This is a genomic window from Piscinibacter sp. HJYY11, assembly GCF_016735515.1.
Taxonomy (GTDB): domain Bacteria; phylum Pseudomonadota; class Gammaproteobacteria; order Burkholderiales; family Burkholderiaceae_C; genus Rhizobacter.
This window is the reverse complement of the sequence record NZ_JAERQZ010000001.1, coordinates 3728059-3838706: the sequence shown is the minus strand read 5'-3', so window position 1 is coordinate 3838706 and position 110648 is coordinate 3728059. Positions and strand designations below refer to the sequence as shown.

Below are 110648 nucleotides of genomic sequence, written 5' to 3'. Positions count from 1 at the left end.
ATGCTCGTGTCGAAGAATCGAGGCCGATGGAGCTCCAAGGGTGAAAAGCCGCGTTGATGAATTCATTGCTGCTGGGCTGGCTCCATGAGATCTATGCGGCAGCATCTCGGAACGTAGACGTGCGAACGCGTGTCAAGCGCAGCTTGTGTCGACCAGATGAACGTTGCAAGAGACGGCTAACGACCTATGCGGGGGCTCAGCGGTTTCCGAAGGTCTTTGCACTCGAACTCTCACTTATCCGCTGGCTCTGCCTCAAGCCATCTGTCAGTAGACAGCTGGGGTCGATCCGGTTTGTGAAACGACTACATATAGGCCCGCACCCCCATTAGGGGGCGTGGGTGGGCCAACCGGGGGGCGGGTTAGTGGCCGATACGTCGCATGCGAAGTTGGAGCGCACCCAGCGTGCCGGACGGAGGCAGCATTGCACGGCCTCTCTCTCAACTCAGCGCGCTTGGCAGACAAGGACGCGCTGCCATCGTTGACAGCAAGTACGTTCTCCTGTGTCATGGGACGCAAGACGGTCTGTTTGCCAACAGTGACCTGGCAGGCCGATGAGCAACCAGCGTCCAGAGCCTGGTGCAAGCAAACAAGCGGCACAAGCACGGACTCCCTTACGGGCCAGCGGACTCCGAGGCATAAATGCGCGTGCTCCAGCAACGCACCACCGTCACGCACTCAGCCCAGCAACGCTGCACTACCTGCGGCATCGTGTCGACGTCGGCGTGCTGCGCTCGTCCATGAGCGCCGCATTGAGCTTGCGCTTGGAGCCGTCTATACCTATCCACCACTCGTTCATTGCACGGTCCATCGCGGTTTGTCGGCGAGGCAACCGGCGTGCTCCCAAAGTGAACGTTCGGTCTTGTCAAACGAAGAAGCGCGCTGAAGCACCTATCTAACACAAGGGCTTCTCAACGTTCGCACCGTGATCGCACGTGGTCTCGTCTATGTCATCAAGCCCAGCCTGTTCAGCTTCGCTTCGAGAGCTTTCGTGAGTCAGCGGGGGAAGGTTCGAGCTCTCGGTGTACTAGGGGCGGGCAATTTTTCATGTCGCCTGACATCGTGGCTTCCCGAAGTGAACTCACGCTCCCGAGGGATTACTCAAATGCGGCCGAGCGCTCATGATTGGCGTACGAACGGGAGACTGAGATGACAGGCTTAGAAGGGCAAGAGAGCTTTCAAGAAGACATGCGGACCACTGCATTGGCGCACGAGAAGGTGCGGCAGCACTTCGCAGCCGCCCTCGAGTATTTCGACGAAGAGTTTGGCCCGGCGTGGGTTGTAGGAAAGCCGCAACTTCTCGCAGCATTCGTCAACGCTGCAGCCGTGGAAGCTCTGGCCACTGCGATGGCCGGTAATCCATTCGGGCGCTTGGCCGAACAGATCACCCAGAAGAGGGACGCATAACGTCGTAGCCGTAGTGAACGGCGCTAGCGACCGTGCTGCTTGACCTGCGGTGGCGACGCTCTTCGCGTGAACTGCCCGTAGGGTCGACGGGCAGCGGGTTATCGCGGGCGCGTCTCTCCGTTGCCCGCCTGTACTTTGGAGAACGCAGAAGCCATTGCGCCTAGCAGGTCGCGTCGGCTGCCACCCGGTCTCCCGGAACCGTTGCTGCACTAAGTCTTTTCGCGATCCACGTCGGGCGGAATGTCGTATCGAGTTGAAGCGAAGCGACCTTCCCATGACGGTCGAAGCGACGAGTCCTGCGCGTGACCGCCACCATGCCTTCGTAGCCCAGCATGATGTTGTCTCCCAAGGTCGCCCCACATTCGTTCATCGCACGTCGGAGATCTGGGGACCAAATGGACGCTATGCCCACCGGTGTCTTTAGTCTCACGAAATAGTTGTTGGGCTCTGTATGCGCTTCTTCGAAACAACCCAGCCCATGTTCGATCAAACGCCCAACATAAAGGCGCTTGCCGCTAAAGGATGTCTCTTTCGCACCGTGTGACTCAAGAAATTGCTGCAGAGGGTTTGAAGCGGCACAGTTATCCGGATCGAACGCATCAAGGCGTACCTCCATGATTGAAACGACGTAGTCGGTGCGCTTCCATGCTCGATCGTCTCGACTCGATTGGTCCGGTCGCTGAAAGGTCGTGTCGCACACTGCAGCTGAGCTTTGGGCAAGCACCGGAGGAAATTGCAGCAACATGGCATTGGTTCAGAGTCGGACCAAGCAAGTGGAAACTGGTTTGGCAGTTGGGGAACTCCGTAGCGGTACGCAGATCGCCGAAAACTTATTGCCAAATGTAAGCACGCCCCGGAGGGGCTGCATCAGCACAGCGCTCACGCGCTCCAACGTAGTGCACGACGCCGCCGGAATCTACCTTGCCCTTATGGGTGCTCGATCAAGACCACGGGATCGGTGTTCGCCTGCCGCAGTCGGTGTAGCAACTCCAGAGGCGATCGCGCGCCCAGCTTCGCGAACGCCGCGGCTCGGTGAGTTTCAACGGTGCGAATGTTGATGCGCAAAGACTCCGCGATCTCACCGTTCGTTTGACCAAGTACTGCTTGGTAAGCCACTTCCCGTTCGCGTCGTGTCAAAACACTAATGCTCTGCCGGAGAAGAGCCTGCTCCTTCACCTTGCGAAGATGTTCACGACTGCTGGCGAGAGCAGCGTCGATTCTCGATACCAACTGGGCGGCCGCGGCAGGCTTCTCGATGAAGTCGAAGGCTCCGCGTTGAAGTGCGGCCACCGCCATAGCAACATCACCATGACCCGTCAGAAAAATGACCGGCATGCGTTCAATCATGCCGCGGTTCCTGAGTCTTTCAAAAAGAACAAGCCCGCTTGTGCCGGGCATTCCGACGTCCAGCAGCACACAACTAGCGCAACCTGGCCACGCCTCGGCACCACCCATTTGTAGCGGATAGGCATCGATGGCGGCTTCGAACGCATCTGCGCTTGCATAGCCTTCCCAAAGGATTCGACGGGATCGAAGCACCCAGCCCATGGATTCGCGCGCCTCTACTTCGTCATCGACGACATAGACCGTTGGAACGGGGCTCGACATCGCGTTAGACCTGTTTCGGGCGTACGTGGTGCTTCAAGTGCTTGAACCTTGCTTGCACAGAGTCATGTGCGCGATCCAAGTCGAGCCGTCGTCCCGCGCAATTGCCACGAATCGACGTCCCTGGCTCATTTCGAGGCGAGCACCGACGTCGGTTAGACCGCCAAGGACAAGGGAGCTCCCTTCCCCAGAGGCAGACTGAACATGCGCATCCGCGTCGACGGAAAAGCTTGCCCATGTGTCGATCTTCACCGAATCGGACGCGTGCAACACGAGGTCGTTCCCGCTCAGCTCTTTCATTCCGCGCTCGCGAACAACGTCCGCGATCATTGTCGCCATCGAGGCAGGCGCTTGTGCGGAATCGGCCAGAAGAGAAATCCAATCGAGCCGAAATGCTTGTTCGCCGCGGATGCGATCCTCAACGATCATGGCCCATCCAAGCGAGCTGGGGGAGCCGCCGGCTGGCAAGCCTCGACCGTATATGCTGGCGTAGGCCTCTGGTGACATACCTGAGTTGCTGTCGGCACAGGCGATCACGACGCTTCGCGCCTCTTCCACTCGCAGCCGCATCCACGCGTGTTTCAGCGCCGAAAACCCGCACGATGAACCGTTGAAGAAGATCGTCTCGCGAGGCGCTCTTTCTACGCGGGCTCGGACCTCTTCGGCAAACTCTGGATCGCTGGGAAGCGTGGTAGCGACTACCAGCAGGTCGCATCTTCTCGAAGCTCCAAGTAGCTGAACCGCTTGTGCCGCGAGAACCGACGCGCTAGGGGCTTCAGAGCTCCCCTGCGGACCTACCAAGGCGCCGAGGAATGAAATGAACGCCGCATCGCGCTGCCAATTGAAAGCTGCAACTCGGTTAATGAACGCGTCCGTCATCCTGGTGTCTCGCCCTGTCATCGACCTGCTCGGGACTAGTCTACGGGAAGCAGGAAGTCGCGGTCGACACGGCGCCTGAGTCGCTCCGGTGGGTCGCCAACGCACCCAAGCGCGCGATCCTCAACCCCAAAGCCAGCAACCGAAAGGCCAAGCTCTATGGGCTCGTCGCTTGGACAGCAACGGAGTTGCGCACAGATCAGTGCCCATTTGGATGCGGGGCCGCTTCAGATGCCGCCATCCCTTCCCGACAGCGACTTTCGTCACGCCAGACTGCCTTCTCCCCTGGTTTCGGTAAGCCAGCGGCCACTAATTGCGAAACAATTACGGCATGTCTAAAGCTGTCTACGTCACCGGCATCTCCCGTTTTCTCCCAAACGCACCAGTCGAAAATGAGGCGATGGAAGCCTACCTGGGGATGATCAACGGCAAGCCATCTCGGGCCCGCCGGGTGGTACTCAGGAACAATGGCATTCAGACGCGTCACTACGCGCTGGAGAAGGGCGGCACCCCGACACACAGCAATGCCCAACTGGCCGCAGCATCGATTCGCTTGCTGTTCGATGCACGTTTCACGCAACAGAAGTTGCAATTGCTCGCTTGTGGGACTGCCTCACCGGATCAACTGGTCCCGTCGCATGCCGCGATGGTGCACGCGGCGCTTGGCGGCGACGATATGGAGATCGCTTCGTTCGCAGGTTCATGCGCCGCAAGCATCCAAGCGCTGCAAATGGCCTATCTCTCCATTGCCAGTGGCCATACCGAAAACGCGATTTGCTCCGGCTCTGAGATGCTGTCGCATTGGATGCTGGCGAAATACTTCCAGAATGAAGCTGACAACGAATTGGCTTTGCGCGACAACCCCTTGCTTTCCTTTGACAAGGAATTCTTGCGATGGATGCTTTCAGATGGTTCGGGAGCCATCCGGCTAGAGAACAAGGCGCATGGTGACAGGCCGCTCAAGATCGAATGGATAGACATTCGCTCATATGCGAACAAGATGCCGACGTGCATGTATGTCGCGGGTGAACGTGACGAGGCAGGCGAACTACAAGGCTACTGCAGGTTTGAACCGAATGAATGGCTCAGCAAGTCGATCATGTCGGTCAAACAAGATACTCGTCTGCTCGGAAGTCACATCGTTCAACTTGCAGTGAAGTCGCTCAAAGACGCCGCCGCCAAACACGATTTTGATGTGGCGACCGTGGATCACTACTTGCCGCACATTTCGTCGGAAGTGTTCCGCAATCCTCTTTGCACAGAGCTGAAGGAGCAAGGCATTGGCATTCCACTTTCGAAGTGGTTCACCAACCTGGCGCATGTGGGCAATGTGGCAACCGCATCAATGATCCTGATGCTGGAGGAGCTGGCTCGGACCAAAGAGTTGCGATCCGGCCAAAAAATTCTGATCACTGTCCCGGAGAGCGCCCGCTTTTCATATGGACATGCTCTGCTGACTGTTTGCTGACCGAAGCGTTAGCACCACACTTCGCCCTTGTCGTCAGCTGCTAGTGCAGCGATATCTGGATAGCCGGTCAAGTTGCCCGTGCTGACAATCCTCTTGGCGTTCTCTTCAAATCTCAGGGTCACAATGGGGGTCGGATCGCCCCCAACCAAGACCGCAAAGTTCCTTCCGTCTTCCGTTGGGGCATAGACATAGCTCCACACATCGGGGCGGGGGACAAACGGTGCCGGGACAACCATTTCCAACTCCTGGGCTGCCGCGGCGCGCGCCTTGGCTAGGCGGGAAGTTTCTCATGTATGCGTCTCACGGGCTTGGACGCCTATGCGGAGACGGTGCTTTGCAGCGCCTGCGGTGTATCGGTCAGTGGGTGCGTAGCGCTCTTCTACTGGCACTACTGGCCGTCACTCTGCATGCATTGGCGTCCGTCGAACCCAACGGCATACCGGCGTTTGTGCCAAGCGGCGACCAACCTGTCAGCGTCTCGCGCTTCATGACCTTTGCGGAAGACCCATCGGGCAGCCTGACGGTCTCGGAGGTGGCTTCAGGTCGAGCGGTGGTTTTCCTTCCTTCCTTGCGAACTCCGCCTTTTAGAGACGCAGTTTATTGGGCGCGGATCCGAATCGATTTTCGCGACTATCGCCCTGCCGTCTCACACTTGCTGATGGAACCGCATCTCATCGGGCGCATAGAGGTCTTCACACCAACGGGTCCCGACCAATGGTTCTCCCATGCGCTGGACAGTGCCAGCGCTTCGACGCCATCGACGTCGAATGGCCTGTTGCTCTTCAAGATCCCGACGCCGTCGGTATCAGGGGATGGCACAACGGTATACGTCCGTTTTCAGCAGCGTCAACATCCGTTACAGACCAACATGTCGTGGGTGTCCGACACGGGAGCGCAGCAGCAAACTGCCAAGAGCAATTTTTGGAAAGGCATTTTTTTAGGAGCACTGATAACGCTCGTGCTCTACAACGTCTTTTTGCTAGCGACGACGGGTGACCGCGCATATTTTCTATACGTCTACTACCTCGTTTGTTTCACGGTGCTGATGGGCATCATGACCGGCGTCCTCGGTCATCTGGGAAGCCCGCTCGTCTTCACCCTGTTGAACGTGGGTGTCATCCACGGCGGGATGTGGTTCTTCCGAAAGTTCCTCCAACTAGACACGCATGCTCCCCTCACGGATCGATGTCTGTTATGGGTTCAATTGATATCCCTCGCTCTCGGCGCATTGGCGTTGGCGGGCGGCACCCGAATCGCCTATCCCGCGTCGATGCTTTTGATTCCTCCAGCGCTGGTCGCTATCACCATTGCGAGCGTCATTCGTTGGCGTCAGGGTTTCGCGCCGGCACGGTTCAGCGTATTCGGCCTTGCCGTCCATCTGAGCGTTAGTTCTGCATACGTGATGCAGAAGTTTCTCTATGGGCTGCCTGGCGAATTCGTCACGATCTATTGGGTCATTGCCGCGGCTACCTGGGAGGCGCTCTGCTTTTCGTTCGCCCTTGCTTATCGGATCAGGATGGCAGAGGCGTCGACCCGCAAGCTGCTCGGAGAGCAAAGACAACTGCTAGCCACTCAAGAAGAGGCTACCAAGGCGCTGCAGACCGAAGCAGCGAGACGCGCCGAAGCCGATGCCGTAATACGGCATCAGGAAGAACGGCTACAAGCCGCGGCCAAACTCGCGTCGGTAGGCGAGCTCGCGTCGTTGATAAGTCATGAGATCAACCAGCCGCTTCATTCGATTTCGATGTACGCGGACGCGGCGGCGCATTTCGCAGCTGAACATCGTGACACGCCGCCCGAGCTTCGTGAATTGCTCGGACATATCGCGGAGCAGGCGGCTCGCGGAGGGCGAGTCGTGAAAAGCGTCAGAAACTTCGTAAGTCGGGGCCAGGTCGTTCGGGAGGCTGTGGTCGTCGACGCTCTCTTGGAAGGCCTGCTGCCATTGATACAGCTTCAAGCGAAGAACTGTGGTGCAACGGTTGATGTGAGCCAGGAAGTGCCTGGCTTGGTGGTCAGTTGCGATCGCCTGATGGTTGAACTGGTGCTGTTGAACATTGCAAGGAACGGGTTGCAAGCGATGAGGGCCAACCCGGTCGGAGCAATGAGGAAGCTGCGCATTGAAGTTGCACCCGCATCTGAAACCAGAGCCGTTTTCACGATTCGCGACAGCGGTCCCGGGTTGCCCGCCGAAGTGCTCGAACGCCTCGGACACCCGCTCTACAACCCGTTCAACAGCAACCGCGGCAAAGGAATGGGACTTGGTCTTAGTTTGTGTCGATCCGTCGCTGAAGAGCATGGGGGTGAGCTGCATTTCAGAAACGTGCTTGATCAAGACTTCAAAGCGCGGGGAGCGGAGTTTTCATTTGAGCTGCCCGTCGCGTCCGTGTCACAGCAACCCAAACAGCTTACGGTGGAAAGTGCTGCACTTACCGTTGCTTCTTCAATTCGGCTTGGAGGACGCAGCGAGGCCTAGAAGCGCATATGCCCAGTGGCGAAGGATCTACGCCTTGTGGGCCAACCAAAAGAATCGGATCGTGGCTGAGGCATTGGAGCTGTTGGACCGGGTACCAGTCGAGGAAGATGCTGGGCACCTGGACACCGAGGCGCGAAGGCGAATGCGCGACGAACGGTCGCGGCCCTACGCCAGGCCGCGCGCTTGGCTGCAGGCCATCGCCTGAAGGTACCGGACCGCAACTCTCGCCACGTTTTGCTTTCGTCGGTGGCCTACTTCCCAGGTGGCCACGGGTAGGCGTAGCATCCAGCAGCCGGTCGGTTGCTGCTAGTCGGCTTGCGTACCCCCGAACTATCCAAGCCAAGAAGCCCGGAAAGGCCGACAGTACGCTTATCGCGGCCCCGGGTGACTCAATAGCGCCTGACTCGGCGTCGATTGAGGAAGTCTTGCACTGCAGCGGCTGCGACATTCTTCTGGTCGTGCATCACCGCTTCCTTGATCGCGTCGCTGACGGCCCTGGCGACTTCGGCATGGCTGAGCCCGGTGGCCACCTCGGCGAGCTCAGCAAGCGCCTTGGGCGACTTGAGGTAGTTGGCCAGACGCATGCGAAGCAAGGCCTTGACCTCGTCCGCCGACGGCACGTGGTACTGCACCACATCGTCGAAGCGCCGGAAGAGCGCCTCGTCCAGGATGTCGGGATGGTTGGTGGCGGCGACGATCACGCTGCTCGACTCGTCCTGCTCGATCATCAGCAGGAAGCTGTTCAGGATGCGGCGGATCTCGCCAACGTCATTGGCCATGCCACGTTGGCTGCCGATGGCATCGAATTCGTCGAACAGATAAACGCCGCGCGTCGACGCGACGGCGTCGAACACCTGGCGCAGCTTGGCCGCGGTCTCGCCCATGAACTTGGTGATCAGCGAGTCCAGGCGCACCACGAACAACGGGATGCCCAGCTCGCCGGCGAGCGCGGCCGCCGTCATCGTCTTGCCGGTGCCGGAGGGACCGACCAGTAGCAACTTGCGGCGGGGGTGGAGGCCGTGGCTGCGCAGCTTGCTCAAGTGCCGCTGTTCCTTCAGGACCTGCTGCAGGCTCTCGAGCACCGGCAGCGCCAGCACCATGTCGGACAAGCGTCGCGACGGGTACGAGACGCTCAGAAGGGAGGCGAGTTCGCCCTTGGGCCGGGTGATGGGGATCGCAGCGCCTTCGAGCGGCGCACCGTGCCGGCGAGACTTGGCAGCATCGATTAGCTCGCGCAGCTCTTCGGCGAGCTTGCCGTGGCCTTGCTTGGCCTCGTGGGCGGCCATCTGCATGGCGACCGAGTAGAAGTGGCGATCGTCGCCCTCTGCGTGGGAGCGCAGCAGTGCCTTGAGGTGATCACCGTTTGCCATGCCGGCGCCCTTGTGGTCGAACGACACTACCAAGCTTCACTATGGGCGCGTTCGCGCTCCAAAGCGCTCAGAACAGCGTCTACCCGCCTCGTGAGTGGGAGAGACAGCAGCCACGACGCGAGGCTATTCAGCTTGAGACTCTCGCGTGGACGCCCTGACAAGACCTCTCTGACGCTCAGACCCGCTAAGTCAGGGTCGCGCTGAGTAAAGAAGCAGTGGACCTGCACGGTGTTGGGTTCGAGTGCCGCTTTTGCTCGCTGCAGAAGGTCAGGAAAGCTGTTGGCCAGCGCAACCTGATAAGTGGGGTAGAGCCGCTGCTGTCCTCTGCTCTGCTTGCAATACGAAAACAGATCACCCGCGTGTTCTCTTTGCACCACCTGTTCGCAACTTAAGCCGAGGTGCGCGGCCATCTCTTCAACCAAGAAATCATCAGTCGACAAGAGTTCGAATGGCATAGGTCATTCGCCTCGCGAGACCCGCCGCGTGCCGCGTGACTTCCAACTCTCGTATGAGAAAGGCCGCACCTGATCGAAGCGCTCACCGGCGGCCAGCTTCTCGGCGGGCGCAACGCGGAGCATCTCTTCATCTAACGCGCCACTGTCGAAGATGCGGACCGCCTCCTCAGGCCGTAGTCGGGCTAGGAGTTCCACCGAGGGGAGAATCTTGATCCAGGCGAAACGCATGTCGACTCCTCACTTTGAGCGAATGGCCCGAAAACTCTCACGCGTCATTCGGCCCACCGTCTTGGTTCCGTTCGCTGATACGCGGACGATCCTCGTCGCGTCGCAGGGGTCGAGCCAATAGGCGACCACGTTGGTCTTCGGTTCTCTGCCGAACACCGCCTCACGGGAGATGCCGGTTCGCGAAGTGCCTTGCCGATCCTATGGATCGTTTCACTGGCTGTTTGATATTGCCATGGCGTCGCTTCATGTGCACCTCGCAAAGCTACTTCGGCCGGCTCACCGCTCGGGCTGAACCAACTGCTCCAGCTGAAACCACAGCGTTTCAGTTTTCGGGTCGGGGTTCAGAATGCTCGGCGTGGACCTGAACTGAACCTGCGCCAAGCCGGGCTTCACATCGATGACCAGGCCAATGGCTGACACGGATCGGAACTGAGGATGCAAGATGCCGACTCGATCGCCCGATTTGAGTCGCGCCCTGAACGATGGAAGCTCTGCTTTTCGCTGTTCGGCTGCGGCTCGTTCCCTCTCGGCTAGCGCTACTCTTTCGGCCTGTCGTTCCCGCTCCCGCTGAGCTGCTTCTTCCTCCCATCGTTTCTCGGCAGCTGCCCTCGCTTCTGCTCGCTGTCGCTTGCTCTCTTCATCCTGCGGAAGCGGAGGAGGGTTGAGCGATTCACCCGCCACGAACTTGGTGTGGAGGATGAGCTGGATGCGATCGCGGTTCTGGATGTCTTGGTAAAAGCGGTGATCGTTGTAGTCGATCTTGGCCATCCAAAGGTACAGGTCACCCTGCTTGCAATGGATCTCAGTCGTGACGCTGCGAACGAATTCAGGCTTGTGGTTACGCATCACGGACGGGCCGGCAAAGCGCAATGACTGCCGTATCGGCGTCATGACCCCTTGCTGTTGACGGCACTTCTCGTAGATCGGTTCGAGCTGACGCTCGATCGCGGGGAAGCCGAAAAGCTCGTTTTCGCTTTCGGGGCCGAGCCAGGTGATGCGCAGATCACTGTTCTTGGCGACACCGGCGACAACCTCGGCCGGAGTGCGCGAAGCGACATTTGCGCACCCAACGAGCGCTGCGACCGTCAAGCCAACGAACACACCCAGGAGAGCTTGACCATGCGAACTCTCTCTCATCTTCTCCATGTCTGCTCCCTTGTACGACGCGGCCGCCCCTCTCTTCAAATCTGTCGCGCATTAGCCAGCTTCGACGTTGACGCTCTGCGCCTCGAAGAGCAACGACCAACCTTCAGCGTTCCAAACGCTCTTGTTCAACGCGCCGTCCCAAGAATCGACGCCATGTTCGTCCTCGGTGACCAAAGCGACATCGCCGGAGACATCCCGGGCTTGCCAAACACGCATCACCGTTGAGGCGACCCAGCCATAGTCGCTGGGAGCAGGTGTCAAGCGCTGGATGCTCGCCACCACCCTGCCTTGCTGGGTCTTCAGCAGCTCGATCAAATCAAAGTCCCGTGAACAACAGAACGAGCGCAACAGCTTGAGCCCATCGTCGTCTACCTTGCAGGTGACGATGTACCAAGGCAGTCGAACGGAGAGCTCCATCCCACGGTAGTGGAGCGATCCAAGGTCGAGCGCTGACAGCATTGGGTCCTCAGACCCCTCGTACGCAACAAACATCGGGTAAGGTGGCTTGCGTTTTATAAAGGCGAAAGTGTCTGTAAACCGAAGTCACACAGCAACGGCAACGCGAATGAGCGAGCTGCTGGCTCGGAGTTAGATGCTCATTCGGCATATGCGCGAGATGAAGGTAGGCTGGCAAGGAAAAGGGTGCCATGTCGAAATCTCTCTACGGCCGACACAACGATGTCTTCCTCACACTCCTGCGGCAATCCCGGGAGTCAGTCCAGTTGAGGCAGGCTGACCTCGCGAGGCTTCTTGGCCGCGACCAGACGACAGTGAGCCGCGTGGAGACTGGCGAGCGACGTCTTGACGTGCTTCAGCTTCGCCTCTGGTTGCGTGCGTTGGGCGTCGATTTCCTTGCCTTCATGCGCGAGCTAGATCAACGACTCGGCGACGCACCTGTGCTTGAGACCATTCACCCTGGCACGCCATCCAAGCCACTGATCGGGGTCGTCGGACCTGCACGCCGAAGTCGAAATTAGCCGCGGCGGCTCCGCCTTTATATAGTGTGGACCGTTCATTTCATATGCCGGACCCTCCGGCGTATGTCAGGGCGCCCCCTAAAACCAAAAACAGGAAGGCCTCGTGGCGCCGGCAGCTTCGACCCGGAGGTCGCGCAGGCTGTTGGGGAAGTCATCCGCAAACTCCGGCTGGCCGCCGGCATGTCTCAAGAAGCGTTGGCTGACTATTCACGAGTCGGCCGCTCGTATTGCGGAAGCGTCGAGCGCGGGGAGAGTCAACCAACTCTGTTCGTGATCATGAAGATGGCTGCAGCGCTCAACACAGAAGCCCATGCTGTCGTTCGCCAAGTCGAGCATGCATTGGCGCGAAGGCGCTTTAGTGCGGCGGGCACCAAGCCGAGCAGTTCGAGCCGGGCCAAAGACTAGGCCCGTTGCCAATCGGCGCGAAAAACATTCCGTCGGGAACAGTTAAGACGCGCCGACCGCGAGCGAGCCGCGCATTCTGTGCGCGACCGCTGGCCAGCAACAGGCGTTCGCTCTCAGGGGAGATTCACATGGGAGCGCCGAGTGGCAAGGGTGTCTTCTGAAGACAGGCTCTCCGCGAGTAACCGAACGCTTGTCTCACCAAGACAGACGGGACAACCAACACGCCGCGAGCCGATCTTCATAGCGACACTTCTCAGCCTGTTGTCGTCATTTTTGTCTTGTAGCGACGTTTTGTGCGCAACCAAGACATCACACAAGTGTTTGATTTTTAAGAACTTTTCTTGAAATCAATGCGTCGCTCACCTAAGTTGGACTCTCAGCTTTGGAGTCCAATGTGAGCCACCGCGACTTGCCAGCCAATGTCACCTTTGATCCGACCTCGGTCCGCACAGCGGCCGACGCGATCAGTCAGTTTCGTGAACGTGGGCTGGTCATCAAGGACTGGGCTGCCTCCCACGGCTTTCACCACGAAGTGGTGTACGCCGTTCTGGCAGGGCGCAGCAAATGTCTGCGCGGTCAATCGCACCGCGTGGCGGTCGCACTCGGGCTCAAACCCTCTCTTGACCAAGGAGGACCTATGAGCACACCACCAGGTTGACGCTGCTACAGGTTGGCGAGACGCAAGCGGGGACAAGCCGCTTGCGTCTCTGACGTCGACCGCTTATCCCAGAGGACAACGACATGAACAGCATAGTCGTCGCGGACGCACTTTTGCAAAGTTTTTTCTAGGACTTCATACACCGGTCTTTGACCGGCTCACCGGCAACAGCGCTCAAGCGAGCCGTGTCGGGCGACTCACTGCCGTCCTAGTCGTCGTGGCCCTCGCGTTGGGAAACGCGGTCATCCAGCACCTTACCCGCGAAGAGCGCTGCGGCGCATCCACGCCGCAGCGACGACACCCTCGTCAGGCTCGGAGCAGGTCGACCGGAGACCCACGATGGAACGATTTGAAGGCTCCCTCTTCGGGAGCGCAGCCCCGCGTGAACGCGTCCCTTCACTAGGGAGCAAATGGGACGTGGTTGCATTTGGCATCGAGAACTTTCTCGCCCCACAAGCCCCAAGGTTCAACACCCTCAGCGTCATGACCCCCCATAAGCTGCTCGCGATGATCCGCGCCGGCTATGGGCAGGGCCATTTTCATCGCTACAAGCCCTGGACGCCTGTGACGAAACAAGTGTCCACGCCGGTCTCCAACGTCGGCCATGCCCCCGACCCGACAACGGCAGGCCTGCACCACCTGCTCTCACGATCACAGCGCGGTTCGCTCTTCGGGCTGAAATGGCTTGGCGCGGTCGACGTACGCCTTTCATACCCGGTGTGGCCATGGAGCCATCCCCATCCGGCCATCGGTCTTCAGGGGTGCGACGACCTGCCCTCTCAGCCAGGCTTGACGGCCGCAGCAAAAAGCCTGGGGGTCCGCCTGCCCTGTTATTCGCAATTGAAGATTCCCTGCGTGCAAACCGTTGACGTCATGACGACTTGGCCCTGCCATGTCGGCTATCAACTTGTCGCGGTGGATCTCGGTGCGAAGAGTGCTTGGCCCGATCCCACCCTGCCACGCAACATCAAGCGCCGGGTGCTTCGGCGGTATTTCCAAGAGGCGAGGATCCGATTCATCCACATGCCGCCAGGCACAGTCCCAGAAGGTCTCGCCATCAACCTGGCAGCCATCGAGCCGAAGCTCAACGGGGCCGAACGTGAGCGTCTCGCAAAGAGCAGCGTCTACGCCGATACGGTCGCTGTGCTGCGGGAGGACGGGTTCCGCTATCCCGTCAGCACGCTCCTTGCCGAAGTCCGCCGGCGCCATGACGTCCCGGCCGAGCGGCTGCAGCAAGCGTACGAGCTGTGCCTGTGGAACCAGGAGACCGACCACAACCTTGCGGTCCCCCTGCAACCGTGGCTGCCGCTGGTCCATGGTGGCTACAGCCTTCGCGCACGCCTTCGCGACCTTGTCTTCGAAGAAGGTGAAGCATGAACCCGCCGTTCAAGCGAGGCGACGTGCTCGTGGCAACGCCCCCGACGTTTCCGCTTGGCCGGAAGCGGCGGGTCATCGACTGGGATGAAGAGCGCAACGTGTTGCTGTGGGTTGACTTGCCAAAGATGAGCGAGAGCAAGGGCAAGACGAACCAAGTGCAGCACTATCAAAAACGAGCAGTGCAAACCACCTTTGACTGTGTCGTGGACGCAGTGCTCGAGTCAGCCATGATGGTCATGCGAGAGGACGATCCGAAGGACATGTCCGACGCTGATCGACTGGCGGTGGCCCATACCCTGGCAGAAAAAGAAAGACTGACCAAGGCACTCGCTGCGCGGGACGACCACCACGCTGCGGTCCAGGCGTTGCTGGCCACAGAGATGCCCGAGCCAGGACGACGCTGGGAAGCCTCTGCGCGCCGCAACTCCTCGCCCGAGCAAAGGCTGACCAGGCGCCCGCTGGAGGTGCTGCAAGACACCGAATTCCGGGCTCGACTTGAGATCGTTGCCGCCAACCACGGTGTGACGTGCGACACCGTGTCAGGCTGGCTGAATCGCTTCTACGCAGGGAACGGCCGCCTCAACAGCCTCATCCCCGGTTTTGAGCGTTGCGGCAACCGCGGTGTTCCCAAACCGCAGAAAAACGGCCTGGGCCGACGCAACGACTGGCGCGACATGGGACCGATAAGCCTAGAGCCCTACCCGCTCACGGAGACGGACAAGCGCAACATCGGTTGGGGCTACATGTTGATCGACAAGAACACCAAGCCCCGAAGCGCCTACGTGATCATGCTCTCCGTGCTGTACGCGTTCCACCACACGGATCCGCTCACGGGCAAGACAAGCTTCAAGCTCTATCCCAAGCACAAGCGGCCTTCCTTTGGGCAGTTCATGCGCTGGGGCCGTCGATTCACCGGGAACGGCGTCGCTGATCTGCTGTTCATGCCGCATGAACGTGCGCAGCGAGAAACGCGCGGCCGAGATGAACAGGCCCGCGTCGCCACGCTTGGTGCGCTCGCCTACTTCGATGCCACCTCGACAGACGTCTACCTCACCCGCATGGGGCATCGGTACAAGGCGCTGCCAGCGATGACCAGGAGCGTCCTGCTGGAAGGGAAATCGCAGGTCGTCTATGGCGTGTACCTGGGATGGGATGGCCCGTCTCCCGCCACCGCGCTCCAGTGCCTGCTGAACGGAGCAGACCCCGACAAGGTTGAGCGGTGGAACCGGGAACTGGGCCTCGAGCTTCCGGAAGGTTGGATGCCGTTCATGTTGTGCCGGTTGCACCTCACCGACTGCGGCGAAATGAAAGCCAACGAGGTGACCGAGGCAGAGGGGCAGTTTGGGTTCGGCATGGAATATGCGCCACCGCGCCACGGCGAACGCAAGGGGCCTGTCGAATCGCTCCACCATGCCGCACAAGCTGGCCATGACCACGAGCAGCCGGGAAACACACACGGGCGCATTACCCGTCCAGGGCAGGCATCACCAGCCAGCGAAGCCCTGTTGAATCGCGTTGAATACATGCGAGGGTTCCTCAAGTGGGCGTATCGCTGGAATTGCATTGACGAGGTGCCCGACCTCGCACCGGACGCCATGTTGATGAAAGGGATCGTTCCCACGCGCATCAACATCTTCAACTGGTATCGCGAACACGGTGGGGACGTGTCGCTGAGCTACAACTTCGAGTCCCTCAGGGCCTTCTGTCTGCCCAAGTACGAAGCGGTGATTCGAAAGCGGGGCGTGCACCTGGTCGTGAAGATCGGTAAGCGCCGGGTAATCCTGCCACGCTTCCGCTACTGGAGCGAAGAGCTGGCAAAGACGGGGGTCTTCGCCCAACTCAACAAAAGCGGGAAGTCCATCCGAGTGTTCGTTCGGATGGACCCCGAGCGCCCCTCGGAATGCTGGCTTCCCACCCGAGCCGGAATGTTCAAGCTCGCCAATCGACGCAGCGACACGCTCTTCAACCGAGACTTCACCCTCACAGACTACCTTGACCTCCAGATGGACCTTCGTGCTTCCCGTCTTCGCAGAGAAGACGACGACGTTCAGGCGCAAGCCGAAGAGGCGGCTGACCGCAAGGACACCGAGCTCGCTGCAAGGACGGAGAAGGCCCAGCAGGTTGAAGCCGCAGGCCGGTCTGCAGGCGGCAACACGCAGCGAAGCTCCCTGAAGAACAACCTCAAGGACGAGCTCGAGGTGATGCGTGACTCCGCGTCCCCTGCCGACTCGCTGGATGACCTGTTGGGGAAGCTTTCAGAGGCCGCCGGGCAAGCCGCTGCCGGTGGCGCCGAACCCAAGCCGAAACCCACGGCCGTCGAAATCGCCATGGCGGCATTCCTTCAAGGAGAAGTGACATGACACAGAAGCCATCGATCGGCGGACAACGCCCTCGCTCGGAGGGCAACGACCTAGCCTCAGGCTCGAACCCCTTAATCGACTACCTACAAACGAGCACCACGCGCGAGCTTCTTGGATTGGTGCCTGGGTTATTTCTGCTGCAGCTCGCAGATTCCGGTTGCCTGAACCGACACCGATCAGAGTCAATTTCTCGGTCAGGCTGGCTCACGCCGGCTCAGTTCGATGAGCAGTGCAAAAAGATAATCATCGAATACAACGCGGGGAAAGTGTCATGTGAGTGGCCAAGTGCTGCCGGGCCAGTGAAGGGTCCAGCTGGCGGGGCAGCCAGCGAGCAGTCATGAACGATTGCCTGGAACACCCTGAGACGCTGCTCACCGGGCCCAACCCGTTATTTGGGGTTCTCCGGCCCTTCGTGACACTGGGGGAAGTGCCAGCCCTTCTCAACTACAACCCCCTGTCGACGCTAGATCTAAAGACTATCCCGCTGCAGAAGCGCGAGTCCCTTCTGCCGTTCGCGGAGCAACTTTTCATTCCCAGCGGGCCCAACCTCGAAGTCTTCATGGGCGTGCAGGAGTTGCTGCGCCGATCTTTGAGCCTGATGAACCCGTTGCAACGAGCAGCGCGTCTTCATGCCAATCGCATCGGTGCGGCACGGTCAACTCTTCAGTTGAGGCAGTTGATCTGCTTGGATGGTGCGGGGATGCTGGTGTCGGGCATCACGGGGCGCGGGAAAACACGCCTGATCAAGCGCTGCCTTCAAGTCTTGGTCAAGCATCTGGTGTTGGACCACCCGGCCAGCGAAGAGTACGGCTGGTACGGCATGCGGCAGGTCGCCTACCTCTATGTCGACTTTCCTTCGAATGGAACAAGAGGCGCCCTGTTGCACCGCATCCTGGAAGAACTGGACAGCGTTGCCGGGACCAACTACTCGGGAGAACACAAGAGGACCGTCAACATCGACATCCTGATGGTCGCCGTATGCAAAGCGCTGATCAATCATCGGGTTGCACTGCTGGTCGTCGACGAGAAGCAGTCGATGACATTCAACGACAGCCAGTGGGCCCTGCAATTTGTCCTGTTCTACCTCAGCCTGATGAACCTCGGGGTCTCAGTCGCGTTGTGTGGAAATCCGCTGGCTTTTGATCACATGATGAACCTGAGCCAAGTCATGCGGCGGTTCAGCATTGCTGGTGTACATGAGCTCACGCCCGGCCAACAAACGGACCCCTGGTGGACCAAAGAGTTCGTGCCTCGTGTTGATGAGTTCATGCTGGTGGACGGGTTTGCGGTTGACCTCGCATGGCGCAGCGAAGTTGAAACCAACTTCTCTGCGGGCATCCCAGGCTTCCTCTTGCCACTTCGGTGTGAGGTGATGCGCTCCGCGATACGCAGAGGTGGCAGTCCTTGCTTGATATCGGAGGATGACTATGACGAAGCGCTCAATTCCCCACGCCTGAAAAAGATTGCCAGCATCAGTCAGGCGATACAAGGAATCCCGAATTCGGACCACTATTTCGATCTGCCGTCGACAGAATGCCTGCGCAATCCGAGTCTTCGCGCCAAGCACGATGTCGCTCAGCTCGACGCCGCAAGCGGCTCAGCCGTCCTGGAACTGCTCAGGAAGCTGCAGCAGCGGGTGTCTGCCGAACTCACTCGCACGCGCAACAAGCTGAAGGAAATTCAAGGACTCTCCAAAGAAGACGCTGAAGCGCTGGGCCTCACGCTTCATCACGTCAATGAGCTTCAGGACAGCATCGCGAAGATCGAGCAGCACAAGAAGGACCTCGCGCAACGCGGTCGCAACGCAAAGGCCGCAACGTAAGGCACCAGATGGCCACCAGCCCATCCATCGCGGCTTCATGCATCCTTCCTGGCGAGACGGTATACAGCTGGTGCGCGGCTGTTTTTCGCTCGTCTGTGTCGCAGCACTCCATGCGGACGGCCGAAGAGCTGCTGGGGAGAGCGCATGCGGCAAGGCAGCCGGACTTTCCTCCAGCGCTGGCCCGGCTGCCGTTTGTCAACAAGAGCGACCTGGCGACGGTCATCAACGCAATCCGCCAACACACGGTGGGGGGCTACTACTGGCCCTTCCACTCTCTCGAGGCCCAGCGGCGACTGGCGGAGCTAGCCGCGCGTGACAGCGACCGATGGCGGCTCGCCCTGTGCCTCAAACCTAGAAACAGCGTTCTTCCTCATCCCCTGAAGCTGTGCATGGACTGCGTCGCGCGGGACCAAGCAAGCGAGGGTCGTGCCTTCTGGCACGTTGAACACCAATGTCCGACCACGTTTATCTGCTCGCTCCACGGCGTCGCCCTTCGCATGCTTCCGCGCAGAACGAAGACGTGGCAGCTGCCAGCGGAGGTGGGCGCTGAAGCAACGGCAAGCGTTGTCGTGAACACCGTCGCAGTCAGGCTGGCGGCCATTGGACGCGGCATCTTGTCCTCACCCAGCATCGACATCGCAGCGCTACGGCGCGAGTCCCTCTCCAGGTTGCGCGAGCAGGGCACCATTCACACCACCTCGCGCACGCGTCACGATGCATTGATGGCCTGGTTCGCCGGCTCTCCGGTGGCCGAGCTCTGCAGGTCCGTAGGCCGGGGACTGGAGGCGCTAGCCGATGGCAAATGGCTGCCGTCGCTACTTTGGCGCAGACAGACCAACTACCCGGCTTGCTGGGCTCTGCTTTGGGCGGCAATGGAGTGGCGGTCGACGGAGGACTGTGTTGCTGCCTTCTGCGACGCTGCGAACGGGCGACTCGTCCTCGCGGGTCAACTGGAAATGTTCGATGGGCCGCGCCAGGTGAGCGAGGCGCCAGCCAGCGTCCATCATGCAATGGATGAGTGCAACACCTACGGAGAAGCCATTGCTCAGCTTGCGCTTCCTCGCTCAGCGCTCTTCAGGTGGCTCGACAATGTGCCTGAACTGCGCTCTAGACGACAAGAACGGGCGACAAACGATCGCCTCGAGCATTGCGTAGCGCAACTCTCCGCGGTAGTCGCAGCGAGCCCCAATATTCGGCGCCATCAGATTGAGCTCGCATGCAACTCAGATCTTCGGTGGATGAGAAAGCACGTGCCCCAATTGCTGGAGCAGATGCTCAGATCCGTACCGGGAAGAGCCGCAGCGCAACGGTCAATCTTCGCCCTGCAGGACGTCGTCGCCGGCGACGACGACGGTTCGACCCGAGACATGGCCTAGTGTGACGTCGACTTGTGCTCATTGAGCCACACCGTGTCGTGCGCCTTTAGCCAATCAGTCGCGAACTTCAACTGAGGACTGTCGGAACCGAATTCAATCAGTGGGCATTCATCGGTCTGCCCCATGAAGATCGAGCGAAACGACGCCCTGATTTCTGAGCGGCGTAGCACGACGGGCCTCAGCCTGGGGAAGCGAGTGTCAAACCAGGCTGCATCGTGGTTGCGAAGCCAACTCACAAGCGATGCAGCACGAGTACTCAACTCTTTTCGGGTCGAGCAGCGGAACACTGCAGCGATCGCCACCAGACGCTTGCGCGCGAACGCAATGTTGTCAGGGCTGACTTCAGCATTCTTCCAATGGCCGGCGGCATGGCGAACCCGGGGCGGAAGTAACTGATCCAGCAACGCCCGGTCGTGCTTCTTCAACCACTCTATCGCCGCCGGCATCATGTCCCACATCTGTCCGCGAGAAGCAGTGGGATGTTCAGCGACTTGCTCTTTAAGTCGGCGCACATACACCTCACGGCGCTGCTCATCGTCGACGTACCGGACACAGTTTGGATAACGAATGCGTCTTGGGCGAGCCTTTGCCACGCCATTTTTTCGAAGCTCAAGCAGCGTCTTGCGCATGTGCACCGACGGCAGGCCAGACTCAGCGCGAACAGCCTCTACCGGAAGTCCTTGCCGTAATAGATCGATGGTGTGCATGGACGTACCACGGTCTTCCGCGATCCGCCGAAGATGTTCTGGGGCATCGTCGAACCCCACCTTCGGCGCGAGAGGTTCAACGGCGGGAAAAAGCAAAAATTGCGACAACAACGGCGTCCCGCAAAGGTTTGCCGTCACAGCACACCGGATGTGCATTGGTGTCAGCTTCGTGTGCAGCGCATCGCTAATGTCTTCAATCTTCTCGACATTCCATCTCTCGATGAGCCACCGCATCGCGCCATCGACTGCTTGCTCAACGCCACCCGCTTGCTCCCACGCTGCTTGTAGCTTCGCTTCCCAGGCAAGCGGACGAAAGATTTGACATTGCTCCACGCAGCATCGATGAACGTCCCGCAGCAATTGGACGCAGGGCTCGCTGATGGCGTCGGAGAACCTGCTCACTTGGCGAGAACCGCATAACCTGCAAGGTTCTCCCGGCAAGTAAAACCTTCGACTGTCCCCCAGCGCATAGCCACACGATGCACAAGCGTACGCCAGTGGCTCGAAGTGGATAAGGCAGTGAGTCATGAACGGGAATTGGTGCCACCAATACCAGCATGCAAAACCCCGTTCATCCTCGTCAGCGACGGCACAGATGGGACACCAAGCCAAGCCGCGGCGATAGCGTTTGGAATGCTCGCTGAACCCTCGCGACTTCGTTCGGGCCGTTGTGTCATGGACGTCGAACTCGCCCTTGCTGAGTTGGCCTAACCAAGACTCACGATCGCGGTTGCTGAGGCCCAGTGAGTAGTAGCCAAAGGGCGAATGTCGAACGAGTACCTCCTCCGCGCTCAATGCGCCCCGAAAGTACCGCTCGCTGACAAAAGCCGCCCCGTTCGCGTAGCTGTTTAGCGTTCCAGTAGGTCGCCCATAAAAAACATTCGCAGTGGGGAGTGGACTTGCGCAGTTCCCTCGGGCGGCCAGTATGGACGCTGTATAGAGATTCGCCCCCACGGGTAGGCAGGGTGTATGAGCCCAGTATGGGTCGACCGAGGGTGTCTTGAGCACTTTGGAGCATGGATTGCTTCAAAGTCACATTAGGTGCAAGCCACGGCGAATTCAAATCGCCTCGTTCTACGCTCTAAGCGAGTCGCACAGCACTGCTTGGTCTAGTTATAACGGCCGAGCTTGGGGCAGGCAACCCAACCTCACTGCGCAGCGCTCTGAGACAAATGCCCAGGGAGGCCCCTAATCGGCTCAACAGCGCATTTTTTCGGTTTTGGTCACCAATGCCTCAGCCTAAAAAGCGGCGCTACCGATCTTGGGATCTCTATTGACGTACCTGCAGGCCGCGCGCGCACGTCGAGGCACACGACCGACAACTATCATGCCCCTTTGGGGAGCGTGTGTTACGTCGCTGTCGTGGGAGCACGGCTGGACACTCTATTGGTCTACACCACTCCCCTCGCACGGCGAGTACGCCGTGCGATTCCCCGAGGGGATCGGGCCTTGCTTGCGGCGGCCCGGCGCGGCGGCCCGTCATGCCGCGGAGAGCTGCGTGCGCATCGCGTCGATCACGCCTTTGTAGTCTGTCTTGCCGAAGATCGCGCTGCCCGCAACGAAGGTGTCGGCACCCGCATCGGCCACCTGGCGGATGTTGTCGACCTTGATGCCGCCATCGACTTCCAGCCGGATGTCGCGGCCGCTCTTCTCGATGAGCTTGCGCGCCTGCTCGATCTTCTTGAGCGCACTCGGGATGAAGCTCTGCCCGCCGAAGCCGGGGTTCACGCTCATGATGAGGATGAGGTCGACCTTGTCGATCACCCACTCCAGCACGTCGAGCGGCTGGGCCGGGTTGAAGACCAGCCCCGCCTGCTTGCCTTCGGCCTTGATCAGCTGCAACGTGCGGTCCACGTGCGTGCTGGCGTCGGGGTGAAAGCTCACGAGATCGGCGCCAGCCTTGCAGACAGCCTGCGCGAGCGCGTCGACCGGCTGCACCATCAGGTGCACGTCGATCGGCACCGGGGTTCCATCGGCACGCGCGGAGTGCTTGCGCAGTGCCTCGCAGATCATCGGCCCGAAGGTCAGGTTGGGCACGTAGTGGTTGTCCATCACATCGAAGTGGATCCAATCCGCACCCGCTGCGATGACGTTGCGCACTTCCTCACCCAGGCGGGCGAAGTCGGCGGAGAGGATGCTGGGGGCGATGCGGTAGGAGGGCGTGCTCATGCGAAGGATTCTAGGAGCCTCCCTAGAATCGAACGATGGCCAAGCCCGAATTCACCTGCAGCGTCAGCGTGCGCCCCCTGCCCGAACAGGCAGACCCCGAGCAAGGCGTGCATGCCTATGCGTACACCATCCAGATCGTCAACACCGGCGACATCACCGCGCAGCTCGTGGCACGCCACTGGGTGATCACCGATGCGCGCGGCCACGTCGAGGAAGTGCGCGGCCTAGCGGTCGTCGGCCAGCAGCCGCTTTTGAAGCCCGGCGAGCGCTTCGAGTACACCAGCTGGACGCGCATCCACACGCCGCAGGGCAGCATGCGCGGCACCTTCTTCTGCATGACCGAGGACGCGCGGCCCTTTGACGCAGTGGTGCCCGAGTTCTCGCTGTCCGTCCCGTCCGCCCTGCACTGAGACATGGGCGCGCCGGCCGACACCCTCTGGCACGCGCTGCGCGACGATGCATCGCAGCTCGCCACCGCCGAGCCGGTGCTCGCGGCCGTGCTGCGCACTTTCATCCTCGACCATCCCTCGCTCGACGCCGCGCTGGCGGAGCTGCTGGCCCGCAAGCTGGCCTCGGCCGAGCTCCCGGCGGACACGCTGCGCAGCGTCGCGCAGGAGGCGCTGCGGGCCGAGCCACAGATCGGGCAACTGACGCGCGCCGACCTGGCGGCCATCGCTGCCCGCGACCCCGCGGCCGGCTCGAGCGTCAACCCCTTCCTCAACCACAAGGGCTTCCATGCGCTGCAGGCGCACCGCATCGCGCACTGGTACTGGGGGCGCCAACGCAAGGCGCTCGCGCAGTGCCTGCAGGGGCGCGCCTCCGAAGTGTTCGCGGTCGACATCCACCCCGCAGCCGCGGTCGGCGGCGGCGTCTTCATCGACCACGGCACCGGCGTCGTGATCGGCGAGACCGCGGTCGTCGGCGACAACGTCTCCATCCTTCAAGGCGTGACGCTCGGCGGCACCGGCAAGGAGACGGGCGACCGCCACCCCAAGATCGGCCGCGGCGTGCTGCTGAGCGCCGGTGCCAAGGTGCTGGGCAACATCCGCATTGGCGACGGCGCCAAGGTCGGCGCCGGCAGTGTGGTGCTCGACGACGTGCCGCCGCACAAGACGGTGGTCGGCGTGCCGGCGCGCGTGGTGGGCACGCCGCGCGTCGATCAGCCCGCGCTCGACATGGACCAGCACATCGATCTCGACGAGGGTGGTTGAACCCTCGCGGCGCGGCTAGCTCTCAGCGTCGTCGCCGCCGTCACCCCGGTCGGACGGGCGCTCGCCGCCCTTGCGGCCCGAGAACATGGTCCACCACACGATCAACACCAGAACCACCAGCGCCGCCAGCGCTTCGAGCAACAACAAACCCATGATGACGATCCCGTTCGGTTTCCGGTCCCTGCGGCCTTTTGCGGCGGCGGCGATTCTAGGAGTGCTCGTCGCCTGCACGAGCCGGCCGACCCCGCCTCCGGCATCGGAGCCCCCACCTCCCACCGTTGACAAGCCCGCACCCTCCACCCCGCCCGTGGTGATGCAGCGGGCCCGCTCGCGCTGGGTCAAGGCCGACTGGTCGGAGCTGCCCGGCTGGGAGGGCGATGCGCAGCTGGAGTGGTGGCCGGCGCTGCAACGCGGCTGCGACAAGCCGCCGCTCGAATGGGCCCGCATCTGCGTCGATGCGCGAGGCGTCATGCCCACGTCCGACGCTTCGGCGCGAGCCTGGATTCGCCAGCGCATGCAGCCCTGGCGCGTCGAGTCGACCGATGGCGCTGCCGACGGGATGATCACCGGCTACTTCGAGCCGCTGGTCGAGGCGCGTCGCACCGCAGGGGGCGCGTTCCGCATTCCGCTGCACGGCGCACCGGCCGACCTCGCCAGCCGCAAACCCTACTGGACGCGCCAGCAGATCGCCACCCTGCCGGCGGCGCAGAAAGCCCTGCAGGGCACCGCCATCGCCTACGTTGCCGACCCGCTCGATGCACTCGTGCTGCAGATCCAGGGCTCAGGTCGGCTGCAGCTGACCGAAGCCAACGGCCAACGCAAGCTGGTGCGCATGGCCTACGCCGGCCACAACGACCACCCGTATCGTTCCGTCGGCAAGTGGCTGATCGACCAGGGCGCCCTGCGCAGCGGCGAAGCCTCGTGGCCGGCGATCAAGGCCTGGGCACGTGCCAACCCGAAGCGGGTGGACGAGATGCTGTGGAGCAATCCGCGCTATGTCTTCTTCCGTGAAGAAGCCCTGCCGGACCCGGCGCTCGGCCCCAAGGGCGCGCAGAACCTGCCGCTGACCCCTGGCCGCTCGATCGCCGTCGACGCCGACAGCGTGCCCTACGGCACCCCCGTCTGGCTCGACACCACCGAGCCGCTGGGCAGCACGCCGCTGCGCCGCCTCGTCATGGCGCAGGACACCGGCAGCGCGATCGTGGGCGCCGTGCGGGCCGACTACTTCTGGGGCTGGGGCGACACGGCCGAGCAGCAGGCAGGCCGCATGAAGCAGCCGCTGCGCATGTGGGTGCTGCAACCGAAATAAGCGCGTTTCAAGCGGGACGCGCGCCGCCTCTTTCATCGTGTGCGCCATCACGCCGTACACGTCGATCCAGGCCTCGCGCACCTCGGGCGTGAACGCCACGCCGATGCCCTGCTGCAGCGTCGACAGGAGCGCCGTGCCCACGGTGTCGTAGTGCTCGTCGCGCACGCCGTAGTCGGCATGGCGCCGGCCCAGCGTCTGCAAGGCCGGCAGCAGCAGCTGCGGCTGCCCGAGCAGGCCCACCGCCACGCCGATCATCTTCATCAGCTTCTCGCCCTGCACCACCATGTCGCCGCTCGTGAAGAGCGGCTTGAGCGACGGGTCGAGCTGGAACAGGTTGGCGTAGAAGAGTTCGGCCGCCCTCGGTGCGATGGGCTCGACCAGGTCCCAGCTTTCCTTGACCAGTTGGGTGGTGTACTCGTCCATGACCATCCTCCAAACAGTGCGTGGCGACACGTGCCGGCATCTTCAATGCAAGCCGCTTGCCGCCCCGGGCCGGTGCGCCCGTGGAGGAGGACGAGGGATGAGTCGCTCAGATCAGCGTGCGGGCCAGGGTCGCCACGAGGATGGCGCCGGCCGCAAACATCACCAGCACCCAGTTCGGCAGGAAGCCATGGGGAGCGTGCTGGTGGCGATGACGTGGTTTGTCAGACATGTGAGTTCCCGCAGCAAAACCGACGTACCTGGTCGGTTAGCGAGCGCTTCAAACGCTCTGAAGCGCTCGTGCGGCCTGAAAAGCGAGCTTCGTGCCAGCGGTCGCTTCAGTGGCGGGCGCGGCCGGCCGGGCGGCCGTAGAGCTCGATGTAGTGCGCGACGGCATCACCGTTGTTGCCCACCAGGCGCACGGCGTGGTGGATCTGCTGGTCGGGCACGTCGAGCAGCCAGGACCAGCGGGCGACCTCGAGCGGGTCGGTCAGGTCGACATGGGGTTGCGTCGGGCCTTCGAGAGACGGGCTGTGATCGGCTTGCATGGCAGGGTGGAGATGGCGTTCAGGGATGCTTGATGTATCGGCCGCTGGGCCGCGTTTCTTGAGACTGCTCGACCGAAGATGTGGGCATGTGCTCGCGCGCAGCGAGCAGATTTCCCGCCTGGGCCGCGCTTCAGGCCACCACGGTGCGGTTGCGGCCCGCGGTCTTGGCGCGGTACATGGCGCGGTCGGCACGCTCGATGATGGCGTCGGTGCGGTCGTCGACCGTGCAGACGCCGATGCCTGCGGAAAAGGTCACGGTCAGCTTCGGCGCGATGTGCTCGAAGCTGCGCGCTGCCAGTTGCCCGCGCATGCGCTCCACGCAGATCAGGGCGTCTTCGGCCGTGGTGTTGGGCAGCATCAGCAAGAACTCCTCGCCGCCCCAGCGTGCCAGCGCATCGCCGGCGCGCAGGCCATGGGTGATGACGTCGGCGAAGATCTGCAGCACCTGGTCGCCGGCCTGGTGGCCGCAACCGTCGTTGATGCGCTTGAAGTGGTCGATGTCCATCAGCACCATGCTGATCGGCAGCCGGTTGCGCTGCTGGCGCCCGCGCTCGGCCACGAGCAGGGTGGTCATGTGGCGGCGGTTCGAGAGCCCGGTGAGCTCGTCCTGCGTCGCCAGCAATCGGTTTTGCTGCAGTGCGTTTTCAAGTTGCACCTTCTGGTGGCGCAGCTTGTTGCGGATGGCGGAAAGCGTGCCGGTGAGCCAGCCGATGATGGGCAGCATCAACACGACCAGCAGGAAGTTGAGCAGCTCCACGCGGGGCGGAAAGCGCAGCGGGTCGAAGAACGCGCCGGCCGCCATCGTGATGCCGAGCCCCGAGACGCCCAGCGTCGCCATCCGGCGCGCCTGGACGGGCGTGAGCGCGAAGATGCCGAACACCTGGCCGATCATCACCGTCATCAAGATCGCACCGCGGAACGGCCCGGCCACCACGTAGCACGCGCAGGCCGCAAGGACGCAGAAGAAGCCCTGCACCTGCGTCAATGCCGGGTCCGACGGGAAGCGAAGGTTGGCACCGCTGCGGATCAGCCCGTAGAAGAGCGCCGACACCGTGAGCACCACCACCGCGAGCACGGCCACCGGCAGCGGCTCGACCAGGCCCATCAACACGCCCAGGCCCATGATCACGCACAGCGCGGCGTAGATGCCGCCAGCGATCAGCGCCTGCTTGACCCGCACGCGCTGGTTCCGGTCGGTGCCCAGCAGGGCGTCGACCCAGGAGGTGAAGACGGCTCGATTCATGTCGGGATCGTTATCGGCAGCACCGGGAGATTGTTCAACGGTACGCCTGTCGCTCTCCGTGTGAAAGCACACGTTGTGGGAAGGGTCCCCCCTGAACCGGGGTCGCGCTTTTGTTACTCGTCGCCAGGCGGCGCGGCCGGGGTCGTGGGCAGGCTCCAGAGCCACAGCGCCACGCAGGTGCAGACGATGGCGGGCGCCCACCGCCACGGGGAGTGCACGACGAACCAGGCGCCGATCGCGCTGGCCGCCATCATCGCGGTGGCAAGCTGCTTCGCGCGCAAGGGCACGGCGCGGTTGCGCCGCCAGGCCGCGACCATCGGCCCGAAGCGGGGGTGGGTCACGATCCAGGCTTCCAGGCGCTCGCTGCCCCGCGAGAAGCAGAAGGCCGCGAGCAGCACGAAGGGCGTGGTCGGCAGCAGCGGCAAAAAGATGCCGACGATGCCGACCAGCAGGCTCACCAGCCCGGCCAGCAACCACAGCAGGCGCTGACTTCTTGTTCTCAGGTCGTGCAGGTGCAGGCGCGGCATGGCCCCGCATCGTAGGCCAGCGCCATGAAACCTGCTCTGGCCCGCTAGAGGCCCAACTCGCTCAGGCTGGCGTGGTCGTCCGGCCGGCGCCCGAGCGGCCAGTGGAAGAGGCGTTGCTCCGCCCGGATCGGCAGGTCGTTGATGCTGGCGTAGCGCCAGGCCATCAACCCTTGCGGGGTGAACTCCCAGTTCTCGTTGCCGTAACTGCGGAACCATTGCCCCGAGTCGTCGTGCCATTCGTAGGCAAAGCGCACCGCGATGCGCGCGCCGTCGAAGGCCCACAGCTCCTTGATCAGCCGGTAGTCGAGCTCACGCGCCCACTTGCGCTGCAGGAAGGCGCGCACCTCGTCGCGGCCCACCGGGAACTCGGCCCGGTTGCGCCAGCGGGTGTCGGGTGTGTAGACCCCGACCACACGGTCGGGATCGCGCGAGTTCCAGGCGTCTTCGGCGAGCCGGACCTTCTGCCGGGCGGACTCCGCCGTGAACGGCGGAAGGGGCGGCCGGGTCTCCATGTCAGTAGGTCTTGTAGGGCAGGAACTTGCCCGACATGTTGATGCTGACGCGGTCGCCCTTGGGGTCGGCTTCGCGGGTCAGGTCCATCTTGAAGTCGATTGCGCTCATGATGCCGTCGCCGAACTCTTCATGGATGAGTTCCTTGAAGGTCGTGCCGTACACGCTCACCAGTTCATAGAAACGGTAGATCAGCGGATCGGTCGGCACGCTGGTGGGCAGCGAGCCCTTGTAGGGCACGACCTGCAGCCACTTCTGCTCGGCGTCGGTGAGGCTGAAGATCTCGCCGATGATGCCGGCCTGCTTGGCATCCAGCGTCATCTGGCCGAGGCAGGCGGCGGTGACCCACTCCTTGCTCAGGCCCACCTTCGCGGCCACGTCGGACCACTTGAGGCCCTTGGCGACCTTGGTGGCGACGATTTTTTCGGTGACGTCGAGACGGCTCATTCTGTGCTCCTTCGTTGAGAGAAAAAGAAAATCACGCGACACGCTGCAAGGGCAGGCGCGTCGGCGGTTCGGGGGTGGGCTCCTGCAGGCCCGGGCTCACCTCGGGTGGCTGCATCGGCGCCTTGCCGTGCGACAGCTCCTTCGAGCGCGCGACGAGAAAGTCGACCAGGTGGTTGCGGATGCGGTAGTACTGCGGATCGTGGTGCAGCGTGGCGCGCGCGCGGTCGCGCGGCATCGTGTTCTTCACGATCTCCGCCACGCGCGCCTGCGGGCCGTTGCTCATCAGCAGGATGCGGTCGGCGAGCAGGATGGCTTCGTCGACGTCGTGCGTGATCATGAAGACGGTCTGGTGCGTCTCGGCGCAGATGCGCAGCAACTCGTCCTGGATGGTGCCGCGCGTCAGCGCATCGAGTGCACCGAAGGGCTCGTCGAGCAGCAGCATGCGCGGCTGGATCGCAAACGCGCGCGCGATGCCCACGCGCTGCTTCATGCCGCCCGACAGCGCCGAGGGCTTCTTGTCGATGGCGGCCGAGAGGCCCACCATCGCCACGTATTTCTCCACATGCTCGTTCACCTGCGCCCGTGTCCACAGCGGCCACTTGCTGCGCACGGCGAAGGCGATGTTGGCGCGCACGGTCAGCCAAGGCATCAGCGCATGGCCCTGGAACACCACCCCGCGCTCCAGGCTCGGGCCCGCGACCTCGCGGTTGTCCATGAAGACGTGGCCTTCGCTTGCGTGCTCCAAGCCGGCCAGCACGTTGAGGATGGTCGTCTTGCCGCAGCCGCTGTGGCCGATGATGCAGACGAACTCGCCCTGGCGGATGTCGAAGTTGACGCTGTCGAAGACGGTGCTGTCGCCGTAGCGCTTGGCCAGGCCTTCGACCTTGAGAAACGCCTCAGTCGACATACGTCACCGCCTTCTGGAGCCGCGCAAACATCAGGTCGAGCAACATGCCGACGATGCCGATCATCAGGATCGCGAAGATCACATTCGGCAGCGAGAGGTTGTTCCACTCGTTCCACACGAAGTAGCCGATGCCCGTGCCGCCCACCAGCATCTCGGCCGCCACGATCACGAGCCACGCAATGCCCATGCTGATGCGCATGCCGGTCAGGATGGTCGGCGCGGCCGCCGGCAGGATCACCTCGAAGGCACGGCGCAGCGGGGTCACCTCCAGCGTGCGCGCCACGTTGAGCCATTCGCGCCGCACGCTCGCCACGCCGAAGGCGGTGTTGATCAGCATTGGCCACACCGAGCAGATAAAGATCACGAAGATCCCGCTGATCGATGAGTCCTTGATCGTGTAGAGCGCAAGCGGCATCCACGCCAGTGGCGAGATGGGCTTGAGCACCTGGATGAACGGGTCGAGCGCGCGATACACCAGCGGGCTCATGCCGATGACGAAGCCGAGCGGGATCGCGACCAGCGCCGCCAGCAGGTAGCCGAGCCCCACGCGCGCCAGCGAGTAGCCGAGCTGCACCGCGATGCCCTTGTCGTTGGGCCCGTTGTCATAGAAGGGCTGCGACAGGTGCTTGGCGATGGTCTGGCCCATCTGCGCGAGCGTCGGGAAGCCCGACTTCTCGGCGGGCGCGCCACCGGCCGCCGGGTCCTTGCCCATCAGCTTGGCGTACTCGATCTGCTCCGGCGTCAGCGCCGGCGCGGCGGCGGCGACCGGCGTGCTGCTGAGCGTGGCCACGTGCCAGACCGCCAGCACCAGCAGCAGGATCAACGCCGAGAGCAGCCCGGCCCGAAGGCTGAGGGAGCGCGAGGCGTTCATGCGGTCGGGCTGCGCTTGATGGCGAAGCCGTTCACGTAGGCCTCGGCCTTCTCGGGGTCGAACACCTTCCCCATCACGGTGATCTTCGGGTAGGCCCCGTCAGGCACCTTCATGTCGAGCGCCTTCATCTGCTTCTTCGCATCGGTGAGCAGGAAGACCTTCTCGGCGATCTGCTTGTAGTTCACCTCGCCCTTCACGTAGCCCCAGCGCTTCATCTGCGTGAGCATCCACACCGCCATGCTCTGCCACGGGATGGGGTCGAAGTCGGCACGGTCGGGCACGGTCTTCACGTTGCCCAGGCCGTCGGCGAACTTGCCGGTGAGCACCTGGGTGAGCACCGTCTCAGGCTGGTTCAGGTAGGCCTGCGGTGCGATCACCTTGGCGATCAGCTCGCGGTTGCGTGCCTCGCGCGCCATCGCGGCCGAGGTCAGCACCGCGCGGTACAGCGCCGCGAAGGTGTTGGGGTTCTTCTGGATGAACTCGGTGCTGGTGCCGAAGGCGCAGCAGGGGTGGCCGTTCCACAACTCCTTGGTGAGCAAGTGGATGAAGCCCACCTCCTCGAACACCGCCCGCTGGTTGAAGGGGTCGGGGCCGAGGTAACCGTCGATGTTGCCGGCGCGCAGGTTGGCCACCATCTCGGGCGGCGGCACCACGCGGATCTGGATGTCGCGGTCGGGGTCCAGCCCCGCTTCGGCCACGTAGTAGCGCAGCAGGAAGTTGTGCATCGAGTACTCGAAGGGCACGGCGAACTTGAAGCCCTTCCAGTCCTTCGGATCGCGCTTGTCCTTGTGCTTGACGTGCAGGGTGATCGCCTGGCCGTTGGTGTTCTGGATCGTCGCCACGTTCATCGGCGTAGCAGTGGCGCCCAGGCCCAGCGAGATCGCGAGCGGCATCGGCGACAGGAAGTGCGTCGCGTCGTACTCCTTGTTGAGCATCTTGTCGCGGATGAGCGCCCAGCCGGCGGTCTTGACCACCTGCACGTCGAGCCCCTGCTTCGAATAGAAGCCCAGCGGGTGCGCCATGATCAGCGGCGTGGCGCAGGTGATGGGGATGAAGCCGATCTTCAGCTCGCGTTTCTCGAGTGCGCCTTTCTCCTGCGCCATGGCCTGCAGCGAGGCGATCGGCAACACGCTGCCGATCGCCGCCATCGCCGTGCCCTTGCCCACCGCGCGCAGGAAGCGCCGGCGCAGCGCGTCCTGCGGGAACAGCGCCTTGACCAGCGAGGCCTCGATGAAGTCATTGGAGTAGGCCTCGAACTCGGCCGTCTCGCTGCGCCGCTTCAGCTCGGTGAGCGCGGCTTCGGCGCTCAGGTGCTCCTCGGCCGAGGCGTGCTGGCCGCAGGCGCAGCGCATCTGCAGCGGGCGATCGGGGTTGTACGGGTCGAAGCGGTTGTCGTGGCGCATGGCAGCCCTCGATGAACGATGGCGTCATGCTAGGAACCGGCCCCTGTCCGAGAAATCGCGACAACCGGCTTTGTGGTGTAGGGCTGGCACTACAAGCCGGGCGCCCGCTGTAGGAGCGCGACTACTGCAGCTCGCTCCCCCCGCCTGTGCACAAGCGCTGCCCGGGCGGCCATGATGTCGCCGCCATGCACACACCCCACCCCCACCGCCTCAACCTGAAGCTGCTCGGCTGGGGCGCGGCCGCAGCGGCGCTGCTGCTGTCGGCCGGCTGCACCGTGACGCGCCTGCACGAAACGGTTCAGCTGGCGCGCCAGAGCGAGCCGCTCCAGCGGCAGCTCGAGCAGCCACGCGCCCGCCTGCTCATCGTGGGCGACAGCACCGCGGTCGGCACCGGCGCAAGCGCCCCCGAGCGCAGCCTCGCGGGGCTGCTGGCCCAGGCCTACCCCAGCCTCCTGATCGAGAACCGCGGGCGCGACGGCGCCACCTTCGCCGAAGTGGCGCACCAGCTGGAAGGCGCCGGCCGCTTCGACGCCGTGCTGGTGCTGGCCGGCGGCAACGACGTCATCCGCCTGCGCGATTTCGACACCCTGCCCGACCACCTGGCCCGCATCTCCACGCTCGCCCGTGCACGCGCCGACACGGTGGTGCTGATGCCGGCCGGCAACGTGGGCAACGCGCCCTTCTTCTTTCCCCCGGTGTCGTGGTGGATGAGCTCGCGCGCTCGCCAGATGCACACCCTCGTCCGCGAAGCCGCCACCCGGCAGGGCGTGGCCTATGTGAACCTTTTCAAGGACAAGGCCAACGACCCGTTCGCGCAGCAGAAGGCGCTCAACGCACGCGACGGGCTGCACCCGAGCGACGCGGGCTACCAGCTGTGGCTCAGGGAGCTGCTGTCGCAGTCGCCGCTCGCCCAGGCGCTGGAGCCGGCCCGCGCGCCGGCGTCGTGACCGCCCGCGTGGGCGTCAGTCCACCCGCACGAAGGTCTGCCGCACGTGGCTGCGGTCGAGCATGTCGAAGTGCCACCACTCGTTGTCGACGCCGTTGAAGCCGCCCACCGTCATCACGCGGCGCAGCAGCTCACGGTTGGCCACCTGCGTGGGCGTGAGCGCACCGCTCGCCAGGTGCTCGGCCTCGAGCTTGGGGTGCGAGAGTTCGTCCATCTCGTCGAAGCCGCTGCCCATGTCGAGCTCGTCGCCGTCGGCATTCACGATGGTCACGTCGAGCGCCATGCCGAAGGAGTGGATCGAGCCGCGTGCCGGGTCGGCCACGTACTGGCGCAGGCCGGTGCCGTCGAGGAACTCCCACAGCTCGATTTGCACGCGGTGCGGGCGCAGGGCGTCGAGCACCAGCAGGCGGTGCCCCGGCGCGAGGGCCGTCAGTTCGGCGGCCGCCCGGGCCAGGCCCTCGGCGGCGAGGCGGTGCAGCCAGGCGCAATCGAGCTCGCCGTAGAGGTCGCGGCCGACGAAGTTGCGCGGGCCCACGTAGCGCAGGTCCACCCGCACGCCGTCGATGGACGACAGGCGGCGGAAATCGGGGTGGGTGGCGATCTCTTCGCAGCGCATCGTGAACGAGGATATCGCGCTCCTCAACGGGACAAGCGCCTGTACTCGTGCAAATGTCGCAAGGCCCGGTGCGGCCGGCCGGCCCGCTCGTGCAGGCGCGCGAGGTTGAAGTGCGCGTCGGCGAGGTCGTGCCGCAAGGCCAGCGCGCGCTCGTAGGCGCCGATGGCCTCGTCAAAGCGCTGCTGGTCTTCGAGGGCGATGCCGCGGTTGAAATGCAGGTCTGCATCGTCGGGCAGGTGGACGATCGCTTCATCGAGCGTCTGCACTGCATCGTCGCAATGGCCCTGCTCGCACAGGAGGGCGCTGAGGTTGACCCACGCGGCGGCATGCGAGGGGTCGGCGGCAAGCACTGCGCGGTAGGCCTGGATGGCGGCTGCCGGGTCGGTGGCCTCGAGTTCGACGGCTTCGGCAAACCAGTCGACCTCTGTGGCGCCCAGAGGCTGGACCACCGGCGCCGCGGCGGTGTCGAAATCCATCAGCAGCTGGCCGCTCTCGGCCTCCCACTGCAGCGGGCCGTCGCGCACCACCACCTGGCGGTCGATGGCGGTCAGGCGCACGCCGCTCAGCGGCAGCGGCCCGAGCCCACCCTTCACGCGCGCGAGCGCCCGCAGCAGCTTGCGCGACGGCACCTGCGCCGTGCGCAGGCGGTGGGCGGTGCGCAGCAGCACCACGTCCTGGAAGGTGAAGCGCCAGGCGTGTCGCGGCCCGCGCGTGGGTGTGACGACGCCGGCATCGATCAGCCCCGTGACCACGTGGAGGGGCAGGCCCAGCAGGGCCTGGACCTTGCGCAGGCTCAGCGTGGCCTGCCGGTCGTCGGCGCTGGCGTCGATCACTTCCTCGCGCGGGCGCGGGCCGGGGCGGCTGCGGGCGCGGGGCTGGCGGCGGCGCGCCGGGGCGGCTTGCGCTCTTTCAGCGTGGTGTCGGCCGCGGGTGCTGCCTTGGCCGCGCTCGGCTTCGCTCCGCCTTTCTTGGCGAGGCTCGCGCGCAGCGCATCCATGATGTCGATCACCTGGCCGCCGCCGGTGCCCGGCGCTTCATCCGGCCGGTGCGCCGCGACGATCTTCTTGCCCGCGATCTTCTTGTCGATGGCGGCGAGGATGCGGTCCTTCTCCTCGTCCTTGAACTGCGCAGGGTCGTAGTTGTCGACCGAGATCTGCTCGATGAGCTGGGTGGCGAGCTGCACCTCGGCGTCGGACACGTTCACCGTCTCGATGTCGAGGTCGCGCATCGAGCGCACCTCGTCGGCGTAAAGCAGCTGCTGCAGCACCAGCCCCTCTTCGGCGGGGCGCACCTGCACCACGTACTGCTTGCCCTTCCACGCCATGCGGGCGAGCGCCACGCGCCTGGTCTTGCGCATGGCCTGCATCAGGAGCGAATACGGCTTGGCGCCGCGCTTGTCGGGGCCGAGGTAATAGGCGCGGTCGTAGTAGATCGGGTCGATGGCCTTGTCGGGCACGAAGGCCACGATGTCCACCACGTGGCTCGCCTCGGCCTCCAGCGCCTTCAGTTCCTCGGGCTCGAAGATCACGAAATGGTCTTTCTCGAACTCGTAGCCCTTCACCATTTCGGCGCGCTCGACCACCTGGCCGCTCTTCACCGAGATGTACTGCTGCTTCACCCGCGAGCCGTCTTTCGTCAGCAGGTTGAAGCCGACGCTGGCCGAGCTCTCGGTGGCCGAGAAAAGCTTCACCGGGATCGAGACGAGCCCGAAGCCGAGGGTGAGCGATGCAAGGGAGCGTGCAGCCATGGTGGAGCGCAGGCTACGCCGGCGCCCGGGCCCGCGCCGTCGGGCGCCGGATCGACTGGCTGTAGGACGACGCCGATGGCGGCGATGTAAGGTCACGCACCACTGCGACGACCTTGCCGCCATGAAGAAAGCCCTCCTCCTGATCGCAACGCACCTGGCGATGCTCGCCGCAGGCTTTGCCGCCGGCATCTACTGGCTGCCCATCCTCACCGCCGCGCCGCCGGCGCCTGCGGCCGCCGCCATGCCGGCGGGTGAAGCGCTTTTCCAGGGCCAGTTCCGGCGCGACCTGAAGGACAGCGATTTCCTCCACTGGGGCGAAGGCCGGGTGACGCTGGCCGCCAGCCGCATCGCCTTCGACGGCAAGCTCGCCCCGGGGCCCGACTACAAGCTGTACCTGTCGCCGCAGTTCGTGGAGACCGAGGCCGAGTTCAAGCGGCTCAAGCCCTCGATGCTGCGGGTGGGCGACGTGCGCAACTTCGAGCGCTTCGAGCTGCCATTGCCGCCCGGCACCGACCTGCAGCGCTACAACACCGTCGTCATCTGGTGCGAGACCTTCAGCCAGTTCATCACTGCGGCCACGTATCGCTGACGGCGCATGCTGAAAAGAAACGAAACACAACGATGCGGGCGCGAAAGGACACGCCCGAGCCGAGTGCCGACCATGAGCTCATGTTCAACACGTCTGGAAAGGACACGACATGACATCCTGGCTGAAACGCACCTTCATCGGCATCTTCGGCGTGTCGCTCCTGGCTGGCGGCCTTGCGGCGTGCTCGCATCAGCGCCACCACGGCTACTTCGGAGACCGGATCACCGAGAGTGAGCGGGCCGAGAAACGCGCCCGCATGGTCGAGAAGGCAAGCCGCAAGCTCGACCTCGATGCCGCGCAGAAGGCCAAGCTCACCGTGCTGGCCGACACCCTCGAAGCCCAGCGCAAGACCATGAAGGCGAGCGGCGGCGAGCCGCACGCCGAACTGAAGGCCGTGCTGGCCGGTGCGCAGTTCGACCGCGCCAAGGCGCAGTCGCTGGTCGACGCCAAGACGAGCGCGATGCGCAACGCCTCGCCGGCCGTCATCGGCGCCGCGGCCGACTTCTACGACAGCCTGAGACCCGAGCAGCAGCAGAAGGTGCGCGAGGCGCTCGACCGCTGGGGGCATCACCGTGGCTGGCGCGGCTGAGCCCGGCGTGCCGGCGGGCGGGCTGAGCGCCCCCGCCTGGGTAGAGCGGCGGCAGGCGCAGCTGTCGCGCTGGAGCGTCGCCCGACTGGCGATCGGCATCGCGGCCGCGGCGTCGGGCCTGCACCTGCTGCTCTGGGGCACCGGCGCCCCGCTCGGCAGCGCACCGGTGCCGGGCGCGGTGCTCGCCGCGGCGGGGCTCGCGTGGGCCCTGTGGGCATGGGCGAGCTTTCGCCAGGCCGGCATGCCGCTCGAAGCCGACACCCCGATGCAGCTGATCGACGAAGGCCCCTACCGCTACAGCCGCCACCCCATGTACCTCGGCATCACCGCGGCCCTCGTCGGCACCGCCATGGCGCTGGGCGTGCCCTTGCTGTTGCTGGGCGCACTGCTCTTCATGGCGGTCGTGCACACCGTGCACATCCCGCGCGAGGAGGCGCAGCTGGCACGCCGCTTCGGTGGCTGGTGGCGCGACTACGCGGGCGACGTGCGCCGCTGGCTCTGAGCAGGGAGGTTTGTGTCAGCATCGCGCCCCATGCACCGCATCCTGTTGATCGATGACGACGAGGACCTGGCCGCCCCGCTCGCGGCCTACCTCAAGCGCTTCGACCTCGCGCTCGACCACGCGGCGCGCCCCACGCTCGGCCTCGCGCGCCTGGCGGAGACGGGCTACGACGCGGTGATCCTCGACGTGATGCTGCCCGAGATGGACGGCTTCGAGGTCTGCCGCCGCATCCGCCACGGCAGCGACATCCCGGTGCTGATGCTCACCGCGCGCGGCGACGTGACCGATCGCGTGGTCGGCCTCGAGCTCGGCGCCGACGACTACCTGCCCAAGCCCTTCGAGCCGCGCGAGCTGGCGGCGCGGCTGCAGACCATCCTGCGCCGCTCGCGCCATGGCGGCGGCAACGGAGACGCCGCCAAGGCGCAGAAGCTCGACTTCGAAGGCCTCACGATCGACCTGCAGCGCCGCGAGGTGGAGCGCCAGGGTGAGCTGCTGGAGCTCACGGGCACAGAGTTCGAGCTGCTGGTGCTGCTGGCGCGCGAGCCGGGCCGCGTGTTCACCCGCGACGAGATCCTCAACAAGCTGCGCGGCCGCGAGGCCGATCTCTTCACCCGCGCGGTCGACATCCTCATCAGCCGCCTGCGCAAGAAGCTCGAGCCGCTGCCGCTCATCAAGACGCTGCGCAACGCGGGCTACACCTTCGCCGGGGTGCCACGCCGATGAGGTGGCGCCGCCACGTGCAGGCGCACAAGCGCTGGCACCAGCGCTTCCGCCATTCGCTGAAGTGGCGGCTGGTGGCGCTCTTCCTCGTGCTCGCGGCGTGCTCGGTCATGGTGTTCATGGGCGGCACGCGCATGGCACTCTCGGGCGGCTTCGAATACTTCGTCAAGCCGCTGCTGGCGGACTACGTCGACCGGCTTGCCGCCGACATCGGCTCGCCCCCCGACCCGCAGCGCGCGCAGGCGCTGGTGGCGCGGCTGCCCATCTCGGTGCGCATCGAGGGGCCCGAGATCCGCTGGGACTCCCACCCCGAGAAGGCCAAGGAGTGGAAGCACAAGTTCAAGGACAAGGAAGACGAGTGGGGCCCGCGCCTCTTCACCCGCAGCACGGCCGACGGCCACCGCATCAGCTTCGGCATGGCCACCAACGTCTGGCACGAGCGGCACCCGGTGCGCGCGCTGGTGCCGCTCTTTGGCCTGCTGCTGCTCACGCTCGCCGCCTACGCCACGGTGCGCCGGCTCTTCCGCCCGCTCGACGACATCCGCCAGGGCACGCAGCGTTATGGCGAAGGCGACTTCAGCAACCCGATCCCCATCCGCCGGCGCGACGAGCTGGGCGACCTCGCCCAGCAGGTCAACGACATGGCCACCGGCCTGCAGGGCATGCTGCACAGCCAGCGCGCGCTGCTGCTGGCCATCAGCCACGAACTGCGCTCGCCGCTCACGCGTGCGCGGCTCAACGCCGAGCTGTCGGGCGACACCCCCGAGCGCGCCGCGCTGCTGCGCGACCTCACGCTGATGGGCACGCTGATCACCGACCTGCTGGAAGGTGAGCGCCTGGCCGCCGGCCCCTCGGCCCTGAAGCGCGAAGCCACCGACCTCAACACGCTGGTGCAGGAGATCGCCGCGGGCTTCGAGGGCCAGCCGCTGCAGCTTTCACTGGCCGATGAGCTGCCGCCGCTCGCGCTCGACCGCCCGCGCGCCACGATGCTCGTGCGCAACCTGATCGACAACGCACTGCGACATGGTGCGGCGGAGGGCCAGCCGGTGCTTGTCAGCACCCATGCCGATGGGGCCCAGGTGGTGCTCACCGTGCGCGACCATGGGCCCGGCGTGCCCGAGGACCAGCTGGCGCGCCTCACCGAGCCGTTCTACCGCCCCGATGTGGCCCGCACGCGCGCCAGCGGCGGCGTGGGCCTGGGCCTGTACCTGTGTCGGCTCGTCGCACAGTCGCACGGCGGCTCGCTGACGCTGCGCAATGCACGGCCAGGCCTCGAAGCGGTGGTGCGCTGGCCCGTTTGAAGCTTGAGCCGAATCAATAGCCTTGCAAAAGCCCTGCTATTCGTCACATCGCCGAAACATGAATCGCCTACACTGAAGCTCTTCTCTGTTGCGAAACCGACCGCACGATTGGGCGGAACCCCGGGAACCCGTCACCCCGCACAGAGCGAAACCGTCATGGCCGCAGCCACTCCGAGTGGTGAGCCCCCATGCCCGGAAGACGAGCCCGCCACCAGGAATGGTCGCGGGCTTTTTCTTTTGTGCCTGTCAGCGGAACACACCCACCGCTTCGGCTAGGCGTCCGGCCTGCCCCTTGGGGCTCTCGGAGACTGCCGCGCGCTGCTCCGATCCTGCACGTCAGTGTTGTTCGAGCGCGCCCAGTGCCTGCTGAATGGCAGTCGTGTCATTCGGCCGCACCAATCGAGACACCTCCTGACCATCGCGCAGGAACACCAGCGTGGGCCAGAGCTTCACCTTGAACGACCGGCCGAGCGGGCGGCCCGGGCCGTCTTCCACCTTGAGGTGCTTCACCTGCGGATGCTTTGCCAGTGCGGCCTCGACCGCCGGCTCCGCTGCACGGCAGAAGCCGCACCAGTTGGTGCCGAAATCGACCACGGCCAGGCCCCGCCATGCATCGATCTCGGAACGATCGGGTTGGGCTTCCTGGTAGGGCTGGGTCATGGGCCGTTCTCCTGAAAGGCAACAAGTCTAGGGGCGCGTAAGAAGGTGTGATGCCGCCTTCGAATGCGGCATTTTTCATACCCGTAGAACGCGGCAAATTCCTACAGTCGCGCGGTGCAGTCCTCGACCCGCTTTCTCCGCCAGGCCCTGGCCACCGTCACCCTCGCGTGGGCCGCGGCGGGCGCCGTGGCTGCGCTGCCGGCCGCAGCCGACCCCCTGACCGCCGACGCCCGCGACGTGCGCCAGTGGGCGCTCGACAGCGGCGACACCCGCCAGCAGCCGTTTGCGGTGGTCGACAAGAAGGCGGCCCGCCTCTTCGTCTTTGCCGCCGACGGCCAGCTGCTCGGCGCGACGCCGGTGCTGCTGGGCCAGGCCCCGGGCGATCATTCGGTGCCCGGCGTGGCCGATGGCGACGTGAACCGCATTCCGCTTGCCGACCGCACCACGCCGGCAGGCCGCTTCGACTCCCGGCCGGGCCGCAACCTGACCGGCGAGGCCATCGTGTGGTTCGACTACCAGGCGGCGCTCGCCATCCACCGCGTGCGCCCCGGTGCCTCGCAGGGCGAGCGCATGGCACGGCTCGCGAATGGCGGGGCCGAGGACAAACGCGCGTCGCTCGGCTGCGTGGTGGTGCCGCCGGCGTTCTACGACGCGGTGGTCGCCCCCTCTCTGGGCCGCACGCGCGGCGTGGTCTACGTGCTTCCCGAGCGGCAGTCGGTGCAGGCCTTCTTCGGCTTGCCGGTGACCACGGTGGCCGGCGGGCACTGAGCCGCCCGCGCTCAGACTTCGCGGCCGGCCTGGCGCAGCTGCTTACGGCGGAAGTCGCCCTGCCGCTCGAACATCCAGCCCGGGTATTCCGGCGGCAGACGGCTCACCTCGTCGATCGCCCGCAGCTCGTCGGCACTCAATCGCAGCTTCACCGCCGCCAGGTTGTCGGCCAGCTGGTCCGGGCGCTTGGCGCCCACGATCACGCTCGTCACCTGCGGCTGGTGCAGCAGCCACGCGATCGCCACCTGCGCCACCGACACGTCGTGCTCCTCGGCGATCGGCCGCATGGCCTCGATGCAGGCCTCGGCCCGCGGCCGCAGCACCGGCGGGAAATCGAAGCCCGCACGCCGGCTGCCCGCCTCGGCCTGCCCAGTGGCGAACTTGCCGCTCAGCAAACCGCCCGCAAGCGGGCTCCACACCATCAGGCCCACGCCTTCGCTCTTGAGCATGGGCACGATCTCACGTTCCAGGTCACGCCCGGCCACGGTGTAGTAGGCCTGCAGCGACTCGAAGCGCGCGAGCCCCAGCCGCTCGCTGATGCCCAGCGCCTTGGCGATCTGCCACGCGGCCCAGTTCGACACGCCGACGTAGCGCACGCGCCCGTCGCGCACCAGCGTGTCGAGCGCCCGCACCGTTTCCTCGATCGGCGTGGCGGGGTCGAAGCCGTGGATCTGGTAGAGGTCGATGTGCTCCAGCTGCAGGCGCCTCAGGCTCGCCTTCACGCCATCGAGGATGTGGCCGCGTGAGTTGCCGCGGGCGTTCGGCGACGCCCCCGTCTCACCGAAGACCTTGGTCGCGACCACCACGCTCTCGCGGGGCACCTTCAGGTTCTTCAGCGCCTGGCCGGTGATCTGCTCCGACGCGCCGCCCGCGTACACGTCGGCGGTGTCGATGAAGTTGACGCCCGCATCGAGCGCCTGGCCGACAAGGCGCTCGGCGTCCGACTGCTGCAGGGTGCCGATCTTGGCCCACATGTCGGCACTGCCGCCGAAGGTCATGGTGCCGAGGCACAGCTCTGAGACGAAGAGGCCAGTACGGCCGAGGGGCAGGTGGCGCATGGGGAGGCTCCGCAACGACAGAACCCCGCAGCATAGGCAGAGCGCACACGCCCCTGCGCGCAGCGAGGGTTCTGCGCGGTGCTCGCGCTCCGCCCCGCCTCAGCCGATGGGCGCGGGCTTCGAGACCGGGTGCGACAGCACGAGCGAGGTGCTCACGCTGCCGTGCGCCGCCAGCGCATCGACCACCCGCTCCAGGTCCTGCGGGCCGGCAAAGGCACAACGCACGATGAAGCAGTCTTCGCCGGTGACGCGCACCGCGTCGAGCACCTCGGGCATGGCCTGGAACAGCGCCACGTAGCGCTGGATGTGCGCATGCGTCGTGCGCACACGCACCACCGCCTGCAGCGACAGCCCGACCGCGGCGAGGTTGACGCGCGCGCCGTAGCCGGCAATCACGCCCGCATCCTCCAGTTTCTTGACCCGCTCGCTGATCGCCGGCTGCGACAGCCCGATGCGCCGGCCGAGCGCGGCCAGCGGCTGGCGCGCGTCGGCCTGCAGCGCCTGCAGGATCAGGTGGTCTTTCTTGTCGAGCTTGAGCGGCGCAGCAGCGGTCATGGCGATGAACTGAAGGTTTGGCGGGCGAACTTCCGATGGCAGGCCATGGTGGGCGCATGGCGTGCTGACTATCGTAGGCCGCATCGTCCACTCACGTCTTCGACCATGCGCCCCGTCCTGCTCGTCCCCGGCATCCAGAACTCCGGCCCGGCCCATTGGCAGTCGCGCTGGGAAGCGCTGCAGCCTGGCGTGACGCGGGTGATGCAACGTGATTGGGACCAGCCGGTCTGCAGCGAATGGGTGCAGGCGCTCGACACGGCCGTGCACGCTGCGGCAGAAGCGCCGATCGTGGTGGCCCACAGCCTCGGTTGCCTGGTGGTGGCGCACTGGGCGGCGCAATCCCGGCGCGCCCTGCATGCTGCCTTGCTGGTGGCGGTGCCCGACCCGAACGGCCCGGCCTTCCCGCGCGAGGCCACAGGCTTCGCGCCGCTGCCGAGCAGCCTGCCCGGCCGCCGGCTGTGCTGCGTGAGCAGCCAGGACGACCCGTATTCGACAGAGGCCTTCGCCAAAGAAACGGCCCGCCAGTGGCGGGCCGAACACATCGAAATGGGCCCGCGCGGCCACCTCAACGCCCAGAGTGGTCTCGGCGATTGGGCCGAGGGCTGGGCGCGGGTGGTGCGCTGGCGGGCAGAAGGCTGAGACTTACTCTTCGCGACCGCCGAAGATGCCGAACAGCGCCAAGAGCGACTGGAACACGTTGTACAGGCTCAGGTAGACGCCCAGCGTGGCCGTGATGTAGTTGGTCTCGTAGCCGTCTTGCACGCGCTTGAGGTCATGCAGGATGAAGGCCGAGAAGATGCCGATGGCCAGCACCGACAGCGTGATCATCAGCGCGGGCGACTTCAGGAAGATGTTGGCGATGCCGGCAACCAGCAACATGATCGCGCCGATGAAGAGCCACTTGCCCATGCTGGTCAGGTCGCGCTTGATCACCGACGACAGCGTCGCCATGCCGAAGAAGATCAGGCCCGTGCCGGCGAAGGCCATCATGATCAGCTCGGCGCCGTTGGCCAGCCCGAGCACCATGCCGACCATGCGCGAGAGCATCAGGCCCATGAAGAAGGTGAACGCGAGCAGCAGCGGCACGCCGGCAGCCGAGTTCTTGGTCTTCTCGATGGCGAACATGAAGCCGAAGGCGCCGCCCAGGAAGACCACCACGCTCACCATCGGCGACATGGCCGCGGCGATGCCGGTGGCCACGCCGATCCAGGCGCCCAGCACCGTGGGCACCATCGACAGCGCCAGCAGCCAGTAGGTGTTGCGCAGGACCTTGTTGCGCTCCTGCGGCGATGCAATCGCACCACCGTAGGTCTGTTGAATGTCGTAGTTCATGAAGACTCCTTTTGTGAATCAGGCACCAGCGGAGGACGATTCATGAGACTCCGCCGCCCGCCGCTTGTTCCGGGCGCGGATGTTCAAAGCTTCGACGGCCAGCGAGAAGGCCATCGCAGCGTAGATGTAGCCCTTCGGCACGTGCACGTCGAAGGCCTCGGCAGTGAGCGCCATGCCCACCATCACCAGGAAGGCCAGCGCCAGCACCTTCACCGACGGGTGGCGGTCGACGAACTCGCCGATCGGCTTGGCCGCGAAGAGCATCACGGCCACCGAGGCGACCACGGCGGCGATCATCACCGGCAACTGGTCGACCATGCCGACGGCGGTGATCACCGAGTCGAGCGAGAACACGATGTCGATGATGGCGATCTGGCCGATGATGGCCCAGAAGAACTTGCCGCCCACCGACTTGGCGGTGGCGGGGTCGGTCTTCGGCGGGCCGTCCTGTTCGCGCGCTTCCACCTCGACGAAGATCTCGTGCGAAGCCTTGTAGAGCAGGAACAGGCCACCCAGCAGCAGCACGATGTCGCGCCCGCTGATGCCCTGGCCGGCCACCGTGAAGAGATCGGCTGTGAGGCTCATGACCCAGCTCAGCGAGAAGAGCAGCGCCAGGCGGCTCAGCATCGCGAAGCCGAGGCCGAGGCGGCGCGCCATGTCACGCTGGTGCGCCGGCAGGCGGCCCACCAGGATGGAGATGAAGATGATGTTGTCCACCCCGAGCACGATCTCGAGGGCGGTGAGCATCGCGAACGCGATCCAGACGTTGGGGTCAGACAGGAATTCCATTAGGCCGAATCTAGGCGCCTAAACACTTCGCGTAAAGTCGCCATTTTGGAAGCATGACTTCTGAAAAAATGAAGCATGAACTTCAAGCACCTCTATTACTTCTGGGCGACGGCCAAGGCCGGCGGCGTGATGCGCGCCGGCGAGCAGCTGCACACCACGCCGCAGACGCTCTCCACCCAGATCAAGATGCTCGAGGAGCGCCTGGGCTGTGCGCTGTTCCGCAAGAAGGGGCGGCACCTGGAGCTCACCGAGGAAGGCCGTACCGCCCTCGGCTATGCCGACCAGATCTTTGCGCTGAGCGCCGAGCTCGAGGCGGCGATCGGCCGTGCCGGCACCGCGGGTGCGAGCCTGCCCTTTCGCGTGGGTATCGCCGACCAGGTTCCGAAAGCCATTGCCTATCGGCTGATCGAGCCGGCACTGCGGGTGCCCAACACCCGCCTGATCGGCCATGAAGGCAAGCTGCAGGACCTGCTGGGCCAGCTCTCGGTGCATCGGCTCGACCTCGTGATCGCCGACGAGCCGATGGGCAAGTCGGTGAGCGTCAAGGCTTACAACCACCCGCTGGGCACCACCGCGATGAGCTTCTTCGCGTCGGCAGGACTCCGGCGTTCGCTGAAAGGCAGCTTCCCGAAGTGCCTGGACGGGGCGCCCTTCCTGTCGCAAGGCGCCAGCTCTGCGATGCGCCAGCGGCTGGACCTGTGGCTGGCCGAGCAGGGCCTGCACCCGCGCGTGGTGGGCGAGTTCGACGACGCCGCCTTGATGAAGGCCTTCGGCCGCGAAGGCCAGGGAGTCTTCATGTCGCCCACCGTGCTGGAAGACGAAACCTGCGAGCAGTACGAAGTGAAGGTGCTCGGCCGCACCGAGGCACTGGTGGAAGAGTTCTACGCGATTTCGGTGGAGCGGCGCATCACGCACCCCTGCGTCGTGGCGATCACCGAGTCGGCGCGCGGGCGCTTCCTCGCGTAGCTCAAACTTGCGTCAGCTCCTGGCGCACGGCGTACAGCGCCAGCTCCACGTCGTTGCGCACCCCGGTCTTTTCAAGGATGCGCGCGCGGTAGGTGCTCACCGTGTTGGACGACAGCGCCAGCTGATCGGCGATCTCGCTCACGCTGCGGCCCTGGCTCAGGAGGCGGAACACCTGGTACTCGCGGTGCGACAGGCGCTCGTGCAGCGGCTTGTCTTCGGTGTGGCCGGCGCCGATGGCACTCGCCAGGTGCTCGGCCACGGCCGGTGTGATGAACATCCCGCCCGAGGCCACCTTGCGGATGGCCGCGATCATCTGCTCGGAGTCGGCGCTCTTGTTGAGATAGCCCACCGCGCCGAGCTTCATGCTGCGCACCGCGTACTGCTTGTCGGGGTAGGTGGAGAGCATCAGCACCGGCACCTTCGGGAACTCGCTCTTCATCTGGCGCAGCACGTCGAGCCCGTCGCGGTGCGGCATCGCGATGTCCATCAGCACCACGTCGATGCCGCCCTGGCGCACCCGGTTCAGCGCGTCGGGGCCGTTGGCCGCTTCGAAGGCGACCGTGATGTCGGGGGCATCGGCTAGCACCTGGCGGATGCCCTGGCGCACGATCAGGTGGTCATCGCAGATCAGGACGTTGATCTTCTTCATGGTGCTGCCTCCGCTGGCAAGGGCATGGTCAATCGCGCCACGGTGCCCTGACCGGGCATGCCGTCGATGGTGAGCTTGCCGCCGAAGTGCCCGGCGCGTTCGCGCATGCCCATCACGCCGTAGCTGCGCCGGTCTTCGAGCGCTTCGCGCGGCGCGCCGACGCCGTTGTCGCGCACCTCGAGGTAGAGCACGGGCGCCACCGGCCCGTCGACGTACAGGCGCACGAACACCGCGCTCGCCTTGGCATGCCGCGCCACGTTGCTCAGCATCTCCTGGAAGATGCGGAACACCGCGATCGCCCAGCGCTCGCCCTGCGGGCCGGTCGGTGGCTCAACGCCGTGGTGCACATGCACTTGCAGCTCATGTCGCAGCTCGGTCGTTTCGATGAACTCCTGCGCCTGCCATTCGAGCGCGGCCCACAGGCCCTGGTGGTCGAGGATGCTCGGGCGCAGGTCGGTGATGATGCGGCCCAGGTTGTCGACCGCCCGGTCGATGAGAGCGCCCATGCCCTGGCATTTGGTGAGCAGCAGCGCCCGGTCGTCGACGCGCTTCTCCAGCCAGTTGACGTCCATCTTCAGGGCCACGAGCAACGAGCCCAGCTCGTCGTGGATCTCGCGCGCGATGCGCGTGCGCTCGTCTTCGCGCACGGTCTCGAGGTAGGCCGACAGCTCGCGCAGCTGGCCGAGCGCCTGCGTCAGCTCGTGGGTGCGCTCTTCGACCCGGCGCTCCAGCTCCTCGTGGGCCTGCCGCAGGGCGCCCTCGGCGCGCTTGCGCTCGGTGATGTCGACGATCGTGACCACCGCGCCCTGCACCACCCCTGCATCGATGACCGGGTGCGAGGAGTACTCGGCGCTGAAGGCACTGCCGTCGGAGCGCCACAGCACCTCGCTGTCGATGCGGCAGGGCAGCCCGCGACGGAAGGCGTTGAAGATCGGGCAGTCGCACTCGGGATAGTGGCGACCATCGGCGTGGGTGTGGTGGATCAGCTCGTGCATATTGCGGCCATGCACTTGCTCGGTGCGGTAGCCCAACATCTCGGCGGCGGCGCGGTTGACGAAGGTGCATCGACCGTCCATGTCGATGCCGAAGATGCCGTCGCCGGTGGACTCGAGCAGCAGTTGCAGGCGCTCGCTCCAGGCGCCGCTGGGGTGCGGCGTCAGGTGCGCGGAGGAAGTACGCGCGGGCAAACTCAGCTCGGACAACATGGGCAATCACTCGGGACGGTTCACCATCCGAGTGCAAGGCCTGTGCCAAGCGTGCTTATTTTTGTGCAGTGCGCCAACGCGGCCACAGCACGTTCAGCGCGAGGCCACACAGGATGAGCGACGCGGCGCCCAGCTTCCACGCCGGCAGCGCCTCGCCCAGCCACCAGCCCGACGAGGCCATGCCGAACACCGGCACCAGCAACGCCATCGGCGAGATGCTGGCCGCGGGGTGCCGCGCCAGCAGCCAGCCCCAGGCGGCGTAGCCGAAGAGCGTGTTGCCGAGCGACTGCCAGAGCACCGCGGCCCAGGTGGCCGCATCGGCCTGCACCAGCCCGGCCTCGATGGCCGGCCAGCCCTCGAAGACCAGCGACATGAGCACCAGCGGTGGCACCGCCGCGGCGCTCGACCACACCACATACGCCAGCATGTTCACCTGCCCGGCCTGCTTGGCGACGATGTTGCCGCTGGCCCAGCAGAAGGCGGCGCCCAGCACCATGGCGAGGCCGAGCACGGTGGTGTCGCCGCCGGTGTGCAGGGCGATGACGCCGATGCCGGCCGCGCCCAGCACCAGCGCCACCCACTGGAAACCTTGCACGCGCTCACGCGCCACACGCATGGCCAGCACGATGGTGAAGAACACCTGCGTCTGGATCACGAGCGAGGCCAAGCCGGGTGAAATGTTGCCCTTCATCGCGAGGTACAGCACCCCGAAGTTGCCGACGCCGATCAGCAGCCCATAGGCGGCCAGGTTGCGCCACGGCACCGGCGGCCTGGGCAGCAGCAGCACCGCTGGAAAGAAGGCGAGCGCAAAACGCAGCGCCGCAAAGAGCAGCGGCGGCAGATGCGCCAGCGCCACCTTGATGACAACGAAGTTGGTGCCCCACACGGCCACCACGGCGAGCGCGAGCAGCAGGTGCCGCCAGGGCGGGTGGGCCATCAGGCGACGACGACCCGGTTCTGGCCCGAGGCCTTGGCGTTGATGAGCGCGTGTTCGGCGCGCTGCACGGTGTCGGCCACCGACTCGCCGGCGCGGTGCTCGGCCACGCCGGCCGAGAAGCTCAGGTGCAGCGGCCCTGCTCCTGACGCATCCCCTGGCACCTCGACGGTCATCGCCTTCATGCGCTCCCGAAGGCGCTCGAGGCTCGTGCGGCCGAGCGACGCGCGGGTGTTGCTGAGCATCAGCAGGAACTCCTTGCCGTCCCAGCGAGAGAGCAGGTCGGAGATGCGGATCACGTTCAGCGCCTCGTTGGCGAAGCGGCGCAGCAGCTCGTCGGCGAACGCATGGCCATGCTTGTCGTTGATCTCGCGGAAGCCGTCGATGTCGATCACCGCGAGACAGAACGACTGGCCCGAGCGCACCCCGCGCTGGCGCTCCTGCTCCATCAGCTCGACCATGTGGCGGCGGTTGATGAGGCCGGTGAGCTCGTCGCGCGTGGCGAGCTCCTGGATGCGCGCGAGCGCGAGCGCGATGTCCTTCTTCTGCCGGCGCAGCCGGTCGCGCAGGCGGCTCAGCTGCCCGGCCAGCACCGCCACCGCCGGCACCATGATCGCGATCATGATGAAGTGGCCCCACTCCACCGCCGGCTCATAGACCGTCGGCTTGCGGTAGGCCATCGTCGCCATCGTCACGCCGAACACCGCCACCGCAAAGAAGCTGGTGCGCAGCACCGTCTTCGGCGCCAGCGAGTACATGCTGAACATGAACACGACCATCAGGATCGGAAAGGCGCCGCCGCGCCCCTTGCCGGCCAGCGCATACCCCACTGCGGCGCAGAGGATGGCGAACACCATCTGCGGCACCGTCAACGACGGCTCGGCGTAGCGCAGGTTCTGCCCGCTGCGGATGGTGATGAAGAAGACCACGAAGCCGCCGATCAGCACCAGCGTCCACCACGCGGTGGGCTCCATCGGCGCGAGACCCGCCCACACGAGGTACTGCATGTTGAGCACGCTGCCCAGCACCAGCAGCATGGCCGTGCCGCACTGCACCAGCCGCAGCCGCTGCTTGGGTTCCGTGCCGAACAACCAGTCGGCCAGGCGGGAAGACGACATCAGCGTGAGCGGGTCTTGCCGGTCTGCAGATGAGTAAGAGGCAATGCCGCCCCGGCCTTCACTTCGCCCAGCGAGAAGCTGGTGTGGATGTCTTTGACGTTCGGCAGATTGAGCAAGGTGTCGATCGAAAAGCGGGAGAACGCATCAAGATCTGTGGCCATGACTTGCAGCTCGAAAGTGCCGGTGCCTGAAATGTAGTGGCAGGCGATCACCTCGGGCAATTTGCGGATCGCGTCTTCCAGCGCCCGTGTGGCGAGGCCGTTGTTGCGCTCGGCATCCACCCGCACGAAGGCCAGCACGCCGAGGCCGATCTTGCGGCGGTCGATCTCGGCACGGTAGCCGGTGATGTAGCCCTGCTCTTCCAGCCACTTCACACGCCGCCAGGTGGGCGCGGCCGAGAGGCCGATGCGCGCGGCGAGCTCCGCATTCGACAGGCGAGCATCTTGCTGGAGCTCGCGCAGGATCAGCACGTCGTAGCGGTCGAGCGCATCACCATGCGGCTCGGCGATGTCGTCGACGGGCTTGATGGTTTTCCCTGGGAATGGCTTTTTGAGCGGCATTTCGATTCCAGATGCGCAGTTGAAGAAAGATTATTGCTGGAACACCCTTCTTTCGAGCAAACAAAGAAAGGACTTCCGCGGCACCCTTGCCTACACTGGCCGCACCGTCCCACCCCTCACGGCAGGCCGCGGTCACGAGCTGCAGCCCTGCCCCTTACAGGAATACAGGAGCCCCGACGCATGAACGCACCGCTGCCCGAGTCCATCCGCCGTGCCCTGGAGAGCGTCTCGCTCGACGACAAGTACGCGTTGCCGACCGGCCGCGCCTTCATGAGCGGGGTGCAGGCTCTGGTGAGGCTGCCCATGCTGCAGCGCACACGCGATGCGATGGTGGGGCTCAACACCGCCGGCTTCATCAGCGGCTACCGCGGCTCGCCGCTCGGGGGCTACGACCAGGCGCTGTGGGCGGCGAAGAAACACCTGTCGGCCCAGAACATCGTCTTCCAGCCCGGCGTGAACGAAGAGCTCGGTGCCACCGCCGTGTGGGGCACGCAGCAGCTCGACCTCTACCCCGAGAAGAAGAAGTTCGACGGCGTCTTCGGCCTCTGGTACGGCAAGGGCCCGGGGGTCGACCGCTGCTCCGACGTCTTCAAGCACGCCAACATGGCTGGCACCGCCAGGCACGGCGGCGTGATCGCACTCGCCGGCGACGACCACATCGCCAAGAGCAGCACCGCCGCGCACCAGAGCGACCACATCTTCAAGGCCTGCGGGCTGCCGGTCTTCTTCCCGTCGAGCGTGCAGGACATCCTCGACATGGGTCTGCATGCGTTTGCCATGAGCCGCTTCTCCGGTGTGTGGACGGCGATGAAGACCATCCAGGAAATCGTCGAATCGTCGGCCAGCATCAGCGTCGACCCCGACCGGGTGCAGATCCTGCTGCCTGAAGATTTCGTCATGCCGCCGGGTGGCCTGCACATCCGCTGGCCCGACCCACCGCTCGAGCAGGAAGCGCGGCTGATGGACCACAAGTGGTACGCCGCGCTCGCCTACGTGCGGGCCAACAAGCTCAACCACAACGTGATCGAAGGCCCGAACGATCGCTTCGGCTTGATTGCAAGCGGCAAGGCCTACAACGACACCCGCCAGGCCCTGCACGACCTCGGCCTCTCCGACGACGACTGCCGGCGGCTGGGCATCCGCCTGCACAAGGTGAACGTGGTGTGGCCGTTGGAGGCCACCATCACCCGCGACTTCGCCACCGGCCTGCAGGAGATCCTGGTGGTGGAGGAGAAGCGCCAGGTCATCGAGTACCAGCTGAAGGAAGAGCTCTACAACTGGCGCCCCGACGTGCGCCCCAACGTGCTCGGCAAGTTCGACGAAGCCGAGGGCGACCACACCGGCGGCGAATGGTCACAGCCCAATCCGAGCGCCAACTGGCTGCTACGTGCGCAGGCCGACCTCACGCCCGCCATCATTGCGAAGGCGATCGGCAAGCGGCTGAAGAAGCTGGGCGTCGACGCCGACACCGCCGCGCGCATCGACGCCCGGCTCGCGCTCATCGACGCGAAAGAAAAATCGCTGCAGGTGCTCAAGGCCGACAGCGGCGACCGCCTGCCCTTCTTTTGCAGCGGCTGCCCGCACAACACCTCGACCCGCGTCCCCGAAGGCTCTCGCGCAGTCGCCGGCATCGGCTGCCACTACATGGTGGTGTGGATGGACCGCAGCACCTCCACCTTCACGCAGATGGGCGGCGAAGGCGTGCCCTGGGTGGGCCAGGCGCCGTTCACGACCGAGGAGCACATCTTCGCCAACCTGGGCGACGGCACCTACTTCCACAGCGGCATCCTCGCCATCCGCCAGAGCATCGCGGCGGGCGTGAACATCACCTACAAGGTTCTCTACAACGACGCGGTCGCGATGACCGGCGGCCAGCGCGTGGGCGAACGGCCCGAAGGCCACAGCGTGCTGCAGATCATGCAGAGCCTGAAGGCCGAAGGCGTGGCCGCGCTCAGCATCGTGAGCGACGACCCTGGCAAGTACGACGGCGTGGCACTCGCCCCCGGCGTGCAGGTCTTCCACCGCGACGAGCTCGACCGCCTGCAGCGCGAATACCGCGAGGTGAAGGGTGTGACCGCCATCATCTACGACCAGACCTGCGCCACCGAGAAGCGCCGCCGCCGCAAGCGCGGCACGATGAAAGACGCCGACACCCGCGTCGTCATCAACGAGCTGGTGTGCGAAGGCTGCGGCGACTGCTCGGTGCAGAGCAACTGCCTGAGCGTGGAGCCGGTCGAGACCGAATTCGGCCGCAAGCGCCGCATCAACCAGAACACCTGCAACAAGGACTACTCCTGCGTGAAGGGCTTCTGCCCGAGCTTCGTCACCGTGCAGGGCGGGCAGCTCAAGACGGCGAAGAAGGCGGAAGCCTCACGCCCTGATCCGTCGAAGATCAGCGTACCCGAGCCGCAGCTGCCCGACACGCGCCAGGCCTTCGGCATCGTCGTCGCCGGCGTCGGCGGCACCGGCGTGATCACCATCGGCCAGCTGCTCGGCATGGCCGCGCACCTCGAAGGCAAGGGCATCGTCACGCAGGACGCCGCCGGCCTCGCGCAGAAGGGTGGCAGCACCTGGAGCCACATCCAGATCGCCGACAGCATGGACGCGATCTACACCACCAAGGTCGGCACCGCCGAAGCCGACCTCGTGCTCGCCTGCGACCCGATCGTCGGCGCCAACAAGAGCACGCTCGCGGTCGTGCGCGAAGGCCGCACCTTCGTCGCGCTCAACACCCACGGCTCGCCGACCGCGGCCTTCGTCAACAACCCCGACTGGCAGTTCCCCTCCGCCAGCTGCGAAGCCGCGCTGATGGCCGCCACGGGCCGAGACAAGTTCGGCGCCTTCGATGCCGAGCAGCTCGCGGTGGCACTCTGCGGCGACTCGCTCTACACCAACCCGATGATGCTCGGCTACGCGTGGCAGAAGGGCCAGGTCCCGCTGTCGCACGCCGCGCTGATGCGCGCGATGGAGCTCAACGGCGTGCAGGTCGAGCGCAACCAGCAGGCCTTCGAATGGGGCCGCCGCGCCGCGCACGACCTGCGCGCCGTGCAGTCTCTCGCACAGCCGTCGCAGGTGATCGAGTTCGTGCGCAAGCCCTCGGGCAACCTCGAGGAGCTGGTCAGCAAGCGCGTCGAGTTCCTCACCGCCTACCAGGACGCCGCCTACGCGGCACAGTACCGCGCCTACGTCGACAAGGTGCGCGCGGCCGAGGCGCCTCTGGGCAGCACGAAGCTCGCCGAAGCCGTGGCCCGCTACCTCTTCAAACTCATGGCCTACAAGGACGAGTACGAAGTGGCCCGCCTGCACACCGAGACCGGCTTCCTGGAGAAGATCGCCTCGCAGTTCGAGGGCGACTACCGCGTGAACTACCACCTCGCGCCGCCACTGCTCGCGAAGCACAACGAACGTGGCGAACTCGTCAAGCAGCGCTTCGGCCCGTGGATGAAGACCGCCTTCCGCGTGCTGGCCAGGCTCAAGGGCCTGCGTGGCACCGCCTTCGACCCCTTCGGCCGCACCGAAGAGCGCAAGACCGAGCGTGCCCTGATCGGCGAATACCGCGCGAGCCTCGACGAAGTGCTGCAGACGCTCAACGCCGCCAACCTGCCGCAAGCGATCGCGATTGCCAGCATCCCCGAGGAGATCCGCGGCTACGGCCATGTGAAGGCCCGGCACCTCGCCAGCGCGCGGGCGAAGTGGCAGGCGCTGCTCGACGCGTGGCGCCGCGCGCCTGCCCAGGCGGTCAGAACTGCATGAACCCGAGCCCGAAGCCGAAGCTCGTCTGCTTGAAGTTGTAGTCGGTGAGCGTCTCGCCGTACCCATGGAAGGCCTGCACGAACCAGCGCAGGCCGTTGGGCCGGCTTTTGGCCACCGGGTAGGTCCACTCGAACTGCAGCGCGCCCCAGTCGCTGCGCTGCGCGCTGTTGCGCCAGAGCAGCGAGCTGGTGCTGGCGCCGGGTGTCCAGCCCAGCTGCAGCTCGGTGCGCCCGCGGTAGTCGACGAGGTCGGGGTTGTTGTCGCGCTCGCGCTTCTCGCTCAGGCGATGCGAGAAACGCCCCTGCAGGCTCAGGTCGCCGCGCTCGAAGCCGGTGCCGATGTAGACCCGGTTCCAGCTGCGTGACAAAGGGTCCGACTGGCCGTTGGACTGGTGGGCGATGCCGACCTGCCCCAGGCGCCACTGCCACCCGAAGGGGAGGTGCTGCGCGACCTTGGGCACCGGAAACACGTAGATCGCCTCGGGCTCGTAGTCGGTGTTGCGGAAGGGCTTGGAGTCCTTGCCATTCCAGATCTGCCACATCGCCTGCTGCGTGAAGGCCAGCCACAGGTCGCCGCTCCCCCGGCCGAACACATCCTGGATCGCCTTGGTGCGCAGCGAGATCTGGAACTTGGCCTCGACGTCACGGTAGTTGGGCTGGTTCACCGCCGTCTGCGTGGGGGACTGGGGCGCGCGGTTGATGCGGTTGGTCTTGTGCAACGGCATCACGTAGTTGGCGCGGTAGCCGAGCAGGTTGAAGGTGCCGCGCTTGTCCGTTGCGTCCAGCTCCCAGTACTGCGACAGCGGCGAGGCCTCGGGCTTGGCCTCCTGCGCGGGCGCAGTGGCCGCGCCCTGCGGTGCCATCTGCGTGGTGGCGATGGGCACGTCGGCCGGCGGCGGCGAGGGCGGCTTGCGGCCGGCAAGCTTGTCGTAGCAGGCGAGGCGGTCGGATGGCGCGCCGATGGCCGCACACTCCTGCAAGCCCGGCGACGGCTCCTGCGCTGCCGAGGCCGCCGGTGCGGCCGGTGTGGCCACCTGGGCCCATGCCGCGCCGCCGCTCAACAGTGCGACCCAGACGAGCGATTTCACGGGGTGCGGACGTGCAAAACAAGTAGGAGCAGGATTCGACACGTGGCCTCGGCATGGCAGCGGTGGCGCGATGGTAGCGGCAGGTTTGGTGAGATCATTTCAGCCATGAACACCCAAGTCCAAGAACTGGTCGAGCTGCTGCAGGTCGAGCAGCTCGAACACAACCTCTTCCGCGGCATCAGCGGCGACATCGGCAGCCCGCGTGTCTTCGGCGGGCAGGTGCTGGGCCAGGCGCTGATGGCGGCGGCCCTCACCGTCGGGCGTGACCGCTCGGTGCATTCGCTGCATGCCTACTTCCTGCGCCCCGGCGACAAGCAGGCCAAGATCGTCTACGACGTGGAGCGCATCCGCGACGGCGGCAGCTTCACCACGCGGCGAGTGGTGGCCATCCAGCATGGCCAGCCGATCTTCAACTTCGCTGCCTCCTTCCATGTGAAGGAAGACGGGGTGTCGCACCAGGACGCCATGCCCCAGGTGCCGCCGCCCGAGGGCCTGACCAGCGTGCACGAGCTGCGCCGCCAGCATTTCGACCAGCTGCCCGAGCGCCTGCGCGCCGTGCTGCACGCCGAGACCGCGATCGACATCCGCCACTGCGAGCCCTTCAACCCGCTCAACCCGCCGCCCGCCGGCGAGCGCGCGGCGGTCAACAACTCGTGGTTCCGCGCCTCCGACCGCCTGCCCGACGACCCGGTGCTGCACCAGGCGATGCTCGCCTACTCGTCCGACTTCGGCCTGCTCAGCGCAGCGCTGCTGCCGCACGGTCTCTCGTTCATGAACGGCAGCGTGCAAGGCGTGAGCCTGGACCACGCGATGTGGTTCCACGACAGCTTCCGCATGGACGAGTGGCTGCTCTACGCGACCAACTCGCCCGCCGCCAGCGGCGCGCGCGGCTTCTGTCGCGGCAGCATTTACACGCAGGACGGGCGGCTGATCGCCTCGGTCGCGCAAGAGGGGTTGATGCGGCCGCAGCCTCCGAAGGCCAGGAAGCCGGCTTGAGCCGGGTCAGGCGTCGCGGTGCATCGCACAGCGCACCACTCGGCGCTCAGCTCACCCGATGAAACGCAGGGCATGCACCAGGCCCAGCCGCGGGCTGCTCAGCACCACGAGGCCGGTTTCGGCCAGCCACTCGGCCGCGCCCGCCATCGACGCCTGGGCCAGCACGATGGTCTCGCCAGGCTGCGCATGCTGGCGCACGGCTGCGGCGATGCTGGCCAGGTAGGCCTCGCGCTGCCCGGATTCGAAATGGGCCCAGGCCCCTTCCACCCACAACGACCGCAACACGAGCGGCAGCCCGAGGCGCTCCGCGGAGGAGCGCAACAGCTGCTCGGTCGGCTGCAGCGTGCTCTGCAGGGCCGCGACCATCAACACCGGGGCGCCGCGCTGCACGGCTTCGTCGGCCATGGCGCGATCGATGCGGGTGATGGGCACGCGCGCCTGCGTGGCTTCGGCCAGCCCGCCGATCGTGGAGCAGGTGCACACCACGGCGCGTGCGTCGGCCGCGGCGCCGTGCAAGGCCGCGCCCACGGCCGCGATGAGCGCGGCGTCGTCGACGCCATCCCGCTGCGCGGTGGCGAGCAGGTCTTCGCGCACGATGTGGGTGGCGGTGCAATGCGGCGCCACGTCGTTGAGCAGCGCGTCGAAGGTGGCCGCATGGACGGGAGAGGTGTGCAGGAAAGTGATGTCGGCCATGGCGGTCTCTCGCGTCACCGCTTCAGCAGGACGGGCAGCGACGACGCGATCATGACCAACCCCGAGAAGGTCAGCAAACCCAGGATCACCCGGCGGAACGCCGCTTCGCTCAAACCGACGTAAAGCCGTGTGCCCAGCACCGAGGGGATCAGCAGGGCCGGGACCACGACCGCGAACAGAGGCCACATCTCGCGCGTGACCATGCCGGTGCCCACGTAGGTGGCAAAGGTGACGCTGAGCGCGGCGAGGTTGAAGTTCTGCAGCACGGCGCGCGCGGTGTCCTTGTCCCAGCCGCGCACGGTGCACCAGAGCGAAGGCACGACGCCGGTGAAACCACCCAGCCCGCCCATCACGCCACCGGCCAGGCCCGCAAGGCCATCACCGATGCGACCGCCGCGCGTGACGCGCGGGAACCGCTGCGCGAAGAGCATCGCCGAGCAGCACACCATCAGCGTCACGCCGAGGCCGAACTTGAACACCACCGCATCGACGTAGGGCAGCACCACCACGCCCAGCGGCACGCCGGCCAGCGCCCCGGCGAGAAAGGGCCACAGCAGTGGCCACTGCAGGCCGCGGCGCAGGCGCACGGCGGCAAAGATCTGCCCGGACAGGCCGCCGGCGATCGACATCACGACCGCCACCTTCGGGTCGATCGCCCAGACCCAGATCGACATCGCCACCATGCCGAAGGCAAAGCCCGACAGGCCCTGCACGAAGCCCGCGATCGCCGCCCCGACGACCAGCAGCGCGATCTCAGCGCCCTGCATGCGGTGTCACTTGGAGCGCCCGTCGTAGTGGTGGACCTTCACCGTCTCGAGGTCGATGCCCTCGAGGCAACGCACGTTGATCGCCGCCATCGCATTGCCCTTGGGGTCGACACCCTCGCCGTACGGGTGGATGCCGCAGCGTGGGCAGAAGCGGTGCTGGATGACGTGCTTGTTGAAGGTGTAGGTGCTGGCGGCGTCTTCCGGTGTCTTGAGCTTGAGCTCGTCCCGGGGCACGAACCAGAGCAACGAGCCCTTGCGCTGGCAGATCGAGCAGTTGCAGGCGAGTGCCGTGCCGATCTCGCCGTCGACCTCGAAGGCGACCTTGCCGCAGTGGCAGCTGCCGGTGTACTTCATGCGCTTCTCCTTGGATTGAAGGCGCGTATGGTGCCCACTCAGCGGCGCTTGCGCCAGTACTGGAACTCGTCTTCGTGGTGTTCGACGTCGAGCTCGTCGACGCGCATGCGCAGCCGCTCCTGCACGTCGGCCACGGCCTGGTTGTACACGAGCGGGCCGATCTCCTCGAGGAAGTAGTTCAGCAACGCGCCGGCGGCGATGTTGCCGATCTTCTCCTCCATGTTCTCCTGGAAGTAACGCTCGATGGAGGCGATGGCCTCCTTGCGAGCGTCCTTCGGGATCTCGATGGCCATGCGCTCAGGACTTCTTGCGCTGCTGCCACGCCAGCAGCTCGCCGACGAAGCCGCGCCGGAACGCGATCACGCACACCACGAAGATCACGCCGATGATGACGGTGACCCACGAGCCCACGCGGTCGGCCAGGAAGTTCTGCAGGCCGATGATGGTGAAGGCGCCGATCACCGGGCCGGCGAAGGTGCCGAGGCCCCCCAGCAGCGTCATCAGGATCACCTCTCCCGAGAGCGACCAGTGCACGTCGGTCAGCGTGGCGAAGCCGAGCACCAGGGTCTTCAACGCACCGGCCAGGCCGGCGAGCGCGCTCGAGAGCACGAAGGCCAGCAGCTTGTAGCGGTCGACGTCGTAGCCGAGCGAGATGGCGCGCGGCTCGTTCTCGCGGATGGCCTTGAGCACTTGGCCGAAAGGCGAATGCACGATGCGCAGGATGCCGAGGAACACCGCGACGAAGATCGCGAGCACCAGGTAGTACATCGCCACGTCGTTGCCGAGCGGCAGCAGGCCGAAGAGCTTGCCGCGCGGCACGCCCTGCAGGCCGTCTTCGCCGCCGGTGAAGGGCGCCTGCAGGCAGACGAAGAACACCATCTGCGCCATCGCGAGCGTGATCATCGCGAAGTAAATGCCCTGGCGCCGGATGGCGATCGCACCGACCACGAGGCCGAGTGCCGCCGCGATCACCACGCCAGCCACGAGGCCGAGTTCGGGCGACCAGCCGGCGCTGCGCACCAGCCAGCCGGTGGCGTAGGCCGCCGAGCCGAGGAAGGCTGCATGGCCGAAGGACAGCAGGCCGGTGTAGCCCAGTAGCAGGTTGAAGGCGCAGGCAAAGATCGCGAAGCACAGCGCCTTCATCATGAAGACGGGGTACAGGCCGACGAAGGGCGCGATGGCGAGCAGCGCGAAGACGACGCCCCACGCGATGCGTGCGTTGCGTGTCTGGGTGATGGCGGTGGTGGCCATGCTTATTTCTCCTTGCCGAACAGGCCGGCGGGGCGAATCATCAGCACGATGGCCATGATGACGAACACCACGATGTTGGAGGCCTCGGGGTAGAACACCTTGGTCAACCCTTCGACGAGGCCGAGCGCGAGGCCGGTGAGGATGGAGCCGAGGATCGAGCCCATTCCACCGATCACCACCACCGCGAAGACGACGATGATGAGGTTGCTGCCCATCAGCGGCGTGATCTGGATCACCGGCGCAGCGAGCACGCCGGCCAGCGCGGCGAGCGCGGCACCGCCGGCGTAGGTGAACATCACCATCATCGGCACGTTGATGCCGAAGGCCTGCACCAGCGCCGGGTTCTCGGTGCCGGCGCGCAGCTTGGCGCCCAGGCTCGTCTTCTCGATCAGCGCCCAGGTGCCCAGGCACACGACCAGCGAGGCGACGATCACCCACGCGCGGTAGTTGGGCAGCACCATGAAGCCGAGGTTGGTGGCGCCTTGCAGCGCCTCGGGCACCGAGTACGACTGGCCCGACACGCCGTACTGCTCGCGGAACACGCCTTCGAAGATCAGCGAGATGCCGAAGGTGAGCAAGAGCCCGTAGATCGGGTCGAGCTTGTAGAGGTGCTTGAGCAGCGTGCGCTCGATCACGAGGCCGAGTGCACCCACCACCAGCGGCGCGACGATGAGCGCCATCCAGTAGTTGAGCCCGAACTTCTCGAGCGAGAACCACGCCACGTAGGCGCCGATCATGTACAGCGCGCCGTGCGCGAAGTTCACGATGCCCAAGAGGCCGAAGATCACCGCCAGCCCGAGGCTCAGCATGGCGTAGAACGAGCCGTTCACCAGGCCCAGCATGAGCTGGCCCATGAAGGCTTGTATGGGAATGCCGAAGATTTCAGTCATGGCGGTGTCTTGTTGAATATCGGCGCGGGATCAGCCCGCGCCGTGGCTGGCTCTTACTTCCACAAAGCGCACTTTGATTCCGCTTTGGTCGTCCAGGCGACATCGCCCTTGAAGGTTTCGACGACCTTGTAGTAGTCCCACGGCTCGGTCGATTCCTTCGGCGTCTTCACCTGCATCAGGTACATGTCGTGCACCATGCGGCCGTCGTCGCGGATGTAGCCGCCCTTGGCGAAGATGTCGTTGACCTTGCCCTTCTTCATCTGGGCGAGCACCTTGTCGGCATCGTCGCTGCCGGTCGCCTTCACCGCGGCCAGGTAGTTGAACGCGGCCGAGTAGTCACCGGCCTGGATGGACGAGGGCATGCGCTTGATCTTCTCGAAGAACTTGCGGCTCCAGGCGCGCGTCTCGGGGTCGCGGTTCCAGTACCAGCTGTCGGTGAGGTACATGCCCTGCGTGGCGTTGAGGCCCAGCGAGTGCACGTCGTTGATGAACATCAAGAGGCCGGCGAGCTTCATCGTCTTGGTGATGCCGAACTCGTTGGCCGCCTTGATGCTGTTGATGGTGTCGCCACCGGCGTTGGCCAGGCCCAGGATCTGCGCCTTGCTCGACTGCGCCTGCAGCAGGAAGGACGAGAAGTCACTCGCCGACAGCGGGTGCTTCACCGAGCCCACGATGTTGCCGCCGGCGGCCTTGACCACGGACGAGGTGTCGTTCATCAGCTGCGCGCCGAAGGCGTAGTCGGCCTGCAGGAAGTACCAGCTCTTGCCACCGGCCTTCACGACCGCGTTGCCGGTGCCCTTGGCGAGGGCCACGGTGTCGTAGGCCCAGTGCACGGTGTAGGGGTTGCACTGCTCGTTGGTCAGCGCCGAGGTGGCGGCGCCCACCGAGATGAAGAGCTTCTTCTTCTCGGCCGCGACCTTGGCCATGGCCAGGCTGGTGCCGGAGTTGGTGCCGCCGATCAGCATGTCGAGGCCGTTGGTGTCGAACCACTCGCGCGCCTTGGCGGCGGCGATGTCGGGCTTGTTCTGGTGGTCGGCCGAGACGAGCTCGATCGTCTTGCCGTTGATCTTGCCGCCCGCGTCGGCGATGGCCATCCTGATGGCTTCGACGCCGGCCGGGCCGTCGATGTCGGAGTACAGGCCCGACATGTCGGTGATGAAGCCGATGCGGATCACGTCGCCCGAGATCTGCGCCTGTGCCGGCACGAGTGCGGATGCGCAGGCCAGGGTGGCGGCGGCTGCGATGTTCTTGAGTTTCATCATGTGTTTCTCCTAAGGGTGGTGAGAGACAGAGCGAGCAGGTCAAACGCCCAGGTACTCGTGGAGCTGGGCCATGCGGTCAGGCAGTTGGGCTTGGGTGAACTCCTGGAGGATCCGGCCGTGCTCCATGACGAGGAAGCGGTCGGCCAGCGGCGCGGCGAAGCGGAAGTTCTGCTCCACCATCACGATGGTGTAGCCCTGCTTGCGCAGAGCGACCACCATCTCGGCGAGCTTCTGCACGATGACGGGTGCGAGGCCTTCCGAGATTTCATCGAGCAGCAGCAGCTTGGCGCCGGTGCGCAGGATGCGCGCGACCGCCAGCATCTGCTGCTCGCCGCCTGAAAGCCGCGTGCCCTGGCTGCTGGCGCGCTCTTTCAGGTTGGGAAACATGTCGTAGATCTGCGCGATGCTCATGCCACCCTCGGCCTGCTTGGGCGGCAGCATCAGGTTCTCTTCGCACGAGAGCGTGGAGAAGATGCCGCGCTCCTCGGGGCAGTAGCCGAGGCCGAGCCTTGCGATGCGGTGGGTGGGGAGGGTGATCACCTCCTGGCCCTTCACCTTCACGCTGCCCTTGCGCGAGCCGATGAGGCCCATGATCGCGCGCAGCGTGCTGGTGCGGCCCGCGCCATTGCGGCCGAGCAGCGTGACGACTTCGCCTTCGTCGACGTGGAAGTTCACGCCGTGCAGGACGTGGCTCTCGCCGTACCAGCCTTGTAGTTCTTTGACTTCTAGAAACTTGGTGGGCATCTCAATGGGTCCTTTGCTGCGGACTGCGCAGGCTCGCTGCGGCGGGGCGCCGTGTTCCGTTCATGTCCCCCGAGGCGGGCTGCGCCCGCCTCTCCTCCTTTACTTCACTCCACACGGCGCCCCACCGCAGCGAGCAAGCCACGGCCCTGGCACGCCACGAGCCATGCGTGCCACCGTCGTGCCTGGCCGACGCTGCCGGGTGACCGGCGCAGCGAAGTAAAGGAGGAGGCCAGGCGCAGCCTGGCCGGGGGACATGAGCGGAGCCGGTCACCCGGTAGCGTCGGCTCGCGCCAATCGTCGAAGGGGCAAGCTTCATCTCAATGCGCCCCCTTCAGTTCGACATTCGCAGAGCCCATGTACGCCTCGATCACCGCCGGGTTCTTCGACACCTCGGCATACGGCCCTTCGGCCAGCGTGGCCCCACGTTGCAGCACGGTGATGGTGTCGGCGATGCTGGCCACCACGCTCATGTTGTGCTCCACCATCAGGATGGTGCGGTTGGCTGAGACTTTCTTGATCAGCGAGCGGATGCGGTCCACGTCTTCCAGGCCCATGCCCTGCGTGGGCTCGTCGAGCAGCATCAGCTCGGGCTCCATCGCGAGCGTGGTGGCGATCTCGAGCGCACGCTTGCGGCCGTAGCTGAGCTCCACCGTCGTGTGCTCGGCGTAGCTCTCGAGGTCGACCTGTCGCAAGAGCTCGAGGGCACGGTCGTTCAGCGTGTGCAGCGAGCGCTCGGGCTTCCAGAAGTGGAACGAGGTGCCGAGCTTGCGCTGCAGGGCCACGCGCACGTTCTCGAGCACCGTGAGGTGGGGGAACACCGCCGAGATCTGGAACGAGCGGATGATGCCGCGCCGCGCGATGTGGGCCGGCGCCTCGCCGGTGATGTCGTTGCCGTTGAAGACGATCTGGCCCGAGGTCGGCGTGATGAAGTGCGTGAGCAGGTTGAAGCAGGTGGTCTTGCCGGCACCGTTGGGGCCGATCAGCGCGTGGATGTGGCCGCGCTTGACCTTCAGGTCGACCTGGTTGACGGCGACGAAGCCCTTGAACTCTTTGGTGAGCTTGCGCGTTTCGAGAATGATGTCGCTCATGGGTCGTCGCTTTACTTTTGGGGAGAGGCACCGAGCCGTTCCGAGAGGCGGCGGGCGAGGTCGATGACGGTGTCGCGCTGCTGGGCGACGAAGCGCGGCTTGAGCCCGGCCTTCTGCATGCACACGCCCAGGCCGGCCACGACTTCGCCCGAAGCAGCGCGCACCGGCGCGGCCAGGCAGTACACGCCCTGGCGCACGCTCTCGTCGTCGATGCTGAAGCCGCGCTCGCGGGTTTCGGTCAGCTCGGCCAGCAGGTCGCTGCGGCGCATGGCCGGCAGGTTCATGTAGGCGGGCAGTCGCGCCGCCGGGTAGAGCTGCTTGACCCAGGCTTCGTCGTGGAACGCCAGCATCGCGCGGCCGGTCGCGGCACGGTGGGCCGGCAGGCGCATGCCCACGCTGAAGGCCATGCCGAGCGGGCGCATGCCGTTGCGCACGCCGACGTAGACGACGTCGGTGCCGTCGAGCACCGAGAGGATGAGCGTCTCCTGGGGCACGGTGCCGAGGCTCGCCCACAGGCGCTCGAACTCCTGCGCCGGCGTGGTCGCTTCGGCAAACGCATGCGCGAGACCCATCACGCGCGGGCCGATGTAGAAGGCGCCGTCGTCCTGGCGGCGCAGGTACCCCAGGGCCACCAGGGTGTTGCACAGGCCATGCACACTGCTCTTGGGCAGCGCGAGGCTGGTCGACAGCTTGGCCAGGCTCATCGGGCCACGCTCCTTTTCCAGCAGGTCCAGCAGCGCCATGGCACGCGCCACGGCCGGCACGAGGGCGGGCTTGGCGGTGGAAGGTGCGGTGGCCACGGCGGGTTGCATGCAGGGTTCGATGTTCAGCCAATTGAACGGAATTCAGTTACCTGAACTGCCGAGGGCCGAGTCTAAGAGTGCTGTGCGTCACTGCAAGATGCGCCGAACCCGTCCTAGGGAAAGTCCGCTCAGGGTTTGCGTGTCGGCACTTTTGCGTAAGCCCTCGGTCTGAGCGGACACTCCGGACGTTCAAAAATTTGAAGGCTCACATCAAGGTCGGTGAACGGCTTCGAACGCCGCTTCCGTAGAGTGCCAACCTCATGAACACACCCCGCACCCGCTACAGCACGGTCGCCATTGCCTTCCACTGGGTCCTGGCGCTGGCGATCGTCGGCGCGTTTGGCATGGGCGTCTACATGAGTGACCTGCCCTTCTCCCCGCAGCGCCTCAAGTACTACAACTGGCACAAGTGGGCGGGGGTGACCATCCTCGCGCTCTCGGCCCTGCGCCTCCTGTGGCGCCTGACGCACCGGCCGCCGGCCGACCCGCCCATGCCGGCCTGGCAGCGCGGTGCCGCGCATGCCACGCACTGGGCGCTGTACGCGCTCTTCTTCGCGGTGCCGCTGGTCGGCTGGGCCTACAGCTCGGCGGCTGGCTTCCCCATCGTCTGGTTCGGCGTGTTGCCCTTGCCCGACTTCGTCTCGCCGGACAAGGCCCTGGCCGAGGCGATCAAGCCCTGGCACGCCTACCTGGCGTACGCGTTGGCGGCCCTGGTGGTGATGCACATCGCCGCGGCGCTCAAGCACCAGTTCATCGACCGCGACGGTCTCATCAGCCGCATGTCCCTGCGCGGCTGACACTTCTGCGGTTGAAAGGACCGCTCCAAATGAAAACACTCCTTGTCTCCATGGCGCTCGCCACCCTCGCCTTCGGCGCCTCGGCCCAGCAGAAGCTGGTGCCGGCCCAGAGCGAGATCGCCTTCACCAGCAAGCAGATGGGCGTGCCCGTCGACGGCAAGTTCAAGAAGTTCGACGCCCAAGTGGCGTTCGACCCGAAGAAGCCCGACGCGGCCAAGATCGCCTTCACGGTCGACCTCGCGAGCGTGAGCTTCGGCTCCAGCGAGACCGAGGCCGAAGTGGCCAAGCCCGACTGGTTCAATACCAAGGCCTTCCCGCAGGCGAGCTTCCAGTCGACGGCCGTCAAGGCCACCGGCCCCGGCAAGTTCGAGGTGGCCGGCAAGCTGACGATCAAGGGCGCGAGCCAGAACATCGTCGTGCCGGTCGCGCTGGCACAAGCCGGCGGCACCACCACCGCCACCGGCGGCTTCACGCTCAAGCGCCTCGATTTCAAGATCGGCGACGGTGACTGGAAAGACACCTCGATGGTGGCCAACGACGTGCAGGTCAAGCTGAAGTTCGCCTTGACCGGCGTGGCCCCGCTCTGATTCCCGACCCCTCCCCTCCCCACCAACAGGAAGCTGTTCCATGATCAAGAAGACCCTGCTCGTCACCGCCCTCGTCGCCGTTGCCGGCGTCGCCCAGGCGCAAAGCGCCACCTATGCGATCGACCCGACGCACACCTTCGTGAACTTCGAGGCCAAGCACTTCGGCACCAGCACGCTCCGCGGCCGTTTCGACAAGAAGGAAGGCAGCGTGAGTTTCGACAAGGCCGCCAAGACCGGCAAGGCCGAGATCACCATCGACACCACCTCGGTCAGCACCGGCGTGGGCCCGCTCGACGGCCACCTGAAGAGCAAGGACTTCTTCAACGCCGCCGAGCACCCGACCGCCAAGTTCGTGGGCGACAAGTTCACCTTCAACGGCGACAAGGTCACCACCGTGGCGGGCACGCTCACCTTCCTGGGCAAGACGCAGCCGGTGACGCTGACCGCCACCAACTTCAACTGCTACCAGAACCCGATGCTCAAGCGCGAGGTGTGCGGTGGCGACTTCGAGACCACGATCCAGCGCACGCAGTTCGGCAACAACTACGGCGTGCCGGGCATCCCTGACAACATCAAGCTGCTCATTCAAGTCGAAGCGGTCAAGCAGTAAGCCGCCCGAGCGCCGGGCCGCCCCAAGCCGGGCGGCATCCCCTCGGGGGATCGTGCGCCGTACTCGGCGCGCGAGGGGCTGTCGTCAGGCCGGCACGAGGTGCCTGCGCAGCACGGCGCGCAGGTCCTCGTCCTTGAACGGCTTGGCGAGGTGATCGTCCATGCCCGCCGCGAGGCTCTGTTCGCGGTCGCCTTGCAGGGCATTCGCCGTCAGCGCCACCACCGGCGTGCGCTGCAGGCCCTGCTCGCCTTCGTGCTCGCGGATGCGGCGCGCGGCCTCGAAGCCGTCCATCACCGGCATCTGGCAATCGAGCAGCACCAGGTCGGGCGGTGAGGCGCGGAACGAGGCCACGGCCTGCAGGCCGTCTTCGACCAGCTCGACCGTGAGCCCCATGTTCTTCAGTGCCGCCTCGGCCACGAGGGCGTTGACGGGGTTGTCCTCGGCCAGCAGCACACGCCCTTGCAGCGGCACCCGATCGGCGGCGTCGTCGGGCGTTGCGGGCGCCGGGTTGCGCGCTTCGGGCAGCTCCACCGTCACGGTGAAACAAGACCCGCGGCCCTGCTGGCTGGTGCACACGAGGTCGCCGCCCATCGCGCGCGCGAGCTCACGGGCGATGGTGAGGCCGAGGCCGGTGCCGCCGTAGCGGCGGGTGAAGGAGCTGTCGGCCTGGTGGAAGGCGTCGAAGATGCGCGGCAGCTCGTCGGCCGGGATGCCGACGCCGGTGTCGTGCACCGCGATGCGCGTGCGCGAGCCGCGGTGCTTGGCCACCACCGTCACGGCCCCGGCTTCAGTGAACTTGATCGCGTTGCCGATCAGGTTGTGCAGCACCTGGCGCAGGCGCGACGGGTCGCCGCGCACATAACAGGGCCGCGGCATGTGCAGCCGTGTCGTGAGCGACAGGCCGGACTGGAAGGCGCCCGGCACCGACAGCGACACCACGTCGTCGATCAGCGCAGCTAGGTCGAAGGTCTGCGGCGACAGGCGCACCTGCCCCGCCTCGAGCTTGGAGAAATCGAGGATGTCGTTGATGAGCGTCAGCAGGTGCTCGCCGGCACGCTCGATGAGCTGAAGCTGCTCGTCGGGTTTTTTCTCGGGCTGGATGGCGCCGTCCTTGCGCAGCATGCGCGTGAGTCCGAGGATGCCGTGCAGCGGCGTGCGCATCTCGTGGCTCATGGTCGCGAGGAACTGGCTCTTCACGCTGCTCTGCCGCTGCGCAAGCCGCAGGGCCTCGGCCCGCTCCTCGGAGATGCGGTCGGTGGTGAAGCGCAGCGTGAGCAGCTCGCGGATGCGCGCCTCGGAGCGGCGCGCCTCCACCATCACCAGTGCGAGAAAGACCCACAGGCCCACGCCGGCGAAGAGGCCGTAGCGGGTGCCGGTCAGCATCTGGTCGGCCCCCGCGGGCAGCAGCATCGACAACAGGAAGAAGGCACTCGCGCGGCAGCTCGGCTGCAGCACGAACATGCCGATCGCCGCCACGCCCACCAGCGCGGTGAGCAGCAGCGCGACCACGTGCGGGCTGGTGGTGGCCGGCAGCGAGACCGCGGCCAGGCCCCAGGTGAAGCCGTCGGCGACGAGCGTGGCCTCCAGCCAGCCCCGCCAGGTGCGGTTGCTCGGCAGCGTGGAGCGCACGAACTGGTGGGTGAGCACGAGCCGCAGCACCGAGACCCCGCAGCGCAGCACGAACCAGCCCCAGGCCAGGCGCGGGTCGACATAGGGGAGAAGGCCCACGCACACCAGCAGTGCGAAGCCCATGCCGGCGAGCGTGGAGGTCTGCGCGCGCTCATAGAGCATGGCGGTCTGCGCGTCTTGCACGCGCTGCGCCAGGCTGGCGTCAGCGCCAAGGGCGTCGGCCATGGCCCGATCGACGATGTGCGGTGGCGTTCGCAATTCTTTTGACATCCCCGCCCACCTGCCCATCTACCCTCTGATCAGATTGGCGCATTATCCCGAGACCCCCCGTTTTAGGCACCTGCGGATGACGAGTACTCACATGCCATTGATCACGCTTGCCCACAGTTTGTGCACCGCCATGCGCCGTATTCCCCTCGTGGGTGGGTGCCTGCTCTCGTGGCTGGCCTTTTCTGCGCATGCGCAGCCGACGACCTACCTGCTCGACCCCGGCCACACACGGGTGCACTGGGAGGTGATGCATTTCGGGACCTCGACCAGCCGCGGCCGCTTCGACGACATCCGCGGCAGCCTCGAGCTCGACGCCACGGCCGGCACCGGCGAGGTGTCGATCGAAGTGCGCACCGCCTCGGTCAATACCGGCGTGCCGCCGCTCGACGGGGTGATGCGCCGCAGCTACCTCGCCAGCGAAGCGCACCCGGTGGCGTATTTCGTGGCGAAGCGGTGGCGCTGGCAGCGCGACGCGCCGCTGGACGTGCGCGGCGAGTTCACCCTGCGCGGCGTGTCGCTCCCGCTCAGCCTGCGCGCAGCGCAGCTGCGCTGCTACACGCACCCGCAGCTGCAACGGGAAGTCTGCGGTGCCGACCTCGTGGCAGAGCTCAAGCGCAGCGACTTCGGCATGACCGATGGGCTGCCCTTCATCGGGGACACGGTGCGGCTCCTGATCCAAGTCGAGGCGATCCGCCAGGCGCCTTGAGCAGCCCCTGGACGATGAAGTCCCATGGGGAGCCGTCACCGGCAAACCCTGCAAAAATGCCGGCATGACCTCCACCGATCTCCAGGCCGCCATCGCCCACATGGGCGCGGCCGCGCGTGCCGCCAGCGCGCGCATGGCAGCGGCGTCCACCAGCGCCAAGAACACCGCCCTCACCGCCCTGGCGCGGCGGCTGCGCGAGAGCGCGGCACCGCTGGCCGAGGCCAACCAGAAAGACATCGCCGCCGCTGTTGCCGCAGGCCTGGCCGCACCGATGGTCGACCGCCTGCGCCTCACCGAGAAGGTGATCGCGACCGTGGCCGAAGGCTGCGAGCAGATCGCCGCCATGCCCGACCCGGTGGGCGAGATCACCGGCGTGAAGCGCCGCCCGAGCGGCATCAGCGTCGGGCAGATGCGCGTGCCGCTGGGCGTCTTCGGCATGATCTACGAGAGCCGGCCCAACGTGACCATCGAGGCCGCGTCGCTCGCCATCAAGAGCGGCAACGCCTGCATCCTGCGCGGCGGCTCGGAGGCCATCCACTCCAACCTCGCGCTGTGGAAGCTGGTGCAGGCCGCGCTGACCGAAGCCGGCCTGCCGGCCGACGCGGTGCAGCTGGTGCAGACCACCGACCGTGCCGCCGTGGGCCACCTCATCGCGTCGCCGGAGTCGGTGGACGTGATCATTCCGCGCGGCGGCAAGGGCCTCATCGAGCGCATCAGCCGCGAGGCGCGTGTGCCGGTGATCAAGCACCTCGACGGCAACTGCCATGTGTATGTCGACGCTGAGGTCGACCTCGAGCTCGCGCTCAAGGTCACCGACAACGCCAAGACGCAAAAGTACAGCCCCTGCAACGCAGCCGAGTCGCTGCTGGTGCACGAGGCGGTGGCCGCACGGTTCCTGCCGAAGATCGGCGCGGTGTTCGCCGCCAAGGGCGTGGAGGTGCGGGGCGACACCGCCGTGCTGGCGCTCTTGAAAGACGTGCCGCAGGCCAAGCTGGCCGAAGCCACCGAGCAGGACTGGAGCGAGGAGTACCTCGCGCCCATCATCAGCGCCAAGGTGGTGAAGAGCCTCGACGAAGCCATCGCCCACATCAACCGCTACGGCTCGCACCACACCGACGCAATCCTCACGACGAACCATCCGAATGCGATGCGCTTCCTGCGCGAGGTCGATTCGGCCAGCGTGATGGTCAACGCGAGCACGCGATTCGCCGACGGCTTCGAGTACGGCCTGGGCGCCGAAATCGGCATCAGCACCGACAAGTTCCACGCCCGCGGCCCGGTGGGGCTGGAAGGGCTGACCTCGATGAAGTGGGTGGTGCTCGGCCAGGGCGAAGTGCGCACCTGACGCTACAGCAGCGCGCCCCACACGGCGCGCCACAGCGGCTCGCTCACCGCCGACAGCAGCCCCAGCCCGTCATCGGCCGCGCGGTACGCACGGCCGTCGTAGCGTGCCACATGGCCGCCCGCCTCCTGCAGCAGCAAGGTGCCGGGCACGTGGTCCCACGGGAGCGTGCGGTAGAACATCGCGAACTGCTGCCGGCCGGTGATGATGGCCGGGTACTCGACACCCGCGCAGCGCGCACCCGGCAGTGCCTCGCCCACCCGCCCGAGCTTCGCCTCGACCTGCTGCCGGAGCCCCGCCGGCAGGAACCGGGTGAGCACGGCGCCTCGCGCTTCGTGCAATGGCACGCGTTCCGCCGGCACCTGCATGCGCTGCCCATCGCAGAAGCAGCCGCTGCCACGCTGCGCCCGCCAGCGCTCGCCCGAGACCGGGTTCAGCACCCAGGCGCCGACGGCCTCACCCTCGACCAGCAGCGAGGCCATCACCGCAAACACCGGCCGCCCCGCGACGAAATTGGCCGTTCCGTCCAGCGGATCGACCAGCCACACCACGCCCCGGTCCAGCCCCTGCAGCAAGGCCGGGTTGGCCGCGCAGGCCTCTTCGCCGACCACGCGCGAGCCCGGCCAGAGCGCGAGCAGGCCCCGTTCGATGAGGGCCTCGGCCTCGCGGTCGGCGACGGTGACGATCTCGTCCTTGGCCTTCTCGATCACATCGCCTTCGCGCAGCTGCCGGAAGCGCGGCATCACCGCCCGTTCGCTGGCCTCGGCCAGCAGCGGCAGCACGTGGTCGAACACCGAATCGGGGGAGGCCATGGGGCGAAATCATCGCACCTGGCGTGGAGCGCCTCGCTACCATCACCCGATGACCAAGCCACGCCGCGCCCTCGTTCTCTTTTCCGGTGGGCAGGACTCCACCGTCTGCCTCGCGTGGGCGCTGTCGAACTTCCACTACGTCGAGACCATCGGCTTCGACTACGACCAGCGCCACGGCATCGAGCTCGAGTGCCGGCTCGCCGTGCGCTCGCAGCTCTATGCCAACTTCCCGACCTGGGGCGGCCGCCTGGGCGACGACCACCTGGTCGACCTATCGCTGCTCGGCCAGCTGTCGGACACGGCGCTCACGCAGCAGCGTGCGATCGAGATGACGTCCACCGGCCTGCCCAACACCTTCGTGCCGGGCCGCAACCTCATCTTCTTCAACTTCGCCGCCGCCGTGGCCTACCGCCGCGAGCTCGACGTGATGGTGGGCGGCATGTGCGAGACCGACTACTCCGGCTACCCCGACTGCCGCGACAACACGCTGAAGGCGCTGCAGGTCGCGCTGAGCCTCGGGCTCGACACGCCCATGGGCATCGAGACGCCGCTCATGTGGCTCGACAAGGCGCAGACCTGGGAGCTCGCGGCCACCCTGGGCGGCGAGTCGCTGATCCGCCTGATCGTCGAGCACACCCACACCTGCTACCTCGGCGACCGCAGCCAGCGCCACGAGTGGGGCTACGGCTGCGGCCACTGCCCCGCGTGTGCGCTGCGCATGCGCGGCTACAAGGCCTGGCGCTCGCGCAACCCGGCGCCGCCGTCGCCCTCGGGCTTCGACGCCACCGACCGCATGGACCTGCGCTGACCGAGCCAGCGTGACCACGCCTTCGCACCCGAAGGCGTGAGCGAGATGGCACGCGAGTCGCCCGCGCGGCGCACCCAGCCTTGCGCCAGCGCATGGTCGAGCAAGGCCACGGCGAAACTCCCGGCCAGGTGGTCGCGCCGCTCCGACCAGTCGAGGCACGCATAGGCGAAGCGCCGCCCCGCCGCGGGCACCTCGACACCCAGTTCTGCCATCTCCTCGCGCCCACGCTCGCTGAGCGCGAACTGCCCGTCGGCCGGCAGCAGCGTGCCGCACGCCAGCAGCCCCTCGAAAAGCTGCACGCCGAGCTCGCCCGCCAGGTGGCCATAGCAGGTGCGTGCGGCCTTCAGCGGCTTGTAGGCCCCACGCTCCCACTTGTCGGCCGCGGCGCTGCGCTCGGCCACCAGCGACAGCGCCTCCAGCGCATGTGCGATGTCGGCATCGGCGAGTCGGAAGTAGCGGTGCCGGCCCTGCGTGCGCGCCACGACGAGCTCGCTCTCCAGCAGCTTGGCGATGTGGCTGCTCGCGGTCTGCGCCGTCACGCCCGCGGCTCGCGCCAGTTCGCCGGCCGCGATGAAGCTGCCGCCCATCAGCGCCGACAGCATGCGGGCGCGCGTGGGATCGCCGATCATGGCGGCGATGCGGGCAAATCTGGGCTCGGGTGCGCTCATGGGGGTGTGTCGGTTCACACGGATCATGCCTCCGGCAGGTGACCAGATGCTTCGAAGGCGGTCGAACCGAGAGGGCCTTGTCGTAGAGTCCGCTCGCGTCCAACTTGGGAAGGAGGTCGACATGACAACCGTGCAGTACGTGAGCATCTTCGTTCTTGCCGTGCTGGTCTTCTGGGGTGTCGGTGCCTACAACCGGCTCGTGCGCCTGCGCAACGTCATCGCCAATTCGTTCGCGCAGATCGACGTGCAGCTCAAGCGCCGCTACGACCTGATCCCCAACCTGGTGGAAGTGGCGCGCAAGTACGCCGCCCACGAGCGCGAGACGCTCGAGGCCGTGACGGCCGCGCGCAACCAGGCCAAGTCGGCCGCCGACGTGGCGCGCAGCCACCCGGCCGCCGCCGGTGCGGTGACGAGCCTCGCCGTCGCCGAGCAGGTGCTCACGGGCGCGATGGGCCGGCTGATGGCGGTGGTGGAGGCCTACCCCGAGCTCAAGGCCGACCAGAGCCTGCGCGAGCTGGCCGAAGAACTCACCAGCACCGAAAACAAGATCAGCTTCGCGCGCCAGCTCTTCAACGATGCCACGCTCGACTACAACAACGCGGCGCAGCAGTTCCCCACCAACCTGATGGCCAGCATGTTCGGCTTCCGCGAAGCGGCCATGATGCAGGCCACCACCAGCGAGGCCGAGCGCGCGCCGGTGCGGGTGCAGCTCTGAGCATCACCGGACACCGCTGAGCGGGGCCGCCCGCCATGCGCTTTCGCGATCAGCAGGACGACGCCCGCCGTGCCACGCAGCGGCTGCTGGCGCTCTTCGCGCTGCTGCTGCTCGGCCTGGTGCTTGCCGTCAACGGGCTGCTGCTGGGCGTGTGGTGGGCCATCGGCTGGCTGCTCTCGTGGGACCTCGCCCTGCCGCCGCTCTTCATCGAGACCAACACCACCGTCGTGCTGCTCTTCGTGCTGGGCGGCGCCTGGGTCGAGATCGGCCGCCTGCGCGAAGGCGGCGGCGCGCACGTGGCGCGATGGGCCGGGGGCCGTGCGCTCACCGACGCGCGCCAGCTGAGCGAGCGCCGCCTGCTCAACATCGTGGACGAGATGGCGATCGCCAGCGGCCTGCCCAAGCCCGCCGTCTACCTGCTCGACCGAGAAGACGCGATCAACGCCTTCGCCGCCGGCTGGTCGCCCGACGATGCGATCGTGGCCGTGACGCAGGGCGCGCTCGACCGGCTCACGCGCGACGAGCTGCAGGGCCTGGTCGCCCACGAGTTCGGCCACATCCACCAGAACGACCTGCGGCTCAACATGCAGCTGCTCGCGCTGGTGTGGGGCCTGTCGCTGGTGCACGGCTATGGCCACAAGCTGCTGGAGGCCGACGACGCGGGCCGGCGCTCGGCCTTCGGCCTGCTGGTGGGCCCGGTGTTCGTCGCCGCGGGCCTGCTGGGCTGGCTCGCGGGGCAGCTGCTGCAGGCGGCGGTGTCGCGCCAGCGCGAGCTGCTGGCCGATGCCTGCGCGGTGCAGTTCACCCGCAGCCGCGACGGGCTCGGCGGTGTGCTGCGCAAGGTGTGGCACCAGGCGCAGCACTACCAGGACCAGCTCGCGCGCGTGCCCGCCCGGCTGCTGGCCGCGATGCTGCTGCAGGCGCCGGCCGACTGGCTGGCCACGCACCCGCCCTTGCCGGAGCGCCTGCGCCGGCTCTACGGCCGCGCGGTCGACCCGCTGCCCGCACCCCGGCTCGACCCGGGCATGCAGGACCCCGAACCCGCTCGCATCAGCGCCCCGCCCCAGCCCGCCGGTGCACTGGCCGCCGCCGGGCCGATCGCCGCCGCGGCACCCATCGCCTATGCTGCTCCCATGACCTCGCCCGACGAACCCGAGCCCGCCGCCGCCCCCCCCGAGCCACGCGCCTACAGCGCGCAGGACGAACGGGACGCGATCGACCGGCTCTCGCGCCTCAACGGCCCCGGCGAGCTGCGCGCCGCCGTCCTCGCGCTGCTGGCCACGCCGGGCAGCCGCCGCGAGCGCCGCGCCTGGCAGGACGAGACCGCCGGACTCAGCACCGCACGTGAAGTGCGCGACGACGTGAAGAAGCTCGGCCCGGCCACCCGGCTGCCCTGGCTCGAGCTGCTGCTGGCGCGTGTGGCCAAGGCGCCGCTGCCGGATCGCCAGCACCTGATGGCCGCCGCGCGCCGCGTGATGGCCGCCGACGGCCAGATCCGCCCCATCGACCGCCTGCACTGGCTGCTGATGCGCCAGCGCCTGGGCGAAGAAACGCCCGTGCCGACCTCTGCCGGCAGCTTCCCCGACATCGCCGAGACCTCGTTGCACACGCGGCGCGAGATCGCCCGGCTCACCGCCTTCCTGGCGCGCCTGGTGCCCGATGGCGAAGCCTGGTACCAGAGCGTGATGCTGCCGTGGCTGCAGGGCGTTGCCCTGCCCCCCTGCGAAGCGCCCGATGCCGATGGCCTGGTGCATGCGCTGCAGGAAGTGCAGACGCTGCCGTGGATGCTGAAGCCGGTGCTGGTGCGCCACTGGACCGAGACGGCGCTGCGCCACAAGCCGCCCGGCCCACTGGCCGACGAGGCCTGCGACGCTCTGCGCCTGGCCGCGGTGCTGCTCGACTCGCCGCTGCCGCCGGAGCTCGCGCGGCACTACGTCGAGCCGGCCGCCTGACGGCGGCCCAAACCTTCAGCGCACCGACAGGTCGAGCGCGACGTACTGCACACCGAACTCGGTGCGCACCTCGAGCGAGATGGGCTTGTGGGTGGGCACCGTTGGCGGAAGCAGCCGGAAGGTGCGTGCCTCGCCGGGAAACAGCACCGACTGCGACGGGTGAGAGATGACGATCGGCGGCTGCGTGTCGCCCAGCACGCGCAGGCCCCCCACCTTGTAGTGCACGTTGCCCAGGTTGGCCACCTTCGCCACGAGCTGGCCATCGTCGTCGATGTGGGCCTGCCACTGCTGCTGGCGCCGCACCAGGGCGGGCGACACGTAGACCGGCACGCGCAGCGTCATCGCGGCCCGCGCCGCAGCGCTGGCGCGCCGTGCCGTCGCAGGGCCTGCGTTGGTGGCGGGCAGCTCGCGCAGCACCATGCGGTACGCCATCTCCTGGTCCGATGCCGCCGGGCCGCGCAAGGTGATGCGCACCGTCTGCTGGCCACCCGGCGCAAGGGCGAACACCGGCAGGTCGATGGCGAGGTCCTTGGTCGGCGCATCGCGGTCCGCGCCGCCCTCGCGCCGCCAGGCGATGGCCTCGGCGTGCAGCAGCATGTCCTGCCCGCTGCGGTTGACGATCAGCACGCTGGTGCTGCTGTTGCCGCTCTGGATGTACATCGAGCCCGGCGTCGCGCTGACCGGCAGGCCGACGTCGGCCCAGGCGGGCAGCACGGCAGCGGTGAGCGAGAGGGCGAGCAGCCGGATGAAGAGCATGTTGAAGGATTCCCTGAGCGGAGCCGGCGATGTGTGCCTGTGTGCCATGGACTATCGGCCATGCGGCGCTGGAGGTGGAGTCGGTGTGCGGCGGTGCCGCATGCCGGCCCGGCACCGCAGCGCGTGTAGTGAACTTCCCTACACGCGTGGGCCGGCGGCGGTTCAGAGCGGGTCGGTGAGCCCGTGCTGCACGCAGTACTTGGTGAGCTCGGTGTTGTTCGACCAGCCGGCCTTGACGAAGATGCGCGCCCGGTAGCTGCTGACGGTCTTGGTCGACAGGTGCATGGCCTCGGCGATCTCGGCCGGCGAGCGGCCGGCGGCGATCATCGTCATCACCCGGTACTCCTGGGCCGACAGCCGCTCGTGCGGCAGGGCGCCCGGGGTATCGCCGCTGAGAAGGCCCAGCAGGTGGTCGGCCATCTCGGCGGTGACATAGCGGTGCCCGCCGAGCACCCGCCGCGCCGCGGTGACGAGTTCATCGGCCGCGCGGCTCTTGGGCAGGTAACCCGAGACGCCCATCTGCAGCAGCCGCGCCGCGAACGACGGCTCGGCGTTCAGGCTCAGCACCAGGATGGGCACCCCGCTCCCCATGCGGAGCAGGCGCGCCGGCGCTTCGGTGCCGGTGGCGTCGCCAAGCGAAAGATCGAGCACCACGAGTTGCGGCGGTGCCGCCGTCAGCCGCTCGACCGCCTGCTCCAGCGTCTCGGCCTCGACGATCTCGGCCTCCGGCCAGGCCGAATGCAGCAGGTGCCGCACGCCGAGCCGCAGGATGGGGTGGTCGTCGACGATGAGAAACCGCATGCGCTCAGGCCCCTCCCGCCGGGCCCAGCTGGGCCCGCAGGCCCTCGACCAGCAGGGCCAGCTCGCGCTGCAGTGCCGCCAGCTGCTGCACCGGGTCGCCCCTGCCGGCCTGGCGCAACGACACCTCGAACTTCCGCACCTGGCGCTCGACCGCCTCGGCGCCCAGCGCGGCCGCGGCGCCGCCCATCGCGTGCACGTCGGCGCGGGCCAGCACCAGGGCCTCGGCCGACGGCCGGGCAAGACAGGCCTCGACGCTGGCCAGGCCCGGGCCATAGAAGCGGACGAAGTCGAGCAGCGACTCGCGGTACACCTCTGCCTGGCCGGCAAAGAACCGCAGGCCTCGCGACAGGTCAAGGCCGCTCACCTGCGGCAGCTCGGATGCGGGGCCGATCGGCATAAGGCAAGGGAAGGTGGGACGGTTCAGAGCATGACGGGAAAACTCTGCACGAGTCATCCCCCGGAAGGACGAATCCCCTCGCGCCCGACCCGGTGAAGGCGGCAGCCGGCATTGCCACCGCGGCGGCGAGTCAGTACAACCGCGCCATGTCGCGCGAGGCGCAACTCCGCACACACCACGCTGGCCAGCGCGTGCTGCTGGCCGAAGACCACCCGATCAACCGCAAGCTCGCGCTGGCGTTGCTGCGCGCCGTCGGTCTGGTGGTCGACACCGCCGATGACGGCACCCAGGCGGTGGCGCTGGCCACCGCGCAGCCCTATGCGCTGGTGCTGATGGACATGCAGATGCCGGTGCAGGACGGGCTGGCCGCCGCGCGCACCCTGCGCGAGCGGCTCGGCCCACGGCTGCCCATCATCGCCATGACCGCCCATGGCTTCGCCGAAGACCGCGAGGCCTGCCTGCAGGCCGGCATGGACGACCACCTGGTCAAGCCGGTCGACCCGCAGCAGCTCTACGCGATGCTGCTGCGCTGGCTGCCGCCGGCCTAGACGACCAGCGCGTCGAGCAGGTGGCCGAAGCGCGCCGTCGCGGTCATCTCGGGCAGGCGCGCGATGCGGCCGTTCTGCGCCCAGCTGCCTTCGGGCACCTCGCGGATCTCGAGCGAGGTGACGATGGGGAGGCTGCGATCCGGGGCGGCGGCTTCGGCCGCGGCCTGCACCGCCGCCGCCAGCCGGGCCTTGCGCGCCCCATCGAGCACGCCGGCGCTCACCTGCAGCGTGGCGAACACGCCGCGCACCCGGGCATCGGCCGGCTCGCCGGCGGAATAGAACTGGCCGGGCGCCAGCGACTGGATCAGCACGATGCCGCGGGCGCGCGGCCCGGGCTCGTGGGGGATCGACTCGGCCTCGAAGGCGGCTTCGGTGAGGCCGCGCGCGAGCCGGGCCTGGGCCGATGGGTCGAACGCGCCCGGGGTGAGGATGACGGTGAGGAGCGGCATGGTGTCGCCTGGCAGTCGTTGAACACCCGGCCACTGTCGCGCCGGCAGCGCCGCCGTGCTACTGTCCGTTCTGACATTGATCTTGCCGTTCTGGCCACACGTCTCATGGTCCGCATCGACACCCTCATCCTCGCCGGCAGCAGCCCCGCCTCGCTCGGCATCACGCTCGACGTGCTGAGCGCCGTCAACCGGCTGTCGGGCAAGCGGGTGTTCGACCACCGTGTGCTCTCGCCCGACGCGCCCGCTGTGGGGCTGCGCAACGGCCTCTCGATGGCGGCCGAGCCGCTCGCCAAGGCGCGGGCGCGCGAGCTGGTGGTGCTGCCCGGGCTGGGCGCCGCCACGCCCGGGCAGATCGCCGACCGGCTGGCCGAGCCCGATGCGCAGCTCGCCTCGGCCTGGCTGCACAAGGCCTGGGGCCAGGGCGCGAGCCTCGCGGCCTCGTGCAGCAGCGTCTTCCTGCTGGCGCAGGCCGGGCTGCTCGACGGGCGTCGCTGCACCAGCACCTGGTGGCTGGTGCCCACGCTGAAGTCGCTCGCGCCGCGCAGCGAGACCACGCTCGATGCGATGGTGACGGAAGACGATCGCATCTGGACCGCCGGTGCCTCGCTCGCGCACATCGACCTGATGCTGGCGCTCGTGGCCCGCTTCGCGAGCCCGGGCCTCGCGACGGAGGTCGCGCGTTACCTGGTGATCGAGCCGCGGGCCTCGCAGGCGCGTTTCGTGGCGCCGGCCTTCCTGGCCGCGCAGGACCCGCTGGCCCACCGGGTGGAGCTGCTGGTGCGCGAGCGCCTGGCCGACGTGCCCTCGCTGGAGGAGATCGCCGACGAGCTGGCGGTGAGCCCGCGCACGCTCACGCGCCGCGTGACCGCGGCCACCGGCCTCACGCCGATGCGGCTGGTGCAGAAGATCCGGCTCGACTCGGCGCTGCATGCCTTGCAGACCACACGCGCCCCCATCGACCAGGTGGCGCGCGATGTGGGTTTCGAAGACGGCTCGGCGCTTTACCGCCTGGTGCAGCGACACACCGGCAAACCGCCGAGCGCTTTCAGGGCCTAGCCGGCCGGTCAGCCTTTTTTCCGCAGCAGGGACAGGAACTCGGCCCGCAGGCTCGCGTCCTTCAGGAAGGCGCCGCGCATGACCGAGTTGGTCATCATGGCCTCGCTGTCCTTCACGCCGCGCCAGTGCATGCAGAAGTGATCGGCCTCCATCACGATGGCCAGGCCGTCGGGTTTGACGCGCGCCTGCAGCTCGTCGGCCAGCATCACCACGGCCTCTTCCTGGATCTGCGGGCGGCTCATGATCCAGTCGCAGATGCGCACGTACTTCGACAGGCCGATGAGGTTGGAGTGCTCGCTCGGCAGGAGGCCGATCCACACCCGGCCCATGATCGGGCACAGGTGGTGCGAGCAGGCGCTGCGCACGGTGACCGGGCCCACGATCATCAGCTCGTTGAGGCGCTCGGCATTGGGGAACTCGGTCACCGCCGGGATGGGCTGGAAGCGGCCGCGGAAGACCTCGTTGACGTACATCTTGGCCACGCGCTTGGCCGTTTCCTGCGTGTTGTGGTCGCTCTCGGTGTCGATCACCAGGGCCTTCAGCACCTCCTGCATCTTGGCGGCCACTTCCTCGCGCAGCTCGTCGAGCTCGCCTTCGCGGATGAAGGCAGAGATGTTGTCGTTGGCGTGGTAGCGCTGCTGCGCCCCCACGACGCGGTAGCGGATGCGCTCCGATGCGCTCAGGCGGGCGAGTTCTTCCTCGCTTCTGAAGAGCGGCGCTGGCGGTTGGGCAGGCATGGACGGTCCGGTCACGGGTGAGAGAGGGAGGGATTGTGAAGCCTCGTGCCGAGCGCCGCTGGCGGACGGGCGAAGCCCCGGAAAGGCTCCTGACACAACGCTGTCAGGAAGGGCCGCCCACCATGGCGGCTCACGACAACAAGACCCCGAACCCACAGGAGAGACCTCATGACACCCCACGCCCCCCTGCTCGACACCGCCGCATCGGCCTGCACGCGCTGAGCTGAGCCGCCCATGCCGCTGGAGCCTTTCGAACCCCCTTTGCGCCACCCCTTGCAGGTGATGGCGCGCCCCGCCCTGCTCCCGCTGCGCGCGCCTGCGTCAGTGCGGTTGCAGAATCATCCACCTCCCACCCCTTCGTCCCGGCCCCAGGCCGACGAGCCCGACCGCATGCGACGCGCAGACCGCCTCTTCCAGATCGTGCAGCTCATCCGCGGCCGTCGCCTGTCGACCGCTCAATTCCTGGCCGAACGACTGGAGGTGTCGGAACGCACCGTCTACCGCGACATCGCCGAGCTGATGACGCAAGGGGTGCCCATCGAGGGCGAAGCCGGTGTGGGCTACCGCATGCGCACCGGCTTCGACCTCCCCCCACTCATGTTCACCCACGAAGAAGCCCAGGCGCTGGTCGCCTCGGTGCGCATCGCCCAGCCGCGGCTCGACGCTGCGCTCGCGGCCCAGGCCGAGAACGCGCTGTCCAAGATCCTCACCGTGCTGCCACCGGCGGCACGCGCCGCGGCCGAGACGCTGGCGGTCTACGCGCCCCCGATCGAGTTCGACCCGGCCACCCGTTCGCGGCTCGAGCCGCTGCGGCTCGCGGCCGAAGGGCGGCGCAAGGTGCGGCTCGCCTACCTCGACCTGAAGGGCGTGGCGAGCGAGCGCACGGTGCGCCCGCTCGGCTGCTTCTACTGGGGCGCGGTGTGGACGCTCGCCGCCTGGTGCGAGGTGCGCGAGGGGTTCCGCAACTTCCGCATCGACCGCATCCGCGAGCTGGAGGTGCTGAACGCAGGCTTCCGCGACGAGCCGGGCAAGACGCTGCCCGATCTCTTCCGCCAGGCCGAAGCGGCACACCGGCCGGGCAGCACGGCGAACTGAGCTCAGCTTGCCTGCAAGCCGGGGTGCTGCTGCTGCGACCAGCGCTGCAGCACGCCGCGCCAGGGCAGCAGGCGCACGGCGGCGTCGCCCAGTTGCTCCTGTGACACGCCGCGCCACAGGCCGTGGGTGTCGAAGCTGAACACGGGCCGCAGGTCGGGCCGGTGCGACAGCGGCGCCGGAGGCGCGCCGACGCAGTCGAGCACCAGGGGGTCCGCGGCGCGGGCGTCGGCGATCACCACCACGTGGGCCGGCGACTCGCCCACCAGCGCCGCCCGCTCACAACGGGCGTACACCAGCCGGGCGCAGCCCGCGCTGCCACACGCATCGAGCAGGAAGTACTTGACGATGGCGTAGTCCTCGCAGTCGCCCTGGCCCGACGCGAGGGTCTCGGCCGGGGTCTGCCAGCAGTCGCGGCGGCCGCACGACGACAGGTCGGGGGTGTAGTCGACGAGCTGGTTCACCCACCGGTTCAAGGCCGTGCCGCGCTCGGCGCCCGGCAGGCCCCGCAGCAGCTGCGCCAACCGGAGGAACCGTTCCGCCGCGGCCTGCAGCGGGGCGGTGGCGGCTCGTGCGCTCACCCCCACGCCGGCACAGGTGCAGGCGGCGAGACCGAGGGCGAAGGCTCTTCGCAGCATGGGGTGGTGCGGCAGCCCGCAGCACCACCACGATTTCACGTTAGGCGGCGACGGTCGAAAACGCAAATCACCAATTCACATCGACGTGCGCGAGGCCATGCAAGGCCGCGGCTGCCCACCGGCGCAGGCTCAGCGTTCCTTGGGCACCATGCCGTTGACGTTCACGATGCGGCACTGGCTGGTGTAGGCGTCGCGCCGCTGGTCGCAGTCGGTCAGGGCGGCCGAGATGGCCTCGCGCATGGAGCTCTTGCCACCGGCCCAGCCGTAGGCGCCGGCGCTCGACATCGCGAACGCCTTCTCGTTCGACGCCGGCATGTACTGGTCGCGGAAGGCGTCGGCCGCCGGGCCGGGCGGCAGGCCGGGCATGGGTTGCTGCTGCGGCGCCGGCGCAGCGGACGGGTTGGCGCCGGGCGCGCGCGCGTCGTCCGATTCGCTCTGTGTCGCCTGGCGCGCCGCGGCCTTGCGCGAGTACTCGTTGTAGGTCTTCATGGCGAAGCTGACGTACGCGGCAAAGGCCAGCACCGCCACCAGCGTGAGGATGGCGGCGAGGAAGCCGTTGCCCTGCCGGGCCGGGCCGCCGAAGTCGTTGTCGCCGTGCGTGCCCGGGTAGATCAGCAGCACCAGCGTCAGCAGCAGGTTGATGACCGAGAAGACCATGTACATGGTCATCGCGCCCGTGCCGGGCATGCTCTCCCCGCCGCTCGTGATCGTCGAGACCATGGGCAGCGCCGGCAGCAGGAAGACGAGCGACCACCAGCCGCTGCGGTTGATGTCGTGGAAGCGCAGCACCGTGGCACGCAAGCCCCACACGACCACGGCCAGCATGAGCGGAATGAGCAGGATGGCGACGAAGGTGCTGCGCGTCAGCGGCACCAGGACGGCGCCGCCGATGCCCACCAGGCCGAACAGCAGCATGGAGGCGTAAAACGACAGCAGGTAGTTGATGCGTCCGAGCCGGCCCGAGAAGCCGAAGCCCCAGAACGGCGGCGCGTCATCGGAGGAGAACACCGCGCCGTCGTCGACCTCGGCACCAGGCGGCGCAAAACGGCCGCTGGCCTGCTGGCGCGCGGCGAGCCGCTCGGCGCGGGCCCGCTCGGCGTCTTCGGCCCTGGACGCGAGGGCACGCGGGATGTCGGTGGTGCACTTGCGGCACAGCACGAACTTCTTGGGCTGGCGCTCGCCGCAGTTGGGGCACTCGACTTCGTCGGCCAGCTCGGCGAGCGACAGGCCGGCCGCGGGTACCGACGCGGCCACCGTCTTCACCGCCTCGGCCGGTGTCGCCCCCACCGCGGCGGGCAGCGGCTTGAGTTCGGGCAGCGCATCGATCGGCTCGACCTGCACCCGCATGCCCAGCTTCTTCAGCCGCGCCGCATAGCGCTCGCCATCGTCGCGCCCGATCTGGTGCTTGAGCACGGTGCGCTGGCCCGAAAAGATGGCGGCGAGCCGGTCGCCGTCGAGCTTGAACATCTCGCCGAAGAGGCGCTTCACCTCGTCGAGCGTGTGGCCCTCCAGGAGCTCGCCTGCGAACACCAGGCGCACTTGCGCTTGCCCACCTTCCATCCTCGCCCTCCCGGGTCATCGCCCTGTTGTGATGGCCGGCAGCATACGCAACTGCGGCAGCGCCGCTTCAGCCAAAACGTGAACTTTTTCCGCGCTCAATCCATCGGCCAGGGCCGTGGCGGCGGGCGCAGCTGCTCCCACGCGCGGGCCATCTGCAGCACGCCCAGGTCGTCGTGGCGCGCCCCGACGATCTGCAGCCCGATCGGCAGGCCGGTGGCGGTGTAGCCGCAGTTGATGCTGGCCGCCGGCTGCTCGCTCATGTTGTAGGGCAGCGTGAAGGCGATGTGCTCGAAGGGCTGCGCCGGGTCGTTCGTCGGGCAGGGCAGCTCGGCGGCAAAGGCGGGGACCGGCGCCGTCGGCGTGAAGACGAAGTCGAAGGGCGCGCAGGCCGCGACCGCCGCGTCGCGCATCACGCCCATCTGGCTGAAGCCGGTGAAGACCTGCTCGCCGGTGAGGCCCGCGCCGCCGCGTGCCCACTCGCGGATGAAGGGCAGCACCCTCTCCTGCCGCTCGGGCGGCAGGGCCGAGATGTCCATCCAGGAGCGGCAGCGCCAGAACCGGTCCATGCCGTCGATCATGGCGCGTGTCATGAACGGCTTGAGCGGCTCGACGACCGCACCGGCCGCCGCAAACGCGCTCGCCGCCGCTTCGACCGCCGCCCGCACCTCGGGCTCGACCGGCAGGCCCCAGCCGGCGTCGAGCATCAGGCCGATCTTCAGGCCCTTGATCGGCCGCGCGAGCTGCGTCCACGAGATCGGCTGGTAAGGCAGGCTCATCGTGTCGCGCGCATCGGGCAGCGACAGCACCCGCATCATCAGCGCGGCGTCCTGCACGCTGCGCGTCATCGGCCCGGCCACGCGGCCGTAGTACGGCGGGTGGATGGGGATGCGGCCGAGGCTGGGCTTGAGCGCAAAGATGCCGCACCAGCTCGCGGGCAGGCGCACCGAGCCGCCGATGTCGGTGCCCAGGTGCAGGGGGCCGTAGCCGCCGGCCGCGGCTGCGGCGGCGCCAGCGCTGCTGCCGCCGGGGTTCTTCGACACGTCCCACGGGTTGCGCGTGAGCGCATGGAAGCTCGACAGGCCGGAGGACAACATGCCGTAGTCGGGCATCGTGGTCTTGCCGAGCAGCACCGCCCCGGCTTCTCGCAGGCGCGCGGCCGGCGGGGCATCGCGCTCGGCGGCGGTGTGCAGCGTGGCCGCGGTGCCCAGCGGCACCGGCGTGCCGCGCGTCGCGATGTTTTCCTTGATGGTGACCGGCACGCCATCGAGCCCGCCCTGCGGCTCGTTCTTCAGCCAGCGCGCTTCGCTGGCCTTTGCCGCGGCGAGCGCAGCCTCGTGGTCGAGCGCGTAGGTGGCATGCAGCGTCGGCTCGCAACGGTCGATCTGCGCCAGCACCGCGCGGGTCACCTCGACCGGCGAGAGCGCGCGGCTCTCGAACGCCGCCAGCAATTCGAGGGCGCTCAGGGTGTGCAACGACGTCATCTCGGTCCCTCCAGCGTGAGGGTGGATGATGACCGAATCAGCGCCGGGTGCCTACTGATCGCCCGGGACGGCCAGGCCCGCGAGGTAGGTGTCCAGCACCTGCTGCCCAGTCTTCACCAGGTCGAAGGCCTCGGGGTCGAGCATCCAGTTCTGGATGAGCCCGTCGATCAGCGCATGCAGCCCGATCGCCGCCGCCTTGGCCGGGATGCGCTTGGGCAGCAGGCCCCGGCGGATGGCCAGCGAGATGCCGCGCTGCGCATGGGCCAGGCACTTGTCGCGGATGGCGAGGTGGCGGTCGCGCACTGCCTTGGTCTCGTCGACGTATTCGACCTTGTGGGTGGCGATCTCGAACACCCGGCGGACCTGTGGCGACTCGACGGTGAGCCGCAGCGCGTGGATGAAGTTGTCACGCATGAAGGCGACCGGGTCGGCCAGCCCTTCGTCGTCGCTCTTGTAGGCCGTCTCCTCGAGCGGCAGCGTCACCCGGTCCATCATCGCGTTGAAGAGGTCGGCCTTGTCCTTGAAATGCCAGTAGATGGCGCCGCGCGTGAGGCCGGCGGCCTGGGCGATCTCGTTCAGCGTGCTGCGCGACACGCCCTGCTCATGAAAGACCACCTCGGCCGTGTCAAGGATGAGCTTGCGTGTAGCCTGCGCTTCTTCTTTGGTGCGACGGACCATGGGTGTGTGGGGTGTCAGTGAGGCATCAACATACATTCACGCGTGTATGTATACTAATCGGGCTGCCGGTTCCGTCGATCGTCATGGTCTTGCCTGATCGCACGCGGCCGGAGATTCTGCATCCCCCTCCCCCTGGCGCCGGGGCCGGCGTCATCCCGAAGGAAATCGCATGTCTGCGTTGAAAGGCATTCCGCTTCGTCTTGCTCTCGTCTTCAGCGTCGTCGTGCTCGCGGCCTGCGGGCAGAAGGATGAGGCCAAGGGCGGCGGCGCCCCCGGGGGCGGCATGCCACCGGCCCAGGTGGGCGTGGTGACGGTCGCGCCGACGACCGTGAGCCTGACCACCGAGCTGCCGGGCCGGCTGGAGGCCTCGCGCGTGGCGCAGGTGCGGGCGCGTGCCGCCGGCATCCTGCGGGAGCGGGTGTTCAAGGAAGGCAGCGACGTGAAGGCCGGGCAGCTGCTCTTCCGCATCGACAACGCGCCCTACCAGGCCGCCGTGGCCAGCGCCCAGGCGGCGCTCGCGCGTGCGCAGGCCAACGTCGCGCAGACCACCGCGCAGGCCGAGCGCTACAAGCCGCTGATGGAAGCCAACGCCATCAGCAAGCAGGACTACGTGAACGCGGTGTCGGCGCAGAAGGCGGCCGAGGCGGACCTGGCCGCCAGCCGCGCCGCGCTGCAGACGGCGCAGATCAACCTCGGCTACTCGAGCGTCACCTCGCCGATCTCGGGCCGCATCGGCCGCGCGCTGGTGACCGAAGGCGCGCTCGTCGGGCAGGGCGAGGCCACGCCGCTGGCGGTGGTGCAGCAGATCAACCCGATGTACGTGAACTTCACGCAGTCGACCACCGAGGTGCTGCGCCTGCGCCAGGCGCTCGCCGCCGGCAAGCTGCAGAAGGCCGGTGCCGACGCGGCCCGCGTGCAGGTGGTGCTGGAAGACGGCAGCGTCTACCCGCAGCCCGGCAAGCTGCTCTTCAGCGACCTGACGGTCGACCCGGCCTCGGGCCAGATCACGCTGCGCGCCGAGGTGCCCAACCCGAGCGGCCTCCTCCTGCCCGGCATGTACGTGCGGGTGCGACTCGCGCAGGCCGAGCTGCCGCAGGGCATCCTGCTGCCGCAGCAGGCCGTCACCCGCACCGAGACGGGCGACACCGTGCTCGTGGTCGGCGCCGACAACAAGCCGCAGAAGCGCAACGTCAAGGTCGGCTCGGCGCAAGGCCAGAGCTGGCTGATCACCGAGGGCCTGCAGCCCGGCGAGAAGGTCATCGTCGACGGCTTCCAGAAGATGATGGTGCCCGGCGCGCCGGTGAACCCGGTGCCGTGGCAACCCGCTGCGGCATCGGCCCCGGACGGCGCTGCCTCGGCCCCCGCGTCGGCCGCGAGCCGCTGAGGGAGCGCCCCGCATGGCACGCTTCTTCATCGACCGGCCCATCTTCGCGTGGGTGATCGCGCTCTTCATCCTGGTGGCCGGCGGCGTGGCGATCACGCAGCTGCCGATCGCGCAGTACCCGCCGGTGGCCCCGCCGTCCATCGTCGTCAACGCCACCTACCCCGGCGCCTCGGCGCAGACGCTCGAAGACGCGGTGCTCAGCGTCATCGAGCGCGAGATGAACGGCTCCCCCGGCCTCATGTACATGGAGTCGGTGGCCCAGGCCAACGGCACCGGCACCATCACCATCAGCTTCGAGCCGGGCACCAACGCCGACCTCGCGCAGGTGGACGTGCAGAACCGGCTCAGCCGCGCCGCCCCGCGCCTGCCTGCGGCGGTGACGCAGCAGGGCGTGCGCGTCGACAAGGCACGCTCCAACTTCCTGCTCTTCACCATCCTCTCGTCGGACAACCCGGCCTTCGACCCCATCGCGCTGGGCGACTACGCCTCGCGCAACGTGGTGCCCGAGCTGCAGCGCGTACCGGGCGTCGGCCAGGTGCAGCTCTTCGGCACCGAGCGCGCGATGCGCATCTGGATCGACCCCAACAAGCTGCAGGGCTTCAACCTGTCGACGGCGGAGGTCGTCAACGCCATCCGCGCGCAGAACGCGCAGGTCTCGTCGGGCACGATTGGCGACCTGCCCAACATCGCCGGCCAGGGCATCTCGGCGACCGTGGTGGTGAAAGGCCAGCTCAGCACGACCGAGGAGTTCGGCAACATCGTGCTGCGCGCACAGACCGACGGCTCCACCGTGCGGCTGCGTGACGTGGCCCGCCTGGAGCTCGGCGCCCAGGCCTACGCCACCTCGGCGCGGCTGAACGGCAACCCGTCCACCGGCATCGGCGTACAGCTCGCGCCCAGCGGCAACGCGCTGCAGACGGCCGCGGCCATCCACAAGCGCATGGACGAGCTGCAGAAGCTCTTCCCGCAAGGCGTGAAGTACGCCATCCCCTATGACAGCTCGCGCTTCATCAAGATCTCGATCACGCAGGTGGCCGAGACACTGATCGAGGCGGTGGTGCTGGTGTTCCTCGTCATGTTCCTCTTCCTGCAGAACTGGCGCTACACCATCATCCCGACCATCGTGGTGCCGATCTCGCTGCTCGGCACGTTCGCGGTCCTGCTGACACTGGGCTTCTCGATCAACGTGCTGACCATGTTCGGCATGGTGCTCGTGATCGGCATCGTGGTCGACGACGCCATCGTGGTGGTGGAAAACGTCGAGCGCATCATGAGCGAGGAAGGCCTGCCGCCCCTGCAGGCCACGCGCAAGGCGATGGGCCAGATCTCGGGCGCCATCGTCGGCGTGACGGTGGCGCTGATCTCGGTGTTCGTGCCGCTCGCCTTCTTCTCGGGGTCGGTGGGCAACATCTACCGCCAGTTCTCGGCGGTGATGGTGGCGGCCATCGCGTTCTCGGCCTTCATGGCGCTGTCGCTCACGCCGGCCTTGTGCGCCACGCTGCTCAAGCCGGTGGAGAAGGGTCACCACCATGAGAAGCGTGGCTTCTTCGGCTGGTTCAACCGCGGCTTCACGCGCACGGCCAAGGGCTACGAAGGCTGGGTCGCGCGCATCCTGAAGCGCGCCGGCCGATTCATGATCATCTATCTCGCGATCGGCCTGGCGGTGGCGCTGCTCTACAAGCGCCTGCCCACCTCCTTCCTGCCGCAGGAAGACCAGGGCAACATGATCATCAACGTGCAGCTCCCGCCGGGTGCCACGCAGGGCCGCACGCTCGAGGTGATGAAGCAGGTCGAGGGCTATATCCTGAAGCAGCCCGAGGTGCAGAGCATGGTGAGCGTGCTGGGCTTCAGCTTCTCGGGCCAGGGGCAGAACGCGGCGCTTGCCTTCGTCACGCTGAAGGACTGGAAGGAACGCGAAGAACCGCATCAGAAGGCCGACGCCATCGCGGGCCGCGCCTTCGGTGCGCTGATGGGCATCCGCGATGCGTTCATCTACCCCTTGAGCCCGCCGCCGATCCCCGAGCTCGGCCAATCGTCGGGCTTCACCTTCCGCCTGCAGGACCGCGCTGGCCAGGGCCACACCGCGCTCATCAACGCGCGCAACCAGCTGCTGGGCATGGCCGCGCAGAGCAAGGTGATCACGCAGGTGCGGCCCGACGGCCTTGAAGACGCGCCGCAGGTCGAACTGCAGATCGACCGCGACCGTGCCAACGCGCTGGGCGTGAGCTTCGACAGCATCAACAGCGCCATCTCCACCGCCCTTGGCTCGGCCTACGTCAACGACTTCCCCAACGCCGGGCGACTGCAGCGCGTGGTGGTGCAGGCCGATGCGCCGGCGCGCATGCAGCCGGAAGACCTGCTCAAGCTCAATGCCTTCAACAACCAGGGCAGACCGGTGCCGCTGTCGGCATTTGCCACGACCCGGTGGGTGACGGGCGCCATGCAGACCGTGCGCTACAACGGCTACCCCGCCATCCGCATCAACGGCAGCGCGGCGCCCGGCTACAGCACCGGTGCCGCGATGGCCGAGATGGAGGCGCTGGCGGCCAAGCTGCCGCCGGGCTTCGCGTATGAATGGACGGGCCAGTCGCGCGAGGAGAAGCTCGCCGGTTCGCAGGCGCTGATCCTCTACGGCTTCGCGATCCTCGCGGTGTTCCTCTGCCTGGCCGCGCTGTACGAGAGCTGGTCGATCCCGCTCGCGGTGATGCTGGTGGTGCCGCTCGGCGTGCTGGGCGTGATCCTCGGCGTGACCTTCCGCGGCTACACCAACGACGTGTACTTCCAGGTGGGCCTCATCACCATCATCGGCCTGTCGGCGAAGAACGCCATCCTGATCATCGAGTTCGCGAAAGACCTGCAGGCGCAGGGCAAGAGTGCGATGGAGGCAGCGCTGCAAGCCGCGCACATCCGCTTCCGCCCGATCCTGATGACCTCGCTCGCGTTCATCCTCGGCACGCTGCCGCTGATGCTGGCCTCGGGAGCCGGCTCGTCGAGCCAGCGGGTGCTGGGCACCGGCGTGATCGGCGGGATGATCAGCTCGGTGCTGCTGGCGGTGTTCTTCGTGCCGGTGTTCTTCGTGGTGGTGCGCCGCTTCTTCAAGGGCAGCGAGCGCCAGCGCAAGTTCTACGCCCATGAGAAAGACGCCAGCGATGGCGACGCACAAGGAGGCCACACCCATGTCTGACCCACGACTCGCCACCCTGGCCGCCACCCTGTTGCTGGCCGGCTGCACGAGCCTCGCGCCGAAGTACGAGCGCCCCGCCCCACCGGTCGCCCCCGCCTTCAGCGACAGTTCGGCCGCCGCCAGCGCCAAGCCCGCGACCGACATCGAATGGCAGAGCTTCTTCGTCGACGAGCGCCTGAAGCGCCTGATCGAGCTGGCGCTCCAGAACAACCGCGACCTGCGCGTGGCGGTGCTCAACATCGAAGCCGCGCGTGCCAACTACGGCGTGCGCCGCGCCGACCTCTACCCCAACCTCGGCGTCGGCCTCAACGCCCAGCGCGGCCCGTCGCAGGTGACGGGCCGGCTGCAGACGGTGTTCACCGCCGGCGTGCAGCTCTCGGCCTGGGAGCTCGACCTCTTCGGCCGCATCCAGAGCCTGGGCAACGCCGCCGCGGCGCAATACCTGGGCAGCGAAGAAGGCCGCAAGGCGGCGCAGATCAGCCTGATCGCTGCGGTGGCCAACACCTACCTCAGCCTGCTGGCCGACGAGGAGCTGCTCACCATCACGCGCGACACGCTTGCCACGCGCGAAGACTCGTTCCGGCTCAACAAGCTCAAGTTCGACAACGGCGCCGCCTCCGAGCTCGACCTGCGCCAGGCCGAGTCGCTGCTCGAAGCGGGCAAGGTGACGCTCGCCGCCGTCACGCGCCAGCGCACCCTCGACGAAAACGCGCTGGTGCTGCTGATCGGCCAGCCGCTGCCGACCGACCTGCCGCCGCCGCTCGCCATCAGTGAGCAGCGGCTCGCGGCCGACCTGCCGGCGGGGCTGCCGTCGGACGTGCTGACGCGCCGGCCCGACGTGCGCCAGGCCGAGCAGCAGCTGATCGCGGCCAACGCCAACATCGGCGCCGCGCGTGCGGCCTTCTTCCCGCGCATCAGCCTGACCGGCAGCGTGGGCAGCGCGAGCAGCGAGCTCGACGGCCTCTTCAAGAGCGGCAGCAAGGCCTGGAGCATCTCGGGCAACCTGCTGCAGCCGATCTTCGACGCCGGGCGCAACAGCGCCAACCTCGACCTCGCCAAGACCAACCGCGAGATCGCGATCGCGCAGTACGAGAAGTCGATCCAGAACGCCTTCCGCGAAGTGCAGGACGCGCTGGCCGGCCGCGCCACGCTCGGCGAGCAGGCCCGCGCGCAGCTCGCGCAGGCCAACGCCGAGCAGACGCGCTTCAAGCTCGCCGACCTGCGCTACCGCAACGGCGCGGCGAGCTACCTCGACGTGCTCGACGCGCAGCGCGCGCTCTTCACCGCGCAGCAGGCGGTGGTGCAGGTGCAGGCCGCCGTGGTGCAGAACCAGGTCAACCTCTACAAGGTGCTCGGCGGCGGGTGGACGGAGCCCGTCGCCACCCGGTGAGCCGCCGGCCCGCGGTGACAATCCCCGCATGCCCGCTCCCAAGAAGACCCCGCGCATCGGCTCGCCGGTGCGTGGCTCCTCCACCGGCCGGCCCCTCATGGTCGCGCTCGACCTGCTGGGCCGGCGTGCGGCATTGCGCATCTTCTGGGAATTGCGCCACGGCGAGCAGATGACCTTCCGCGCCCTGCAGGAGGCCTGCGAGACCAACCCGAGCCTGCTCAACACGCGCATCAAGGAGCTGCGGGAGGTGGGGTTGCTGGAGCACGAGGAAGGCGGCTACCGGCTCACGGCCGAAGGTCGCAAGCTGATGACCTCGCTCGGCCCGCTGTGCGAGTGGGCGGAGAACTGGAACGGCGCCTAGCTGGCGTAGACCGACTCCAGCGAACGGAAGCCTTTCACCTCGATCGGGTTGCCCGACGGGTCGCGGAAGAACATCGTCCACTGCTCGCCCGGCTGGCCTTCGAAGCGCACTTGCGGCGGCATCACGAAGTCGACCTTCGCGACCGTCAGGCGATCGGCCAGTGCCTGCCAGTCCGGCAACGCGAGCACCAGCCCCAGGTGCGGCATCGGGACCAGCTTGTCGCCGACCCGGCCGGTGTCGGTCGTCGCAAACGGCTCGCCCAGGTGCAGCGAGATCTGGTGGCCGAAGAAGTCGAAGTCGACCCAGGTGGCGGTGCTGCGGCCCTCGCGGCAGCCGAGCACGCCGCCGTAGAAGCGGCGCGCATCGTCGAGGTCACGCACGTGGTAGGCAAGGTGGAAGAGGCTCTTCATGCGCCCGATCGTAGCCAGCCGCCCCGGTAGGCGCTTGCCTACGCCATTTGCCGGCCCGCACCGATCGGCGCCGCGCTGGGCGCTCCCTACAGTGCTGCCGAAGTTCCAAAGACACACAAGGAGCACGACATGTCCTTCGCCCTCTACATGATCGGTTTCGCCCTCCTGATTGGCGGCATCGCCTGGGGCCTGGTGCTGGCCGGGGTGCCGGCGCTCTATGTCGCCGTGGCCTGCGTGATCCTCGCCGGCTTCGGCGTGATCACCGGCGTCTCGCGCACCCGCACCAAAGACATCTCGCACTAGTGGCAGCGGCGTGAAACACGCCTGCAACGAATGAATCACACCGGCCGGGTGCGCGACATCCGGCCGATACGCCCGCGTTCCATCCTCACGTTCCCCGAGACGGTGCCGCCGACCGCAGCGCCGCGCCCGATGAACCGGATGGACACGCCATGAGCCTCGAAACCTCGTCGCACGATCACGAAGACGCCCTGAACCCCAGCGCCTGCCTGTCGGCCCGTACCCAGGGTGCCGGCGAGCTGGTGGTGTGCCTGCACTCCAGCGCCGGCACCCACGCCCAGTGGCAGGGCCTGGCCAACACGCTCTCGCGCCATTGGCAGGTGCTGCTGCCCGACCTGCACGCCCACGGCCAGAGCCCGCCGTTCCCGAGCGACATGATGAATGCGCTGCAGGCCGATGCGCAGGCCGTCGGCGCGCTGATCGACGCCACCCAGCCCCAGCGCGACCCCCGTGGCGTGCACCTGGTGGGCCACTCCTACGGCGCTGCGGTGGCGCTGCAGATCGCGTTGCGCCAGCCGGAGCGCGTGCGTTCGCTGAGCCTCTACGAGCCGGTCGCCTTCGGCGTGCTGCGCGAGCTGGCGCCGCGCGACCCGGCGCTGATGGAGATCACCGACGTGGCCCACACCGCGCGGGGCCTGGTGCAGCGTGGCGAGATCGACCAGGCTGCCGCCCATTTCATCGGCTACTGGGGCGGCGATGCCACCTGGAACCAGATGGCGGCCAGCCAGCGCGATGCGGTGGCGCGACGCATGCCGGCGGTGCCGCGCCATTTCGACGCCCTCTTCACCGCCCGCTGGCACAAGAGCCTGCTCGCCCGCCTGACCATGCCCATCCTCCTGATGCACGGCTCGCAGACCCGCACGCCCGCGCGCCGCGTGGCCGAGCTGCTGGCGCATGCGTTGCCGAACGTGGTGCGCGCGGAGGTGCCGGGCGCCGGTCACCTGGGGCCGATCACGCACGAGGCGACGGTCAACGCCTGGATCACCGGCCGCATCGACCCGCGCCTGTCGAACGGCTTCGACCGCATCGTGCTGGCGGCCTGAGACAACGCTCCGCCAGCGTTTAGGGCTTGTTCCCGCTTGGCGGGACCTTCCGAAGTGCGTAGGGTGCGCCCCCATGACCTACGCCGCCCTCACCACCGTCGACGGCCAGCGCCTGCACGTGCAGCACTGGCCGGCCCCCCACACCCCCCGCGGCACCGTGCTCATCGTGCACGGCCTGGGTGAGCACATCGGGCGCTACGGCCACGTCGCCGCTCACCTCAACGCTGCGGGCTGGCACGTGGTGGGCTACGACCACCGCGGCCACGGCCGCAGCGACGGGCCCAAGGGCAAGATCACCACCCACGACGACCTGCTGCGCGACCTGTCGCAGATGATCGACAGCGTGCGCGCCCAGCACCCCGGCCCGCTGGTGCTGCTGGGCCACAGCATGGGCGGCCTGATCGCCGCTCGCTTCGTCGGCCAGGGCGTGGCGCGCCCGGGCGAGGCCCCGGCCGACTGGGCGCGACCGGTCGATGGGCTGGTGCTCTCATCGCCCGCCCTCGCCGCCGACACCAACGCCTTCCAGAAAGTCCTGCTGGCCACCCTCGGCGCGCTGGCCCCGGACCTCGCCGTGAACAACGGCCTGAAGCCGGCATGGATCTCGCGCGACCCGAAGGTGGTCGCCGCCTACACCGCCGACCCGCTGGTGCACGACCGAATCACACCGCGGCTGGCCCGCTTCATCCTCGGCAACGGCGAGTGGGTGCGCCTGCACGCGGCGCGCTGGAAGGTGCCCACGCTGCTGATGTACGCCGGCAGCGACCGCTGCGTAGCCCCATCCGGCAGCCGCGACCTTGCAGCCACGGCGCCGAAGCCGGTGCTCACCGTCAAGGAGTTCGGGCCGCTCTACCACGAGATCTTCAACGAGCCCGAGCAGGCCGAAGTGCTGGCCACCCTGTCATCTTGGTTGCAGTCGCTGAAAGGGCCCGCCGCCTAAAATTGCACTTCCGTCCAATTTTGCGAGCGAGCACACCATGATCCAGAAAGACAAGCTGTACATCGGCGGCCAGTGGGTCGCCAGCCTCGGCCAGGAGGCCCCGGGCGCGGTGATCTCGCCCGCCACCGGCGATGCGATCGCGAGCGTGGTGCGCGGCAACGCCGACGACGTGAACCGCGCCGTGGCCGCCGCCCGTGCCGCCTTCGAACCCTGGGCTGCCCTGACGCCGAGCGAGCGCGGTGCCTACCTGCTCAAGATCCACGAAGGCCTCAAGGCCCGCGCGGCCGAGATTGCCAAGACCATCAGCTCCGAGATGGGCATGCCGCTGAAGCAGTCGCTGCCGATCCAGGCCGGCTCGCCGATCGCCGTCTTCAAGTACTACGCGAAGCTCGTCGAGAGCTTCCACTGGGAAGAGACCGCCGGCAACTCCACCGTCGTGCGCGAGGCCGTGGGCGTCGTCGCCGCCATCACGCCGTGGAACTACCCGCTCCACCAGATCGGCGCCAAGGTCGCCGCCGCGATGGCCGCGGGCTGCACGATCGTGTTGAAGCCGGCCGACGTGACGCCGCTCAACGCCTTCATCCTGGCCGAAGTGATCCATGAAGCCGGCGTGCCAGCCGGGGTGTTCAACCTCGTCACCGGCCGCGGCACCGTCGTCGGCGAGGCGATGGTCAAGCACCCCGACGTGGACATGGTGTCGTTCACCGGCTCCACCAGCGCCGGCCGCCGCATCTCGGCGCAGGCCTCGCAAACCATCAAGCGCGTGGCGCTTGAGCTCGGCGGCAAGTCGGCTTCCGTCATCCTCGAAGACGCCGATCTGGTCTCCGCCGTCAAGGGCTCGGTGCAAGCCTGCTTCCTCAACGCCGGCCAGACCTGCACCGCACACACCCGCATGGTCGTGCCCGAGAGCAAGTACGACGAGGTGGCCAAGATCGCCGTCGCGGTGACACAGGCCTACAAGGTCGGCGACCCCTTCGACGAGACCACGGTGATGGGCCCGGTGGCCAGCAAGTCGCAGCAGGACACGGTGCAGGAATACATCCAGATCGGCCTCGACGAAGGCGCCGAGCTGCTGACCGGCGGCCTGGGCGCGCCCGAGGGCCTGGACAAGCGCGGCTTCTACGTCAAGCCCACCGTCTTCGGCCGCGTGAAGCCCGACTCGCGCCTGGCGCAGGAAGAAGTCTTCGGCCCGGTGCTGTCGATCATCACCTACCAGGACGAAGCCGAAGCCGTGGCGATTGCCAACAACAGCATCTACGGCCTGTCGGGCGGCGTGTGGGCGTCGACCGACGAGCGCGCGGTGGAAGTGGCGAAGAAGATCCGCACCGGCATGGTCGACATCAACGGCGGCGGCTTCAACATGCAGGGGCCGTTCGGCGGCTACAAGCAGTCGGGCAACGGACGTGAGTTCGGCAAGTGGGCGCTGGAAGATTTCACCGAGGTGAAGTCGCTGCAGTTCCGTAGAACGTAGCCCCCCAGTCGCGTTCGCTCCTGCCCCCAGGGGCGCCGCCTGGCGGACCGGCAAAGCCGGATCCGCGGGCGTGGCTTGATCCGCGCGAAGCATCGCTCGTGTCTTCCAGGCCTAAACTGGCCCGGTCCTTTCAAAGGAGCCCGCCATGAACGCCCGCGACCCGCTGCAACCCCTCCAGCCCGACGAAGCGACCGCCCTCGCCGACTACGCCAACCGCGCCTGGGACGAACGCATCGTCCCCGCCCTCACCGACTACATCGAGATTCCGTCGAAGAGCCCGATGTTCGATGCCGACTGGCAGAAGAACGGCTTCATCGACAAGGTCGTGCGCGACGCGGCGAGCTGGGTCGAAGGCCGCAAGGTGGCAGGGCTGAAGCTCGAGGTGGTGCGCTTGGCCGGCCGCACGCCGGTGATCTTCTTCGAGGTGCCGGCCACCAAGTCCAACAGCACCGACACCGTGCTGATGTACGGCCACCTCGACAAGCAGCCCGAGTTCACCGGCTGGCGCCACGACCTCGGCCCCTGGACGCCCAAGTACGAAGACGGCCTGCTCTACGGCCGCGGCGGCGCCGACGATGGCTACGCGGTCTACGCAGCAATCACCGCCATCGAGGCACTCGATGCACAAGGCATCCCACGCCCGCGCTGCGTCGGCCTCATCGAAGCCTGCGAGGAAAGCGGCTCGTTCGACCTGCCCGCGTACATCGACGCCTTGGGGCCACGCCTCGGCGACGTGGCGCTGGTCGTCTGCCTCGACAGCGGCGCCGGCAACTACGACCAGCTGTGGCTCACCACCAGCTTGCGCGGCATGGTGAGCGGCACCTTGAAGGTCGAGATCCTCACCGAAGGCGTGCACTCGGGCGACTCGAGCGGGCTCGTGCCGTCGAGCTTCCGCATCCTGCGGCAGGTGCTCGACCGCCTGGAAGACTCGAAGACCGGGCGGCTGCTGCCTGAGAGCTTCCACTGCACCATTCCGACCGACCGCATCGAGCAGGCCAGGGCCACCGCGAAGATCCTCGGCGACGAGGTGTGGAAGCGTTTCCCCTGGGCCTGCGGGGCCGATGGCGGCCCGGCGCTGCCCACCACCACCGACCCGCTCGAAGCGCTGCTCAACCGCACCTGGCGCCCCACGCTCAGCGTGACGGGGGCCGATGGGTTCCCGGAGTGGAAGAGTTCGGGCAACGTGCTGCGGCCCTACACCGCCTTCAAGCTCAGCCTGCGCCTGCCGCCCACGGTCGACGCGAACGAGGCGGCCGAGAAGCTCAAGGTCCTGCTGGAGGACAACGCGCCCTACAACGCGAAGGTCACCTTCGGCGCCGATGGCCGCGCCGGTGCCGCCGGCGCCACGGGCTGGAACGCGCCCAGCCTCGCGCCGTGGCTCGAAGACGCCTTGCAGTCGGCCTCGCAAGCGCACTACGGCGCCCCGTGTGGCTACATCGGACAGGGCGGCACCATCCCGCTGATGAGCCTCTTGCAGACGAGCTTCCCCAAGGCGCAGATGATGGTCTGTGGCGTGCTCGGGCCCAAGAGCAACGCGCACGGGCCCAACGAGTTCCTGCACGTGCCGTATGGGAAAAAGCTCACGGCCGCGGTCGCCCAGGTGATGGCCGCCTGCCCCTGAGCTTCGTAGACTGCTCCGCAAGCGCACCCGCGTCGAGGTGCGCACCGGAGACGGGAAGTCGAATGCTGAAGTGGGCCTTGCTGTCGATCGTCCTCCTGATCGGCAGCCCGAGCGCGCAGGCGCAACCGAGCGCCTCGCTGGTGGGGCCGCGGGTGGCGGCGCTGCAGGACAAGATGGTTGCGTGGCGACGCGACATCCACCGCAACCCCGAGCTCTCGGGCCAGGAAGTGCGCACCGCACGCCTCGTGGCCGAGCACCTGCGCCAGCTGGGCCTCACGGTGAAGACGGGCGTGGGTGGCCATGGCGTCGTTGGCGTGCTCAAGGGAGGGCGGCCCGGCAAGGTGGTGGCGCTGCGAGCGGACATGGACGCGCTGCCGGTCCTGGAAGCGACCGGCCTGCCTTTCGCGTCGAAGGCCCTCGGGCGCTACCGCGGGCAGGACACGCCGGTGATGCACGCCTGCGGCCACGACGGCCATGTGGCCATGCTGATGGGCGTGGCCGAGGTGCTGGCCTCGCTGCGCGCCGAGCTCCCGGGCACGGTGAAGTTCATCTTCCAGCCGGCAGAAGAAGGCGTGCCTGCCGACGACGGCGTCACCGGCCACGATGCCAGCAAGGACAAGCCCTGGGGCGCCCGCGCGATGGTGGCCGACGGCGTGCTCGCCAACCCGAAGGTCGACGCGGTCTTCGGCCTGCACCTCTCGCCCAACCTCGCCGCCGGCCAGCTGGGCTACCGCAGCGGGCCGATGATGGCCGGGGCCGACACGGTGCACATCACCATCACCGGCGAGCAGACGCACGGCGCCGCGCCGTGGACGGGCACCGACCCGATCGTCGTCGCGGCGCAGGTCATCACCGGGCTGCAGACCATCGTGAGCCGCCAGCTCAACATCAACCACGAGCCGGTGGTGCTGACCATCGCCTCCATCCACGGCGGGCACCGCGAGAACATCATTCCCGACAAGGTGGAGATGCTGGGCACGCTGCGCACCTTCGACGAAGAGATGCGCACCGAGGCCAAGCAGCGCATCGTGACCACCGCCGAGAAGATCGCCGCGGCCAGTGGCGCGAAGGCCGAGGTGCGCTTCGGCAACAACGCCTACAGCGTGACGATCAATGACGACCCGCTGACGCAGGCCATGCTGCCCACGCTGCAACGCGTGAGCGGCGGCAAGGCGGTGGCCATCCCGAAGATCAGCGCATCCGAAGATTTCTCCGAGTACCAGAAGGTGGTGCCCGGCCTCTTCTACATCCTCGGCGCGCCGCCCAGGGGCAAGACACCGATGGAGGCCGCCACCAACCACTCGCCCACCTTCGACTTCGACGAAGGCGCGATGCAGCTCGGCGCCCTGTCGCTCGCGACGCTGGCGCTGGACTACCTGGCCTCGGGCCGCTGAAGCTTCAGGAGGCTCGCGCCCACGGCCTCGGCCACCTCGATGCCATCGACGCCGGCCGACATGATCCCGCCGGCATAACCGGCGCCTTCACCGGCCGGGTACAGGCCCTTCACGTTGAGGCTCTGGTAGTCGCGGCCGCGTGTGATGCGCAGGGGCGACGAGGTGCGCGTCTCCACACCCGTCAGCACCGCATCGGGCATGGAGTAGCCCCTGATCTGCCGCTCGAACGCGGGCAGCGCTTCGCGGATCGCGTGGATGGCGTAGTCGGGCAGGCTCGGGCCGAGGTCGGTGAGGTGCACGCCGGGCTTGTACGAAGGCTCGACACGGCCGAGCACCTTCGAGGGCTGGCCCTTGATGAAGTCACCCACCAGTTGGCCCGGCGCGCCGTAGGCACCGTCGCCGAGGGTGAAGGCGCGCGACTCGAGCTGGCGCTGGAAGGCGATGCCGTCGAGCGGGTTGACGGGGCCGGAGCCGTGGTCCTGCCGGTAGTCCTGCGGCGAGATGCCGACCACGATGCCCGAGTTCGCATTGCGCTCGTTGCGCGAGTACTGGCTCATGCCGTTGGTCACCACACGCTCCGGCTCGGAGGTGGCGGCCACCACGGTGCCGCCCGGGCACATGCAGAAGCTGTAGACCGAGCGGCCGTTCTTCGCGTGGTGCACGAGCTTGTAGTCGGCGGCGCCGAGGATGGGGTGGCCGGCGTTGGGCCCGAAGCGCGCCTTGTCGATGAGGCCCTGCGGGTGCTCGATGCGAAAGCCCACCGAGAACGGCTTGGCCTCCATGTAGACGCCGCGCTGCTGCAGCATCGCGAAGGTGTCGCGCGCGCTGTGGCCGAGGGCCAGCACCACATGCTCGCTCTCGATCTGCTCGCCCGAGGCGAGCGTCACCCCGCGCACGCGCTTGCCATCGGGGCCGTCGTCGATGTGCAGGTCGGTCACGCGTTGCTCGAAGCGGATCTCGCCGCCCAGCGCCACGATGTCGGCACGGATCTTCTCGACCATGCTGACGAGTCGGAAGGTGCCGATGTGCGGCTTGCTTACGAAGAGGATTTCTTCCGGCGCGCCGGCCTTCACGAACTCGGTGAGCACCTTGCGTGTGAGGTGGCGCGGGTCGCTGATCTGGCTGTAGAGCTTGCCGTCGGAGAAGGTGCCGGCCCCGCCCTCGCCGAACTGCACGTTCGACTCGGGGTTGAGCTCGCGCCGGCGCCACAGGCCCCAGGTGTCTTGGGTGCGCTGGCGCACTTCCTTGCCGCGCTCGAGCACGATGGGGCGCAGGCCCATCTGCGCCAGGATGAGCGCCGCGAAGATGCCGCAGGGGCCGAAGCCGACGACGAGCGGGCGCTTCTCGCCGGTGCTGGCGAAATCGGCCGGGGCGTGGCCGACGAATTTGTAGCGGGTGTCGGGTGAGGGCTTGATGTACGCGTCGCCCTGCAGGCGCGCGAGCACCGCGGCCTCGTCGGCGAGTTCGCAGTCGAGCGTGTAGATGAGCTGGATCGCGCTCTTCTTGCGCGCGTCGTAGCTGCGCTTGAAGACGGTGAAGGCTTTCAGCGCCTCGTCTGCGATGCCCAGCCGCGCGAGGATCGCCGGGCGCAGCGCCTCCTCGGGGTGGTCCAGGGGCAGTCGCAGTTCATGGATACGGAGCATGCGGCGATTGTCCCCGCAACCCACACGCCAACGACCGGCACAAGAAAGCCGCCCGAAGGCGGCTTTCTGCTCGGCGCAGCGGCGGCTCAGTGGCGGCTCAGTGGCCGGCGCCCACGCCGCGCGAGGCCTGGCCGCTGCGCGTGGCGGCCACGGCTTCCTTGCGGACGTCTTCGCGGCTGCGGGTCGACACGACGGGCGTTGCGCCCACGTCGACTTCGCTGCGGCTCAGACGCTCCAGCGTGCCGTCCTTCTGGGCTTGCAGCACTTCGGCCCGGCGCTCGGCACGGGTCACGGTGCTGGCGGCGGGAGCCTTCTGGTACAGGCCGGCCACGTCGGCTTGCTGGGGCACCAGCGTCTCGCCGTTGGCGCGGGCCTTGATCACCTCGGCGCGCACGGCGGCGCGGGTGGTGGTGCTGGGCTGCGTGGCACCGAAGTGCTGCAGGTCGATCTCGCTGCTCTGGGCGAAGGCGGTCGTGCCCACGGCGGCGAGAACGATGGCGATGGCGTGCTTGCGGTTCATGGTGATTTCTCCTGGGTTCGGTTCACTGCTTCGTGCAGCCGATCAGTAGCCGGCGCCGATGCGGGCCTTGTCCTGGTAGGTGTCGACACGGGCCTGGGCACGCGCTTCGGCACGCACGGCTTCGCGGGTCAGGCCCGACTTGGCAGGGGTCGACCAGGCGGTGACTTCCGGCGGCGTGGTGAGGTCGGCGCCGGCCAGTTCGGCCTTGACCTGGGCGCGGGTCACGCGGGTGGCGACCGGGGCGGCGGCGCGCGAGGGCACGGCGGAGGCGAGCACTTCGCCCGGGATGGTCAGCTCACCCTTGGCCTGGGCCGACAGGACCTCGGCGCGCACGGCGGCGCGGCTCAAGGTCGAAGCCTGCTGCTGGCCGAAGTGCTGCAGGTCGATTTCGCTGCTTTGAGCGAAAGCGGCAGACGAGCCCAGGACGGCGAGAGCGGCGGTGGCGATGACTTGCTTGGCGTTCATGATGATTTCCTTGACGGTGGTTGAGACGATTACCGGGCACGGCGGTCTGAGGGTTCTCCGTCTTGTCCAGCTCGGTGAGTCGTGTTAGTCAAATCGGCTCATCGATGGAGCGAACTGTAGGCATTGCCAAAGCATCAATAAATCACCTATCCTGATATTGCGTATTGCTGAAAACGAAACGATAGGGATGTAAGCCATGGACCGACTCCACTCCATGCGGGTGTTTTCACGGGTGATCGAAGAGGGCAGCTTTGCCGGCGCGGCGCGGCAGCTGAACCTGTCGGCAGCGGTGGTGACCCGCCTGGTGGCCGACCTCGAGGAGCACCTGGGCGCCCGCCTGATCAACCGCACCACACGCCGCCTGGCGCTCACCGACATCGGCGAGCTGTACCTGGAGCGGGTGCGGCAGATCCTCACCGAAGTGGAAGAGGCCGAGGCCTTGGCGAGCGCTGCCACCTCGGAGCCGCGCGGCCACCTGCGCGTGCTGGCACCGCCCGCATTCGCGGTGCACCAGATCGCCAAGCACCTGCCGCGCTTTCGCCAGCTCTACCCGAAGGTGACGATAGAACTCGCCGCGCCCGGCCCGGTGGAGACGGTCGACGAGAACTACGACGTCAGCATCATCCAGGTCGGCCGCCAGCCGCTGAACGGCGACTTCGTGGCACGCCTGCTGGCGCGCTCGGAGGTCATCACCTGCGCCTCACCCGCCTACCTCGACCAGCGAGGCCGCCCCGAGCACCCCAACGACCTGCACGAGCACGAGGCGATGCTGCCGAGCTTCGCGCGCGAGATCACGTTCTACCGCGGGCCCTGGGGCGACGACGAGCCCGCGGGCGAATCGGTGACGCTGGTGCCGGCACGGCCCGCGCTCAGCACCATCCACAGCGACACGATGTACGCCGCGGCGCTGGCAGGCATGGGAATCTCGGGCCTGCCGTCGTACGTGGTCGAAGACGCGCTGCTGGAGCATGCGCTGGAGCGTGTGCTGCCCGAGTGGCGGGTGCTGACGCTGCGCCTCTACGCGGCCATGCCCACGCGCAAGTACGTGCCGGCGCGCACGCGCGCATTCATCGACTTCCTGGTGCAGACACTGGGCGGCCGCGAGCACGACCCGTGGCTGCAGTGGGCGGGCTGCGAGACCTGCCCGCCGGTCGATTCGAAGCAGGGCAGCCTGCTTCAGTAGAACGCGTCCTTGCGCGTGGCCCCCATCAGCGGCTCGATCTGGTGCGCGAGCGGCCCCAGGCCGTTGTAGCGCACCGCCACCTTGTGGGCGTAGCGGAAGAAGCGCGGCAGGTCCTGGCTGTAGTTGGGCTTGCCGTCGCGGTGCTTGAGGCGGCAGAAGATGCCCAGCACCTTGAGGTGGCGCTGCAGGCCCATCCACTCGAGCTGGCGCCAGAAATCGCCGAAGTCCTCGGGCACCGGCAGGGAGGCCTTCCTGGCGGCCTGCCAGTAGCGCACGGCCCAGTCGATCTCCTGCTCTTCTTCCCAGGAGATGAAGGCGTCGCGCAGCAATGAAGCGACGTCGTAGGTGATGGGGCCGCGCACCGCGTCCTGGAAGTCGAGGATGCCGGGGTTGCCCACCTCGGGCGGGCAGATCATCAGGTTGCGCGGCATGTAGTCGCGGTGCACCGCGACGGTCGGCTGCGCGAGGGCACTCTTGACGAGCAGGTCGCAGACCTTGTCCCAGCGTGCTTGCTGCTCGGGCGTCCAGGTGACGCCGTATTCCTTGGCCACGCACCAGTCGGGAAAAAGCTGCAGCTCGCGGCGCAGCAGCGCGTCGTCGTATGGCGGCAGGCCGCTCGCATCGGCGCGGGTCTGCCACTGCACGAGGGCCGCGGTGGCATCGCGCATCAGCACCGAGGCGCCGGCCAGGTCACCGGTCGATTGCGCCTGCTGCAAGGCTTGCAGGTAGAGCTGCGAGCCCAGGTCGCTCAACAGCAGGAAGCCGTGCTCGGCGTCCTGCTCGAGCACGCGCGGTGCGTTGAGCCCGGCACCCTCCAACATGGCGGCGATGGCCACGAAGGGCCGCACGTCTTCTTGCGGCGGCGGAGCGTCCATCACGATGAAGGAGCGACCCGCGCCCTCGACGCGGAAGTAGCGACGGAAGCTCGCGTCGGCACTGGCCGCGCGCAGGCTCTGCAGGTCGAAGCCATGGCGCTGCGCCGCGGTGGCGAGCCATTCGGTGAAGCGCTCGCGGCGGGCATCGTCGGGCCACACGATTGCGGCGGGAAGGGAAGTGTTGGCCATAGGGGGAAGCAGGCTGCGGGCTAGGGGAATTGAGGGCTGGGGGCCCTGGTGCCTCGTCGATAATCGATTCTACAAATCGACCCTCGCGGTTGGCCTCGATGCGGCCAGGGGCAGGCCCCGATGCTTCGCCTTCCCCCGTACACGATCTCTCCCTCGCCTCTCTCCTTTGCACCACGCCCCTCGACATCGCCACCACGCCATCGCTGCGGCCTGCCTTGCCGTCGGCGCCTGGCCTTCGGCCTGGGCACAGGCCGCATCGGCCCCCGAGGCCAAGCCGCCGGTCATCGTCGAAGCGAAAGAGGTGCGGGCACGCCCTGACCTCGACGCCGTGGCCGAAGGCGACGCCCAGCTGCGGCACGGCCCGATCGACATCCGTGCCGACCGCCTGAGCTACGACCAGTCCACCGACACCGCGCGTGCCTCCGGCAACGTGCGCATCTCGCGTGACGGCAATGTCTACAGCGGGCCCGAGCTGCAGCTCAAGCTCGGCACCTACGAAGGGTATTTCGTCAATCCGACGTACTTCTTCTCGCGCACGCAGGCGGGCGGCACCGCTTCGCGCCTGGACATCATGGGCAAGGACGTGGCCCTCGCCACCGACGGCAACTACACCAGCTGCCCGCGCGACGGCAGCGGCGAGCCGGCCTGGCTGCTGGAAACCCGCCGCGTGCGCATGGACCTGGCCAACAACGAAGGCATCGCCGAAGGCGCGGTGCTGCGCTTCTACGGCGTGCCCATCCTCGCCGCACCGGTGCTGAGCTTCCCGCTCACCGATGCGCGCAAGTCGGGCTGGCTGCCGCCCACCACCAGCGTCGACAACAAGAGCGGCCTGCAGCTCGCGGTGCCCTACTACTGGAACATCGCGCCCAACCGCGACGCGACGCTCACGCCCACGGTGCGGGCCAGGCGCGGCGTGGGGCTGGATGCGGAGTTCCGCTACCTTGAGCGAAGCGACGAAGGCTCGCTCACGCTCAACCTGCTGCCCAACGACCGCCTCGCCGGCCGCAGCCGCAACTCGCTCGGCTACCTGCACGAGGGCAACTTCCTGGGCAACGGGTACTACAAGGCCGACGTGGTGCGCGTCTCCGACCACGAGTACTGGAAAGACTTTCCCGGCGACTATCCGAGCCTCGCGCCGCGCCTGCTCGCCGGCGACGCGCAGGTGCACGCGCCGGTGTTCGGCAACTGGAAGACGTATGCGCGGGTGGTGCGGTGGCAGCTGCTGCAGGACGCCACCAACCCGGCCATCCGGGCACCCTACGACCGGTATCCGCAGGTGGGTGTGCGTGGCATGCAGTCGCTGCCGGGCGGGTTCGAGTTTGGCCTGGAGACGGAGTACAACCGCTTCACCAACCCGAACGACCTGGCCACCGACGACCGCACCCGCCTGACCGGCTCGCGCTGGCACTCGCTGGGCTCGCTGAGCCGGCCCTTCGTCACGCCGGGCTGGACCTTGGTGCCCAAGGTGTCGTTCAACAGCGCCTCGTACAGCCTCGACCGCCCGCTGACCACCGGTGAATTCGCCGGGCAGCGGCAACCCAACCGCACCATTCCCTCGATCAGCCTCGACAGCGCCTGGGTGCTCGAGCGCGACACCACCTGGTTCGGCCGGGGCATGCAGCAGACCCTGGAACCGCGCCTGTACTACGTGAGGACGCCCTACCGCGACCAGAACGGGCTCCCGGAATTCGACTCGGCCGAGCGCGATTTCAACTTCGATTCGATCTACAGCGACAACGCGTTCTCAGGCATCGACCGGGTGTCGGACGCTCACCAGGTCACCGCCGGTGTCACCACACGCATGCTGGATGCGCAGACCGGCGCTGAAGCACTGCGCCTCGGTGTGGCCCAGCGCTTCCTGCTCTCCGACCAGCGCATCACGCCGAAAGGCGAGGTCGACACGGAGAGCGTGTCCGACCTGCTGCTGATGGGTTCCACCAGCTTCTGGCCGCAATGGAAGCTCGACGCCGGCGTGCAATACAGCCCCGAGATCTCGCGCACCCGTCGCTCGCTGATGAGTGCGCGCTACTCGCCGGGGCCCTATCGCACGATCTATTCGGCCTACCGCTTCAAGCGCGACGAAAGCGAACAGGTTGAACTCGGCTGGCAATGGCCGATCTATGGCGAGGTGCGCAGCGGCAAGAGACTGTCGAACGCGCAACAGTGTTCCGGTGCCTGGTACAGCGTCGGCCGTGTCAGCTACAGCATGCGCGAGAGCCGTGTCACCGATTCGGTGCTGGGCTTCGAGTACGACGCCGGCTGCTGGATCGGCCGCCTGATCGCCAGGCGCGTGTCGACCAGCCGACAGGACGCCACCACACAACTGGGCTTCGAGATCGAGTTCGTCGGCCTGTCTCGCCTGGGCACCAACCCGCTGAGGGTCTTGAAGGACAATATCCCTGGCTATCGCCTGCTGCGTGACGACACGCCGACCGAGGGCTCCTCGCCGACCGCTCCCTGAAACTCCATGACACCGACCCGCCATTGGCCCTTCATCGCCCTGCTGTCGCTCACGCTGGGTGCAGGCCTGCCTGCGCATGCGCAGCGCAACGCGCCGCTCACGGCCGACTACATCGTCGCCATCGTCAACCAGGAGCTCGTCACCGCCGGTGAGGTGCAGCAGCGCGTCGCGCAGGTCCGTGAGAACGCCCGCCGCAGCAACGCACAACTTCCGCCCGAAGACGAGCTCCGGCGCGAAGTGCTCAATGCCCTGATCGACGAACGCGTGGTCGTCACCAATGCGCGCGACAGCGGCATGCGCATCGACGACGCCGAGCTCGAGCGTGCCATGGCCAACGTGGCCGCGCAGAACCAGCTCACGCCGCAGCAGCTGCGCGAGCGCTTGCGCCGCGAGGGCATCGACTACGCACGCTTCCGCAGGAACGTCCGCGACCAGCTGCTCGTCGAGCGCACCCGCGAGCGCGAGGTGCAGGGCCGCATCCGCATCAGCGATGCCGAGGTCGACGCCTGGCTCGACAAGCAGCGCGCCGAAGCGGGCAATGCCGTCGAGTTCAACATCGCCCAGGTGCTGATCACCGTGCCCGAGAACGCACCGGCCAACGTGGTCGAGGAGCGCCGTGCGCGCGCCGAGTCCGCCCTCGCACGGCTGAAGAAGGGCGAAGCCTTCGAAGCGGTCGCGCGCGATCTGTCGGAGGACACCAACCGCGCCAAGGGCGGCGAGATCGGGGCCCGCCCCGCGAGCCAGCTGCCCGACATCTTCGTCAACGCGGTGCGGCCGCTGAAGGTCGGCGAGTTCACCCCGACGCTCGTTCGCAGCTCGGCCGGCTTTCATGTGCTCAAGGTGCTCGCCCGCAACGAAACCGGCGCCTTCACCGTCACCCAGACCCGTGCACGCCACGTGCTGCTGCGCCCCTCGGCCCAGCTGAGCCAGGAGGCCGCGGTGCGCCGCCTGCAGGAGTTCAAGCGCCAGATCACCGCCGGCACCCGCACCTTCGAGCAGATCGCACGCGACAACTCCGAAGATGGCAGCGCGGCCCAGGGTGGCGACCTCGGCTGGGTCTCGCCCGGCAATTTCGTGCCCGAGTTCGAAGAGGCGATGAACGCCTTGCCGCTCAATGGCCTGTCCGACCCGGTGATCTCGCGCTTCGGCGCCCACCTGATCCAGGTGATGGAGCGCCGCCAGGTCACGCTGGACGCCAAGCAGCAGCGCGAGCAGGCCCGCAACGCGCTGCGCGAGCAGAAGTTCGAGGACGCCTATGTCGAGTGGGTGCGCGAGCTGCGTTCGCGCGCGTATGTCGAGCTGCGCGAGCCGCCGCAGTAACCGCCGCCATAGCGTTTGAAGCACATCCCTCGCAAGCGATTCGGCCAGCACTTCCTGGCCGATGAATCGGTGATCGACGGCATCGTCGATGCCATCGACCCGCGACCGGGGGACGCGCTGGTCGAGATCGGCCCGGGTCTCGGCGCGATGACCGATCCGCTGGTCGCGCGCAGCAAGCACCTGACCGTCGTCGAGCTGGACCGGGATCTCGCGGCCCGGCTGCGCAAGCGCGCTGAGCTCACCGTGGTCGAGTCCGACGTGCTGAAGGTCGACTTCGCCGCGCTGGCCGCACAGGCTGGCCAGAAGCTGCGCGTGGTTGGCAACCTGCCGTACAACATCTCCACGCCCATCCTCTTTCACCTGCTCGACTCGGTGGATGAGGTGGTCGACCAGCATTTCATGCTGCAGAAGGAGGTGGTCGATCGCATGGCAGCAGCACCCGGTCACAAGGACTTCGGCCGGCTGTCGGTGATGCTGCAGTGGCGCTACGCCATTGAGTCGGTGCTGGACGTGCCGCCCGAAGCCTTCGACCCGCCGCCGCGGGTCGATTCGGCCGTGGTGCGCATGGTGCCGCTGCCCAGCCCCGAGGGCCTCGACGCCGCGCTGCTCGGCAAGCTCGTGACCGTGGCCTTTTCCCAGCGGCGCAAGCTCCTGCGGCACACCCTCGGCCGCTGGCTGGACGAACAAGGCTTCACCGGCGACTTCGACACCCAGCGCCGCGCGGAAGAAGTGCCGGTTGCCGAATACCTCGCCCTCGCCCGTTCGCTGAGCCTGAAATGAAAAAGGGCGGCCGAGGCCGCCCTTTCGGGGAAGACACTGCTGCGCTCAACTCAAGCGGCCGTCAGCCACATCGAGGTGTCGAAGGCGCTGCTCATCATCGGCATGTTCATGCCGAAGCTCGCATTCGCGGCGTTCTTGGCTGCCACCTTGGTGGGCTTTTCTGCAGTAGCGCTCGGGGCCGTTTCATTCGCCCGCTCCCATGACCCTTGTTCTTGGGAGCGGGCTACTGAAAAGAATAGAAGCACCTGAACGGTATCTTTCGCTCGGCCCAGAAGTCGGCCGCGTCACGGAAGACATCGAGCAATTGCTCGCGCGCCTCACGGTCGAAGCGCGGGTTGTCGGGCAGCTGCTCGAGCACCACCACGAAGCCTGGCTGCGCGCCCGACTTGTGAACGAGGTCCGTCATGCAGTCGTACAAGGCATCGAGGTTCTTGCCGAAGTGCGCCGGGAAAAGGAACGACTCGGCAATGGCTTCCATGACGTCCTGCTTGGTCTGTGCCGAAGTCAGGTTGGCGTAGAGGAAGTGCTGACCCGCGCCCTGCGCGGCGTCGTGCAGTTCATCTACGCGATAGGCGCGTATCGACTGGACAATGTTTGGACGGACTGTCTGCAACAGCATGGTCACGTTCCTCCTTAGGGTTCAAAAACAAAACCTTGCGACGATCACTTCACGATGCGGCGAAAGCTCGCGTAGTGGTCGTCCGTGTAAAAGCAGGCATCGGGCACGGTGGGCTGATGGCCACCACACACGATGCGGCGCGCGCCACGGTTGCGAGCGCCGGGTGTCTTGACGGTGTATTCGCGGTAGTAGCCGCGAGCCTGGACCGGCAGCAGCCGCTCGCGATTGCCGAAGCGACTGCCGTCTTTTTCATATGGGAAGGGCCCGCCGGCGCGGATGAGGCGCTCGGTCTCCTGGGCTTCACTCGGAAGGCTCGCCAGTGGAACCGTCTGGATCAGCGCTGCGGGCGGCTTGGCCGCGGCGCCATTGCCCAAAACTGCGGCACTTGCCAGAACCACCATCGCCAGAAAGTTGGCAAGCGCCGACTTTCCGAGGGACGGCCACCCAAGCTGCCGACCGAAGAGAACCACGGGTTATCCCTGAAATATGAAACCGAGATGGTACCGAATCAGGGAAAAAAGCTCAAGCCGATGCCTCAAATTGAGGCATGGAGCAGGCTATGTTTGCAAGCGCAAACTTTTTATTCACGCAAGGCTGTGCGCTGAAACGGTGACGACCAGCCGACTCCCAGCTGCCGTTTTCCCGGAGATGACCAACTGTCACATTGACCGCCCACCCGGCGCGGCCTTGCAGCGGATTCAGCGCACGCCGTTAGCGTCGGCAACCGTGAGCGCGGTCATGTTGACGATGCGCCGCACGGTGGCAGACGGGGTGAGGATGTGCACCGGCTTGGCCGCCCCCAGCAGCACCGGGCCGATCGCGATGCCACCGCCGGCCGCCGTCTTCAGCAGGTTGTAGGCGATGTTGGCGGCGTCGATGTTGGGCAGCACCAGCAGGTTGGCCTCGCCCGTGAGGGTGGAATCGGGCATCAACTGCTGGCGATAGGCGGCATCGAGCGCGGCGTCGCCGTGCATCTCGCCGTCCACTTCCAGCCAGGGGGCCTGCTCGCGGATCATGACCAGCGCCTCGCGCATCTTGATGGCCGACGGTTGGTTGCTGGAGCCGAAGTTGCTGTGCGACAGCAGTGCCGCCTTGGGCAGCAGGCCGAAGCGCTTCATCTCCTCGGCCGCCATGATCGTGATCTCGGCCAGTTGCTCGGCGGTCGGGTCGTAGTTGACGTGCGTGTCGACCAGCATCACCTGCCGGTTGGGCAGGATGAGTCCGTTCATGCAGGCGTAGGTGTTGGCGCCCTTGCGCAGGCCGATCACCTGATTCACGTAGTGCAGGTGCAGCGCGGTCGTGGCCCAGGTGCCGCAGAGCAGGCCGTCGACTTCGCCCTTGTGCAGCAGCATCGCGCCGATCAGCGTGAGGCGGCGGCGCATCTCGATCTTGGCGTACTGCTGCGTGACGCCCTTGCGGGCGTTCATGCGGTAGTAGGTCTGCCAGTAGTCGCGGTAGCGGTCGTCCTGCTCGACGTTCACCACGTCGTAGTCGCGCCCCGCCTGAAGGCGCAGGCCGAACTTCTCGCAACGCTGCGCGATGATGGCCGGCCGGCCGATCAGCGTGGGGCGCGCGAGGTTTTCGTCGACCACCACCTGCACCGCGCGCAGGATGCGCTCTTCTTCGCCTTCGGCGTAGGCCACGCGCTTGTGCTTCGAGGCCTTGGCGATGGTGAAGATCGGCTTCATCGTCGTGCCCGAGGCGTAGACGAAGCTTTGCAGCTTGTCGCGGTAGGCCTCGAGGTCCTTGATCGGCCGCGTGGCCACGCCCGACTCCGCCGCCGCCTTCGCCACCGCCGGCGCGATCTTCATCATCAGCCGCGGATCGAAAGGCTTGGGGATCAGGTAGTCAGGCCCGAAGCTGAGCGTGACGCCGGCGTACGCCGCCGCCACGATGTCGCTCTGCTCGGCCTGCGCCAGCTCGGCGATCGCATGCACCGCTGCGATCTCCATCTCGACCGTGATCGTCGTCGCACCACAGTCGAGTGCACCGCGGAAGATGTACGGGAAACACAGGACGTTGTTGACCTGGTTCGGGTAGTCGGTGCGGCCGGTTGCGATGATCGCGTCGCTGCGCACTTCCTTCACCTCTTCAGGCAGGATCTCCGGCGTCGGGTTGGCGAGCGCCAGGATCACCGGCTGCTTCGCCATCCTGGCGACCATGTCCTTCTTGAGCACGCCACCGGCAGACAGGCCGAGGAAGACGTCGGCACCTTCCATCACTTCGGCCAGGGTGCGCAGCGTCGTCTTCTGCGCAAAGACGATCTTGTCCTCGTCCATCAGCTCGGTGCGGCCCTCGTAGACCACGCCCGCGAGGTCGGTGACCCAGATGTTCTCGCGCGGCAGGCCGAGCTTCACGAGCAGGCTCAGGCAGGCCAGCGCCGCAGCGCCCGCGCCCGACGACACGAGCTTGATCTCCGACAGCTTCTTGCCCGTCACCCGCATC

113 protein-coding genes and 1 pseudogene (1 of these 114 running past the window's edge) are annotated in these 110648 nt (G+C 66.9%); 49 read left to right on the top strand and 65 right to left on the bottom strand.

The genetic code is table 11. From position 1 onward, the window contains the following. Positions 1-1146 precede the first annotated feature (1146 nt). Positions 1147-1404, top strand: a complete 258-nt coding sequence (locus tag JI745_RS17865) for a hypothetical protein (protein WP_201810037.1) — start codon at positions 1147-1149, stop codon at positions 1402-1404. Between the two features lie 160 nt (positions 1405-1564). Here the strand turns inward: JI745_RS17865 and JI745_RS17860 are convergent, their stop codons facing one another. The 3 genes from JI745_RS17860 to JI745_RS17850 all read right to left on the bottom strand — a co-directional run bounded on the left by JI745_RS17860 (position 1565) and on the right by JI745_RS17850 (position 3888). After that, the gene (locus tag JI745_RS17860; protein ID WP_201810033.1) at positions 1565-2149 is read right to left on the bottom strand and encodes a hypothetical protein; all 585 of its coding nucleotides are present in this window, start codon (positions 2147-2149) and stop codon (positions 1565-1567) included. Positions 2150-2331: 182 nt separating this feature from the next. Then, on the bottom strand, positions 2332-3012 hold the full coding sequence (locus JI745_RS17855; RefSeq protein ID WP_201810030.1) for a response regulator transcription factor: 681 nt from the start codon (positions 3010-3012) through the stop codon (positions 2332-2334). Positions 3013-3045: 33 nt separating this feature from the next. Continuing rightward, complete coding sequence (locus tag JI745_RS17850; RefSeq protein ID WP_201810027.1) at positions 3046-3888, bottom strand: hypothetical protein; 843 nt, start codon at positions 3886-3888, stop codon at positions 3046-3048. 328 nt (positions 3889-4216) lie between these two features. On the opposite strand from JI745_RS17850, the gene JI745_RS17845 reads away from it, so the two are divergent. Both JI745_RS17845 and JI745_RS17840 read left to right on the top strand, forming a co-directional pair. Next, positions 4217-5353 (top strand): beta-ketoacyl-ACP synthase III, encoded by a 1137-nt coding sequence (locus JI745_RS17845; RefSeq protein ID WP_201810024.1) that lies wholly within the window; start codon positions 4217-4219, stop codon positions 5351-5353. 412 nt (positions 5354-5765) lie between these two features. Beyond that, complete coding sequence (locus tag JI745_RS17840) at positions 5766-7826, top strand: 7TM diverse intracellular signaling domain-containing protein (RefSeq protein ID WP_201810021.1); 2061 nt, start codon at positions 5766-5768, stop codon at positions 7824-7826. Positions 7827-8215: 389 nt separating this feature from the next. Here the strand turns inward: JI745_RS17840 and JI745_RS17835 are convergent, their stop codons facing one another. The 5 genes from JI745_RS17835 to JI745_RS17815 form a co-directional block, all read right to left on the bottom strand. Further along, positions 8216-9196 carry an AAA family ATPase gene (locus JI745_RS17835; protein ID WP_201810018.1) on the bottom strand — a complete coding sequence of 327 codons (981 nt, stop codon included), beginning with the start codon at positions 9194-9196 and terminating at the stop codon, positions 8216-8218. Between the two features lie 26 nt (positions 9197-9222). Next, complete coding sequence (locus JI745_RS17830; RefSeq protein WP_201810015.1) at positions 9223-9651, bottom strand: hypothetical protein; 429 nt, start codon at positions 9649-9651, stop codon at positions 9223-9225. Positions 9652-9654: 3 nt separating this feature from the next. Then, the gene (locus JI745_RS17825) at positions 9655-9879 is read right to left on the bottom strand and encodes a hypothetical protein (RefSeq protein WP_201810013.1); all 225 of its coding nucleotides are present in this window, start codon (positions 9877-9879) and stop codon (positions 9655-9657) included. Between the two features lie 276 nt (positions 9880-10155). Beyond that, entirely contained in the window at positions 10156-11025 is an 870-nt protein-coding gene (locus tag JI745_RS17820; RefSeq protein ID WP_201810011.1) for a hypothetical protein, read from the bottom strand. Positions 11026-11076: 51 nt separating this feature from the next. Then, positions 11077-11484: a hypothetical protein gene (locus JI745_RS17815; RefSeq protein ID WP_201810009.1), complete on the bottom strand. Its 408-nt coding sequence runs from the start codon at positions 11482-11484 to the stop codon at positions 11077-11079. Positions 11485-11672: 188 nt separating this feature from the next. Here JI745_RS17815 and JI745_RS17810 point away from each other — a divergent pair, with 188 nt between their 5' ends. From JI745_RS17810 to JI745_RS17780, 7 genes are all read left to right on the top strand, one after another. Continuing rightward, on the top strand, positions 11673-12002 hold the full coding sequence (locus tag JI745_RS17810; RefSeq protein ID WP_201810007.1) for a helix-turn-helix domain-containing protein: 330 nt from the start codon (positions 11673-11675) through the stop codon (positions 12000-12002). A 63-nt stretch (positions 12003-12065) separates the two neighbouring features. After that, positions 12066-12407, top strand: coding sequence for a helix-turn-helix transcriptional regulator (locus JI745_RS26920; protein WP_201810005.1), 342 nt, complete (start codon positions 12066-12068; stop codon positions 12405-12407). A gap of 394 nt (positions 12408-12801) precedes the next feature. Continuing rightward, positions 12802-13065, top strand: coding sequence for a DNA-binding protein (locus tag JI745_RS17800; RefSeq protein ID WP_310738681.1), 264 nt, complete (start codon positions 12802-12804; stop codon positions 13063-13065). A 339-nt stretch (positions 13066-13404) separates the two neighbouring features. Beyond that, complete coding sequence (locus JI745_RS17795) at positions 13405-14442, top strand: hypothetical protein (RefSeq protein ID WP_201810002.1); 1038 nt, start codon at positions 13405-13407, stop codon at positions 14440-14442. Next, complete coding sequence (locus JI745_RS17790) at positions 14439-16802, top strand: hypothetical protein (protein ID WP_201809998.1); 2364 nt, start codon at positions 14439-14441, stop codon at positions 16800-16802. The genes JI745_RS17795 and JI745_RS17790 overlap by 4 nt, the downstream gene beginning before the upstream one ends. 337 nt (positions 16803-17139) lie before the next feature. Beyond that, positions 17140-18624, top strand: coding sequence for an ATP-binding protein (locus tag JI745_RS17785; protein WP_201809995.1), 1485 nt, complete (start codon positions 17140-17142; stop codon positions 18622-18624). An 8-nt stretch (positions 18625-18632) separates the two neighbouring features. After that, entirely contained in the window at positions 18633-20000 is a 1368-nt protein-coding gene (locus JI745_RS17780; protein WP_201809992.1) for a TniQ family protein, read from the top strand. On the opposite strand, the gene JI745_RS17775 is transcribed toward JI745_RS17780, so the two are convergent. Further along, the gene (locus JI745_RS17775; RefSeq protein ID WP_236675031.1) at positions 19997-21109 is read right to left on the bottom strand and encodes a hypothetical protein; all 1113 of its coding nucleotides are present in this window, start codon (positions 21107-21109) and stop codon (positions 19997-19999) included. The genes JI745_RS17780 and JI745_RS17775 overlap by 4 nt on opposite strands. Positions 21110-22186: 1077 nt before the next feature. Next, complete coding sequence (gene rpe / locus JI745_RS17770; protein ID WP_201809984.1) at positions 22187-22876, bottom strand: ribulose-phosphate 3-epimerase; 690 nt, start codon at positions 22874-22876, stop codon at positions 22187-22189. A 35-nt stretch (positions 22877-22911) separates the two neighbouring features. Here rpe and apaG point away from each other — a divergent pair, with 35 nt between their 5' ends. Both apaG and cysE read left to right on the top strand, forming a co-directional pair. Next, positions 22912-23286 (top strand): Co2+/Mg2+ efflux protein ApaG, encoded by a 375-nt coding sequence (gene apaG, locus JI745_RS17765; RefSeq protein WP_201809979.1) that lies wholly within the window; start codon positions 22912-22914, stop codon positions 23284-23286. A gap of 3 nt (positions 23287-23289) precedes the next feature. Further along, positions 23290-24087 carry a serine O-acetyltransferase gene (gene cysE / locus JI745_RS17760; RefSeq protein WP_201809976.1) on the top strand — a complete coding sequence of 266 codons (798 nt, stop codon included), beginning with the start codon at positions 23290-23292 and terminating at the stop codon, positions 24085-24087. 15 nt (positions 24088-24102) lie between these two features. On the opposite strand, the gene JI745_RS17755 is transcribed toward cysE, so the two are convergent. Beyond that, entirely contained in the window at positions 24103-24240 is a 138-nt protein-coding gene (locus tag JI745_RS17755; RefSeq protein WP_201812793.1) for a hypothetical protein, read from the bottom strand. A 160-nt stretch (positions 24241-24400) separates the two neighbouring features. On the opposite strand from JI745_RS17755, the gene JI745_RS17750 reads away from it, so the two are divergent. Continuing rightward, a complete protein-coding gene (locus JI745_RS17750; RefSeq protein WP_310738680.1) occupies positions 24401-25396 on the top strand; it encodes an MltA domain-containing protein in 996 nt (331 codons plus the stop codon). Between the two features lie 93 nt (positions 25397-25489). Here the strand turns inward: JI745_RS17750 and JI745_RS26805 are convergent. From JI745_RS26805 to JI745_RS17705, 10 genes and pseudogenes are all read right to left on the bottom strand, one after another. Further along, a pseudogene (locus JI745_RS26805) lies at positions 25490-25681 on the bottom strand (globin domain-containing protein); the annotation flags it as partial. Between the two features lie 244 nt (positions 25682-25925). After that, the gene (locus JI745_RS26650; RefSeq protein ID WP_255545720.1) at positions 25926-26048 is read right to left on the bottom strand and encodes a hypothetical protein; all 123 of its coding nucleotides are present in this window, start codon (positions 26046-26048) and stop codon (positions 25926-25928) included. 106 nt (positions 26049-26154) lie between these two features. Further along, the gene (locus tag JI745_RS17740; protein ID WP_201809970.1) at positions 26155-26364 is read right to left on the bottom strand and encodes a DUF3606 domain-containing protein; all 210 of its coding nucleotides are present in this window, start codon (positions 26362-26364) and stop codon (positions 26155-26157) included. Between the two features lie 130 nt (positions 26365-26494). After that, a complete protein-coding gene (locus tag JI745_RS17735) occupies positions 26495-27607 on the bottom strand; it encodes a GGDEF domain-containing protein (protein WP_201809968.1) in 1113 nt (370 codons plus the stop codon). Positions 27608-27720: 113 nt separating this feature from the next. Further along, complete coding sequence (locus tag JI745_RS17730; protein ID WP_201809965.1) at positions 27721-28134, bottom strand: YbaN family protein; 414 nt, start codon at positions 28132-28134, stop codon at positions 27721-27723. Between the two features lie 44 nt (positions 28135-28178). Further along, entirely contained in the window at positions 28179-28646 is a 468-nt protein-coding gene (locus JI745_RS17725; RefSeq protein ID WP_201809963.1) for a nuclear transport factor 2 family protein, read from the bottom strand. 1 nt (position 28647) lies between these two features. Beyond that, positions 28648-29091 (bottom strand): cyanase, encoded by a 444-nt coding sequence (gene cynS, locus JI745_RS17720; RefSeq protein WP_201809961.1) that lies wholly within the window; start codon positions 29089-29091, stop codon positions 28648-28650. Between the two features lie 31 nt (positions 29092-29122). Next, complete coding sequence (locus JI745_RS17715) at positions 29123-29998, bottom strand: ABC transporter ATP-binding protein (protein ID WP_201809959.1); 876 nt, start codon at positions 29996-29998, stop codon at positions 29123-29125. Continuing rightward, positions 29988-30869: a nitrate ABC transporter permease gene (ntrB, locus tag JI745_RS17710; protein ID WP_201809956.1), complete on the bottom strand. Its 882-nt coding sequence runs from the start codon at positions 30867-30869 to the stop codon at positions 29988-29990. The genes JI745_RS17715 and ntrB overlap by 11 nt, the downstream gene beginning before the upstream one ends. Beyond that, complete coding sequence (locus tag JI745_RS17705; RefSeq protein ID WP_201809952.1) at positions 30866-32272, bottom strand: CmpA/NrtA family ABC transporter substrate-binding protein; 1407 nt, start codon at positions 32270-32272, stop codon at positions 30866-30868. Before JI745_RS17705 ends, ntrB begins: the two co-directional genes overlap by 4 nt. A gap of 185 nt (positions 32273-32457) precedes the next feature. Here JI745_RS17705 and JI745_RS17700 point away from each other — a divergent pair, with 185 nt between their 5' ends. After that, positions 32458-33219, top strand: coding sequence for a GDSL-type esterase/lipase family protein (locus JI745_RS17700; RefSeq protein ID WP_201809945.1), 762 nt, complete (start codon positions 32458-32460; stop codon positions 33217-33219). Positions 33220-33234: 15 nt separating this feature from the next. Here the strand turns inward: JI745_RS17700 and JI745_RS17695 are convergent, their stop codons facing one another. Genes JI745_RS17695 through JI745_RS17685 form a run of 3 tightly spaced genes read right to left on the bottom strand, consistent with a single transcriptional unit; the run spans position 33235 to position 35581 of the window. Continuing rightward, positions 33235-33834 (bottom strand): M15 family metallopeptidase, encoded by a 600-nt coding sequence (locus tag JI745_RS17695; RefSeq protein ID WP_201809943.1) that lies wholly within the window; start codon positions 33832-33834, stop codon positions 33235-33237. 23 nt (positions 33835-33857) lie between these two features. Then, positions 33858-34667, bottom strand: coding sequence for a tetratricopeptide repeat protein (locus tag JI745_RS17690; protein WP_310738679.1), 810 nt, complete (start codon positions 34665-34667; stop codon positions 33858-33860). Continuing rightward, positions 34664-35581 (bottom strand): Ku protein, encoded by a 918-nt coding sequence (locus tag JI745_RS17685; RefSeq protein ID WP_201809940.1) that lies wholly within the window; start codon positions 35579-35581, stop codon positions 34664-34666. Before JI745_RS17685 ends, JI745_RS17690 begins: the two co-directional genes overlap by 4 nt. A 121-nt stretch (positions 35582-35702) precedes the next feature. Between JI745_RS17685 and JI745_RS17680 the strand changes: the two genes are divergently transcribed. The 5 genes from JI745_RS17680 (at position 35703) to JI745_RS17660 (ending at position 39282) form a co-directional block, all read left to right on the top strand. Next, the gene (locus JI745_RS17680) at positions 35703-36170 is read left to right on the top strand and encodes a DM13 domain-containing protein (RefSeq protein WP_201809938.1); all 468 of its coding nucleotides are present in this window, start codon (positions 35703-35705) and stop codon (positions 36168-36170) included. Between the two features lie 109 nt (positions 36171-36279). Further along, positions 36280-36759: a Spy/CpxP family protein refolding chaperone gene (locus JI745_RS17675; protein WP_201809936.1), complete on the top strand. Its 480-nt coding sequence runs from the start codon at positions 36280-36282 to the stop codon at positions 36757-36759. Next, positions 36743-37261: an isoprenylcysteine carboxylmethyltransferase family protein gene (locus JI745_RS26455; protein ID WP_201809933.1), complete on the top strand. Its 519-nt coding sequence runs from the start codon at positions 36743-36745 to the stop codon at positions 37259-37261. Before JI745_RS17675 ends, JI745_RS26455 begins: the two co-directional genes overlap by 17 nt. A 30-nt stretch (positions 37262-37291) precedes the next feature. Next, a complete protein-coding gene (locus JI745_RS17665) occupies positions 37292-37984 on the top strand; it encodes a response regulator transcription factor (protein WP_201809931.1) in 693 nt (230 codons plus the stop codon). Next, entirely contained in the window at positions 37981-39282 is a 1302-nt protein-coding gene (locus JI745_RS17660) for a HAMP domain-containing sensor histidine kinase (RefSeq protein ID WP_201809929.1), read from the top strand. Before JI745_RS17665 ends, JI745_RS17660 begins: the two co-directional genes overlap by 4 nt. A 336-nt stretch (positions 39283-39618) precedes the next feature. Here the strand turns inward: JI745_RS17660 and JI745_RS17655 are convergent, their stop codons facing one another. Then, positions 39619-39942 carry a thioredoxin family protein gene (locus JI745_RS17655; RefSeq protein WP_201809927.1) on the bottom strand — a complete coding sequence of 108 codons (324 nt, stop codon included), beginning with the start codon at positions 39940-39942 and terminating at the stop codon, positions 39619-39621. A gap of 114 nt (positions 39943-40056) precedes the next feature. On the opposite strand from JI745_RS17655, the gene JI745_RS17650 reads away from it, so the two are divergent. After that, positions 40057-40710, top strand: coding sequence for a L,D-transpeptidase (locus JI745_RS17650; protein ID WP_310738678.1), 654 nt, complete (start codon positions 40057-40059; stop codon positions 40708-40710). Between the two features lie 11 nt (positions 40711-40721). Here the strand turns inward: JI745_RS17650 and JI745_RS17645 are convergent, their stop codons facing one another. Both JI745_RS17645 and JI745_RS17640 read right to left on the bottom strand, forming a co-directional pair. Continuing rightward, positions 40722-41768, bottom strand: a complete 1047-nt coding sequence (locus JI745_RS17645) for an aldo/keto reductase (protein ID WP_201809925.1) — start codon at positions 41766-41768, stop codon at positions 40722-40724. Between the two features lie 99 nt (positions 41769-41867). Further along, positions 41868-42323, bottom strand: a complete 456-nt coding sequence (locus tag JI745_RS17640) for an Lrp/AsnC family transcriptional regulator (protein ID WP_201809923.1) — start codon at positions 42321-42323, stop codon at positions 41868-41870. Between the two features lie 105 nt (positions 42324-42428). Here JI745_RS17640 and JI745_RS17635 point away from each other — a divergent pair, with 105 nt between their 5' ends. Continuing rightward, a complete protein-coding gene (locus JI745_RS17635) occupies positions 42429-42962 on the top strand; it encodes an alpha/beta hydrolase (RefSeq protein ID WP_201809920.1) in 534 nt (177 codons plus the stop codon). 3 nt (positions 42963-42965) lie between these two features. On the opposite strand, the gene JI745_RS17630 is transcribed toward JI745_RS17635, so the two are convergent. Both JI745_RS17630 and JI745_RS17625 read right to left on the bottom strand, forming a co-directional pair. After that, positions 42966-43655 carry a Bax inhibitor-1/YccA family protein gene (locus tag JI745_RS17630; protein WP_201809917.1) on the bottom strand — a complete coding sequence of 230 codons (690 nt, stop codon included), beginning with the start codon at positions 43653-43655 and terminating at the stop codon, positions 42966-42968. Positions 43656-43673: 18 nt separating this feature from the next. Then, complete coding sequence (locus tag JI745_RS17625; protein WP_201809915.1) at positions 43674-44444, bottom strand: TerC family protein; 771 nt, start codon at positions 44442-44444, stop codon at positions 43674-43676. 75 nt (positions 44445-44519) lie between these two features. Between JI745_RS17625 and nhaR the strand changes: the two genes are divergently transcribed. Continuing rightward, on the top strand, positions 44520-45410 hold the full coding sequence (gene nhaR / locus JI745_RS17620; protein WP_201809913.1) for a transcriptional activator NhaR: 891 nt from the start codon (positions 44520-44522) through the stop codon (positions 45408-45410). A gap of 1 nt (position 45411) precedes the next feature. On the opposite strand, the gene JI745_RS17615 is transcribed toward nhaR, so the two are convergent. The 5 genes from JI745_RS17615 to JI745_RS17595 are packed head-to-tail and all read right to left on the bottom strand — an operon-like array spanning position 45412 to position 49876. Then, positions 45412-46059 carry a response regulator transcription factor gene (locus JI745_RS17615; protein WP_201809911.1) on the bottom strand — a complete coding sequence of 216 codons (648 nt, stop codon included), beginning with the start codon at positions 46057-46059 and terminating at the stop codon, positions 45412-45414. Further along, positions 46056-47264 carry a PAS domain-containing sensor histidine kinase gene (locus JI745_RS17610; protein ID WP_201809909.1) on the bottom strand — a complete coding sequence of 403 codons (1209 nt, stop codon included), beginning with the start codon at positions 47262-47264 and terminating at the stop codon, positions 46056-46058. The genes JI745_RS17615 and JI745_RS17610 overlap by 4 nt, the downstream gene beginning before the upstream one ends. 55 nt (positions 47265-47319) lie before the next feature. Further along, positions 47320-48201, bottom strand: coding sequence for an EamA family transporter (locus tag JI745_RS17605; RefSeq protein ID WP_201809907.1), 882 nt, complete (start codon positions 48199-48201; stop codon positions 47320-47322). Continuing rightward, the gene (locus tag JI745_RS17600) at positions 48201-49316 is read right to left on the bottom strand and encodes a diguanylate cyclase (protein WP_201809905.1); all 1116 of its coding nucleotides are present in this window, start codon (positions 49314-49316) and stop codon (positions 48201-48203) included. The genes JI745_RS17605 and JI745_RS17600 overlap by 1 nt, the downstream gene beginning before the upstream one ends. Further along, positions 49316-49876: an Lrp/AsnC family transcriptional regulator gene (locus tag JI745_RS17595; RefSeq protein ID WP_201809902.1), complete on the bottom strand. Its 561-nt coding sequence runs from the start codon at positions 49874-49876 to the stop codon at positions 49316-49318. Before JI745_RS17595 ends, JI745_RS17600 begins: the two co-directional genes overlap by 1 nt. Before the next feature lie 180 nt (positions 49877-50056). Between JI745_RS17595 and JI745_RS17590 the strand changes: the two genes are divergently transcribed. Then, the gene (locus tag JI745_RS17590; protein ID WP_201809900.1) at positions 50057-53629 is read left to right on the top strand and encodes an indolepyruvate ferredoxin oxidoreductase family protein; all 3573 of its coding nucleotides are present in this window, start codon (positions 50057-50059) and stop codon (positions 53627-53629) included. On the opposite strand, the gene JI745_RS17585 is transcribed toward JI745_RS17590, so the two are convergent. Beyond that, a complete protein-coding gene (locus JI745_RS17585) occupies positions 53616-54716 on the bottom strand; it encodes a phospholipase A (protein ID WP_310738677.1) in 1101 nt (366 codons plus the stop codon). The two genes, JI745_RS17590 and JI745_RS17585, sit on opposite strands and share 14 nt — an antisense overlap. Positions 54717-54821: 105 nt before the next feature. Between JI745_RS17585 and tesB the strand changes: the two genes are divergently transcribed. Continuing rightward, the gene (tesB, locus tag JI745_RS17580) at positions 54822-55712 is read left to right on the top strand and encodes an acyl-CoA thioesterase II (protein ID WP_201809898.1); all 891 of its coding nucleotides are present in this window, start codon (positions 54822-54824) and stop codon (positions 55710-55712) included. A 51-nt stretch (positions 55713-55763) separates the two neighbouring features. Here the strand turns inward: tesB and JI745_RS17575 are convergent, their stop codons facing one another. From JI745_RS17575 to JI745_RS17530, 10 genes are all read right to left on the bottom strand, one after another. Next, complete coding sequence (locus JI745_RS17575; protein ID WP_201809896.1) at positions 55764-56405, bottom strand: aspartate/glutamate racemase family protein; 642 nt, start codon at positions 56403-56405, stop codon at positions 55764-55766. A gap of 14 nt (positions 56406-56419) precedes the next feature. Next, positions 56420-57172 (bottom strand): sulfite exporter TauE/SafE family protein, encoded by a 753-nt coding sequence (locus JI745_RS17570; RefSeq protein ID WP_201809893.1) that lies wholly within the window; start codon positions 57170-57172, stop codon positions 56420-56422. A 6-nt stretch (positions 57173-57178) separates the two neighbouring features. After that, on the bottom strand, positions 57179-57526 hold the full coding sequence (locus tag JI745_RS17565) for a GFA family protein (protein WP_201809891.1): 348 nt from the start codon (positions 57524-57526) through the stop codon (positions 57179-57181). 38 nt (positions 57527-57564) lie between these two features. Beyond that, positions 57565-57819: a DUF2164 domain-containing protein gene (locus JI745_RS17560; RefSeq protein WP_201809888.1), complete on the bottom strand. Its 255-nt coding sequence runs from the start codon at positions 57817-57819 to the stop codon at positions 57565-57567. A 4-nt stretch (positions 57820-57823) separates the two neighbouring features. Further along, positions 57824-58777, bottom strand: a complete 954-nt coding sequence (locus JI745_RS17555; RefSeq protein WP_201809886.1) for a branched-chain amino acid ABC transporter permease — start codon at positions 58775-58777, stop codon at positions 57824-57826. Between the two features lie 2 nt (positions 58778-58779). Further along, complete coding sequence (locus JI745_RS17550) at positions 58780-59667, bottom strand: branched-chain amino acid ABC transporter permease (RefSeq protein ID WP_201809883.1); 888 nt, start codon at positions 59665-59667, stop codon at positions 58780-58782. Between the two features lie 53 nt (positions 59668-59720). Continuing rightward, on the bottom strand, positions 59721-60926 hold the full coding sequence (locus JI745_RS17545; protein ID WP_201812624.1) for an ABC transporter substrate-binding protein: 1206 nt from the start codon (positions 60924-60926) through the stop codon (positions 59721-59723). A gap of 42 nt (positions 60927-60968) precedes the next feature. Beyond that, entirely contained in the window at positions 60969-61673 is a 705-nt protein-coding gene (locus JI745_RS17540) for an ABC transporter ATP-binding protein (protein ID WP_201809881.1), read from the bottom strand. 317 nt (positions 61674-61990) lie between these two features. After that, positions 61991-62761 (bottom strand): ABC transporter ATP-binding protein, encoded by a 771-nt coding sequence (locus JI745_RS17535; RefSeq protein WP_201809879.1) that lies wholly within the window; start codon positions 62759-62761, stop codon positions 61991-61993. 11 nt (positions 62762-62772) lie between these two features. Beyond that, complete coding sequence (locus tag JI745_RS17530) at positions 62773-63573, bottom strand: IclR family transcriptional regulator (RefSeq protein WP_201809875.1); 801 nt, start codon at positions 63571-63573, stop codon at positions 62773-62775. 251 nt (positions 63574-63824) lie between these two features. Between JI745_RS17530 and JI745_RS17525 the strand changes: the two genes are divergently transcribed. The 3 genes from JI745_RS17525 to JI745_RS17515 are packed head-to-tail and all read left to right on the top strand — an operon-like array spanning position 63825 to position 65558. After that, positions 63825-64361, top strand: coding sequence for a cytochrome b (locus JI745_RS17525; RefSeq protein ID WP_201809872.1), 537 nt, complete (start codon positions 63825-63827; stop codon positions 64359-64361). 29 nt (positions 64362-64390) lie between these two features. Further along, positions 64391-64948, top strand: coding sequence for a YceI family protein (locus JI745_RS17520; RefSeq protein ID WP_201809869.1), 558 nt, complete (start codon positions 64391-64393; stop codon positions 64946-64948). Positions 64949-64988: 40 nt separating this feature from the next. Further along, positions 64989-65558 carry a YceI family protein gene (locus tag JI745_RS17515; RefSeq protein WP_201809866.1) on the top strand — a complete coding sequence of 190 codons (570 nt, stop codon included), beginning with the start codon at positions 64989-64991 and terminating at the stop codon, positions 65556-65558. A gap of 84 nt (positions 65559-65642) precedes the next feature. Here JI745_RS17515 and JI745_RS17510 read toward each other — a convergent pair whose 3' ends face one another. Next, the gene (locus tag JI745_RS17510) at positions 65643-67412 is read right to left on the bottom strand and encodes an ATP-binding protein (RefSeq protein ID WP_201809863.1); all 1770 of its coding nucleotides are present in this window, start codon (positions 67410-67412) and stop codon (positions 65643-65645) included. 175 nt (positions 67413-67587) lie between these two features. Here JI745_RS17510 and JI745_RS17505 point away from each other — a divergent pair, with 175 nt between their 5' ends. Both JI745_RS17505 and JI745_RS17500 read left to right on the top strand, forming a co-directional pair. After that, positions 67588-68163, top strand: a complete 576-nt coding sequence (locus tag JI745_RS17505; protein WP_201809861.1) for a YceI family protein — start codon at positions 67588-67590, stop codon at positions 68161-68163. Positions 68164-68227: 64 nt separating this feature from the next. Beyond that, entirely contained in the window at positions 68228-69508 is a 1281-nt protein-coding gene (locus JI745_RS17500) for a glutamate-5-semialdehyde dehydrogenase (RefSeq protein WP_201809859.1), read from the top strand. Between the two features lie 2 nt (positions 69509-69510). Here the strand turns inward: JI745_RS17500 and JI745_RS17495 are convergent, their stop codons facing one another. Next, a complete protein-coding gene (locus tag JI745_RS17495; protein WP_201809857.1) occupies positions 69511-70317 on the bottom strand; it encodes an inositol monophosphatase family protein in 807 nt (268 codons plus the stop codon). 49 nt (positions 70318-70366) lie between these two features. On the opposite strand from JI745_RS17495, the gene queC reads away from it, so the two are divergent. After that, on the top strand, positions 70367-71125 hold the full coding sequence (gene queC / locus JI745_RS17490; RefSeq protein WP_201809855.1) for a 7-cyano-7-deazaguanine synthase QueC: 759 nt from the start codon (positions 70367-70369) through the stop codon (positions 71123-71125). Here queC and JI745_RS17485 read toward each other — a convergent pair. Continuing rightward, complete coding sequence (locus JI745_RS17485; RefSeq protein WP_201809841.1) at positions 71044-71793, bottom strand: helix-turn-helix transcriptional regulator; 750 nt, start codon at positions 71791-71793, stop codon at positions 71044-71046. The genes queC and JI745_RS17485 overlap by 82 nt on opposite strands. A 121-nt stretch (positions 71794-71914) precedes the next feature. Between JI745_RS17485 and JI745_RS17480 the strand changes: the two genes are divergently transcribed. Together JI745_RS17480 and JI745_RS26450 are read left to right on the top strand one after the other, a co-directional pair. Beyond that, entirely contained in the window at positions 71915-72508 is a 594-nt protein-coding gene (locus JI745_RS17480) for a LemA family protein (RefSeq protein WP_201809836.1), read from the top strand. Positions 72509-72543: 35 nt separating this feature from the next. Further along, a complete protein-coding gene (locus JI745_RS26450; RefSeq protein WP_236675030.1) occupies positions 72544-74460 on the top strand; it encodes a M48 family metalloprotease in 1917 nt (638 codons plus the stop codon). 15 nt (positions 74461-74475) lie between these two features. Here JI745_RS26450 and JI745_RS17470 read toward each other — a convergent pair whose 3' ends face one another. From JI745_RS17470 to JI745_RS17460, 3 genes are all read right to left on the bottom strand, one after another. Beyond that, positions 74476-75216 carry a molecular chaperone gene (locus tag JI745_RS17470; protein ID WP_201809833.1) on the bottom strand — a complete coding sequence of 247 codons (741 nt, stop codon included), beginning with the start codon at positions 75214-75216 and terminating at the stop codon, positions 74476-74478. A gap of 162 nt (positions 75217-75378) precedes the next feature. Continuing rightward, positions 75379-76017 carry a response regulator transcription factor gene (locus JI745_RS17465; protein ID WP_201809830.1) on the bottom strand — a complete coding sequence of 213 codons (639 nt, stop codon included), beginning with the start codon at positions 76015-76017 and terminating at the stop codon, positions 75379-75381. Positions 76018-76021: 4 nt separating this feature from the next. Continuing rightward, positions 76022-76414 (bottom strand): Hpt domain-containing protein, encoded by a 393-nt coding sequence (locus tag JI745_RS17460; protein ID WP_201809827.1) that lies wholly within the window; start codon positions 76412-76414, stop codon positions 76022-76024. Between the two features lie 92 nt (positions 76415-76506). On the opposite strand from JI745_RS17460, the gene JI745_RS17455 reads away from it, so the two are divergent. Continuing rightward, positions 76507-76962: a response regulator gene (locus JI745_RS17455; protein ID WP_310738675.1), complete on the top strand. Its 456-nt coding sequence runs from the start codon at positions 76507-76509 to the stop codon at positions 76960-76962. Here JI745_RS17455 and JI745_RS17450 read toward each other — a convergent pair. Beyond that, positions 76959-77411 (bottom strand): hypothetical protein, encoded by a 453-nt coding sequence (locus JI745_RS17450; RefSeq protein ID WP_201809817.1) that lies wholly within the window; start codon positions 77409-77411, stop codon positions 76959-76961. The genes JI745_RS17455 and JI745_RS17450 overlap by 4 nt on opposite strands. Before the next feature lie 105 nt (positions 77412-77516). On the opposite strand from JI745_RS17450, the gene JI745_RS17445 reads away from it, so the two are divergent. Next, the gene (locus JI745_RS17445; RefSeq protein ID WP_201809814.1) at positions 77517-78467 is read left to right on the top strand and encodes a GlxA family transcriptional regulator; all 951 of its coding nucleotides are present in this window, start codon (positions 77517-77519) and stop codon (positions 78465-78467) included. Between the two features lie 8 nt (positions 78468-78475). Here JI745_RS17445 and folE read toward each other — a convergent pair whose 3' ends face one another. Beyond that, positions 78476-79204, bottom strand: a complete 729-nt coding sequence (gene folE / locus JI745_RS17440; protein ID WP_201809812.1) for a GTP cyclohydrolase I — start codon at positions 79202-79204, stop codon at positions 78476-78478. 390 nt (positions 79205-79594) lie between these two features. On the opposite strand from folE, the gene JI745_RS17435 reads away from it, so the two are divergent. Continuing rightward, positions 79595-80299 (top strand): YafY family protein, encoded by a 705-nt coding sequence (locus tag JI745_RS17435; protein ID WP_201809810.1) that lies wholly within the window; start codon positions 79595-79597, stop codon positions 80297-80299. Between the two features lie 2 nt (positions 80300-80301). On the opposite strand, the gene JI745_RS17430 is transcribed toward JI745_RS17435, so the two are convergent. From JI745_RS17430 to JI745_RS17415, 4 genes are all read right to left on the bottom strand, one after another. Next, positions 80302-80934, bottom strand: coding sequence for a transglutaminase domain-containing protein (locus JI745_RS17430; RefSeq protein ID WP_201809808.1), 633 nt, complete (start codon positions 80932-80934; stop codon positions 80302-80304). A 129-nt stretch (positions 80935-81063) separates the two neighbouring features. Further along, positions 81064-82494 (bottom strand): DUF805 domain-containing protein, encoded by a 1431-nt coding sequence (locus JI745_RS17425; RefSeq protein WP_201809800.1) that lies wholly within the window; start codon positions 82492-82494, stop codon positions 81064-81066. 95 nt (positions 82495-82589) lie between these two features. Then, positions 82590-83975, bottom strand: a complete 1386-nt coding sequence (locus JI745_RS17420) for an amidase (RefSeq protein WP_201809798.1) — start codon at positions 83973-83975, stop codon at positions 82590-82592. A 51-nt stretch (positions 83976-84026) separates the two neighbouring features. Beyond that, positions 84027-84653, bottom strand: coding sequence for a TetR family transcriptional regulator (locus JI745_RS17415; RefSeq protein WP_201809796.1), 627 nt, complete (start codon positions 84651-84653; stop codon positions 84027-84029). A gap of 169 nt (positions 84654-84822) precedes the next feature. Here JI745_RS17415 and JI745_RS17410 point away from each other — a divergent pair, with 169 nt between their 5' ends. The 4 genes from JI745_RS17410 (at position 84823) to JI745_RS17395 (ending at position 90972) form a co-directional block, all read left to right on the top strand. Beyond that, positions 84823-86037 (top strand): efflux RND transporter periplasmic adaptor subunit, encoded by a 1215-nt coding sequence (locus tag JI745_RS17410; RefSeq protein WP_201809794.1) that lies wholly within the window; start codon positions 84823-84825, stop codon positions 86035-86037. Positions 86038-86050: 13 nt separating this feature from the next. Then, complete coding sequence (locus JI745_RS17405; protein WP_201809791.1) at positions 86051-89221, top strand: efflux RND transporter permease subunit; 3171 nt, start codon at positions 86051-86053, stop codon at positions 89219-89221. Beyond that, a complete protein-coding gene (locus JI745_RS17400; RefSeq protein WP_201809788.1) occupies positions 89214-90611 on the top strand; it encodes an efflux transporter outer membrane subunit in 1398 nt (465 codons plus the stop codon). Before JI745_RS17405 ends, JI745_RS17400 begins: the two co-directional genes overlap by 8 nt. A gap of 97 nt (positions 90612-90708) precedes the next feature. Beyond that, entirely contained in the window at positions 90709-90972 is a 264-nt protein-coding gene (locus JI745_RS17395; RefSeq protein ID WP_201812622.1) for a helix-turn-helix domain-containing protein, read from the top strand. Here the strand turns inward: JI745_RS17395 and JI745_RS17390 are convergent. Then, entirely contained in the window at positions 90969-91382 is a 414-nt protein-coding gene (locus JI745_RS17390; protein ID WP_201809786.1) for a VOC family protein, read from the bottom strand. The genes JI745_RS17395 and JI745_RS17390 overlap by 4 nt on opposite strands. Before the next feature lie 129 nt (positions 91383-91511). Here JI745_RS17390 and JI745_RS17385 point away from each other — a divergent pair, with 129 nt between their 5' ends. The 6 genes from JI745_RS17385 (at position 91512) to JI745_RS17360 (ending at position 98148) form a co-directional block, all read left to right on the top strand. Next, positions 91512-91685: a hypothetical protein gene (locus JI745_RS17385; RefSeq protein ID WP_201809775.1), complete on the top strand. Its 174-nt coding sequence runs from the start codon at positions 91512-91514 to the stop codon at positions 91683-91685. A 149-nt stretch (positions 91686-91834) separates the two neighbouring features. Then, positions 91835-92725: an alpha/beta fold hydrolase gene (locus JI745_RS17380; protein WP_201809773.1), complete on the top strand. Its 891-nt coding sequence runs from the start codon at positions 91835-91837 to the stop codon at positions 92723-92725. 73 nt (positions 92726-92798) lie between these two features. Continuing rightward, positions 92799-93662 (top strand): alpha/beta hydrolase, encoded by an 864-nt coding sequence (locus tag JI745_RS17375; protein WP_201809771.1) that lies wholly within the window; start codon positions 92799-92801, stop codon positions 93660-93662. A 37-nt stretch (positions 93663-93699) separates the two neighbouring features. Then, positions 93700-95133 carry an aldehyde dehydrogenase family protein gene (locus tag JI745_RS17370; protein WP_201809768.1) on the top strand — a complete coding sequence of 478 codons (1434 nt, stop codon included), beginning with the start codon at positions 93700-93702 and terminating at the stop codon, positions 95131-95133. Between the two features lie 145 nt (positions 95134-95278). Beyond that, positions 95279-96754 carry a M20 family metallopeptidase gene (locus JI745_RS17365; protein WP_201809766.1) on the top strand — a complete coding sequence of 492 codons (1476 nt, stop codon included), beginning with the start codon at positions 95279-95281 and terminating at the stop codon, positions 96752-96754. Positions 96755-96816: 62 nt separating this feature from the next. Next, positions 96817-98148, top strand: a complete 1332-nt coding sequence (locus JI745_RS17360) for an amidohydrolase (protein WP_201809764.1) — start codon at positions 96817-96819, stop codon at positions 98146-98148. Here JI745_RS17360 and JI745_RS17355 read toward each other — a convergent pair. The 3 genes from JI745_RS17355 to JI745_RS17345 form a co-directional block, all read right to left on the bottom strand. Then, positions 98127-99791 carry an NAD(P)/FAD-dependent oxidoreductase gene (locus JI745_RS17355; protein WP_201809761.1) on the bottom strand — a complete coding sequence of 555 codons (1665 nt, stop codon included), beginning with the start codon at positions 99789-99791 and terminating at the stop codon, positions 98127-98129. The genes JI745_RS17360 and JI745_RS17355 overlap by 22 nt on opposite strands. Before the next feature lie 97 nt (positions 99792-99888). Next, positions 99889-100311, bottom strand: a complete 423-nt coding sequence (locus tag JI745_RS17350) for a DUF4148 domain-containing protein (protein ID WP_201809759.1) — start codon at positions 100309-100311, stop codon at positions 99889-99891. 42 nt (positions 100312-100353) lie between these two features. Next, positions 100354-100776 (bottom strand): DUF4148 domain-containing protein, encoded by a 423-nt coding sequence (locus JI745_RS17345; RefSeq protein WP_201809756.1) that lies wholly within the window; start codon positions 100774-100776, stop codon positions 100354-100356. 196 nt (positions 100777-100972) lie between these two features. Between JI745_RS17345 and JI745_RS17340 the strand changes: the two genes are divergently transcribed. Beyond that, entirely contained in the window at positions 100973-101959 is a 987-nt protein-coding gene (locus JI745_RS17340) for a LysR family transcriptional regulator (protein WP_201809754.1), read from the top strand. Here the strand turns inward: JI745_RS17340 and JI745_RS17335 are convergent. Beyond that, entirely contained in the window at positions 101953-103023 is a 1071-nt protein-coding gene (locus JI745_RS17335; protein ID WP_201809752.1) for an aminoglycoside phosphotransferase family protein, read from the bottom strand. The genes JI745_RS17340 and JI745_RS17335 overlap by 7 nt on opposite strands. 166 nt (positions 103024-103189) lie before the next feature. Between JI745_RS17335 and JI745_RS17330 the strand changes: the two genes are divergently transcribed. From JI745_RS17330 to rsmA, 3 genes are read left to right on the top strand one after another with little or no spacing between them, the layout of a single operon-like run. Beyond that, positions 103190-105484 carry an LPS-assembly protein LptD gene (locus JI745_RS17330; protein WP_201809750.1) on the top strand — a complete coding sequence of 765 codons (2295 nt, stop codon included), beginning with the start codon at positions 103190-103192 and terminating at the stop codon, positions 105482-105484. Between the two features lie 6 nt (positions 105485-105490). Next, complete coding sequence (locus tag JI745_RS17325) at positions 105491-106804, top strand: peptidylprolyl isomerase (RefSeq protein WP_201809748.1); 1314 nt, start codon at positions 105491-105493, stop codon at positions 106802-106804. Positions 106805-106819: 15 nt separating this feature from the next. Continuing rightward, on the top strand, positions 106820-107584 hold the full coding sequence (gene rsmA, locus JI745_RS17320; RefSeq protein WP_201809745.1) for a 16S rRNA (adenine(1518)-N(6)/adenine(1519)-N(6))-dimethyltransferase RsmA: 765 nt from the start codon (positions 106820-106822) through the stop codon (positions 107582-107584). 223 nt (positions 107585-107807) lie between these two features. On the opposite strand, the gene JI745_RS17315 is transcribed toward rsmA, so the two are convergent. The 3 genes from JI745_RS17315 to JI745_RS17305 form a co-directional block, all read right to left on the bottom strand. Further along, positions 107808-108203 carry a barstar family protein gene (locus JI745_RS17315; RefSeq protein ID WP_201809742.1) on the bottom strand — a complete coding sequence of 132 codons (396 nt, stop codon included), beginning with the start codon at positions 108201-108203 and terminating at the stop codon, positions 107808-107810. A 44-nt stretch (positions 108204-108247) separates the two neighbouring features. Then, positions 108248-108604 carry a ribonuclease domain-containing protein gene (locus JI745_RS17310; RefSeq protein WP_201812621.1) on the bottom strand — a complete coding sequence of 119 codons (357 nt, stop codon included), beginning with the start codon at positions 108602-108604 and terminating at the stop codon, positions 108248-108250. A gap of 297 nt (positions 108605-108901) precedes the next feature. Next, a protein-coding gene (locus JI745_RS17305) for an NADP-dependent malic enzyme (protein WP_201809740.1) crosses the window boundary here: on the bottom strand, positions 108902-110648 show its 3' portion. The gene runs 548 nt beyond the window's last position; 1747 of the gene's 2295 nt are visible here — the last part of the coding sequence; its start codon lies off the right edge, out of view; the stop codon is at positions 108902-108904.

Excerpts from the sequence above, each read along its gene's own strand:
- JI745_RS17865 (WP_201810037.1), top strand. The coding sequence starts at position 1,147 with ATGACAGGCTTAGAAGGGCAAGAGAGCTTTCAAGAAGACATGCGGACC.
- JI745_RS17860 (WP_201810033.1), bottom strand. The coding sequence starts at position 2,149 with ATGTTGCTGCAATTTCCTCCGGTGCTTGCCCAAAGCTCAGCTGCAGTG.
- JI745_RS17855 (WP_201810030.1), bottom strand. The coding sequence starts at position 3,012 with ATGTCGAGCCCCGTTCCAACGGTCTATGTCGTCGATGACGAAGTAGAG.
- JI745_RS17850 (WP_201810027.1), bottom strand. The coding sequence starts at position 3,888 with ATGACGGACGCGTTCATTAACCGAGTTGCAGCTTTCAATTGGCAGCGC.
- JI745_RS17845 (WP_201810024.1), top strand. The coding sequence starts at position 4,217 with ATGTCTAAAGCTGTCTACGTCACCGGCATCTCCCGTTTTCTCCCAAAC.
- JI745_RS17835 (WP_201810018.1), bottom strand. The coding sequence starts at position 9,196 with ATGGCAAACGGTGATCACCTCAAGGCACTGCTGCGCTCCCACGCAGAG.
- JI745_RS17830 (WP_201810015.1), bottom strand. The coding sequence starts at position 9,651 with ATGCCATTCGAACTCTTGTCGACTGATGATTTCTTGGTTGAAGAGATG.
- JI745_RS17825 (WP_201810013.1), bottom strand. The coding sequence starts at position 9,879 with ATGCGTTTCGCCTGGATCAAGATTCTCCCCTCGGTGGAACTCCTAGCC.
- JI745_RS17820 (WP_201810011.1), bottom strand. The coding sequence starts at position 11,025 with ATGGAGAAGATGAGAGAGAGTTCGCATGGTCAAGCTCTCCTGGGTGTG.
- JI745_RS17815 (WP_201810009.1), bottom strand. The coding sequence starts at position 11,484 with ATGCTGTCAGCGCTCGACCTTGGATCGCTCCACTACCGTGGGATGGAG.
- JI745_RS17810 (WP_201810007.1), top strand. The coding sequence starts at position 11,673 with ATGTCGAAATCTCTCTACGGCCGACACAACGATGTCTTCCTCACACTC.
- JI745_RS26920 (WP_201810005.1), top strand. The coding sequence starts at position 12,066 with ATGTCAGGGCGCCCCCTAAAACCAAAAACAGGAAGGCCTCGTGGCGCC.
- JI745_RS17795 (WP_201810002.1), top strand. The coding sequence starts at position 13,405 with ATGGAACGATTTGAAGGCTCCCTCTTCGGGAGCGCAGCCCCGCGTGAA.
- JI745_RS17790 (WP_201809998.1), top strand. The coding sequence starts at position 14,439 with ATGAACCCGCCGTTCAAGCGAGGCGACGTGCTCGTGGCAACGCCCCCG.
- JI745_RS17785 (WP_201809995.1), top strand. The coding sequence starts at position 17,140 with ATGAACGATTGCCTGGAACACCCTGAGACGCTGCTCACCGGGCCCAAC.
- JI745_RS17780 (WP_201809992.1), top strand. The coding sequence starts at position 18,633 with ATGGCCACCAGCCCATCCATCGCGGCTTCATGCATCCTTCCTGGCGAG.
- rpe (WP_201809984.1), bottom strand. The coding sequence starts at position 22,876 with ATGAGCACGCCCTCCTACCGCATCGCCCCCAGCATCCTCTCCGCCGAC.
- apaG (WP_201809979.1), top strand. The coding sequence starts at position 22,912 with ATGGCCAAGCCCGAATTCACCTGCAGCGTCAGCGTGCGCCCCCTGCCC.
- cysE (WP_201809976.1), top strand. The coding sequence starts at position 23,290 with ATGGGCGCGCCGGCCGACACCCTCTGGCACGCGCTGCGCGACGATGCA.
- JI745_RS17755 (WP_201812793.1), bottom strand. The coding sequence starts at position 24,240 with ATGGGTTTGTTGTTGCTCGAAGCGCTGGCGGCGCTGGTGGTTCTGGTG.
- JI745_RS17750 (WP_310738680.1), top strand. The coding sequence starts at position 24,401 with ATGCAGCGGGCCCGCTCGCGCTGGGTCAAGGCCGACTGGTCGGAGCTG.
- JI745_RS26650 (WP_255545720.1), bottom strand. The coding sequence starts at position 26,048 with ATGTCTGACAAACCACGTCATCGCCACCAGCACGCTCCCCATGGCTTC.
- JI745_RS17740 (WP_201809970.1), bottom strand. The coding sequence starts at position 26,364 with ATGCAAGCCGATCACAGCCCGTCTCTCGAAGGCCCGACGCAACCCCAT.
- JI745_RS17735 (WP_201809968.1), bottom strand. The coding sequence starts at position 27,607 with ATGAATCGAGCCGTCTTCACCTCCTGGGTCGACGCCCTGCTGGGCACC.
- JI745_RS17730 (WP_201809965.1), bottom strand. The coding sequence starts at position 28,134 with ATGCCGCGCCTGCACCTGCACGACCTGAGAACAAGAAGTCAGCGCCTG.
- JI745_RS17725 (WP_201809963.1), bottom strand. The coding sequence starts at position 28,646 with ATGGAGACCCGGCCGCCCCTTCCGCCGTTCACGGCGGAGTCCGCCCGG.
- cynS (WP_201809961.1), bottom strand. The coding sequence starts at position 29,091 with ATGAGCCGTCTCGACGTCACCGAAAAAATCGTCGCCACCAAGGTCGCC.
- JI745_RS17715 (WP_201809959.1), bottom strand. The coding sequence starts at position 29,998 with ATGTCGACTGAGGCGTTTCTCAAGGTCGAAGGCCTGGCCAAGCGCTAC.
- ntrB (WP_201809956.1), bottom strand. The coding sequence starts at position 30,869 with ATGAACGCCTCGCGCTCCCTCAGCCTTCGGGCCGGGCTGCTCTCGGCG.
- JI745_RS17705 (WP_201809952.1), bottom strand. The coding sequence starts at position 32,272 with ATGCGCCACGACAACCGCTTCGACCCGTACAACCCCGATCGCCCGCTG.
- JI745_RS17700 (WP_201809945.1), top strand. The coding sequence starts at position 32,458 with ATGCACACACCCCACCCCCACCGCCTCAACCTGAAGCTGCTCGGCTGG.
- JI745_RS17695 (WP_201809943.1), bottom strand. The coding sequence starts at position 33,834 with ATGCGCTGCGAAGAGATCGCCACCCACCCCGATTTCCGCCGCCTGTCG.
- JI745_RS17685 (WP_201809940.1), bottom strand. The coding sequence starts at position 35,581 with ATGGCTGCACGCTCCCTTGCATCGCTCACCCTCGGCTTCGGGCTCGTC.
- JI745_RS17680 (WP_201809938.1), top strand. The coding sequence starts at position 35,703 with ATGAAGAAAGCCCTCCTCCTGATCGCAACGCACCTGGCGATGCTCGCC.
- JI745_RS17675 (WP_201809936.1), top strand. The coding sequence starts at position 36,280 with ATGACATCCTGGCTGAAACGCACCTTCATCGGCATCTTCGGCGTGTCG.
- JI745_RS17665 (WP_201809931.1), top strand. The coding sequence starts at position 37,292 with ATGCACCGCATCCTGTTGATCGATGACGACGAGGACCTGGCCGCCCCG.
- JI745_RS17660 (WP_201809929.1), top strand. The coding sequence starts at position 37,981 with ATGAGGTGGCGCCGCCACGTGCAGGCGCACAAGCGCTGGCACCAGCGC.
- JI745_RS17655 (WP_201809927.1), bottom strand. The coding sequence starts at position 39,942 with ATGACCCAGCCCTACCAGGAAGCCCAACCCGATCGTTCCGAGATCGAT.
- JI745_RS17645 (WP_201809925.1), bottom strand. The coding sequence starts at position 41,768 with ATGCGCCACCTGCCCCTCGGCCGTACTGGCCTCTTCGTCTCAGAGCTG.
- JI745_RS17640 (WP_201809923.1), bottom strand. The coding sequence starts at position 42,323 with ATGACCGCTGCTGCGCCGCTCAAGCTCGACAAGAAAGACCACCTGATC.
- JI745_RS17635 (WP_201809920.1), top strand. The coding sequence starts at position 42,429 with ATGCGCCCCGTCCTGCTCGTCCCCGGCATCCAGAACTCCGGCCCGGCC.
- JI745_RS17630 (WP_201809917.1), bottom strand. The coding sequence starts at position 43,655 with ATGAACTACGACATTCAACAGACCTACGGTGGTGCGATTGCATCGCCG.
- JI745_RS17625 (WP_201809915.1), bottom strand. The coding sequence starts at position 44,444 with ATGGAATTCCTGTCTGACCCCAACGTCTGGATCGCGTTCGCGATGCTC.
- nhaR (WP_201809913.1), top strand. The coding sequence starts at position 44,520 with ATGAACTTCAAGCACCTCTATTACTTCTGGGCGACGGCCAAGGCCGGC.
- JI745_RS17615 (WP_201809911.1), bottom strand. The coding sequence starts at position 46,059 with ATGAAGAAGATCAACGTCCTGATCTGCGATGACCACCTGATCGTGCGC.
- JI745_RS17610 (WP_201809909.1), bottom strand. The coding sequence starts at position 47,264 with ATGTTGTCCGAGCTGAGTTTGCCCGCGCGTACTTCCTCCGCGCACCTG.
- JI745_RS17605 (WP_201809907.1), bottom strand. The coding sequence starts at position 48,201 with ATGGCCCACCCGCCCTGGCGGCACCTGCTGCTCGCGCTCGCCGTGGTG.
- JI745_RS17600 (WP_201809905.1), bottom strand. The coding sequence starts at position 49,316 with ATGTCGTCTTCCCGCCTGGCCGACTGGTTGTTCGGCACGGAACCCAAG.
- JI745_RS17595 (WP_201809902.1), bottom strand. The coding sequence starts at position 49,876 with ATGCCGCTCAAAAAGCCATTCCCAGGGAAAACCATCAAGCCCGTCGAC.
- JI745_RS17590 (WP_201809900.1), top strand. The coding sequence starts at position 50,057 with ATGAACGCACCGCTGCCCGAGTCCATCCGCCGTGCCCTGGAGAGCGTC.
- tesB (WP_201809898.1), top strand. The coding sequence starts at position 54,822 with ATGAACACCCAAGTCCAAGAACTGGTCGAGCTGCTGCAGGTCGAGCAG.
- JI745_RS17575 (WP_201809896.1), bottom strand. The coding sequence starts at position 56,405 with ATGGCCGACATCACTTTCCTGCACACCTCTCCCGTCCATGCGGCCACC.
- JI745_RS17570 (WP_201809893.1), bottom strand. The coding sequence starts at position 57,172 with ATGCAGGGCGCTGAGATCGCGCTGCTGGTCGTCGGGGCGGCGATCGCG.
- JI745_RS17565 (WP_201809891.1), bottom strand. The coding sequence starts at position 57,526 with ATGAAGTACACCGGCAGCTGCCACTGCGGCAAGGTCGCCTTCGAGGTC.
- JI745_RS17560 (WP_201809888.1), bottom strand. The coding sequence starts at position 57,819 with ATGGCCATCGAGATCCCGAAGGACGCTCGCAAGGAGGCCATCGCCTCC.
- JI745_RS17555 (WP_201809886.1), bottom strand. The coding sequence starts at position 58,777 with ATGGCCACCACCGCCATCACCCAGACACGCAACGCACGCATCGCGTGG.
- JI745_RS17550 (WP_201809883.1), bottom strand. The coding sequence starts at position 59,667 with ATGACTGAAATCTTCGGCATTCCCATACAAGCCTTCATGGGCCAGCTC.
- JI745_RS17545 (WP_201812624.1), bottom strand. The coding sequence starts at position 60,926 with ATGAAACTCAAGAACATCGCAGCCGCCGCCACCCTGGCCTGCGCATCC.
- JI745_RS17540 (WP_201809881.1), bottom strand. The coding sequence starts at position 61,673 with ATGCCCACCAAGTTTCTAGAAGTCAAAGAACTACAAGGCTGGTACGGC.
- JI745_RS17535 (WP_201809879.1), bottom strand. The coding sequence starts at position 62,761 with ATGAGCGACATCATTCTCGAAACGCGCAAGCTCACCAAAGAGTTCAAG.
- JI745_RS17530 (WP_201809875.1), bottom strand. The coding sequence starts at position 63,573 with ATGCAACCCGCCGTGGCCACCGCACCTTCCACCGCCAAGCCCGCCCTC.
- JI745_RS17525 (WP_201809872.1), top strand. The coding sequence starts at position 63,825 with ATGAACACACCCCGCACCCGCTACAGCACGGTCGCCATTGCCTTCCAC.
- JI745_RS17520 (WP_201809869.1), top strand. The coding sequence starts at position 64,391 with ATGAAAACACTCCTTGTCTCCATGGCGCTCGCCACCCTCGCCTTCGGC.
- JI745_RS17515 (WP_201809866.1), top strand. The coding sequence starts at position 64,989 with ATGATCAAGAAGACCCTGCTCGTCACCGCCCTCGTCGCCGTTGCCGGC.
- JI745_RS17510 (WP_201809863.1), bottom strand. The coding sequence starts at position 67,412 with ATGGCCGACGCCCTTGGCGCTGACGCCAGCCTGGCGCAGCGCGTGCAA.
- JI745_RS17505 (WP_201809861.1), top strand. The coding sequence starts at position 67,588 with ATGCGCCGTATTCCCCTCGTGGGTGGGTGCCTGCTCTCGTGGCTGGCC.
- JI745_RS17500 (WP_201809859.1), top strand. The coding sequence starts at position 68,228 with ATGACCTCCACCGATCTCCAGGCCGCCATCGCCCACATGGGCGCGGCC.
- JI745_RS17495 (WP_201809857.1), bottom strand. The coding sequence starts at position 70,317 with ATGGCCTCCCCCGATTCGGTGTTCGACCACGTGCTGCCGCTGCTGGCC.
- queC (WP_201809855.1), top strand. The coding sequence starts at position 70,367 with ATGACCAAGCCACGCCGCGCCCTCGTTCTCTTTTCCGGTGGGCAGGAC.
- JI745_RS17485 (WP_201809841.1), bottom strand. The coding sequence starts at position 71,793 with ATGAGCGCACCCGAGCCCAGATTTGCCCGCATCGCCGCCATGATCGGC.
- JI745_RS17480 (WP_201809836.1), top strand. The coding sequence starts at position 71,915 with ATGACAACCGTGCAGTACGTGAGCATCTTCGTTCTTGCCGTGCTGGTC.
- JI745_RS26450 (WP_236675030.1), top strand. The coding sequence starts at position 72,544 with ATGCGCTTTCGCGATCAGCAGGACGACGCCCGCCGTGCCACGCAGCGG.
- JI745_RS17470 (WP_201809833.1), bottom strand. The coding sequence starts at position 75,216 with ATGCTCTTCATCCGGCTGCTCGCCCTCTCGCTCACCGCTGCCGTGCTG.
- JI745_RS17465 (WP_201809830.1), bottom strand. The coding sequence starts at position 76,017 with ATGCGGTTTCTCATCGTCGACGACCACCCCATCCTGCGGCTCGGCGTG.
- JI745_RS17460 (WP_201809827.1), bottom strand. The coding sequence starts at position 76,414 with ATGCCGATCGGCCCCGCATCCGAGCTGCCGCAGGTGAGCGGCCTTGAC.
- JI745_RS17450 (WP_201809817.1), bottom strand. The coding sequence starts at position 77,411 with ATGCCGCTCCTCACCGTCATCCTCACCCCGGGCGCGTTCGACCCATCG.
- JI745_RS17445 (WP_201809814.1), top strand. The coding sequence starts at position 77,517 with ATGGTCCGCATCGACACCCTCATCCTCGCCGGCAGCAGCCCCGCCTCG.
- folE (WP_201809812.1), bottom strand. The coding sequence starts at position 79,204 with ATGCCTGCCCAACCGCCAGCGCCGCTCTTCAGAAGCGAGGAAGAACTC.
- JI745_RS17435 (WP_201809810.1), top strand. The coding sequence starts at position 79,595 with ATGCGACGCGCAGACCGCCTCTTCCAGATCGTGCAGCTCATCCGCGGC.
- JI745_RS17430 (WP_201809808.1), bottom strand. The coding sequence starts at position 80,934 with ATGCTGCGAAGAGCCTTCGCCCTCGGTCTCGCCGCCTGCACCTGTGCC.
- JI745_RS17425 (WP_201809800.1), bottom strand. The coding sequence starts at position 82,494 with ATGGAAGGTGGGCAAGCGCAAGTGCGCCTGGTGTTCGCAGGCGAGCTC.
- JI745_RS17420 (WP_201809798.1), bottom strand. The coding sequence starts at position 83,975 with ATGACGTCGTTGCACACCCTGAGCGCCCTCGAATTGCTGGCGGCGTTC.
- JI745_RS17415 (WP_201809796.1), bottom strand. The coding sequence starts at position 84,653 with ATGGTCCGTCGCACCAAAGAAGAAGCGCAGGCTACACGCAAGCTCATC.
- JI745_RS17410 (WP_201809794.1), top strand. The coding sequence starts at position 84,823 with ATGTCTGCGTTGAAAGGCATTCCGCTTCGTCTTGCTCTCGTCTTCAGC.
- JI745_RS17405 (WP_201809791.1), top strand. The coding sequence starts at position 86,051 with ATGGCACGCTTCTTCATCGACCGGCCCATCTTCGCGTGGGTGATCGCG.
- JI745_RS17400 (WP_201809788.1), top strand. The coding sequence starts at position 89,214 with ATGTCTGACCCACGACTCGCCACCCTGGCCGCCACCCTGTTGCTGGCC.
- JI745_RS17395 (WP_201812622.1), top strand. The coding sequence starts at position 90,709 with ATGGTCGCGCTCGACCTGCTGGGCCGGCGTGCGGCATTGCGCATCTTC.
- JI745_RS17390 (WP_201809786.1), bottom strand. The coding sequence starts at position 91,382 with ATGAAGAGCCTCTTCCACCTTGCCTACCACGTGCGTGACCTCGACGAT.
- JI745_RS17385 (WP_201809775.1), top strand. The coding sequence starts at position 91,512 with ATGTCCTTCGCCCTCTACATGATCGGTTTCGCCCTCCTGATTGGCGGC.
- JI745_RS17380 (WP_201809773.1), top strand. The coding sequence starts at position 91,835 with ATGAGCCTCGAAACCTCGTCGCACGATCACGAAGACGCCCTGAACCCC.
- JI745_RS17375 (WP_201809771.1), top strand. The coding sequence starts at position 92,799 with ATGACCTACGCCGCCCTCACCACCGTCGACGGCCAGCGCCTGCACGTG.
- JI745_RS17370 (WP_201809768.1), top strand. The coding sequence starts at position 93,700 with ATGATCCAGAAAGACAAGCTGTACATCGGCGGCCAGTGGGTCGCCAGC.
- JI745_RS17365 (WP_201809766.1), top strand. The coding sequence starts at position 95,279 with ATGAACGCCCGCGACCCGCTGCAACCCCTCCAGCCCGACGAAGCGACC.
- JI745_RS17360 (WP_201809764.1), top strand. The coding sequence starts at position 96,817 with ATGCTGAAGTGGGCCTTGCTGTCGATCGTCCTCCTGATCGGCAGCCCG.
- JI745_RS17355 (WP_201809761.1), bottom strand. The coding sequence starts at position 99,791 with ATGCTCCGTATCCATGAACTGCGACTGCCCCTGGACCACCCCGAGGAG.
- JI745_RS17350 (WP_201809759.1), bottom strand. The coding sequence starts at position 100,311 with ATGAACCGCAAGCACGCCATCGCCATCGTTCTCGCCGCCGTGGGCACG.
- JI745_RS17345 (WP_201809756.1), bottom strand. The coding sequence starts at position 100,776 with ATGAACGCCAAGCAAGTCATCGCCACCGCCGCTCTCGCCGTCCTGGGC.
- JI745_RS17340 (WP_201809754.1), top strand. The coding sequence starts at position 100,973 with ATGGACCGACTCCACTCCATGCGGGTGTTTTCACGGGTGATCGAAGAG.
- JI745_RS17335 (WP_201809752.1), bottom strand. The coding sequence starts at position 103,023 with ATGGCCAACACTTCCCTTCCCGCCGCAATCGTGTGGCCCGACGATGCC.
- JI745_RS17325 (WP_201809748.1), top strand. The coding sequence starts at position 105,491 with ATGACACCGACCCGCCATTGGCCCTTCATCGCCCTGCTGTCGCTCACG.
- JI745_RS17315 (WP_201809742.1), bottom strand. The coding sequence starts at position 108,203 with ATGCTGTTGCAGACAGTCCGTCCAAACATTGTCCAGTCGATACGCGCC.
- JI745_RS17310 (WP_201812621.1), bottom strand. The coding sequence starts at position 108,604 with ATGGTGGTTCTGGCAAGTGCCGCAGTTTTGGGCAATGGCGCCGCGGCC.